The organism is Mycobacterium sp. SMC-2, assembly GCF_025263485.1.
Classification (GTDB): domain Bacteria; phylum Actinomycetota; class Actinomycetes; order Mycobacteriales; family Mycobacteriaceae; genus Mycobacterium.
Genome location: NZ_CP079863.1, coordinates 169,566 through 282,872, shown reverse-complemented (window position 1 = coordinate 282,872; position 113,307 = coordinate 169,566). Strand labels below are relative to the sequence as shown.

Genomic DNA, 113,307 nt, shown 5'->3' with positions numbered 1-113,307 from the left:
GGTCGGGGCCGAGCGGGTGCTGCGGCTGCCCGAGCGGGAGCGCGACTTGGTCGGCGCGCTCGCCGAGGCCGCCGAGTCGTCGCCCGACGACGGGTCGCGTGGCGAAGTCGTCGCCGTCATCGGCGGGTGCGGCGGGGCGGGCGCGTCCTCGCTGGCGGTGGCGCTGGCACAGGCCGTCGCCGCCGACGCGCTGTTGGTGGACCTCGACCCGTGGGCCGGCGGGATCGATCTACTGCTGGGCGCCGAGACCGCACCCGGCCTGCGCTGGCCGGACCTGGCGCTCGAGGGCGGCCGGCTCAACTGGTCGGCCGTGTGTGCGGCGTTGCCGCGACACCGGGGAGTCAGCGTGCTGTCCGGCACCCGGCGCGGATACGAGTTGGCGGCCGACCCGGTGCACGCCATCGTCGATGCCGGGCGCCGCGGCGCCGTCACGGTGGTCTGCGACCTGCCGCGCCGTCTCACCGATGCGACGCAAGCCGCGCTCGATGCGGCCGACCTCGTCGTCGTGGTCAGCCGCTGCGATGTGCCCGCGTGTGCCGCGACGGGTGCGCTGGCTCCTGTGTTGGCCGCCGTCAACCCGAACGTGGGGTTGGTGGTGCGGGGGCCCTCGCCGGGAGGGTTGCGGGCAGCCGAGGTCGCCGAGATCACCGGGCTCCCGTTGCTGGCGTCCATGAAGGCGGAGCCGCAAGTCGCCGAGCAGCTGGAGCGCGGCGGGCTGCGGCTCGGACGGCGATCCGCACTCGCGGTGGCGGCCCGCCGGGTGCTCGCCGTGCTGCCCCGCGCGTCGTCGCAGCCGGCCCGAAACGGCAGGGCCGCATGAGCGGTTCGCTGATCGACCGCGTACGCGAGCGCCTGGCCGCCGAATCCGCCCCGCCGGGGTCTCCGCTGGGTCCGAACGTCGTGGCCGCCGCCATCCGGGCCGAGTCCGGCGGGATGCTCGGTGACACCGAGGTGCTGGCCCATCTCCGGGTGCTGCAGACCGAGCTGACGGGCGCTGGCATCCTCGAGCCGTTGTTGCGCGCGGACGGCACCACCGACGTGTTGGTCACCGCGCCCGATGCGGTGTGGGTCGACGACGGGAACGGCCTGCGGCGCACGCAGCTTCGGTTCGCCGACGAGGCGGCGGTGCGGCGCCTGGCGCAGCGGCTGGCGCTGGCCGCGGGTCGGCGCCTGGATGACGCGCAACCGTGGGTGGACGGTCAGCTGACCGGGATCGGCGCCGGTTTCGTGGTGCGATTGCATGCGGTGCTGCCGCCGGTGGCGGCCGGCGGCACGTGCTTGTCACTGCGGGTGCTGCGCCCGGCCAGTCAGGACCTGGCGACCCTGACCGCGGCGGGCGCTTTGACGCCCGAGGCCGCCGCCCTGATCGCGGACATCATCGCCGCCCGGCTGGCCTTCCTGGTGTGCGGCGGAACGGGCGCCGGCAAGACGACCTTGCTCGCGGCGATGCTCGGCGCCGTGGCGCCCACCGAGCGGATCGTGTGCGTCGAAGACGCCGCCGAGCTGGCGCCCCGGCATCCGCACCTGGTGAAGCTGGTCGCGCGGTGCGCCAATGTGGAAGGCGTCGGCGAAGTCCCGGTGCGCCAGCTCGTTCGCCAAGCCCTGCGGATGCGGCCCGACCGCATCGTGGTCGGCGAGGTGCGGGGCGCCGAGGTAGTGGATCTGCTGGCGGCGCTGAACACGGGGCACGACGGGGGAGCGGGCACCGTGCACGCGAACAACCCGGCCGAGGTTCCCGCCCGGCTGGAGGCGCTGGGCACGCTGGGCGGTCTCGATCGTGCGGCGCTGCACAGCCAACTTGCCGCGGCCGTGCAGGTGTTGTTGCACGTCGCACGGGACCGCACCGGGCGGCGCCGGCTCGGCGAAATCGCCGTGCTGCGCCAGGTTGCCGGGCGGGTGCGGGCGGTCACGGTGTGGCGTGCCGACGGGGGCATGACCGACGACGCGGGACTCCTGCATCGCTTGCTGCAAAGCCGGATGCCGGCATGAACGGCCCCATGGCCGGCGCACTGCTGTTGGCGCTGGCGCTCCTCGTCCTCGGGCCGTCACCGCGGCGCCGCCTCGCGCCGCTGGCGGCAAACCATCGGTGGCGCCGGATCGCCGGACCGCGTGGGCCGGCCTGCCTTGCGGCGGGGGTGGCGGTTACCGCCGCCGTGCTGCTGCCGCTGACAACGGTGCTGGCCGCCGTGGTCGTCGCCGCGACCGCGAGCCTGCGCTATCGCCGCCGCCGCCGCACCCGCTATGCCCTGCGCGAGGGGCAGGCGCTGGAAGGCGCACTCGACGTGCTCGTCGGCGAACTGCGCGTCGGCTCCCATCCGGTGCGCGCCTTCGGCGTGGCCGCCGGCGAAACCGCCGGTGCGGTTGCGGAGTCGTTGCGCGCGGTCGCGGCGCGCGCCGGGTTGGGGGCCGACGTCGCGGCCGGGCTACGCGCCGCGGCGAAATCGTCGACCATGCCGGCGCATTGGGATCGCCTCGCGCTGTGCTGGCAACTGGCCAGCGACCACGGGCTGGCGATAGCCACCCTGATGCGCGCCGCGCAACGCGACATCGCCGAGCGGCAACGGTTTTCGGCGCGGGTGACGTCGAGCATGGCCGGCGCGCGCGCAACCGCGACGATCCTGGCGGGCCTGCCGGCGCTGGGCGTGCTACTGGGCCAACTGATCGGCGCCCGGCCGCTGGCCTTTCTGCTCAACGGGCACGCCGGGGGATGGCTGCTGGTCGTCGGCTCGACCCTGGCGTGCGTGGGCCTGTTGTGGGCCGACCGCATCACCGATCGGCTCGAATCGTGAGCACGGCGGCGGTGTTGCTGGCCTTGGCCGCGTGGATCGGCCCGGGCCCATCGCTGGTGCGGTCGCGGGCGCGGATACCGGTCCGCGAGCACCGGGCCCGTGCGGTGCAGGGGCCGGCGCGAGGCCCCGATCCGTTGGCGGTCGCATCCTGTCTCGACGTGCTGGCCGTGTGCCTGGGGGCGGGCATGGCGGTCGCCACCGCCGCGGCTGCCGCCGCACCGTCCGCACCGCCGACGTTGGCGCGGGTCCTGCGGCGCGCGGCAGACCTGCTGGCGCTGGGCGCGGATCCCGTCGTCGCCTGGACGGCCACGCCGGGCCTACGGGCCGACTCGGCCGACGCGCAGGTCGAGGCGTTGCTGCGGCTGGCCCGGCGTTCGGCGGCCTCGGGGGCGGCGCTGGCCGAGGGCATCGCCGAATTGGCCGACCAGTCACGTCACGACGCCGCGCACGCGGCCACCGCCGCCGCCGAGCGCGCCGGGGTGCTGATCGCCGGACCGCTCGGGTTGTGCTTCTTGCCCGCGTTCGTGTGTCTGGGGATCGTTCCCGTGGTGGCAGGGCTCGCCGGTGACGTCTTGCAATCGGGATTATGGTGAGGGGAAGGGAAAGCATTGCTACACAACATATTTCGGGTATTCGTCGCGCGCGTGACGGTCTTGGCGGCCGACGAGTCGGGCATGTCGACGGTCGAGTACGCCATCGGCACCATCGCGGCGGCCGCCTTCGGCGCCATCCTGTACACCGTCGTGACCGGCGATTCCGTCGTGTCGGCGCTGACCAACGTCATCGGTCGCGCGCTCAACACCAAGGTCTAGCCGGCAGTGCCGGTGCCAGCACCGTGGAGGCGGCGCTTGGCATCGCCACGCTGGTCGTCGTGCTCATGCTGTGTCTGGCCGGTGTCACCGCGGTGTCGATGCAGGTCCGCTGCGTGGACGCCGCCCGCGAGGCCGCCCGGCTGGCCGCCCGCGGCGACCAACGCTCGGCACTGGGCGCGGCTCGCCGCATCGCACCTGTCGGCGCGCGGGTCGAGGTGCACCGCGACGGCGAGTTCCTGGTGGCCACCGTCGTCGCGCAGTCGAAGTTGTTGCCGGCGATCGACATTGGGGCCAAAGCGGTTTCGGCGGCGGAGCCTTCGGGATGATCGGGGCTCGGCCACCCTGGTCGCCGCGTGGATGGCGGCGGTGTTGCTGTGCGTCACGGGGGCCGGGGCGTACCTCGGCTCGGTGGTGGTGGCACGTCATCGCGCGCAGGCGGCCGCCGACCTGGCCGCGCTGGCCGCCGCGGCCCGGCTACCGTCCGGAGCCGCAGCGGCCTGCGCCCGCGCGGCGGCGGTGGCCCGCGAGATGCGGACCGATGCCAGTTGCGCGGTGGACGATCTCGACGTCGTCGTCACGGTCCGGGTGGCGGTGTTCGGCGGTGTGGCGAGCGCCGCCGCGCGGGCGGGCCCGGCGCTGAACTAGGCCGTCGGGTCGGGGCCACCCGCCAGCCCCGCGGCGGCGAGTTCCTCCGCGGAGGGCAACCGCAGCGAGACCAGCCCGGCGTAGGCGTCCGGTTCGAGTTCCACCCTGTTGACGGTGACGTGCACCGGCACCCAATCGTCGTTATTGCCGGGCATGCGCAGCACCCGGCTGGTGGCGCCGTTGGCGAATTCCTCTGTCATCGAGGACACCAGGTGCTGGTCGTCGGGGTGAACCCTCGGCTTGCCGGTCTCACTACCGCGCCAGTCGTAGAAGGTGCACGGCTCGTCCAGCCATTTGAGCAGGGCCCAGTTCTTGAGGTCGATCAGCGCGCGGTGGACGCCGGCCTGGGCGAGCCCGCTGAGGATCCGTTGCGCCAGATCGTCCGTCGACACCCCCGGGCCCTTGAGCTCGGCCCGCCAGTTGATGGCCCGCGCGACCAGGTGTTCCCGGCCGTCGGGCCCGGTTTCCAGGCCGGTGCGCGCGACGAAACCGATCCGCATCGGATTGCCCTGCCAGTCGGTGAGATCCCATGTGCTGCAAATGGTTTGATCCGGCTTGGCCTTGACGGCCATGGCGAGCACCTTGGTCTCGTTGGGATTGAGCTCGCGCGAGGGGAGGTCTTCCGCGAAGGCCCTGCCGAAGGTGACTTCCACCTCGGGGTTCTTTCCGCTGTTCACCAACGACTCCCGGGTGTCGGTGGCGACGCCCTGGGTCAGGTCCCACTTCAGCGGCCCCGGGATCGGCCGCTCGGGCGGTTCGATGTCGGCCGGACCGGTCCACACGTGCACGCCGTGGATATAGCCGTCGGACATCACCACCGGTTCGGTGCGAATGACGCGGTCGCGCTTGGGAGTGATGCTGGTCAAGGCCTGCCCGGTCTGCACCGACTCGGCGATCGCCGTCCGAACCGCGGAGAGATAGGGGCTGCGGCGCATGAACGTGGTGATCGGGACGAGATTCTTCAGCTGGCGTCCCTGCGCGACCACGGTGGGTTCACCCCCCAGCGTCTCCACGAGCAACCAGTCGTGGGCCATGCCGTCGATTTTACGGCGAGAAGCCGAACTGTCGTGACCTCGGGCCTAACGGCCATGCCGGAACCGGCCGTGCAAGACCGTAACCCTCTCTGCGCCAACACCTTCGGGTGACAAGGACGGCCCCACCGGATGCCAACGAAGTTGCGGTCTCGGAAGCTTGCTACGCCGCCGCAGCCGGGCCGCCAACCGCTCACCGACGCGTCGTCATCCGCCGGGTCCTTCAGCGCGCGGCAACTCCCCCAGGACCAGTTGCAACACCCGCACTGCGCCCGCCTTGTCGAGCGGGTCGTTGCCGTTGCCGCATTTGGGGGACTGCACGCAGGACGGACATCCCCGGGGGCACTCACATGCCTCGATGGCCGCGGCCGTCGCCGCCAACCAGGTACGCACCCGGCGATATCCGCGTTCGGCGAACCCGGCGCCGCCCGGATAGCCGTCGTATACGAAGACACTGGGCAGGCCGCCGGGTTCGGGTCCCACCGCGGTGGACAGACCGCCGATGTCGCCGCGATCGCAGCTGGCCACCAACGGCAGCAGGCCGATCGCCGCGTGCTCGGCGGCGTGCAGCGAGCCGGGGATCCGCGGTGCGTCAATACCCTTGCGCAGCAACGCTTCTTCGGTGATGGTGTACATCACCGCGGTGGTCGCGAGCGTCTGCTCCGGCATGTCGAGCTCGATGAAGTCGATCACCTCTCCCGAAAGCCGGCGGCGCAGATACCCCACCACGCGGTGGGTGACGCTGACCGGCACCAAACCCAGGGTGACCGGCCCCAATTGCGAGCGCTCGCCGGTGCCGGTGACGGCGATGTCGGTGATTTCCCGCGCGAACGTGGCGTAGCCGGGGTCCTCGGCGTGCACGAAGGCGATCGCATCCTCGAGGTCCAACGAGTCGACGACGTAGCTCTCCCCTTGGTGCAGATAGACGGCGCCCGGGTGGATCGACGCCGGGGCCTGACCGACCCCGGTGCTGCCCAGCAGCCGCCCGGTGTCGGCCTCGACGATGACGATCTGACCGCCCGCCGACCCCCGGATGTCCACCGCCCCATGCGGTTCCAGGCCGGCCGCGGGAAAGTACTTGCCGCTGCGGCGCCGCAGCAGCCCGTCGTCTACCAGGCCCCCGGCCACCTCGGTGGCGCCGAAGTCACGCACCTCGGCTTCGTCGAGTGGCATTTCGGTCGCGGCGCAAAGCAATTGGGGACCAAGAATGTAGGGGTTGGCGGGGTCGATCACCACCCGCTCGACCGGCTTGCCCAGCAGCGCGGCGGGGTTGTGGACCAGGTACGTGTCCAGCGGGTCGTCGCGGGCGATCAGCACGACGAGCGCGCCCTGCCCGCGGCGGCCCGACCGGCCGGCCTGCTGCCAGAACGAGGCGACCGTCCCGGGGAACCCGGCGAGCACCACCGCGTCCAGCCCGGCGATGTCGACGCCCAACTCCAGGGCGTTCGTGGTGGCCAGGCCGCGCAGCCGGCCCTCCGCCAGCGCGCGCTCCAGCGCGGTGCGGTCCTCGGCGAGATAGCCGGCCCGATACGACGCCACCTTGCCGGCGAGCTCCGGGGCGATGTCGTCGAGCCGCGCTTGGGAGCCCAGCGCGGTCAACTCCGCGGCGCGGCGCGACCGCACGAACGTCAGCGTCTGCGCCCCCTCGGCGATCAGGTCGGCCATCACCCGCGCCGCCTCCGCGCCGGCCGAGCGGCGCACCGGCGCGCCGTTCTCGCCGAGCAGGTCGGTCCGCAGCGCCGGCTCCCACAACGCCACCGTCCGGGCGCCCTGCGGCGAACCGTCCTCGGTGACCTCCTCGACGGGAAGGCCGATGAGCTCGGCGGCCGTCGCACCCGGTGCATCCGTCGTCGCGCTGGCGAAGATCACCGTGGGCGAGGACGAGTATCGCGCGCACAGCCGCAGCAGCCGGCGCAGCACCATCGCCACGTTGGAGCCGAAAACGCCGCGGTAGTAATGGCATTCGTCGACAATCACGAACCGAAGGCCCCGCAACAGCACGGCCCAGCGGGCATGGTTGCGCAGAATCGACAAATGGATCATGTCGGGATTGGAGAACAGCCACCGGGAACGTTCGCGCGCGAAGCGGCGGACCTCCGGGGGGCTGTCGCCGTCGTAGGCGGTGGGCGCGACGTCGTGCAGGCGCGGGATGGCCGTGGTCAGCGCGTGCGCGGCGCGCAACTGGTCGTGGCCCAGCGCCTTGGTGGGGGACAGGTACAGCACCCGGGCGCGCGGATCGGTGGCCAGCGCATTGAGGACGGGAAGCTGATAGGCCAGTGACTTGCCCGACGCGGTCCCGGTGCTCACCACGACATGGCGGCCGGCGTGAGCCAATTCCGCGGCCGCCGACTGGTGTGACCAGGGGGAATGGATGCCGCGGTCGGTGAACGCGCGCACCACGTCGGGCTCGGCCCACGCCGGCCAGCTATGCGGGCGGCCGCTTCGCGGCGGCAGCTCGGCGACGTGGCGCAGCGGGTGCTCGTCGGCGTCGGCACCGGCGAGCGCGGCGGCGAGCAGGCCGCTGCCGAAACTCGCCATTCGCACCCTCCTGGGACCCGGCTGAGATTGCGTCCAAGGCGCAAGTCTGTCGCGGAAGCGATGAACATGGTTGACTATTTGCGGTCGCAGCTTCTGTGTTCGTGTCAAACTTTCGCAGGATCGACGTTGCGGCCGCGGTTCCTGCGAGGTTAATCGGTCGGGTGAAGTTCCGGCGACTGAGCGAGGTATGGCGGTCGTACGAGGCCCGGGGCATCGAAAGGCGATGCCCCGCACCCAGAAGAAAAGGAAAGATCGAGAGATGCCACAGGGAACTGTGAAGTGGTTCAACGCGGAGAAGGGCTTCGGGTTCATTGCCCCCGAAGACGGTTCCGCCGACGTGTTTGTCCACTACACGGAGATCCAGGGTTCGGGCTTCCGCACCCTCGAAGAAAACCAGAAGGTCGAGTTCGAAATCGGCCACAGCCCTAAGGGCCCCCAGGCCACCGGAGTCCGCTCCGTCTAAGGACGAGCCGAAATCTCCACGGACCCCCCTGCAGTCCCGCCCAGCGGGCCCGCCGGGGGGTTTTCGTATTGGGTCCGGCTCGCGAAACCGCCGCCGCGCCGATTGCCTCAGGACGCGGATGCTCGGCCTGGCCTACTGTCGGTGGCGTGAGCCAGCTCTCCTTCTTCACAGCGGAGTCGGTGCCGCCCGCGGCCGCCGATCTCTCCGGGGTGCTGGCGGCGTCCGGTCAGATCGTCATGGTCACCGGCCCGCAGGCGCAGGGCGCGCGGCTCTCCGTGGTGGTCGATCTGCCCTGGCGCGCCGCCGCGCTGGCCGAGATGATCCACGAGGCGGGGCTGGAACCCGAGATCGGCCGGACCGACGAGGACACGCCGTTGGTGCGGACGGCGGTCACCCCCACCTTGGTGAGTCTGGCCACCGAATGGACGCGCGGCGCGGTCAAGACGGTGCCGCCGCGGTGGCTGCCCGGGCCGCGTGAATTGCGGGCGTGGACGCTGGCGGCCGGTCACCCGGAGGGCGACCATTACCTGTTGGGCCTGGATCCGCACGCGCCCGATACCCATTCCCCGCTGGCGTCGGCTTTGATGCGGGTGGGAATCGCACCGACATTGATCGGCACCCGCGGCGGCCGCCCGGCGCTGCGGATCAGCGGCCGTCGCCGACTGTCGCGCCTGGTAGAGAACGTGGGCGACGCCCCCGACGGAGTTGACGCGTCATCGGCGTGGCCGCGGGTATAACCGCAGAAAAGGATTTGTCTTTCGGACGCCCGGTTTGCGCAGTCGCGCCCAAGGGTGCGAAATTGTCAGGTGCCCGAGGGCGAAGGAACGCTGGCGTATCTGAATTTCCGCGGAATTTTTGACGCCGGCCTGTCATTCTTCTGCGGGGCGGCCTCGCAGGGGGGCCGAGAGCAAGGATGGAGCGTAAGCGTAGTTGGCCGACCCGAATCTCAAGGACCGCGAAAGCGGCCGGGCTGGGAGCCGCAGGCGACTCGTCATCGTCGAGTCGCCCACCAAGGCGCGCAAATTGGCCGGCTACCTGGGCTCCAGCTACATCGTCGAATCCTCTCGCGGCCACATCCGCGACCTGCCCCGCGCCGCGGCCGACGTGCCGGCGAAGTACAAATCGGAGCCGTGGGCAAGGCTCGGTGTCAACGTCGACCACGACTTCGAACCGCTCTACATCATCAGCCCGGAGAAGAAGAGCACCGTCAGCGAACTGAAGGGCCTGCTCAAAGGCGTCGACGAGCTCTATCTGGCCACGGATGGTGACCGGGAGGGCGAGGCCATCGCCTGGCACCTATTGGAGACCCTGAAGCCGAACATCCCGGTCAAGCGGATGGTGTTCCACGAGATCACCGAGCCGGCCATCCTCGAGGCCGCCGAGAACCCCCGTGACCTCGACATCGATCTGGTCGACGCGCAGGAAACCCGCCGCATCCTGGACCGGCTGTACGGCTACGAGGTCAGCCCGGTGCTGTGGAAGAAGGTCGCGCCCAAGCTGTCGGCCGGCCGGGTCCAGTCCGTGGCCACGCGCATCATCGTGCAGCGGGAACGCGACCGGATGGCGTTCCGCAGCGCCTCGTACTGGGATATCGTCGCCCAGCTGGACGCCAGCGTGTCCGACCCGACCGCCCAGCCGCCCACTTTCACCGCCCGGCTGACGAACGTCGACGGCCTGCGCGTGGCCACCGGCCGCGATTTCGACTCGCTGGGCCAGCTGCGCAAGGCCGACGAGGTGACGGTGCTGGACGAGTCCCAGGCGACCGAGCTGGCCGCCGGGCTGCGCGGGACCCAGCTGTCCGTGGCCTCGGTGGAGGAAAAGCCCTACACCCGCCGGCCCTACGCGCCGTTCATGACGTCGACGCTGCAGCAGGAGGCCGGCCGCAAGCTGCGGTTCTCCTCGGAGCGCACCATGAGCATCGCCCAGCGGCTCTACGAGAACGGCTACATCACTTATATGCGTACCGACTCGACGACGCTGTCGCAGTCGGCCATCAACGCCGCCCGCACGCAGGCGCGTCAGCTCTACGGCGAGGAGTACGTCTCGCCGTCGCCGCGGCAGTACACCCGCAAGGTGAAGAACGCCCAGGAGGCGCACGAGGCCATCCGGCCCGCCGGCGAGACGTTCGCCACCCCGGACGCGGTGCGCCGCGAGCTCGACGGCGACGAATTCCGGCTCTACGAGCTGATCTGGCAGCGCACCGTGGCCTCGCAGATGGCCGACGCGCGCGGCACCACGCTCAGCCTGCGGATCAATGGTCGATCCGGAGAAAGGCAGGTGGTGTTCTCCGCGAGCGGTCGCACCATCACGTTCGCTGGGTTCTTGAAGGCCTACGTCGAGACCGTCGACGAATTGGCCGGCGGCGAGGCGGATGACGCCGAGAGCCGGCTGCCGCACTTGACGCAGGGCCAGCGGCTGGACGCCATCGAGCTCACCCCCGACGGCCACGCCACCAACCCACCGGCGCGCTACACCGAGGCGTCGCTGGTCAAGGCGCTCGAGGAGTTGGGCATCGGCCGCCCCTCGACGTACTCGTCGATCATCAAGACCATCCAGGACCGCGGCTACGTGCACAAGAAGGGCAGCGCCCTGGTGCCGTCGTGGGTCGCGTTCGCCGTAACCGGTTTGCTCGAGCGGCATTTCGGCCGGCTCGTCGACTACGGCTTCACCGCCGCGATGGAAGACGAGCTCGACGCGATCGCCTCGGGGCAGGAGCGGCGCACCGACTGGCTCAACCGCTTCTACTTCGGCGGCGACCACGGAGTGGCCGATTCGGTGGCGCGCTCCGGGGGCCTCAAGAAGCTGGTCGGGGTCAACCTGGAAGGCATCGACGCCCGAGAAGTCAACTCCATCAAGCTGTTTGACGACGAGCAGGGTCGCCCCGTGTACGTCCGGGTGGGCAAGAACGGGCCTTACCTGGAACGCATGGTGGCAGGCGATGAGGGCGAGCTCGTGCCGCAGCGCGCCAACCTCAACGACTCGCTGACCCCCGACGAGCTGACGCTGGGAGTGGCCGAGCAGCTGTTCGCCACCCCGCAAGAGGGGCGCTCGTTGGGCGTCGACCCGGAAACCGGTCACGAGATCGTCGCCAAGGACGGCCGCTACGGGCCGTACGTGACCGAGGTACTGCCGCCGCCGCCCGACGAGGAGGAGGGCGGTGCCCCGGCCAAGAAGGGGAAGAAGCCGACCGGGCCCAAACCCAGAACCGGCTCGCTGCTGCGCAGCATGGACCTGGAAACCGTCACCCTCGAGGACGCGCTGAAACTGCTGTCGCTGCCCCGGGTGGTCGGCGTCGACCCGCAGACCGGTGAGGAGATCACCGCGCAGAACGGCCGGTACGGCCCATACCTGAAGCGCGGCACCGATTCTCGTTCGCTGGCCACCGAGGACCAGATCTTCGAGATCACGCTCGACGAGGCGCTCAAGATCTACGCCGAGCCCAAACGCCGCGGCAGGCAGGCCGCCGCCGCGCCGCCGTTGCGTGAGCTGGGCGCCGACCCGGCGACCGGCAAGCCGATGGTGATCAAGGATGGCCGGTTCGGGCCCTACGTCACCGACGGTGAGACCAACGCCAGCCTGCGCAAGGGCGACGACGTCTTGTCGATCACCGACGAGCGCGCCGCCGAACTGCTGGCCGACCGGCGGGCGCGGGGTCCGGTGAAGCGTCCCGCGAAGAAGGCCGCCCGCAAGAAGGCCCCGGCCAAGAAGGCCGCCAAGCGCAGTTAGTAGCCGGGGCCGATCGCCTCGCTGTGCACCTCTTCGGGGGCCCGTGCGTGCTGGGAGTCCGGGGCTCCGGCCAGCTTCACCGGCCGAGCCAATTGGGTGGGGGCGGTGCGCCCGCGCAGCTCGACCACCTCGCCCACATCCCAGCACAACGCCTCGGCGTCCAGGGCGCCGCTGACCGCGATCGCCGACGCCAGCACGTGGCCGGGCTCGAGTTTGGCCAGCTCGGTCAGCCGGGCGGCCTCGTTGACCGGGTCGCCGATCACCGTGTACTCGAAGCGGGCCTGCGCGCCGATGTGCCCGGCGATCGCCCTGCCCGCCGACACCCCGATCCCGAACTCCGCGGACCCGATCACCGGGAGCAGCTCGTCGTGCAGCTCGCGGGCCGCGGCGAGCGCGCCACCCGAAGCGTCGGGGTGTTCGATCGGCGCACCGAAGATGGCCAGCGCGGCGTCGCCCTGGAATTTGTTGACGAAACCGCCGTACCTGCCGACGGTTTCGACCACCACCCGGAAGAACTCGTTGAGCAGGTGGACCACCTCGGCGGGCGGCCGGGTCGCGGCGAGCTTGGTGGAGCCGACCAGGTCGACGAACAGGACCGCGACGTGGCGCTCCTGGCCGCCCAACTCGGTGCCGCGCTCCAGGGCCCGGCGGGCCACGTCTTCACCGACGTAGCGACCGAACAGGTCACGCAGCCGCTGCCGCTCGGACAAGTCGCGCACCATGTCGTTGAAGCCGGCCTGCAGCAGGCCCAGCTCGCTGGCGTCGTAGATCTGCATGTGCGCGTTGTAGTTTCCGCGCTGCACCTCCGACAGCGCCCAGCGCAGCTGACGCAGCGGGTCGGCGATCGACATGGCCACCAGCAGGGTGCTGACGAAGCCGATGCCCAACGCAGCCAGCGCCAGCAACAGGATGGGGGTGAACAGCTTCTCCGGCGTGGCATGCAGCAGGGACGCCTTGTCCGCCACCACCGACAGCACGATGGCCAGCACCGGGACGGCGGTGGACAGCATCCACGTCAGGATCTGGCGGAGGATGACACCGGGCGCCTTGACGTTCTCGGGCACCCCACTGCGCAGCGCGGCCACCGCCACCGGGCGCAGCACCCGCTCGGACTGCAGGTAGCCGATGATCGAGGTGGCCGCGGCGCCCAGCCCGGTGGCGACGGCCACGACGGGCGCGGCGAACCGGGCCACCGACCAGCTGGCGATGATGAACACCACGCCGCCGATGCACCAGACCACCATGCTGGTGACCGTGCGATAGAAGGGCATCCGCAACGCCCGGCTGCGGGCCAGCTCGGTGGCGGCGGGGTCGGCCTCGGCGAGCAGGTTGTCGCGGCGCTGCCACCGGAAGACCGGCATCAGCAGCTTCAGGCTCACCATCGAGGCGACGACGAACAGGACGACCAACGCGGTGGCGAAGATCGCCAGGTTCAGCACCGGCAGATCCTGCAGCTGGATCCGATCCTCGGGGGGCAGCGCGTAGCGCAGGAAGCCGAGCACGAAGAGGGCGCCGATGATGTCGGCCTGCAGCATGCTCAGCAAGAACAGCGGCCACGGGGTACGCACCACCCACCGGACGAATCCGCCGATTCGCCCGGGCAGTGCTGCCGGTGTTGCCACGATCCCACCGTATCGGTCAGCAGGGACTTGTCGGAAACTTACAACGCTCTTCCCGCGCCGCCCACCCGGGCCGTTAAGGAGGGGCAATGTAACGGGATCGTCGCGATACGGTGGCCGGCCGGTATCTGTCGGCGGTGGTGGCTACTGTTACCGATGATGTCCGGGGTGTTTACGCGGCTGATAGGCCAGGACGTGGTGACCGCCGAGCTGCTCGCCGCCGCCAGGGCGGCCCGCGGTGATCTGGTTCACAGCGACGCGGGCGACGGGACTATGACACATGCGTGGCTGATCACGGGTCCGCCCGGGTCGGGGCGCTCGGTCGCGGCGCTGTGCTTCGCCGCCGCGCTGCAGTGCACCTCCGACGGGGAACCCGGGTGCGGGCAATGCCGGGCATGCACGACGACCATGGCCGGTACCCACGCCGACGTACGCCGGGTGGTTCCCGAAGGGCTGTCCATCGGGGTGGACGAGATGCGCGCCATCGTGCAGATCGCGTCGCGGCGTCCTGCCACCGGGAACCGGCAGATCGTCGTGATCGAGGACGCCGACCGTCTGACCGAGGGCGCCGCCAACGCGCTGCTCAAGGTCGTCGAGGAACCCCCGCCGTCGACGGTGTTCCTGTTGTGCGCGCCATCGGTGGATCCCGAGGACATCGCCATCACGTTGCGTTCCCGCTGCCGGCACGTCGCGCTGGTCACCCCGCCGACCGAGGCGATCGCGCGCGTGCTGATAGACAGCGACGGCCTGAGCCCGGAAACCGCGAACTGGGCGGCGTCGGTCAGCGGCGGCCACGTGGGCCGGGCGCGGCGGCTGGCCACCGATCCCGAGGCCCGGGAGCGCCGGGAGCGGGCGCTGGGCCTGGTGCGGGACGCCGCGACGCCGGCGCGGGCCTATGCCGCCGCCGAGGAATTGGTGGCCGCGGCCGAGGCCGAGGCCGTGGTGCTCACCGCGGACCGCGCCGACGCCGAGACCGAGGAGCTGCGGACGGCCCTGGGCGCCGGCGGCACGGGCAAGGGCGCCGCCGGGGCGATGCGGGGTGCCTCGGGCGCGATGAAAGACCTCGAGCGGCGGCAGAAGTCGCGTCAGACCCGGGCGTCGCGCGACGCGCTGGACCGGGCGCTGATCGACTTGGCGACGTATTTCCGCGACGCACTCATGGTCTCGGCGGGCGCGGGGTCGGTGCGCCACAACCATCCCGACATGTCCGACCGGGTCTCGGCGCTGGCGGCGCATGCCTCCCCCCAGCGGCTGCTGCGCTGCATCGAGGCCGTCCTGGAATGCCGCGAGGCGTTGGCCAGCAACGTCAAGCCCAAGTTCGCAGTCGACGCCATGGTGGCCACCTTCGGCCAGGAACTGCGTGACTAAGTTGGGTTGGCCCGCCCGCCTGCCGTAGACTCGTGCCGCCCGGCGTGCGGGTGTGCCGCCTTAGCTCAGTCGGTAGAGCGATTCACTCGTAATGAATAGGTCGGGGGTTCGATTCCCCCAGGCGGCTCCATTTTTTCCGCCGAGTGTGAAGCCAGCCGCACACTCGGCGGGCGCCGCTAGGCCGGCGCTATAAACCCCACCGGGCCCGACGCGAGGCACAACGCCAGCGCGGTGGTGTTGGCCCGCACGGTGATCGCGTCCCCGGCGCCCGGCAGGCGAGCGAACACCCGGTTGAGTCCCGGATGCACGGGCACCTTGACGTCGGGTCCTTGCGTCAGCGACAGCGTCATCGTCCCTTCGCTGTTGGCCAGGTAATTGAGTTCGACGCTCCAGTCGGCGGGCAGCAGCGGCCCGTCGAGGACCAGGCGCGCCGGCTTGTCCGGCTGCGCGAAATACCCGCACTGCGGCATGGGGCCCGGCACGATCGTCCGCACCCAGCTCACCCGCGCCTCGACCAGCCGCCCCGAGCTGTCCAGCATCCGCAATTGCGTTGTGGCCGGGGCGAATTCGGGCCTGTCCCGCAGCAGGGCGAACATGTGGCTGGCCAGGTTCTCCGGCGCCGCCACCCGTTGCAGCACAAGCGGATCGACCTCCTGATCCAGCAGTGGCGCCGCCGAGGCCGCATGCGCCGCGGCCAGATCGGCCCGGGCGTTCTGCAGATAGCGCTGGGCCGGGTTGTCCCGCCAGCTGGCCAGAAATGTCGCCGTCGAGTACAGGCTGCTGGCCACGAATAGCGCCGCCAAGCCCAGCGTCGCCACGGCGCGTTTGGGGGAGGCGTCCAGCCACCGCGGCCCAGCGGGCCGGTTCGGCGCGCACAACGCGACGGCGGCCAGCAGCGCCAGCACGAAGACGAGATCCGGGAAATAGCGCAGGGTTTGGGCGAGTTCGAGCGCGGTCTGCTTCGACGAGCGCATCAGATAGACCGGCACCTGGCAGGCGACGGCGTAACCGGCCGCGGTCAGCCACACCGGCCCGATGCGCTGCTTGCGCAGCAGTGAGACCGCGAGCGTGCCGGCGAGCACCAGCCAGCCGAGCGCCATCACCGACGGCGGGGGCGTCGCCCACGGCGAGGCCGGCGCCCACCGGTCCCAGTGCCACGGCCCGCCGGCCAGCCCCGGGACGATGCCGTGCGTGATCGATCGCGCCAGCAGCTCCGACGTCATCACCAGATCGGAACTCCACCGCCGCTGGTTCACTACGCCCAGATAGAGCGCGACCCAGCAGCCGGTCAAAGTCAGCGTTGCGATCCACAACCGGAGCCCGGCCCGCCACACCGTCGGCAGCGCCGCCCGATCACCCTGGACGTGGCGCAGCAGCGCGGCCACCGCGAACGCGACGAACGGGATCACCGCGGCTTTCTCGAAGAACAGCAGTCCACCCAAGTAGACCAGCGTCCCGGTCACCGCGTAGCGCTGGTTGCCCGTGCGAACCAGCAGGATGGCGTCGGCGCACACCCACGCCAGCGCCGCCAGCATCGGCAGCGAATTGAGCGCCGCCGCCCACCACGCGAACCCGGGCACCGCCAGCGGCGTGAACAGCGCGAACATCAGCGGGATCAGCAGCACCGGCCGCCGGCCGAGGATGACGTAGAGGGCGCGCAGCAGCGCGAGCCAAGCCAGCAGCTGCAGCACCAGCAGGCTTATCGCCGGCCCCGTCCAGTTCAGCGGGGCCAGCCGGATGATGGCGCCGCCGACCAGGAAAGCGCCCGGCATGACGTGGCCGTCGTGGTCGTCGAAGAGGTAAGCCGGCGACAGCAGGCCGTGGGTGCCGGCCTTCCCGATGAGGATCAGGTCGTCCCAATAGAAGTAGCCCCCGAAGGCCAGCGCCGCGCGTATCCCCAGCGCAGCGGCGATCAGCGCGACGGCCAGGGCCACTATGTATGGTGGGCCGGTGCGCGCACTGGTTACCGGGGCAGCCGGATTCATCGGCTCGACGCTAGTCGACCGTCTGTTGGCCGAGGGCCACGCAGTGGTGGGGCTGGACAACTTCGCCACCGGCCGCGCGACCAACGTGGAGCACCTGGTAGGCAATCCGTCGTACGTCTTCGTCGAAGCGGACATCGTCACCGCCGATCTGCAGGCCATCCTGGCTGAGCACCGGCCGGAGGTGGTCTTCCACCTGGCGGCCCAGATCGACGTGCGGCGCTCGGTGGCCGACCCGCAATTCGACGCCTCGGTCAACGTCATCGGCACGGTGCGCCTCGCCGAGGCGGCGCGGCTGACGGGGGTGCGCAAGGTCGTGCACACCTCGTCGGGCGGATCCATCTACGGCACACCGGCGCAGTACCCGACCCCCGAGACCGTGCCGACCGACCCGGCCTCGCCGTATGCCGCGGGGAAGGTGGCCGGCGAGATCTACCTGAACACCTTCCGCCACCTGTACGGCCTGGATTGCTCGCACATCGCCCCGGCCAACGTCTACGGCCCCCGCCAGGACCCGCACGGCGAGGCGGGCGTGGTGGCGATCTTCGCCCAGGCGCTGCTGTCGGGCAAGCCCACCAAGGTGTTCGGCGACGGCGGCAAGACCCGCGACTACGTGTTCGTCGACGACGTGGTGGACGCCTTCGTCAAGGCCGCCGGGGAGGCGGGCGGCGGGCAGCGGTTCAACATCGGCACCGGCGTGGAAACCTCGGACCGGCAACTGCATTCGGCGGTGGCGGCGGCCGTCGGCGGGCCCGACGACCCGGAATTCCATCCGGACCGGCTGGGCGATCTGAGGCGGTCCTGCCTCGACATCGGTTTGGCCGAAAAGGTTTTGGGCTGGCGTCCACGGGTCGAGTTGGACGACGGGGTGCGCCGGACGGTCGAGTACTTCCGGAAGGCCCAGACGGTCTAGCCCCGCCGAGCGTGTAAATACTGCGAAAGTTCGGCGGGTTTTTCGCAGTGGCTACACGTTCGACGCAGATTGAGGAGCGTCGGGCGCCTGGGCGCCCTCGATCGCCAAGGCGCGGGCCAGTCGCGCGTAACGCAGTTCGAGGTCCTTGAAGCGCATGTAAGTGCTCAGCGTGGTGAAGCAGAACGCCATGATGAGCGCGTAGAGCATCAGGTCGGTGCCGCGGCGCACACCGAACCAGTGCGCCACGACCGTGGTGTCGTCGGGCCGCAACACGGCGTAGACGCCGGCCAGCACGAAGACGACGTAGCCGACCTTTACCCAGGCGCGGGACCGCGCGTTCCTGCGGGATCGCAGCAGATAGACCAGTAGCGCGATGATCGACCCGATCAGCAGCACCTGGATCCAGTTCATCGGTGAGCCCTTCCTCGCAGAAACCCGTCGAAGATGATGTTGACGCCGTTGAGCAGCGGCTGCCCCTTCGACTTCGAGTAATCGGTGTAGAGCACCTCGACCGGCTGTTCGACCACACGCCAATGGTTTTCGGCGATCAGCATGATGAACTCGTTGGCGTGGCTCATGCCGCTCATGGTGATGTCCAGCCCGTCGGCGACCTTCTTGTTGAACACCCGCAGCCCATTGTTGGTGTCGGTCAAGCCAAGTCGGCGACCTCGCCGGCTCAGCCGCGCCGCGGTCTGCAACACCAGCCGCTTCAGAAACGGCGGCCGGGCGCCGACGTTCGCCCCGAACCGCGTCCCGATGACGACGTCGACGTGCTCCGCGCAGAGCCGGTCGACCATCGCGGCCAGGTCCTTGACCCGATGCTGCCCGTCACCGTCGAAGGTGGCGAACACCCACGCGCCCGGTTGTTTGCGCGCGTACTCGACGCCGGTCTGGATGGCCGCACCCTGGCCCAGGTTGATCGGGTGGCGCACCAGGTGCGCGCCGGCCCGCCTGGCGATCTCGCCCGTGTCGTCGGTGCTGCCGTCGTCCACGCAGACGACGTTGTCGAAGATCGAGCGCACATCGGCGACCACCTCGCCGATGACGGTGGCTTCGTTGAAGGCGGGGATGACGATCCAGGCGCCCGAGTATTTGGCTGCAATGTCCATTCAGCCCAAAAGGTACACGCGATCAGCTGGTCAGGCGCCCGGCGCGCGAGAGCGCGACCAGATGAACCCCGATTCCCACCACCGGGCCGCACAGCAAGCCGACGACGGTGCGCGTCGGCAGCGGCAGCGGTAACAGCAGCAGCAATCCCGACGCCAGCGTGGCGCCGACCCAGCCCAGCGAGTACGCCCGGTGCAGCGCGGCCGCGACGGCCCCGGCGCCGGTGAGCGTCAGCATGGCGATCGCCACCGCGGCCGCCGTCAGCCAGGCCAGCAGCGCGCCGCTGGCCTGGTACTGCGGCCCGAAGGCGACCCGCAGCAGCCACGGGCCCACGAGTCCGGCCGCCAGCACTCCGACCGCACCGATGCCGCCGACGATCCCCGCCGGGGCGAGCAGCGCCCGAATCCGGTCGCTGCGCGCGTCGACGAAATGGGCGATCAGGTTGCCCTGCATGGCCGTCAGCGGCACCAGCAGCGGGGCCCGCGTCAGCGTCACGGCGAGGATGATCACCCCGCCCTCGGCCCCCAGCTCGTTGCTGGTCAGCTTCAGCAGCACCGGAAAACCCATCACCAGAATGGCGCTGGCGCCGGCGGCGGTGATCGAGTGGGCGGCGCCGCGCAGGAAGGCCTGGGCGCCCACGGGCGTCAGCAGGCGGGCGGCGGCCCGGGCCGAGGGCGAGGCCACCAGCATGATCAGCCAGGCGCCCGCGCCCGCGACCGTGGCCCACAGGAAGCCGGCCAGGCGCCAGCCGAGCACCACGGTGGCCGCGGCGACCGTCACCCGGCTGACCGCGTCGGTCACCATCAGCGCCCCGTACCCGGTCCACCTATCGCTGCCGGCCAGCATGCCCAGCAGCGTGGCGTGCACGCAGAACCCGGCCAGCCCGATGCTGAGCAGCGCCACCGACAGCCAGCGCTCCTCGACGAACACCCACCAGCTCCACAGCGGCGAGCTGGCGCCGATCACGACGGCCGCGCCCACCCCGACCAGCATGGCGACCCGCAGCGGGTGGGTTCGCGGTTGGTCGGCCGGCAACGCCGACGCGGCATGCCGCGTCGAGCGGACCTCCCGGGTGGTCTCCTGCATCAGGCCGAAAGCGGCGCCGGTGGCCAGGCCGAAGGCCCCCCAAAAGACGCCGAACACCGAAAAGCCGCCCGGCGCCAGGTCGCGGGCGGCCAGATAGACCACCGCGTAACCGCACAGGGCGGTCAGCGCCGTCGCGGTGCCGACCCGGGCGACGCTGCCGCGTGTGATCGGACCGGCGCCCGTGGGGGCTTGGGTACCGCCGACTTCGGGCATCGCCACAATTTGAAATAGTAGGTGTCCGTGGACGCTGGTCCGCGGTGGCGACCGGGGTTCGCTATCGTGGGCGGCTGTCGGAAAGGATCCATGGCCGCCTTGCGCATTTTCGGGATCTCGCTGTTGGTCACCGTGGCGGCCCTTGTTCTCGGGTATGCCCACGGCGGCCTCGGCGCCCTGCTTCTACTGCTAGCCCTGGCGCTCCTCGAGATCTCGCTGTCGTTCGACAACGCCGTCATCAACGCCGCGGTCCTCAAGCAGATGAGCCCGTTCTGGCGGCAGATGTTTCTGACGGTTGGGATTCTCGTCGCGGTGTTCGGGATGCGGCTGATCTTCCCGCTCGTCATCGTGTGGGCGACCGCGGGCCTCGACCCCGTTCGTGCGATGGAGTTGGCGCTGCATCCCCCGCCGCACGGCGCCCTGGAATTCCCCGACGGCTCGCCCAGCTACGAAAAGCTCATCGTCGCCGCGCATCCGCAGATCGCGGCGTTTGGCGGGAGCTTCCTGTTGATGCTGTTTCTGGACTTCGTGTTCCACGATCGAGACATCAAGTGGCTCAAATGGATCGAGATTCCGTTCGCCCGCATCGGGCGGCTGGGTCAGGTGTCGGTGGCGGTGACCGCCGTGGCGCTGGTCCTGGTGGGCACGCGGTTGACGCACTCCGGCGACGAGCGGGCGACCGTGCTGACCGCCGGGCTGCTGGGCCTGGTGACGTACCTTCTCGTCAACGGGCTGAGCCGGGCGTTTCGGCCCCCGGGGTTCGAGGCGGCGTCGGCCGGCAGGGCGGTCGGCAAGGCCGGGCTGACCATGTTCCTTTATCTCGAGGTGCTCGACGCCGCGTTCTCGTTCGACGGGGTCACCGGCGCCTTCGCGATCACCTCGGACCCGATCATCATCGCGTTGGGTCTTGGGCTGGTGGGCTCGATGTTCGTCCGGTCCATCACCATCTTCCTGGTGAAGCAGGACACGCTGGACCGTTACGTGTACTTAGAGCACGGCGCGCACTGGGCGATCGGCGTGCTGGCGGTGATCATGCTGGTATCGATCGAACCGCGATTCCAGGTCCCCGAGCCGGTCACCGCCTCGGTGGGGGTGGTGTTCATCGGGGCGGCGCTGGGCTGGAGCGTGCTGCGCAATCGGCGCCACGCCCGGGCCGCCGCGTCGTCACCGGCTTAGGCCTCGATCTGGCCGGCGATGCGCCGTTCGATGCCCGCCCTCGCGGGGGCCGGCAGCACGATCAGGCCGTCGAGTTCCTTGCTCGCCCGCGCGTAGGCATTCTGTCGTTCCTCGCGGGTGGCCGCCTCGTCCTGCGCCAACTGCAGCAAGCTTCGGGCCCGTGCCATCCGTTGTTGCTCGTCCGCCGAGAAGTCGCTGCGGCGCCGGCGAATCGCCTCGGCCTCGGCGATCTCGAACGCACTGATGTACTCGTGGACGGCGTCGCGGTATTCCACCAACGCGTCCCGGTTTCCGACCAGCGCATCGGGCGGGTCCGGCCGCAACAGGTCCGCGTGCCGCTTCGCCCGATGGAACGCAATGGTCAGTGGCGCTCGCATATCGGTCATCATCGGGAAGTCCAGTAATCGCGCGATATCGACTTCGTAGTCGAGCCACCGGGCGTCGGTACGGTCGTGCGACGCAACGAGTCTGGCGATCTCTCGGCGGTCGCTTTCCCGGTTGGTCCGCACCCGGCCCGACGCCTCGGCCACCGCGATCTTGGCTTGCTGCTTCAGCCGATACCGTTCCAGCCGGCGCTCCGCCCGGCGCTCGTTCGCGGCGGCAACGGCCCGAAGGCCCCCGCCGATAGCACCGCCCAGCGGAAAAACCAGCCACCAGAAGTTGGCGGCGAAATGCCACACCGGGGTCACATCGCCAGGATGCCACCGGAAATCGGCGCGCGGTTACGCCACGAGCATCACTGCACGTCGGCCCGCGTCAGTGCCGTCGTGACTTGAACCGCTCCACCGAACGCTCCACCTCCGCTTCGGCTGCCGCTCGGTCAACCCAGTCGGCCGCCTTGACGAACTTGCCCGGCTCCAGCGCCTTGTACTGGGAGAAAAAGTGCTTGATCACATCCAGTTCGTGCTCCGGCACGTCCCCGATGTCCTGGATGTGGTCCCAGCGGTGGTCGCCGGCCGGCACGCACAGCACTTTGTCGTCGCCGCCGGCCTCGTCGACCATCCGGAACATGCCGACCGGGCGCGCCTCAACGATCACGCCGGGGAACACCGACTCCGGCAGCAGCACCATCGCGTCCAGCGGGTCACCGTCCTCACCCAGGGTGTCCTCGATGAAGCCGTAGTCAGTGGGATAGGCCATCGTGGTGTAGAGGTAGCGGTCCAGACGCACCCGGCCCGTCTCGTGATCGACTTCGTACTTGTTGCGCTGGCCCTTCGGAATTTCGATGGTCACGTCGAATTGCACTGTGCGCTCCTTAGATCTGGGCGGTTCGCGGTGGTCCGTTTGCGTCGGGGATCACCCTAGTCGAGGCGTTTGCGGCGGATTCGGCAGAATGGGCGGGAGACAGTCAGGAGAGCGATGGGTCCCACTCGCTGGCAGAAATCCACCCATGTGTTCGTCGGGTTGGCGGTGCTGGCGTTCGTCGCCGCGGTGGTGGCGGCGGCAACGTTTTTCACCTCGGCGGGGCACGGCGGCAACAACTCGCATGCCCCGATACCGCCCCCGCACGCGGTGGCGGTCAAGCCGGGAATGGTTCCGGTCAGCGACAGCGCCGAGACGCCCAGCCCCGCCGGGGTGGCGGCCACGCTGGCGGCCGTGGCGGCCGATCCCAACCTGGGCAGGTTGGGCGCCCGGGTCAGCGACGCCATGACCGGAACAGAGCTCTGGCAGGTGGCGGACGACGTGCCGCTGGTGCCGGCGTCGACCAACAAAGTGCTGACGGCGGCCGCGGCCCTGCTGACCTTGGACCACCAGGCCCGGATCAGCACGCGTGTGGTGGCCGGCAGCCAGAACGCGCAGGGCCCGGTGGTTCTGGTCGGTGCGGGTGACCCGGTGTTGTCGGCGGCGCCGCCCGGCGCGGACACCTGGTACCGCGGGTCGGCCCGGATCAGCGACCTCGTCGAGCAGATCCGCCGCAGCGGCGTGACGCCGACCGCGGTGCAGGTGGACACCTCGGCGTTCAGCGGGCCGACGATTGCGCAGGGCTGGGACGTCGCCGACATCGACAACGGCGACATCGCGCCCATCGAGTCCGTGATGATCGACGCCGGGCGCATCCAGCCGAGCACCGTCAACTCCCGGCGCTCGCGGACCCCGGCGCTGGATGCCGGGCGAGAACTGGCCAAGGCGCTGGGCCTGGATCCGGCCGCGGTGACGATCGCGACGGCGCCGTCGGGGGCGCGGCAGTTGGCCGTCGTGCAGTCGGCGCCGTTGGTCCAGCGGCTCTCCGAGATGATGGACCACTCCGACAACGTGATGGCCGAATGCATCGCCCGCGAGGTGGCCGCGGCCATCAACCGGCCGCGCAGCTTCGCCGGTGCGGCCGACGCGGTGACCAACCGGTTGAACAGCGCGCACGTCGACACGGGCGGCGCCGCGCTGATGGATTCCAGCGGCCTCTCGGTCGACGACCGGTTGACCGCCAAGACGCTCGACGGGGTGCTGCAGGCGGCCGCCGGACCCGACCAGCCGACCCTGCGGGCCCTGCTGGACCTGCTTCCCATCGCCGCCGGCAGTGGCACGCTGGCCGACCGCTTCACCGACGCGGGCTCCAACCAGGGCCCGGCCGGCTGGTTGCGCGCCAAGACCGGATCGCTGACCGCCATCAACGCCCTGGCGGGGGTGCTCACCGACCGCAGCGGACGGGTGCTTACGTTCGCCTTCATCTCGAATGCCGCCGGCCCGAACGGCCGCAATGTGATGGACGCGCTGGCCACCAAGCTGTGGTCCTGCGGGTGCTCATGAGCCCGCCTTCGGAGCTGACGCTCGGTACCGCCGTCGACTGGGGATTCGCCGCCACCGTTGGGCAACGACTGGCCCGGCCCGGTCCGCCGTCGAGCGACTACACCCGCCGCCAGGTGATCGACGAACTCACCAGCTTGGCCGCCAAGGCCGAACCGCCGGTGCGCGAAGTAACCGGTCTGATCACCGAGGGCACCGTGCCCGCAGCCCGCGTCGTCGATCGCCCGCAGTGGATCGGCGCGGCGGCCGAGTCGATGCGGGTGATGATGAACGGCTCGGAGAAGCCGCGGGGCTTCCTCACCGGTCGCCTCACCGGCGCCCAGACGGGGGCCGTGCTGGCGTTCGTGTCGTCCGGAATTCTCGGCCAGTACGACCCGTTCGCGGCCGGAAAAGAGGGCTGCCTGCTGCTGGTGTATCCGAACGTCATCGCCGTCGAGCGCCAACTGCGGGTCGAGCCCTCGGACTTCCGGTTGTGGGTCTGCCTGCACGAGGTGACGCACCGGGTGCAGTTCACCGCCAACCCGTGGTTGTCCGAGCACATGTCCCAGGCCCTGGCGCTGTTGACGCGCGACCCCGGCGAAGACATCGCGCAGGTGGCGAGCCGGCTCGCCGCATACGTCCGCAACCGCGGCAACGCGGCGGCGGACGGCAGCTCGTCGGGAATCGTGGGTCTGGTGCGCGCGGTGCAGTCCGAGCCGCAGCGGCAGGCCCTCGATCAGCTGCTGGTGCTCGGCACGCTGCTGGAGGGCCACGCCGACCATGTGATGGATGCCGTCGGGCCGATGGTGGTGCCGTCGGTGACCACCATCCGCCGTCGATTCGACGAGCGCCGCAACCGCAAGCAACCTCCGCTGCAGCGCCTGGTGCGCGCGCTGCTGGGGCTCGACGCGAAGCTCAGCCAGTACACGCGGGGCAAGGCGTTCGTCGACCACGTGGTGGGGCGGGTCGGCATGGAGCGGTTCAACACAATCTGGACCGGAGCCGAGACGCTGCCGCTACCCGCCGAGATCGAGGAACCCCAGCGATGGATCGACCGGGTGCTGTAGGACAGCTGCGCGCGGCTGTCGAGGCGTTCGTCAATGCCCATGTCGCCGCCGTCGAACAATGGTGCGTGGCGCTGTCCGGCGGCCCCGATTCCCTGGCGCTCACCGCAGTGGCGGCCCAGCTGCGGCCCACCACCGCCGTGATCGTCGATCACGGCCTGCAACCCGATTCCGCCACCGTCGCCGAAACCGCCCGCGCGCAAGCCGTCGGCCTGGGATGCGTTGCCGCACAAGTCGTTCGCGTGCACGTGGGCAACGAGGGCGGTCCCGAGGCCGCCGCCCGCGCCGCGCGCTATGCCGCGTTGAGCGCGTATCACGACGGGCCGGTGCTGCTGGGTCACACGCTCGACGATCAGGCGGAGACCGTGCTTCTGGGGCTAGGCCGCGGGTCGGGTGTGCGATCGATCGCCGGGATGCGCGCGTACGACCCGCCGTGGGGGCGGCCGTTGTTGGGTGTGCGGCGCGCGGTGACCCACGCCGCGTGTCACGAGCTGGGGCTGACGGCGTGGCAGGACCCGCACAACACCGACCGCCGCTTCACGCGGACCCGGCTGCGCCTCGAGGTGCTGCCGCTGCTGGAGGACGTGCTCGGCGGTGGGGTGGCCGAGGCGCTGGCCCGCACGGCGACGGCGCTGCGAGAGGACACCGAGCTGATCGACACGCTTGCCGCCCAGGCGCTGCCCGGGGTGAAGGCGGGCGCGGGATTGCAGGCGCAGGCCCTGGCCGCGTTGCCCGCCCCGGTTCGGCGCCGGGTGATCCGCGGCTGGCTGTTGGCGGGTGGCGCAACAGGGCTGACGGACAAGCAGATTCGGGGGGTGGACGCGCTCGTCACCGCCTGGCGGGGGCAGGGCGGGGTCGCGGTCGGGTCCGCACTGCGCGACGAGCGGTTGATCGCGGGGCGGCGCGACGGCGTACTGACCCTGTGGCGCGAACCCGTTCGATAGGCCGCAATACCGGGGTCGCCGTTGGTTATTCGGCCCCTGGCGTGGCACTCTGTGGGCGTGGCCCAGATCTCCTCGGCGATCACCCCAGCGCAGCCCGCGGAGCTGTACCCGGGGGACATCAAGTCGGTGCTGCTTACCGCCGAGCAGATCCAGGCGCGAATCGCCGAACTCGGCGAAGAGATCGGCGGGCAATACCGCGAGGTGATGACCGAGACCGGACAGGATCTGCTGCTGATCACCGTGCTCAAGGGCGCCGTGATCTTTGTCACCGACCTGGCCCGGGCGATTCCGGTGCCCACCCAGTTCGAGTTCATGGCCGTCAGTTCCTACGGGTCCTCGACGTCGTCGTCAGGTGTGGTGCGGATCCTCAAGGACTTGGACCGCGACATCCAGGGGCGCGACGTGCTGATCGTCGAGGACGTCGTCGACTCCGGCCTGACCCTGTCGTGGCTGCTGCGCAACCTCAGCAGCCGCCATCCGCGTTCACTGCGTGTGTGCACGCTGCTGCGCAAGCCCGACGCGAAGGGCGCCAACGTTGACATCGCCTACGTGGGCTTCGACATCCCCAACGACTTCGTCGTGGGCTACGGCCTGGACTACGACGAGCGCTACCGCGACCTGTCATACATCGGTACCCTGGATCCCAGGGTCTACCAGCAGTAGCGCCGCCGCCGACAAGCTAGCGGCGATCGCAAGCGCGGCGAAGCCGGGCGCGGCGGGTCGCCGCCGACAAGCTAGTCCAGCTCCCACACCGCGGTCACCGAGAAGCTCACGGTCTGCTGGCCGGGTTCCAGCGGGACAGCGCTCGGCATGGCCCTCGGCGGCGTCGGCGGTCCCCCCGCCGGTGGTTCCGTCGCCTCCGAAATGGACAGCACCCTGCCCAACCGGAGCCCCGACAACTGGGCATACTGCTCGGCGCGATTCTTGGCGTCGTTGAACGCCCGCGCGCGTGCGTCCTTGACCAATTGCGAGTCGTCGGCGATCGAGTAGCTGACCGACTTGATCCGGGTGGCGTCGCCCCCGGTGCCGACGATGAGGGCCAGCATCCGTGACGCGGCGTCGGGCGGGTGGATCTTGACCGTGATGGCGTTGGTGGCGCGGTAGCCCGTGATGGTCGCGGTGCCGTTGGGCTCGGGACTGCTGAACTGCGGCTGCAGCGTGACGTCGGTGGTGCTGATGTCTTTGTGGTCGACGCCGGCGCCGACCAGCGCGTTGATGACCGCTTGCTGGCGGTCGTTGGTCTGGTTCATCGCGGCGGTCGCGTCGGGCGCTGTGAATTCGATACCCACGTCGGCGGTCAGGGTGTCCGGGACGCCTTGGACCTGACCCGAACCGAAGACCGTGACCTGGCGGGGATTCACCCCGGGTGCGGGCGCGGAAGGCGCGGAATCGCAGGCCGACAGCGCGGCGGTAGCCAAGCCGGCGACGGCCAGGGCGGTCAGCTTGCGGGCAAACCTCGGGGCGCTGGATTGCGGCATGCAGTGGACCCTAGCGCGTTTCGACGCACCTGAGTCGGACTCGGCGCGCCGGTCCGTCAGACACCGTGCATGAGCTGACGCGGCGCGCGAGGCGTCCAGGTTCATGTCAACCTCTGATGAATTGGGCCCCGGCATCTGTGGCTGATGTGTCTGCACGTTATCGCTGTCGGCGTGGGCCGCGATCATATGCAACACGCCTGAGTGTCACGGTCGCAATCCGGTGAAGACGGACCTCAAATGTCCTCGAGACGCTCATTTCGAATTCTGAGATCTGACGCGGCCCAGTGGTCAATCATGCTGCGGCGGAGCCTAGTTGACATCTGATCCGCGACGCCCATACGTCGGCCAGTGTGCACTTAGTCGAGGTTTGGCGTTAGTGAAACCGTTGTGACGAGTTTCTTATGAAACCCCTAACCGCAAGAAACCGAGGGTTTTCCCGGAAATGTGTACGGCGCAGCAGTGAGCAACGAATTGCGTAAACGCCGATCAAATCGGTAGTTAACGGGCTGCCCGCGGATTCGTGTTGACCTAATACCAGTGGTTTAACGTGGCCGCCGGAATCGCAGCGGTGACGTCATCAGTCATTGAAAGTCGCTGATGCAAAGCGCAATTGAGGGAGGACAGCGAATGTCGATCGTGGTCGCACAGCCGGACATTTTGAGTGCAGCCGCGGGGGAACTGCAGTCGATCAACGCGGCGCTACAGGCAGGCAATGCGGCTGCGGCAGGCCCGACGACGATGGTGGCTCCTGCCGCGGCCGATGCGGTGTCCATCCTGACCGCCACCCAGTTCTCCGCCCACGCCCAGCTGTATCAGGCGATCAGCGCCCAGGCCGCGCGGGCGCAAGAACAGCTGGCGACGGTGCTGGGTATTTGCGCGGGTTCCTATGCGGCTACCGAGGCTGCTAACAGCACGATGGTCGGCTAGGCGAGAGGGCGTCATGCTGGATTTCGGGCTCTTGCCGCCGGAGGTCAACTCCGCTCTCATGTATGCCGGGCCCGGCTCAGGGCCGATGCTGGTCGCCGCGGCGGGCTGGCAGGCGTTGGCCGCCGACCTGCTCACCACGGCATCCGCTTACCAGTCGGTGGTCACCGGGCTGATGGATGGGCCATGGCTTGGTGCCGCTGCCTTGTCGATGGCGGGTGCGGCCACGCCGCAGATCGCATGGTTGAACGGCGCGGCCGGCCAGGCCGAACACGCGGCCGCCCAGGCCGCCGCGGCGGCGAGTGCCTACGAGGCGGCATTTGCCGCGACTGTGCCACCGCCGGTGATCGCGGCCAACCGGGTGTTGTTGATGGAGTTGCTGGCGACGAACTTCCTCGGCCAGAACACACCGGCGATCGCCGCCACCGAGGCGCAATACCTCGAGATGTGGTCGCAGGACGCGGCCGCAATGTACGGCTACGCGGGGGCGTCGGCGGCGGCGTCGGCGTTGCCGCCGTTCGATCCGGCAGGGCCCGCCACCAACCCGGCTGGCGTGGCCGCCCAGGAAGTTGCCGTCGCGCAGGCAGTAGCGTCCTCTGCTGCCGCCGACACGCAGGAACTGTCGGCCCTGACCGACGCGATGCCCGGCACGCTGGCCGGGCTTGCCGGGCCCCCACCCGCGGCGAACCCATTCGCGAATCTGTTCAGCGGGGGCACCTTGGAGATGGATGGGATGGCTGGTGCATTCCTGGAGACGCTGACCGGCTCGTCAACCCTGCATGCGGGCACGCCGATTGACATGTTCAAAGAGTGGGTGGGACCAAGCCGGCTTTTCGTCACGATCTTCAAAGACCTCGAAGGGCTGAGCCACTCGATGGCGCCCAAGGCCGCCGCCCAGGCTGTTGAGGGCGCCGCGAAGGCGGCCGGATCAGCCTTGCCGGCGGCCCTGTCCAGCACCGGGGCGGGCGGCGCCGCGGGCGCTGTAGTAGGCGAGGCGGTGACGGTCGGCGCTTTATCGGTGCCACAGGCGTGGGCCGGTGTTGCCCCGGCGGCGACCCCCGCCGTTGCGACGCTCAACGGCCTCGCGGCTTCGTCGGCCGTGGAACCCGCGACGAACGCCGTAGGGGGTATGCCCCTCGTGGGCAGTGGCCTCGGCCGGGGAATGTCAGCCAACTTCGCGATCCCGCGGTACGGCTTCAAGCCCACGGTCATCACGCATCCGCCGGCCGGGGGCTAGCGACAACGCCCGTCAGACCCCGCCGCCGTTGGGGCGCACCCACTAAACGTCCTTGGCCGAAGACGTTGGCAGCAGCGGCATCTGAGAGTGCTCAGCGACCGGATTGGCCGCGGCTTCAAGCACAGGTTGTGGCGGACTGACGACGGGAACGCAATTCGTTCGACGGCGACTCAGTCGCGCGAGCCCTCCGGCGCCGGGTTCGGCATCAGCACTCGCTGGCGGGTCGTGACACGGAAAGGGTCCAGTGACTGCCCGTCGCCGAGGGCCCCGTGCACGTCTTCGGGGGTGATCAGACCAAGTTCGACCTGTAGCCAAGTGGCGCTGAGCCCGAACGCGTGCGCGGCACGCCTGGCCTCTTCGGCATCGGGGAAGTCGTCTGCGTTGGCGCGTCCTCCGGCCCCGTACCAGCGACCTTTCGTGACGCCGCAGGCATCGCGTAACTGCTCGACGGTGATGTCGCGGTTCAGCGTCGCTTCGAGCAGGCGCCTCAGCCCCCAGCCTGCGGCGTTCGTACGTGGCATCCATCCAGAGTAACCCGCTGCCGAAAGACGGGCAAAGTGTCCCCACCTGCGATTTATAGGATAAGACCAAGAAACTATTACTTGATACTAGACATAGATTCTGGATTTATGACATAGTGTCCGCAAGTGTGACAGCAGAAGCCAGATTCCACTAGGAGAAGACATGTCGTTCCTGACCACACTGCCGGACCTGCTGCTGGCTGCGGCCGGCCAGTTGCAGTCGATCGGGTCCGCCGTGACCGCCGCCAACTCGACGGCCGCCTTCCCGATTACGGGAGTGGTCCCCGCGGCGGCCGACGAAGTGTCGGCGGTCACCGCGGCCACCTTCGCCGCTTACGGCCAGCAATATCAGGCGATCAGCGCCCAGGCCAGCATGATCCACGAGCAGTTCGTCAGTGCCCTGGGCGAGAGTGCCGATTCGTATGCGGCCACCGAGGCCGCCAATGCCGCGCACGCCGTGGGCGGCCACTTCGCGCCGGCCATGCCCGTCCAAATGGCCCCCGCCGGACCGGCTCGCCTGGCGCCGGGCATGCCCGCTCGCGTCGCGCCCGCCGCGCCTCACCGCGTGGCGCCTGCCGCGCCCGCCCGGCCGGCCACCGCCGCCACTCCCGGGTGGCACGGGGGTGGCTATGGCGGCGAGGTCACACCCCAGCAGGGCGGCTATGCCGGCTATGGGGCTGCCAACTACGGCCGCAACGAGATGCCGTATGGGCGCGGGCATTACGGCGCCCATCCGGCCGCTCCCGTCGAGCATCGCGCGCCGGCACGCGTGGCGCCGGCCGCTCCCGTCGAGCACCTCGCGCCCGCGCGCGTGGCGCCCGCCGAGCACGTCGCACGCGCCGAGCTGGCGCCTCAGCATGTCTCACCTTCGCAACTGGCACCGGCCGCACCGGACCACCGGGCGCCCCTCGCGGCCGCCCTACCCGCCGAGAAGGCGCTGCCCATGCACCTGCCCGCCGGCACGCCGGGTGAGCACGTCATCCACGCGCACGCGGCCTTCAAAGCCGTTGCCGCGCCCAAGCCGTTGCCCACGCTGGCATAACGAAACCACCCAAGAGAGGAACGCAGTCATGGATTTCGGTGCGATGCCCCCGGAGATCAATTCCGGCCTGATGTACGCGGGCCCGGGCCCAGGCTCGATGCTGGCGGCAGCGATGGCATGGGAGGGGCTGGCCGCGGAGTTGCGTGCAGCGGCGACGGGCTACGGGTCGGTGATCCTGAACCTCACCGATGCCGGCTGGCAGGGTCCGTCGTCGGCGGCGATGGCGGCCGCCGCGGCGCCCTACGTCGCCTGGATGCACGCCACCGCCGCGCAGGCCGAGCAGGCGGGGATGCAGGCGACAGCGGCGGCGGCCGCACATGAGGCGGCGTTCGCGGCCGTCGTGCCGCCACCGCTTATCGCCGCCAACCGGTCCTTGCTGATGATGCTGGTGGCGACCAACTTCCTCGGGATGAACGCCGCGGCGATCGCGGCCACCGAGGCGCAGTACGCCGAGATGTGGGCCCAAGATGCCGCGGCCATGTACGCGTACGCCGGATCCTCGGCGGCGGCGGCCATGTTGGCGCCGATGGCGGTCGCCCCGCCCACGACTAGTGCCGGCGTGGCAGCCGGTGCCGTGGCGGCGGGTGAAGCCGAAATGCAGGCCGCCACCCAGGGATTGGCCACTCAGGCGACCATGGGGCTGCCGTCGACGCTCAATTCCTCCGCGTCGTCGTTGCTCAGCAGCTTCCCCTCGGCCGTCAGCAGTTTCACCGACTTGCTCGGCGCGCCCTTTGGGGCTGAGGGCGCCGGCACAGCCACGTCAGGACTGGGTGGGATGACGGCATCCAATGCGGGGCTTGTGGCCGCCATGCCCGCATCCGGGGCAGCGTCCCGGGCGGCGATGCCCGGTATGGAGCGCCTGGTTCCGGCCACCCCGTCGATGCGCGCGCCGGAGATGCTGGCGCCTGCGCGGCTGATGCCGTCCGCGGCCATGGGGCAGGCTGCTCCGGTTGGAGGTCTGTCGGTGCCGCCGAGTTGGCCCGCGACCCCGGAGGCCGCCGCACCTGCCGCCACGCCGTTGGGAGCTGCCGGCGCTCCGATGCTGGCCCCCCGCGGTATGCATGCGGGGCAGCTGGGCGCAGTGGAGATGCGCGGCTTCGGCGCCGCCGTGCCGGCCCGCTCCAGCGTATTGCCGCAGCTGGTCGGATGACGAAAGGGGAGAGGCAATCTCGACGTAACGCTAACCAAAATAACTAATTTACAACAATTTTCGAAGGAGATATGTAATGACAACACGATTCATGACCGATCCGTATGCGATGCGCGACACGGCGGGCCGCTTCGAGGTGCACGCCCAGACCGTGGAGGACGAGGCCCGCAAGATGTGGGCGTCCTCGATGAACATCGCCGGCTCCGGCTGGAGCGGTCAGGCGCAGGCCACCTCGTACGACACCATGGGTCAGGTCAACCAGGCCTTCCGCAACATCGTCAACATGCTGCACGGAGTGCGCGACGGACTGATCCGCGACGCCGACAACTACGAGCAGCAAGAGCAGGCCTCGCAGCAAATCCTGGGCAGCTAGCCCACCACCGACGGACAAACAGGAGACGATTAACAATGACCATCAACTATCAATTCGGCGATGTCGACGCCCACGGTGCCTTGATCCGCGCCCAGGCCGCGTCTTTGGAGGCTGAGCACCAGGCCATCATTCGCGATGTGCTTGCTGCGGGTGACTTCTGGGGCGGTGCCGGTTCGGTGGCCTGCCAGGAGTTCATCACCCAGTTGGGCCGCAACTTCCAGGTGATCTACGAGCAGGCCAACGCCCACGGTCAGAAGGTGCAGAGCGCCGGCAACAACATGGCCAGCACCGACAGCGCCGTCGGATCAAGCTGGGCCTAGTCGCCGCCATCGACCTAGGGAGTGACGAGGACCTTGCAGTGTCGCTCGGGGTCGGCGAGGTCGTCAAAGGCTGCGCCGACCCCGTCGAGGCCGACCTCCCCGGTGATCAGTGGGGACACGTCGATGTCGCCTTCAGCCAGCGCGCGCAGCGAGTCGGCGAATTCCTCAGGGGTGTAGGCGAGCACGAACTGGACGTTGATCTCTTTGGCAATTGCGAAGAATGGATGGACGGTGTCGGACTGCATGCAAACGCCGGCGACCACCAGGCGGGTGCCGGGCCGGGCCCGGAGCAGCACGTCGTCGATGATCCCCGGGACTCCGACCGCCTCGAACACGACGGCGGGTTTTGCGGAGTCGAATGGCGAACCCTGCGCGGCATCCAGTGTTTGGTGGGCGCCCATGGCGGCGGCCAGCTCGCGCCGCTTCGGCGAAAAGTCAGACGCCACAATGTTTTCGACCCCTCGGGCGCGCAGGGCCGCGATGATCGCGATGCCGATCGGCCCGCAGCCGATGACCAGGGCCGTCTCGCCGGGGGAGATGTTGGACTTGTTGACGGCGTGCAACCCCACCGCCATGGGTTCGGTCAGGGCCGCATGTTTGAAGTCCAGGCCGTTGGGGACGGGCAGTAGCAGCGGAGCCGAGAGTAACATGCGTTCCGCGTAACCGCCGATTGTGCTGTTGCTGTAGACGATTGGCTCGACGCCCTTGGCCGAGAGCAGCACCGGGAGCGAGGTGACCAGCGTTCCCGGCGGGTGCGTCTCGGTGTCGGGCCCGGCCTCGAGTACCTCGGCGCTGAACTCGTGACCCATGAAGATGTCGTTGTTGAGGTCGACGTGCATGCCGCCCCTACCGCCGGCCACCCGATCGGTCATTTCCAGCACCTGCGCGCTGTGGGCGGCGAAATGCAAGTCCGAGCCGCAGATCCCGCACGCCCGCACGCCGACGAGGACCTGCCCGGTCTCGGGCACGGGCTCCGGCACGTCGTCGCGGTAGGCCATCCGGCCGTCGCGTAATACCGCGGCGCGCATCAGTTCTTTACGCCCTTCTGCTCGTCGACATGCTCGGTGATGGCTTTCACCACGGCCTCGCCCGCTCGGCCGATCAACTGGTCGCGATGACTCTTGGCCCAGTCGTGCGACGACCGCGATGCTTCCAGCTGGCCCTTGAAGTGGGGAATCACCTTGCGCGCCATCAGGTCGTAGCAGTGATACGTCGCCTCGGGCGAGGCCCAGTCGTGACCCAGCATCAGCAACGTGCCGAAACCGCCCGAGCGGTCGAGCAAGTCCTCGATGTGGGCGATCGCGTCGTCGGGGGTTCCTATGCAGCAATTGCCCTTGGCCGCGTAGTCCTCGACGAACTCGTGCGGCGTCTGGGCGCCTTCCACGGTGTTGGCCAACGGAACGAACCCGGCGGCGCCGAAATAGTTGGCGAAATCCTGCAGCCCGTAGGTGCAGTCGTCGATGGCCTTCTCGCGACTGTCGGCGATGTGCATGATGCTCAGCACGCGCCAGTCCGCCCGATCCGGCTCGTCGCGGCCGGTTTTAGCGGCCTGCTCGCGCACCAAGTCCCAGGTGGTTTCCAGGGCGGCGAAGCCGCCGGGCACCGACATCGACAGCGACAGCAATGACGTGCCCAGCGCACCCGCCAGCCGAGGGCCGGACGGCGAAATCATTGCCGCGGTAGAGATCTCGGGGTAGGGACAGGTATAGGGCCGGATGTGCAGTTGCGCCTCGCGCAAGGTGAACCAGTCGGTGTGGCGGTCGATTCGCTCGGAGGGCCCGGCGCGGAACAGCGCGAGGATCGCCTCCAGCGACTCCTGCATCATGTGCCGTTGATCGACCGGGTCGATGCCCATCATGTAGGCATCCGACGGCAGCGCGCCGGGGCCGGTGCCGAACATCACCCGGCCGCGGGTGAGGTGGTCGAGTAGCACCCAGCGATCGGCCACCATCAACGGATGGTGGTAGGGCAGCGAAACCACGCCGGTGCCCAGCCGGATGTGTTTCGTCCGCTCGGCCGCGGCCGCGATGAACACCTCCGGGCAGGCGATCAATTCGTAGCCTCCGGAGTGGTGTTCGCCGAACCAGGCTTCGTCGAATCCGAGCCGATCCAGCGCGACCACGCGTTCCATGTCGTATTCCAAAGCCACCGTTGGCGATTGGCCGATCGGGTGAAAAGGTGTGATGAAGACACCGAAACGCAGCGGGGCGCTCATCGCAGCTCCAATCCGTTGAGGAAGTCCAATAGGGCCGTGTTCACCTCGTCCGGCCGTTCCTGTTGCAGCCAGTGGCCCGCGTCCTCGATCATCACCTGCCGGTAGGGTCCGGTGATCAACTCCGCCGCGCGGTCGGCGCGGGTGAACGTCAACACCGGGTCGGCGGTCCCACCGATAAAGAGCGCCGGCACAGTTATTTTCGCGTCGGCCAGCTCCGGGGTCGTCTCCCAGTTGCGGTCGAAGTTGCGATACCAGTTCAGCCCGCCGGTGAATCCGGTGCGGGAAAACTCGCTGATGTAATGGTCGAGCTCGTCCTGGCTCAGCCAGTCCGGCAGCCGGTCGGGTTCGGGAAGGCGATCGATGAATCCCTCGGGACCGGGCGCCACCATCCGCGACGCGGTGAGCGGGTCACCCGATGTCCGCAGGCCGCCCAGCATCCGGCGCATCGTGCGGGCGGGATCACCATTGAGCTCCGCGTCGGCGACGCCCGGCTCCTGGAAATACAGGATGTAGAAGAATTTGTCGCCGAGCATCTTGCGCCACGCCTTCGTCGGCGCCACGTGCGAGCGGGGCACCGCCGGCACGCTGAGCGCCGCGACGGCCGCCACGCGATCCGGGTGCAACAGGGGCGCATTCCAGACCACGGCGGCCCCCCAGTCGTGTCCGATCCAGACCGCACGTTCGGCGCCGACGTCGTCGAGCAGACCGACCAGGTCGGCCGTCAGCTGGTGGATGTCGTAGGCCTCGATCGCTTGGGGGCGGGAGGACCCGCCGTAGCCGCGCTGATCGGGCGCGAGCACGTGGTAGCCGGCGTCGGCGAGGACAGGTATCTGGTGGCGCCAGGAATATGCCAACTCGGGAAAGCCGTGGGCCAAAATCACCAAGGGCGCGCCGCGCTCTCCCGCCTCCACTACCCGCAGCCGCACACCGTTGGTCTCTACTAACCGTTCGGTTGATTTGAGCACCATGTCACCAAAGCACAACCGCTCCGGGGCTGAGAAGTATTCGCGCTGATTGCGAATAGCGTTCCAACGGCTTTGGTCGCCTGGTAGACATCGCCGTGAAGCCCCACATCAGGTGAAAGCAGGTGACCCGGAATGAAGCGGCTCGACCACGTCGTCCTGTGGACTAAAGATCCGCGCGGCGCGATGGATTTCTATACCAGGGTGGTCGGGTTGGCGCCGGTCCGGTTTGCCGAGTTCGAGGCCGGCGAGGCGCCGTTCCCGAGCGTGCGGGTTTGTGAGGACTCGATCATCGACCTGTTGCCGCTTGCCGCCGTTGCCGGCACCGAGGCGCTCACGCGCGCGGAAGGCAGCGCCGGCCACCCGGTGAATCACGTCTGCATTGCGTTCACGAAATCCGAGTACGACGCGTTGGACCAACGCCTCCAAGCTGAGAAAGTGGACACCGAGGCGCGGTTGAGCCCTAACTTCGGCGCCCGGGGTTGGGCGCCGCAGGGCTATTACTTCCGCGATCCGGACGGCAACGTGATAGAGGCCCGCTATTACGAATGACGGAACGCCCGACGTGAGCACCCGCCGTCCAATGTCACGCCCGGCGCGGTCAGCTGTTGCCGGCGGGAACCCCTGCTCGTTATATCCACTGAGTGGTGGCGACCCGCTGCGCCCGGCTCGGCCGGGCTGGCGATCGCCACGGGAACAACGGTGGCGACCCGCTGCGCCCGGCTCGGCCGGGCTGGCGATCGCCACGAGCGGTAGCCTGGACTTTTCCAGCTGCGTGTATATCGGGGAAGGACCTGGCCAGCAAGGCCGATGATTGATGAACCGGAAAAACGTTATTCGCACCATCACGGCGATCGCCGTCGTGCTGCTGCTCGGCTGGTCGTTCTTCTATTTCAGCGACGACACCCGCGGCTATAAGCCCGTCGACACATCGGTGGCGGTGGCGCAGATCAATGGTGACAACGTCAAGAGCGCTCAGATCGACGATCGCGAGCAGCAGCTGCGGTTGAACCTGAAAAAGGGCAACAACGACACCGACAATTCCGACAAGGTCATCACCAAATACCCCAGCGGGTACGCGGTGGACCTCTTCAACGCGCTGAGCGCCAAGAACGCGAAAGTCAGCACGGTCGTCAACCAGGGCAGCATCCTCGGCGAGCTGCTGGTCTACGTGCTGCCGCTGCTGTTGCTGGTGGGTCTGTTCGTGATGTTCTCCCGCATGCAGGGTGGCGCCCGGATGGGCTTCGGGTTCGGCAAATCACGCGCCAAGCTGCTCAACAAGGACATGCCGAAGACCACGTTCGCCGACGTTGCGGGCGTCGACGAGGCGGTCGAAGAGCTCTACGAGATCAAGGACTTCCTGCAGAACCCCGGCCGCTATCAGGCGCTGGGCGCCAAGATCCCCAAGGGCGTGCTGCTCTACGGCCCGCCCGGGACGGGTAAGACGCTGTTGGCGCGCGCCGTGGCCGGCGAGGCCGGAGTGCCGTTCTTCACCATCTCCGGCTCCGACTTCGTCGAGATGTTCGTCGGCGTCGGCGCGTCCCGGGTGCGCGATCTGTTCGAACAGGCCAAGCAGAACAACCCGTGCATCATCTTCGTCGACGAGATCGACGCGGTGGGTCGCCAGCGCGGCGCCGGCCTCGGCGGCGGTCACGACGAGCGCGAGCAGACGCTGAACCAGTTGCTGGTCGAAATGGACGGGTTCGACCCGCGCGCCGGCGTCATCCTCATCGCCGCCACGAACCGGCCCGACATCCTCGACCCGGCGCTGCTGCGGCCCGGCCGCTTCGACCGGCAGATCCCGGTGTCCAACCCGGACATGGCGGGACGCCGCGCCGTGCTGGAAGTGCACTCCAAGGGCAAGCCGATCGGCCCCGACGCCGACCTCGACGGGCTGGCCAAGCGCACCGTCGGCATGACCGGCGCGGACCTGGCCAACGTCATCAACGAGGCCGCGCTGCTGACCGCCCGGGAGAACGGCACCGTCGTCACGGGGGCCGCGCTGGAGGAGGCGGTGGACCGGGTGATTGGCGGCCCGCGCCGCAAGGGCCGGATCATCAGCGAGCAGGAAAAGAAAATCACCGCCTACCACGAGGGCGGCCACACCCTGGCCGCCTGGGCGATGCCGGACATCGAGCCGATCTACAAGGTGACGATCCTGGCGCGGGGCCGCACCGGCGGGCACGCGGTGGCGGTGCCCGAGGAAGACAAGGGCCTGCGGACGCGCTCGGAGATGATCGCGCAGCTGGTGTTCGCGATGGGCGGGCGCGCCGCCGAGGAACTGGTTTTCCGGGAGCCGACGACCGGCGCGGTGTCCGACATCGAGCAGGCCACCAAGGTGGCCCGCGCGATGGTCACCGAATTCGGGATGAGTTCCAAGCTGGGCGCGGTCAAGTACGGCACCGAGCACGGCGACCCGTTCCTGGGCCGCACCATGGGGACGCAGGCCGACTACTCCCACGAGGTCGCCCGCGACATCGATGACGAAATCCGCAAGCTGATCGAGGCGGCCCACACCGAGGCGTGGGAGATCCTGACCGAATACCGCGACGTACTCGACACTCTGGCCGGCCAGCTGCTGGAGAAGGAAACCCTGCACCGGGCCGAGCTGGAGAGCATCTTCGCTGACGTCGAAAAGCGGCCCCGGCTCACCATGTTCGACGATTTCGGTGGCCGCATCCCGTCGGACAAACCGCCGATCAAGACGCCCGGCGAGCTGGCGATGGAGCGCGGCGAGCCGTGGCCGCCGCCGGTTCCGGAACCGGCGTTCAAGGCGGCTATCGCGCGGGCCAGCCAAGCCGCGGCTGCGGCTGCGGGGCCGGATGGTGACCGAAACAACAACGGCGGCAACGGCTTTCAAGGGGCAGGCCACCATCCGGGCCCGCCGCACGCCCCCACCCAGCCGGACTACGGTGCGCCGGCGGGCTGGCACGCGCCGGGATGGCCGCCGCAGGACCAGCAGCCGAATTACTGGTATCCGCCACCGCAGCCCCCGCAGCAGCCCTACTGGCCGCAGCCGGCGGGACATTACCCGGGTTACCCGGGCCAGCCCGGCCATCCGGCCCAGCAGGGTCAGGCGCAGCCCGCCTACCCGCCATACCCGCCCTACCCGCCCTACCCGCCGCCGAGTCTGCCCGACCCGGACGGTGAAAAGTCTCCCGACCAGCAGGATGACGACGTGAGCCGGTCCAACCCACCGGCTCACGGCTGACGAACGGAGGATTCGATGGCCTTAACCGGTTTTGGGCCGGATACCGCCACTCCCTCAATTCGGGTGTTCGACCAGGAGCGCGCCGAGGCCGCGATCCGCGAATTGCTGTACGCCATCGGCGAGGACCCGGACCGGCACGGCCTGCGGGATACGCCGGCACGCGTCGCCCGCGCCTACCAGGAAATGTTCGCCGGGCTCTACACCGATCCCGACAGCGTGCTGAACACCATGTTCGACGAAGAACACGACGAACTGGTGCTGGTCAAGGAAATCCCGCTGTACTCCACGTGCGAACACCACCTGGTGTCATTCCACGGTGTGGCCCATGTCGGGTACATCCCCGGCGCCGACGGACGAGTCACCGGGCTGTCGAAGATCGCGCGCCTGGTGGACCTGTACTCCAAGCGACCGCAGGTGCAGGAACGGCTTACCAGCCAGATCGCCGACGCCCTGACCAAAAAGCTCAATCCGCGGGGCGTGATCGTCGTGATCGAGGCCGAGCACCTGTGCATGGCGATGCGCGGCGTGCGCAAGCCCGGCGCGGTCACCACCACCTCGGCGGTGCGCGGACTGTTCAAATCCAACGCCGCTTCTCGATCCGAAGCGCTCGACCTCATCCTGCGTAAGTAAGTCGGCGCCTGTGCGGGTTATGGGAGTCCTGAACGTCACTGACGACTCGTTCTCCGACGGCGGCCGCTACCTCAATACCGACAACGCAGTCCAGCACGGGCTGGCGCTGGCCGCGGAGGGCGCGGGCATCGTCGACGTAGGAGGGGAGTCGACCCGACCCGGCGCCATCCGAATCGACTCCCAGGTCGAGACGTCTCGCGTGATCCCTGTCGTCAAAGAACTTGTGGCGGAGGGCATCACAGTAAGCATCGACACCATGCACGCCGACGTCGCGAGGGCGGCGCTGCAGAACGGCGCGCGGATCGTCAACGACGTCTCGGGCGGACGCGCCGATCCCGCGATGGCGCCGTTGCTGGCCGACGCCGGCGTGCCCTGGGTGCTGATGCATTGGCGGTCGGTGTCAGCCGACCGCCCGCACGCGACCCCGCACTACGACGACGTAGTGGCCGAGGTGCGCGCCGAGCTGCTGGCCAGCGTGGACGCCGCGGTGGCCGCGGGCGTCGACCCCGCCAAGCTGGTGATCGACCCGGGCCTCGGATTCGCCAAGACGGGTCAACACAATTGGGCGCTGCTGCGCGCGTTGCCGCAGTTGGTCGCCACCGGAATCCCCGTGCTCCTGGGCGCGTCGCGCAAACGGTTCCTCGGTACGTTGTTGGCCGGGCCCGATGGCTCACCGCGACCCCCCGACGGCCGCGAGACGGCGACCGCGGTCGTCTCCGTGCTGGCCGCGCTGCACGGGGCGTGGGGCGTTCGCGTGCACGACGTGCGGGCCACGGTCGACGCCCTCAAGGTGGTTCAGGCCTGGACGCAGACCGAAACGCAGCAGACTGAGCTGGCTGGAGACGATGGCTGATCGAATCGAACTGCGGGGGTTGAAGATTCGTGGGCGACACGGAGTCTTCGACCACGAGCGCGCCGACGGGCAGGACTTCGTCGTCGATATGACCGTGTGGATCGACCTCGCCGAGGCCGCCGCCAGCGACGCGCTGGCCGACACCTACGACTACGCCGCCCTGGCCCAGCTCGCGTCCGACGTCGTGGCCGGGCCGCCGCGCAACCTCATCGAAGCGGTCGGGGGCGAGATCGCGGACCGGGTGATGGAAGACGAGCGAGTGCACGCCGTCGAGGTGGTGGTGCACAAGCCGCAGGCTCCGATCCCGCAGCAGTTCGCCGACGTCGCGGTGGTGGTGCGGCGGTCGCGGCGCGGCGGCCGCGGCTCGGTGGTCCCGGCGGGCCGGGCGTTATGAGCGTCGACGGATCCGTGGGGACGCCACCCGCTTGTGGGGGTGGACGCACGCCCGCCCACTTGTGGAAGAAGCGGCGCCTATGACGCGAGTCGTACTGTCCATCGGCTCCAACCTGGGCGACCGGCTGGCACGGTTGCAGTCGGTCGTCGACGGGCTGGGCGAGACGGTGCTCGCGGTCTCGCCGGTGTACGAGACGGACCCGTGGGGCCGGGTCGATCAGGGACCCTTTCTCAACGCGGTGCTGATCGCCAACGATCCGGCGTGTGACGGGCAGTGCTGGCTGCGGCGGGCCCAGGAGTTCGAGCGGGCGGCGGGCCGCGTGCGCGGCGAGCGCTGGGGCCCGCGAACCCTCGATGTCGACCTGATCGCCTGCTACGGCGATGCGGAGGTGATCGCCCGCGACAACAACCTGACGCTGCCGCACCCGCTGGCCCATCTGCGGGCCTTCGTCATGATCCCCTGGCTGGCCATCGACCCCGATGCCTGGCTGACCGTCGCCGAGGCACCGAGTCCTGTCGCGAGCCTGCTCGCCGAGCTGGACCCGGCCGACCGGGAAAGCGTCCGGTTGACCGGTCTGAAGCTGCAGCCGGCGGGCGAGTCCCTGGCCGACCGGAAACCGCAAACCTGATGGGACCGACCAGGAAACGTGACCTGACGGCCGCGGTGGTGGCCGCCGCGGTGGTGGGCTATCTGGTCGTTAAAGGCCTGTACCGGTGGTTTCCGCCGATCACGGTGTGGACCGGCCTGTCGCTGCTGGCGGTGGCCGTCGTCGAAGCTCTGTGGGCCCGCTACGTGCGGGCCAAGATCAGCGACGGCGAAATCGGCGTCGGGCCCGGCTGGCTGCACCCGCTGGCGGTAGCGCGCAGCCTGATGGTCGCCAAGGCGTCGGCCTGGGTGGGCGCGCTAGTGCTGGGCTGGTGGGTCGGAGTGCTGGTGTATTTCCTGCCGCGGCGGTCGTGGCTGCGGGTGGCCGCCGAGGACACCACCGGCACCGTGGTTGCGGCCGTCAGCGCGCTGGCGCTGGTCGCCGCCGCGCTGTGGCTGCAGCATTGCTGCAAGTCGCCACCGGACCAGACCGAGCACGGCGAGGGCGCCGAAAACTAGCGCGCCTGTGACCCCTCCGGCAACCGCGTGAGAATCGCCGGAGTAGGGCGACACGCGGATTGACCTCGCGCAGGTACAGTCAGGCCATGACCGTTCTGTCCCGCGGCGCCCGGGTGCGGCGCGGCGGCCGCAGGCCGGGTTGGGTGCTCTTGACCGCGTTGCTGGTCCTCGCAATGGGGGCCAGTTCCGCTTTGGTTTTCACCAATCGGGTGGAACTCCTCAAGCTCGCTGTAATCCTGGCGCTGTGGGCCGCAGTCGCCGGCGCCTTCGTTTCGGTGCTGTATCGCCGTCAGAGCGACGCGGATCAATCCCGCGTCCGCGACCTGAAGCTGGTGTACGACTTGCAGCTGGATCGGGAAATCTCGGCCCGACGCGAGTACGAGCTGACCGTGGAATCCCAGCTGCGACGGGAGTTGGCGTCCGAACTGCGCGCACAGGCCGCGGACGACCTGGCCGAGCTGCGCGCGGAGCTGAGCGCGTTGCGCACCAGCCTGGAGATCCTGTTCGACACCGACCTCGCCCACCGCCCGGCGCTGGAGACGCCCGAGACCGAGGCGCCGCCCGAACGCGCGTACAGCGAGTGGGACCGCAACGGCGAGACCCCGCGTGACGCGCCCTACGACTGGGTCGCCAGCGATCGGGTCACCTCCGTACCCCAGGAGGGCCCGCAGGGCCGCGCCGACGAGACGGCGATCATCGACGTGCCCGAGGAGCCGCTGTTGCCGCCCCGGCAGCCCCAGAGCCAGCCGCAGCCCCGCCGCGAGCGGGTCCGTTACCAGTACGAAGCGCCGCAGGAGCCGGCGCCCCCGCCCCAGCCCTCGTACAGCGCCGCGCCGCCGGAGCCCGAGCCGCGATTCGAAACCCGCCACGAGCCCCCGCCTCCGCAACAGCCGGAGCCGCAGGGTTGGCAGCCGGCGGCTTCGTCGGGACTGTGGTTGCCACCCGGGACGCCGGGCAGCCACTGGGCGGGCTCCGATGAGTCCGTCGCACCGGCCGACGCAACGTCGGGACGACGGCGGCGCGCCCGCCACTCCGAACCGGACGAGGCCTGGGCCGGCCCGCCCGTCGAGCAGGCAGCCCCGCCGCCGTACGGTGAGTCGGGTCGCCGGGCCCGGTCACGGCACTCGGCCGAGTACCGCGACTATGGCGTTGGCAACTTCGCGCCCCCCAGCGAGCGCCCGAACGAGCCGGCGTTTGCTCCGGCTCCCGGTCCCGCCGCGGCCACGCCGCCACCGCCACCACCTGCGGCCGCGGCGCCACCGCCGCGGCTCGCCCCGCCGCCACCGCCGGAGCACACTCCTCGGCACGGCGGCGCGGACCCGCTGGCGCAGGGCACGGACGGCCCAGGCGATGGCTCGCGGACCGGTGGCCAGTCGGTTGCCGAGCTGCTGGCGCGGCTGCAGGTCCAGCCGTCCGAGGGTGGCCGGCGCCGCCGCCGCGAAGGCTGAGCTGGGAGCTTCCTCACATTGGGCGGGGCCCGGTAATCGACTACAGTCTTAGTGACCGAACGGTACCCACGAAGTGGGACCGGAACGAACGAAGAAATCTGTGAGGTCGTCTGCGATGGTGCAGTTCGACGGTTTGCGCCCGGCCAGGCTCAAGGTGGGAGTCATCTCGGCCGGCCGGGTGGGCACCGCGCTCGGGGTCGCGCTGGAGCGCGCCGACCACGTGGTGGTGGCGTGCAGCGCCATCTCCCACGCGTCGCGGCAGCGGGCGCAGCGTTGGCTGCCCGACACCCCGGTGGTGCCGCCGCCGGACGTGGCCTCCGGTGCCGAGCTGCTGCTGCTGGCCGTTCCCGACAGCGAACTGGCCGGCCTGGTGTCCGGATTGGCCGCGACGTCGTCGGTGCGCCCGGGCACGATCGTCGCCCACACGTCCGGCGCCAACGGGGTCGGCATTCTCGCGCCGCTGGCCCAGGACGGCTGCATACCGCTCGCGATCCACCCGGCGATGACGTTCACCGGATCCGACGAGGACATCAACAGGCTGCCGGACACCTGCTTCGGCGTCACCGCGGCCGACGATGTCGGGTATGCGATAGGTCAGTCGCTCGTGCTGGAGATGGGCGGCGAACCGTTCTGCGTGCGCGAGGAAGCGCGGGTGCTCTACCACGCCGGCCTGGCGCATGCCGGCAACCACCTGGTGACGGTGCTCGCCGACGCGCTCGAGGCGCTGCGGGTCGCGCTGCGGGGCAACGAACTGCTCGGACAACAATCCGTCGACGACCAGCCTGGCGGCATCGCCGAACGCATCGTCGGGCCGCTGGCCCGGGCGGCGCTGGAGAACACCCTGCAACGCGGTCAGGCCGCGCTGACCGGCCCGGTCGCACGCGGTGACGCCGCCGCGGTCGCCGGGCACCTGGCCGCGCTGAACCAGGCCGACCCGGAACTTGCGCAGGCGTACCGGGTGAACGCCCTGCGGACCGCCCGGCGCGCCCACGCGCCCGCCGACGTCGTCGAGGTCCTGGCGGGATGAGACCCGGCAAGCCGCCCGCCTTCAAGGCCGGCGAACTCAATGTCTACTCGCGCCCGCGCGACGTCACGGACGTCTGTCGCGCGCTGCGGCACACCGGCCGTCGGGTGATGCTGGTGCCCACCATGGGTGCGCTGCACGACGGTCACCTCGCGCTGGTGCGCGCCGCCAAACGGGTGCCCGGTTCGGTGCTGGCGGTGTCCATCTTCGTCAACCCGCTCCAGTTCGGTGCCGGGGAAGACCTCGACGCCTACCCACGGACCCTCGACGACGACGTGGCGCTGCTGCGCGGCGAGGGCGTCGACATCGTGTTCGCGCCGACGGCCGCGGCGATGTACCCGAACGGCCTGCGCACCACCGTGCAGCCCGGTCCGCTGGCCGCCGACCTCGAGGGCGGTCCGCGGCCGACCCATTTCGCCGGCGTGCTGACGGTGGTGTGCAAGCTGCTGCAGATCGTGCGCCCAGACCGGGTGTTCTTCGGCGAGAAGGACTATCAGCAACTGGTGCTGATCCGGCAGATGGTCGCCGACCTGGACCTCGACGTCGCGGTGGTCGGCGTGCCCACCGTCCGCGAAGCCGACGGGCTGGCCATGTCGTCGCGCAACCGTTACCTGGACCCGGTGCAACGCGAGGCGGCCGTGGCGGTGTCGGCGGCGTTGGCGGCGGCGGCGCACGCCGCGGACGCCGGGCCGCAGGCCGCGCTGGACGCGGCGCGCGCGGTGCTCGATGCGGTGCCCGAACTTACGGTCGACTACCTCGAATTGCGCGATGCGGACCTGGGGCCGTTGCAGCCCAACAAAACCGGCCGGCTGCTCGTCGCCGTCCGGCTGGGCGGCACCAGGCTGCTGGACAACGTCGCGATCGACATCGAAACTTCGCCGGCACCCGTGGGGCCGGACGGATATCCCGGCACCCGTGAATCATCTTGGAGGAATTGATGCTACGGACGATGCTCAAGTCGAAGATCCACCGCGCCAGCGTCACGCAGGCCGACCTTCACTACGTCGGCTCGGTGACCATCGACGCCGACCTGATGGACGCGGCTGACCTGCTCGAGGGCGAGCAAGTGACCATCGTGGACATCGACAACGGTGCGCGCCTGGTCACCTACGCGATCGCCGGGGAGCGCGGCAGTGGGGTGATCGGAATCAACGGCGCCGCGGCCCATCTCGTGCACCCGGGTGATCTGGTGATCCTGATCGCATACGGGACCATGGAAGAGGCGGAGGCGCGGTCCTACCAGCCGCGGATCGTGTTCGTCGACGCCGACAACAAGCCGATCGACCTGGGCCACGACCCGGCGTTCGTGCCCTCGGACATATCTGTCGCCGCCGAACTGCTAGACCCCCGAATCGTTGCGCGGTAGCCGTGCTGCTGGCCATCGACGTCCGAAACACCCACACCGTCGTGGGGCTGATTTCCGGGTCCAAAGAGCACGCAAAGGTGGTGCAGCACTGGCGGATCCGGACCGAGTCCGAGGTGACCGCGGACGAGCTGGCGCTGACCATCGACGGCCTCATCGGCGACGACTCCGAGCGGCTCACCGGTGCCGTCGCCCTGTCCACCGTCCCGTCGGTGCTGCACGAGGTGCGGATCATGCTGGACCAGTACTGGCCGTCGGTGCCACACGTGCTGATCGAGCCGGGCGTGCGCACCGGCATCCCGCTGCTGGTCGACAATCCCAAAGAAGTGGGCGCCGACCGAATCGTCAACTGCCTGGCCGCATTTCATAGATTCCAAAGCGCCGCCATCGTCATCGACTTCGGTTCGTCGATCTGCGTGGACGTCGTGTCGGCCAAGGGCGAATTCCTCGGCGGTGCGATCGCGCCCGGCGTGCAGGTCTCCTCGGACGCCGCCGCGGCCCGGTCCGCCGCGCTGCGCCGGGTGGAACTGTCCCGCCCCCGTTCGGTGGTGGGCAAGAACACCGTCGAATGCATGCAGGCGGGAGCGGTATTCGGCTTCGCCGGGCTGGTCGACGGTCTGGTCGGTCGGATTCGCGAGGACGTGGACGGTTTCGCCGGCGACGACGTCGCCGTGGTGGCCACCGGGCATACGGCACCGCTGCTGCTGCCCGAGCTGACCACCACCAGCCATTACGACCAACATCTGACCCTGCACGGGCTGCGGCTGGTCTTCGAACGCAACCGGGACGCCCAGCGCGGCCGGCTCAAGACCGCGCGTTGAGTTTGCGACGACGAGATTGCTCCAGTGGTCGTGCTCGCGGACGAAACAACGACCACGACGGCAATCTCGGCGGGCCGCCAGTAAGAGCCGCCCCCCGAGGTCATTTAAGCTGGCACGTCGTGAGTGACGCCGACGCGGTAGACCTGCCCGAGCAGTTCCGCATCCGCCGGGACAAGCGCGCTCGCTTGCTGGCGGAGGGCCACGAACCCTATCCGGTCGCCGTCGAACGCACCCACACCCTGGCGCAGGTGCGCGCCGACCATTCCGACCTGCCGACCGACACCGCGACCGACGACGTCGTCGGCGTCGCCGGCCGGGTGATATTCGCGCGCAACTCCGGGAAATTGTGCTTCGCGACACTTCAGGAGGGCGACGGCACCAGCCTTCAGGTGATGATCAGCCTGGACAAGGTGGGTGCCGAATCGCTGGACGCGTGGAAGGCCGACGTCGACCTCGGCGACATCGTCTACGTGCACGGCAACGTGATCAGCTCCCGCCGCGGCGAGTTGTCCGTCCTCGCCGATTCCTGGCAGATCGCGGCCAAGGCGCTGCGACCGCTGCCCGTGGCCCACAAGGAGATGAGCGAAGAGGCGCGAGTGCGGCAGCGCTACGTCGACCTGATCGTCCGCCCCCAGGCCCGCTCGGTGGCGCGGCAGCGAATCGCCGTGGTCCGCGCGATACGCAACGCACTCGAACGGCGGGGGTTCCTGGAAGTCGAAACGCCGATGTTGCAGACGCTGGCGGGTGGCGCGGCGGCGCGGCCGTTCGTCACGCATTCCAACGCCCTCGACATGAATCTGTACCTGCGGATCGCACCGGAACTGTTCCTCAAGCGCTGCGTCGTCGGTGGTTTCGACAAGGTTTTCGAAGTAAATCGAGTGTTCAGAAACGAAGGTGCGGATTCGACGCATTCTCCGGAATTCTCGATGCTGGAGACCTACCAGGCGTACGGAACCTATGACGATTCGGCAGTCGTCACGCGCGAGCTTATTCAAGAGGTCGCCGACGAGGCGATCGGAACCAGACAACTACCGCTGCCCGACGGCAGTGTCTACGACATAGACGGAGAATGGGCGTCGATTCAAATGTACCCGTCGCTGTCGGCCGCCCTGGGCGAAGAGATCACACCCGAGACGTCGGTCGAGCGGCTTTGGGCGATCGCGGACCGGCTCGGGGTCGAGATCCCGACCGACCGAGGCTACGGGCATGGAAAGCTCGTCGAGGAACTCTGGGAGCACACGGTCGGGAACACGCTGACCGCGCCCACCTTCGTACGGGACTTCCCAGAGGAGACAACGCCTTTGACGCGTCAGCATCGCAGCATCCCGGGTGTGACCGAGAAGTGGGACCTGTACGTGCGCGGGATCGAACTGGCCACCGGGTATTCCGAATTGAACGACCCCGTCGTGCAGCGGGAGAGATTCGCCGCGCAAGCCCGCCTGGCGGCGGCGGGCGACGACGAAGCCATGGCGCTCGACGAAGACTTTCTCACGGCGCTCGAGTATGCGATGCCGCCGTGCACCGGAACTGGAATGGGTATCGATCGGTTGTTGATGTCTCTGACTGGACTGTCAATTCGAGAGACAGTTTTGTTCCCGATTGTTCGGCCCCACTCCAGTTGAAAAGTGCAACTGTGCGCTTTGCGGCCGGATTGAGTATGCTGCGTTGTTATGGCAGATTGGTGACCGGGGAGGCTCACCCAAACTGCTCAGCAACTGCTCAGGACGAAATGCGAGGATAAGCCAATGGCGAAAAAAGTGACCGTCACCTTGGTCGATGATTTCGACGGTGCGGGCGCAGCCGACGAAACGGTCGAATTCGGGCTTGACGGGGTGACCTATGAGATTGACCTTTCGTCCAAGAATGCCGCGAAACTTCGCAACGACCTGAAGCAGTGGATGGAAGCCGGTCGTCGGGTCGGCGGTCGGCGGCGTGGGCGTTCCGGCTCCGGTCGCGGCCGTGGCGCGATCGACCGTGAGCAGAGCGCGGCGATCCGCGAATGGGCCCGCCGAAACGGGTACAACGTGTCGACGCGCGGCCGCATCCCGGCCGACGTCATCGACGCCTTCCACGCGGCGACCTGACAAACCTCTAACCGGCGCCGGGCTGCACCTGCCTCGGCGCCGGTTTGTCATTTCGCTGGCGGCGAAAAGATCGTCCGTAATTAAAGGAAACGAATTGGCGCCCGGCCACGTTGGTCAGTTACGGCGCTGTAGTCACAGGGGGGAATCGCCCGAAACGGGCCTGCGGGTCTTTCAGCAGCAAGGAACCGCAAGGTTATGCCCCCTGGCAGGCCGACCATTACAGTGGATGGCAGGTATGCGATTCCGGCCGCAACGGCGGCCGGTAGGCCACTAAGAGGCCAGTACCGATGGTGAGGGAGAGCAGGTAGCCACCGATGTTTGAACGTTTTACCGACCGTGCCCGCAGGGTCGTCGTCCTGGCGCAGGAAGAGGCCCGGATGCTCAACCACAACTACATCGGCACCGAGCACATCCTGTTGGGTCTGATTCACGAGGGCGAGGGCGTCGCGGCGAAGTCGTTGGAGTCGCTGGGCATCTCACTCGAGGGCGTTCGCAGCCAGGTCGAGGAGATCATCGGCCAGGGCCAGCAGGCGCCGTCGGGACACATCCCGTTCACCCCGCGCGCGAAGAAGGTTCTGGAGCTGAGCCTGCGTGAGGCGCTGCAGCTGGGCCACAATTACATCGGCACCGAGCACATCCTGCTCGGCCTCATCCGCGAGGGTGAGGGCGTGGCCGCCCAGGTGTTGGTGAAGCTGGGCGCCGAGCTGACCCGGGTGCGCCAGCAAGTCATCCAGCTGCTGAGCGGCTATCAGGGCAAGGAGGCCGCGGAGGCCGGCACCGGTGGCCGCGGCGGCGAATCGGGCAGCCCGTCCACGTCGCTGGTGCTCGACCAGTTCGGCCGCAACCTGACGGCCGCCGCGATGGAAGGCAAGCTCGACCCGGTCATCGGTCGGGAGAAGGAAATCGAGCGCGTCATGCAGGTCCTGAGCCGGCGCACCAAGAACAACCCGGTGCTGATCGGCGAGCCCGGCGTCGGCAAGACGGCGGTGGTGGAAGGCCTGGCGCAGGCCATCGTGCACGGCCAGGTGCCGGAGACGCTGAAGGACAAGCAGCTCTACACCTTGGACCTCGGCTCGCTGGTGGCCGGCTCGCGCTACCGCGGTGACTTCGAGGAACGCCTGAAGAAGGTGCTCAAGGAGATCAACACCCGCGGCGACATCATCCTGTTCATCGACGAGCTGCACACGCTGGTCGGGGCCGGTGCCGCCGAGGGCGCGATCGACGCCGCGTCGATCCTCAAGCCCAAGCTGGCCCGCGGCGAGCTGCAGACCATCGGCGCCACCACGCTCGACGAGTACCGCAAGTACATCGAGAAGGACGCCGCGCTGGAGCGCCGGTTCCAGCCGGTGCAGGTGGGCGAGCCGACGGTGGAGCACACCATCGAGATCCTCAAGGGTCTGCGGGACCGCTACGAGGCACACCACCGGGTGTCGATCACCGACTCCGCGCTGGTGGCCGCCGCCACCCTGGCCGACCGTTACATCAACGACCGGTTCCTGCCGGACAAGGCGATCGACCTGATCGACGAGGCGGGTGCGCGGATGCGGATCCGCCGGATGACTGCGCCGCCAGACCTGCGTGAGTTCGACGAGAAGATCGCCGACGCGCGCCGGGAGAAGGAATCCGCGATCGACGCCCAGGACTTCGAGAAGGCCGCCAGCCTGCGCGACCGGGAGAAGCAGCTGGTCGCCCAGCGGGCCGAGCGTGAAAAGCAGTGGCGTTCGGGCGATCTCGACGTGGTTGCCGAGGTCGACGACGAGCAGATCGCCGAGGTGCTGGGCAACTGGACCGGTATCCCGGTGTTCAAGCTGACCGAGGCCGAGACCACCCGGTTGCTGCGCATGGAGGACGAGCTGCACAAGCGGATCATCGGGCAGGAGGACGCCGTCAAGGCGGTCTCCAAGGCGATCCGCCGTACCCGCGCCGGGTTGAAGGACCCCAAGCGCCCGTCGGGTTCGTTCATCTTCGCCGGGCCGTCCGGTGTCGGGAAGACCGAGCTGTCGAAGGCGCTGGCCAACTTCCTGTTCGGCGACGACGACGCGCTCATCCAGATCGACATGGGCGAGTTCCACGACCGGTTCACCGCGTCGCGGCTGTTCGGTGCCCCGCCCGGATACGTCGGCTACGAAGAGGGCGGCCAGCTCACCGAGAAGGTGCGGCGCAAGCCGTTCTCGGTGGTGCTGTTCGACGAGATCGAGAAGGCGCACCAGGAGATCTACAACAGCCTGTTGCAGGTCCTCGAGGACGGCCGGCTCACCGATGGTCAGGGACGCACGGTCGACTTCAAGAACACCGTGCTGATCTTCACCTCGAACCTCGGTACGTCCGACATCTCCAAGCCGGTCGGCCTGGGTTTCACCCAGGGTGGTGGTGAGAACAACTACGAGCGGATGAAGCAGAAGGTCAACGACGAGCTGAAGAAGCACTTCCGCCCGGAGTTCCTCAACCGCATCGACGACATCATCGTCTTCCACCAGCTGACCAAGGACGAGATCATCCGGATGGTCGACCTGATGATCAGTCGGGTCGCCACCCAGCTCAAGGCCAAAGACATGGCTCTGGAGCTGACCGACAAGGCCAAGGCGTTGCTGGCCAAGCGGGGCTTCGACCCGGTGCTGGGTGCTCGTCCGCTGCGGCGCACCATCCAGCGCGAGATCGAGGACCAGCTGTCCGAGAAGATCCTGTTCGAGGAGGTCGGACCGGGACAGATCGTCACGGTCGACGTGGACAACTGGGACGGCGAGAGCGCCGGCGAGGACGCGGTGTTCACCTTCACCGGGACCCGCAAGCCGCCGGCCGAGCCGGACCTGGCGAAGGCCGGAGCGCACGCAGCCCCGGAAACGCCGTAGCACTACAGCAAACGGGTGGTTAGTCTTTCCGGACTAACCACCCGTTTTGCCGTCCTGAGAGCTAAGGGGCCTGCCTGTGCTGATCGTGACCACCAACGACCTCCCTGGCTGGGAGATCCAGCGCGTCTGCGGCGAGGTGTTTGGGCTGACCGTCCGCTCCCGAAACGCGTTCTCCCAGATGGGCGCGGGCTTCAAGGCCATGTTCGGCGGCGAGCTTCAGGGGATGACGAAGAACCTGGCCGAGAGCCGCAACGAGGCGATGGGGCGGCTGATCGCCGAGGCGCGCAATCGCGGGGGCAACGCGATCGTCGCAATGCGCTTCGACACCACCGAGATCGGCGACGTGTGGACCGAGATCTGCGCCTACGGCACGGCGGTCCAGGCGGTCCCGGTCACCGAGGCCGCCCAGTACACGGCCGCCCAGCTGGGCTACGGTGCCGCGCCGCCACAGCATTGACCCCCGGTTTACACTGACTCCTGTCCTGACGGGCAACGGAATCTGGTGAAAGTCCAGAACGGTCGCGCCACTGTCGATAGTCAGACCCATGGCCCGTCGTCAGCAGCGGGGACGCGGATATCCCCGGAAGGAGTCGATCGTGCCCAATCCCGAGCTAACCGGCGGCCGTACCCGATCGGTCGATCTGTCAGCGGCCAGCGCCGCGGTCTGGTTGGCGGCAACCGCCTTCCTGGCGCTGCTGGCGCTGTATTTCGTCGGCGTCGACCAGGGCGCGGTTTCGCTGTTCGGCAGCGATTCGCACGTGCACGAGTTCGTGCACGACGCGCGGCACCTGCTCGGCTTCCCCTGCCACTGATCGCGTGGAGAAGCGTCTGATCGGACGCGGCCTGTTGGCCGGTGCACTCGGCGCGGTGCTGGCGTTCGTCTTCGCCCGCCTGTGCGCCGAGCCGGTGATCGGCCGCGCCATCGCGTTCGAGGACGGACGAACCGACGCCGAGAACGCTCATGGCGTGCACGAGCACGGCGCCGAGTTGTTCAGCCGCGGCGTGCAGTCCAGCGCCGGTTTGGGCTTCGGTGTGCTCATCTTCGGCGTCGCGATGGGCGCGCTGTTCGCCGTGCTGTTCTGCGTCGTCGCCCCGCGCGCGAGAAACGTTGGTCCGCGCGCCCTTTCGCTGCTGTTGGCGGCGGCCGCGTTCGTCGCGGTGTATCTGGTGCCGTTCGTGAAGTATCCGCCGAATCCACCGGCGGTGGGTCAGGCCGACACGATCGGGGCGCGCACCGGGTGGTATCTGGTGATGGTGCTGGCTTCGGTGGCGCTGGCCATCGCGGTGGTGTGGCTGGCGCGCTCGCTGACGGCGCGGTTCGGAGCGTGGAACGGGCGGATGCTGGCGGCTGGCGCCTACGTCGCGGCGGTTGCGGCGGTGATGGTGTTGCTACCGAACGTGGACGAGACACCCGAACCGCTGCGCGACGCGTCGGGCGCGATCGTCTATCCCGGCTTTCCCGCCGACGTTCTCTACGATTTCCGGTTGTTGTCTCTGGCCACGCAATTAGTGCTGTGGGTGACCATCGGCGTGGTGTTCGCGACCCTCGCCGGCCGGCTGCTCGGGCAGCGCGCCGAGAGCGGACGGGCATCGAGCATCGCGGCGTGACGGAGGTCGCCCGGCTGATCCTGGTATCGCACGCGATGACCGATGCCATGGTGGCCGCGCGTTTCCCCGCCGACGAGCCGCTGAACGACATGGGCCGCCGGCGTGTCAAAAAGGCGGGGCGCCTTGATGTTCCGAAAGGCACGCGGCAACTGGCGGGACCCGAGCAGCGTGCTCGGGAGACCGCGCAGCTGCTGGGTCTGCATGCCACAACCGAGCCGCGGTTGGCCGACCTGCATTGCGGGGGATGGTGCGGGCAGACGCTGCAGGCCGTCGGACCCGCGGACCTCGAGACGTGGCTGACCGATCCGGCGCGGGCCCCGCACGGCGGTGAGTCGATCCTCGACCTGATCCAACGGGTGGGCGGCTGGCTGGAGTCTCTCACCGACGAAGCGTCGCGCGCCGTGGCGGTGACACATCCGGCGGTGATTCGCGCCGCCGTTGTGCACAGCCTCGATGCTCCCCCGGAGTCGTTCTGGCGCATCGATATTGCGCCGGTGAGTCGCACCTTGCTGCATTTCCGAAACGGCCGCTGGACGCTGCGTTTGTAACTAGCCCCGGCGGCTCTCCAGGCCATGCGGCTTGCCCGTTGATAGCGCAGACGCTATCGACTTCGTAAGTCACCTATGTCCAGCGTCAATCAGCGCCTGGCGCCGGGGTGGCTGGGATCTGCGCATTGACGTCGGGGGCTGCCCGGGTGGTCAATTGGTCACACCCCAAGGCGGGTTCGGCGGGCCGGGTTTTGTCGTAGGTGGCTGCGATGATGTGGTTATGTCTTCGACCGCATCTGCTGAGGCCGTGGTGGTGAGTCCTAAAGAGCGCCTTGAGGTGCTGTTCGAGGAGTTGGCGGAGTTGACCGGTCAGCGCAACGCCATCGATGGGCGCATCGTGGAGATTGTCGCCGAGATCGATCGTGAGCAGTTGTGGGGAGGCACGGGGGCGCGCTCGGTGCCGGCGTTGGTGGCCTGGACGACGGGCTGCTCGCCGGGGAATGCGCAGACGATCGCCACCGTCGCGAGCCGGCTGGAGGAGTTTCCGCGCTGTGCTGCGGGCATGCGGGAGGGTCGGCTGTCGCTGGATCAGGTCGGCGTCATCGCGGGGCGCGCCGGTGAGGGATCTGATGAGCACTACGCGCAGCTGGCGCACGTCGCCACGGTCACCCAGCTGCGCACCGCGGTCAAGCTCGAACCGCGACCCGACCCCGATTCCCGGCCGCAACCGCAGCCCTCGATCACCACGACCACCCCCGACGAGCAGTTCAGCTGCTACCGGATCACCCTTGCGCAGCCCGACGCGGCGACGTTCGACGCCGCCTTGGCGTCTCATCGTGAGGCGCTGATCGCCGAATGGAAACACGACCACGACAACGGCCAGGGCGCCTCCGATCAGCGGCCGCCGTTGCCGGGCACCCTCGAGGCGTTTCTGCGCCTGGTCGAGGCCGGGTGGGATGCCGAGGCCACCCGCCGGCCCCACGGGCAGCACACCACCGTGGTGGTGCACCTCGACGTGGCCCAGCGCGCCGCGGCGCTGCATCTGGGTCCGCTGCTGTCCGACGCCGAACGCCAATATTTGACCTGTGATGCCACGGCTGAGGTGTGGTTCGAACGCGACGGTCAGGTCATCGGCGCCGGCCGGGCCAGCCGGGTGATCAACCGGCGGTTGCGCCGCGCGCTGGAGTATCGCGACCGCATGTGCGTGGTTCCCGGTTGCGGCGCCACCCGGGGCCTGCACGCCCATCACATCCGGCACTGGGAAGACGGCGGCCCCACCGAGCTGGCCAACCTCGTTTTGGTCTGTCCCTATCATCACCGGTCGCACCACCGCGGCGTCATCACCATCACCGGACCCGCACACACTCTCACCGTCACCGACGACGCCGGCCAAGCACTGAGCCCGGGATCACTGGCCCGCCCACCCACCCAACCCCCACCCGCCGTGCCACCCTGCCCCGGACCCACCGGCGAACGCGCCCAATGGTGGTGGTACGACCCCTTCCAACCCCAACCCCAACCACCACCAACACCCAACTAGGTTGGAGCAGCATCGCACCCAAGCTGAAAAAATCTTGGAACATAACGAATTTCGTTTGCGCAAGGCCCACATCGCCGCCGGCCAATACCTGCGGCCCTCATCAGGTCTTCGGGGATACCCAAGCCGCCCAATGACAGCACGCGCTCGATGAACACACGCCCCGGGGAAGGTATCGACCAGCGATTCGCCGGCGGTCACAAGGCTATTGGGGTGCGATCAACGCGAAGGCCTGCTTCGCTACCTGCAGCATCCACCCGGTCACGGTCGGCCCGTGGTCGCGTGTCCAGTTGAGCTGGAAGCTGACCACGTACGGCTGCTGCGTCTTGTCGACGGCGTACCAGCTGAAGGTCAGATCACCCGGCAGGCCACCGGCTTTCGCGCCGACGTAGGGCCAGACATTGGGGTCCAGCTGGATGCCCGACACCGCCGAGAGGATCTGCCTGACCGGTGCGGCCTTGCCGACGGCATCGGCCTGCAGCGCCGCGTGAATCCGGCAGATGTCCTCGGCGTTGCCGTACCACTCCGCGCCGTAAGACGACGCGGGGGTGTGGGCGCGGGTCGGATCGGGTTCATACGGAGTCGAATTCGCTTGCGCCAGCAGCTGGGCGCGGACTTGCGGTGACCCGTGCTGCCACTGGGTGCGCAGGTCCGGCTTACCCCAGCCGACCGAGAACAGCTCGTACATCGTTGGGAACGGCGTCATGCTGGCCGGGTCGTGGTGGCCGGCCGTGGCGAGCGCTTGCTCGATGGCGTGGGTGCCCAGCTTCCCGATCAGCAGATCGGTCGCCATGTTGTCGCTGGTGGCGATCATCTTCTCGGCGGCCGTCTGGACCGAAACATGAGCTCCCGCAGGCAGTGCCAAACCGGACGAGCCCACCGCTCGGCTCTTGTCGGTGACGGTCAGCTGATCGTTCCAGGAGACCGTTCCGTCCTTGATGGCGCCCGCGAGGGCGTGCAGCACGTACAACTTGAAAATTGAAGCCAGCGGCAAAGGTTCACCGGTGTTGGTGCCCGCAACCGGGTCGCAGTGTCCGTCATCAACCTTGGCGACCTGGTAGGAATAGCGGGCACCGGTCTTGCTCAATACCGAGTCGATGTCGTGCCACGAGTTGATCTTCGGCGGCTGCGTCTCGAGGTCGAACCGATCGACCCGCCCGCCGTCGTCGGTGTGGATGCGGATGTCTTGTCGCGCACCGTAGGAGGACGTCAGGTGCAACGTGGCCACGCTGGCGCCCAGATCGACACCGTTGAGGGTGAACGGGCGGTCCCACCACAGCCCCTCCATGGTGGTCTCCACCGACTTGACCATGTCGGGCGCGGCCAGCGTGCCGACCCCGACGGGGCCGATGGGCCAGTCCGAGTTAAGCATGTCCAGCGTCTGCTGGGCCCGGACACCGGGCGGCGTCCGGACGTCGATCTGCCGGCCGGGATTGGCCGCGTTCGCCTGCGGGGAGGGCGAGGGGGCGCAACCGGGCGCGAACGTGACTACCAGTGCGGTGGCGACACCCAACGCCAGCGCGCGGCGCCGGGCCGAAAGCCCGCTAGCCGGCCTGCTTGCTGCCGGCAACGTCCATCACAACCTCGAATTCCAGCAGCGAGGCGCCGGTGGCCACAGGGTTGGCCCGCTCACCGGCGTGCGCCTGGATGGCAGGCCCTTGCGCCCACGCCTGAAATGCCTCTTCGGATTCCCACTGCGTCACGACGAAGTAGCGGTTCTCGCCCTTGATCGGGCGCAGCAGCTGAAACCCGAGGAAGCCGGGTTGGTTGTCGACCGCGTGCGCCCGGTGCGCGAACCGCTTCTCCAGTTCCGGGCCGGCGTCGGCGGGTACTTCGATTGCGTTGATCTTCACCACTGGCGGCATGGCGCTAGGCTACCCCTTCGCCCGCCTGTCCAACTGCAGGGCGGGGCACGCAGGATGGTGACATGCCCGGTGATCTGCTGACTTGCCGCGGGGGGCAAGGCGAGCCGTTGGTGCTGGTGCATGGCCTGATGGGGCGGGGCACCACGTGGTCGCGGCAGTTGCCGTGGCTGACTCGGCTGGGCGCCGTGTACACGTATGACGCCCTGTGGCATCGGGGCCGCGGCGTCGACGACCCGCACCCGATCAGCACCGAACGGTTCGTGGCCGACCTGGCGGACGCGGTGAGAACACTTCAAACACCGGTCAAATTGGTCGGGCATTCGATGGGCGCCCTGCACTCGTGGTGTTTGGCCGCGGAGCGTCCGGAGCTGGTTTCCGCGCTGGTGCTCGAGGACATGGCCCCGGACTTCCGTGGGCGCACCACCGGTCCATGGGAGCCGTGGCTGCATGCCCTCCCAGTCGAATTCGACTCAGCAGAGCGGATATTCGATGAGTTCGGGCCGGTTGCTGGGCGGTATTTCCTGGAGGCCTTCGACCGCACCGAAACCGGTTGGCGGCTGCACGGCCACACCGCGCGGTGGATCGAGATCGCCGCCGAATGGGGCGCCCGCGACTACTGGGACCAGTGGCGGGCGGTGCGCGCGCCGGCGCTGCTCATCGAGGCCGGCAACTCCGTTACGCCGCCCGGCCAGATGCGGGCGATGACCGCAAACGATTCCGCGACACGCTACCTGCGGGTGGAGGGCGCCGGTCACCTGGTTCACGACGAAGCGCCGCAGGAGTACCGCGAGGCGGTCGAGTCATTCTTGGCCAACTTATCCGGCTCGTCCACGTTCTGACCGATGTGTTCGACGTCATAACCTCGCCCGCTCCGCTGCATAACCGCAGATCATTGGCCTGCATGCCCGGCCAGGCGGGCTTCTGGGCGTCGCCCGGGATCATCACCATCTGATAAATTCTTCAATTGTTCGAATCTAAGAGTCTTCAGGAGATCCGTCGTGTCCGAGCCGCTGTACAAGCTCAAGGCCGAGTTCTTCAAGACGTTGGGCCATCCGGCGCGCGTCAGGGTTCTCGAGCTCCTGGCGACGGGGGACAAGTCGGTCGCCGAGCTGTTGCCGGAGGTCGGGCTCGAATCATCGAATCTCTCACAGCAACTCGGCGTCCTGCGCCGGGCCGGCGTAGTTGAGGCGATCAGGGACGGCAACACGGTGATCTACTCGATCGCCTCGCCGGATATCGCCGAGCTGCTGATGGTGGCGCGCAAGGTGCTTACCGGGGTGCTCAGGGACCGCGTGGCGGTCTTGGAGGACCTGCGTGCCGGCGGCGCGGAGTAACGCCCGTGGGCTGGATTGGCAAAGTTTTCGGGGTCGGGCGGATCACCGAGCCTGCGGCGCCGTTACCGGCGCCGGCGATGAAACCGCTTGCGGGAGTGCGGGGCTCGCTTCAGATTCGGCATGTCGACGCGGGTTCCTGCAACGGCTGTGAGGTCGAGATTGCGGGCGCGTTCGGGCCGGTCTATGACGCCGAACGGTTCGGGGCCCGCCTGGTGGCCTCCCCACGGCATGCGGACGCACTCCTGGTCACCGGTGTGGTCACGCACAACATGGCCGGCCCCTTGCGCGCGACCATCGAGGCGACACCGCGGCCACGCCGGGTGATCGCGTGTGGGGACTGCGCCATTGACCGAGGGGTGTTCGGCGACGCCTACGGTGTGGTCGGCGCGGTCGGCGAGACGGTGGGGGTAGATCTGGAGATCCCGGGATGCCCGCCGACCCCGAGCCAGATCGTCGCGGCTTTGCGGTCGGTGACCGGCAAGTGACCGCGGGGCTGGCTACCAGAATCCTGCCGGAGCCAAACCTCGTGCACCGCAACGACTCCGGCTCCATCTGCGCGGGCGCGCTGACCTCGCTGCTGGGCGCCGGTGGGATATGGGCGGGCGCACTGGGAATGTTCGGTTCGGTGCGCGCGGTCCACATCGGATGGTTGCTTCCCCTGGCGGGCGTCCAGCTGGGCGTCGATCCGTTGGGCGGATTCTTCATGGCGCTCACGGGGGCGGTCGCGATCGCGGTCGGGCTGTACACGATCGGCTATGCCCGGCGTGAGAAGCTCGGACCCGTCACCCTGGCCGTCCTGCCGACGTTCGTCGCGGCGATGCTGTTGGTGCCCGCGGCGGCGTCGGTCACCACCTTCCTGTTGGCGTGGGAGCTGATGGCGGTCGCGTCGTTGGTGTTGGTGCTGACCCACCACACCCACCCAAAGGTTCGCTCCGCCGCGTTGGTGTATGCGGTGATGACCCAGTTGGGGTTTGTCGCGATACTGGTCGGCCTGATGGTGTTGTCGGCCGCGGGCGGCGCGGACCGGTTCGCCGACCTGCACGGGATACCGCAAGGCGCGTGCGCCGCCGTGTTCCTGTTGACGCTGGCGGGGTTTGGCTCCAAGGCCGGGCTGGTACCGCTACATGCGTGGCTGCCGCGCGCCCACCCGGAGGCGCCGAGCCCCGTGTCGGCGCTGATGAGCGCGGCAATGATCAACCTTGGGGTCTACGGCATTTGCCGCGTCGATCTGCAGCTGCTCGGTCCGGGGCCGCGCTGGTGGGGGCTGACCCTGATGGCCGTAGGCGCGGTGTCGGCACTCTACGGCGTGGTGCAGGCCTCGGTCGCCACGGATCTCAAACGGCTACTTGCGTATTCGTCAACCGAGAACCTCGGGCTGATCACCCTGGCATTGGGGGCCGCCACCCTGTTCGCCGCCGCCGGCGCGCACGGCCCGGCGACGATCGCCGTGGCCGCAGCCATGCTGCACCTCGTCGCGCACGCGGCATTCAAAAGCCTCGGCTTCCTCGCCGCGGGCTCGGTGCTTGCCGCGACCGGGCTGCGCGACCTGGACCGGTTGGGCGGTCTGGCCCGCCGGATGCCGGCGACGACCACCCTATTCGCCGTGGCCGCGCTCGGGGCGTCGGGGCTGCCGCTGGGCGCCGGATTCGTCAGCGAGTGGCTGCTGCTGCAGTCGCTGATCCACACGGCCCGAGAACATTCCACCGTCTTGGCGTTGACGACGCCGCTGGCGGTGGGCGCCGTCGCGCTCACCACCGGTCTGGGCGTGGCGGCAATGATCAAGGCGTTCGGGATCGGATTCCTGGCGCGGCCGCGTTCCGAGCAGGCGGCCCAGGCCGGGGAGGCGCCGGGCAGCATGCTGGCCGGCATGGCGGCCGCGGCGGCCGGCTGCCTGACGCTGGCCGTGGCACCCGCGGTCATCGCACCAGTGTTGCGCGAGGCGGTCGGTGCGTTACCAGCCGCACGGGCAGTGCAATTCAACGGTTTCGGGGCCGTGGTGCGCCTGCCGGGCCTGCAGGGGTCGATCGCTCCCGGGGCGATCGCCGCGGGAGTTGCGGTAGCGACACTGACCGCCGCCGTGCTGGCGCGTTGGCGCCGCAGCCGGCGCCCGGAACCAGCGACGTTGCCGCTATGGGCTTGTGGCGCCGACGATCTCACCGCCCGGATGCAGTACACCGCCACGTCGTTCGCCGAGCCGCTGCAACGCGTGTTCGACGACGTCCTGCGCCCCGACACCGACGTCGAAGTCACGCACACCGCCGAGTCGCGTTATCTGGCCGAAAAGATCACCTACCGCACCAGAATCGTCGATGCGATCGAGGAACGCTGCTACACCCCGGTGATCCGGGCGATCGCGGCCGCGGCCGATTTGGTGCGGCGCGCCCACACCGGCAGCGTGCACCTGTATTTGGCGTACGGCGCCCTCGGCGTGCTGATCGTGCTGGTGGTGGCCCGATGAACGTCCTGTCCTACGTTGCGGGCGCGGTCCAGGTCGGCGGCGTCATGGTCGGCGCACCGCTGGTGGTCGGCCTGACCCGACAGGTGCGCGCCCGCTGGGAAGGCCGCGCCGGCGGCGGAATCCTGCAGCCGTGGCGCGACATCGTCAAACAGCTTGGCAAGCAACAGGTCACCCCGCTCGGGACGACGGTGGTGTTCGCGGCCGCACCCGCGATCATCGCGGGATCGACATTGCTTATTGCCGCGATCGCGCCGCTGGTCGCCACGGGATCGCCTCTGGACGCCAGCGCCGACCTGTTCGCCGTGGTGGGCCTGCTGTTCGTGGGGACCGTCGCGCTGGCCCTGGCCGGCATCGACACCGGCACCTCGTTCGGCGGTATGGGAGCTAGCCGCGAGATCACCATTGCCGCACTCGTCGAACCCACCATCTTGCTGGCCGTCTTCGCCCTGTCGATGCCGGTGGGATCGGCCAATCTCGGTGCGCTGGTGGCGCATACGATCACCCATCCCGGGCAGGTGGTGTCGCTGGCCGCGGTGCTGGCGTTTGTCGCGCTGGTGATCGTGATCGTCGCCGAAACCGGGCGACTTCCGGTGGACAACCCGAGCACGCACCTCGAGCTGACGATGGTTCACGAGGCGATGGTGCTCGAGTACGCCGGCCCCCGCCTCGCCCTGGTCGAGTGGGCCGCGGGGATGCGGTTGACCGTTCTCCTCGCGCTGCTGGCAAACCTGTTCGCGCCGTGGGGCATTGCGGGGGCCCGACCCGGTGTGACCGAGATCGTCGTCGGCGCCGCGGCGGTGGCGGTCAAGGTCGCGTTGCTGGCGGGATTGCTTTCCACCGTCGAGGTTTTCGTCGCAAAGCTGCGGCTGTTCCGGGTGCCCGAGTTGTTGGCGGGATCGTTCCTGCTGGCGCTGCTCGCGGTGGTTGCGGCCAACTTCTTCGTGGTGCCGGCATGACGTACAACACGTTTTCCGTGCTGGTCGACCTCGCCGCCGGCGGGCTGCTGCTGGCCGCGGTGTTGATCGTGTGGCGCCGCGACCTGGTCGCCATCATCCGGCTGCTGGCATGGCAGGGCGTCGCTCTGGCGGCCATTCCCATGCTGCGCGGGGTATACGACGGTGACGCGGCGCTCATCGGTGTCGGTTTGGCCGTGTTGGTCCTGCGGGTCGCGGTGCTGCCGCGGCTGCTGGCCCGCGCGCTCGGCGCCGAGTCGCAATCGCGCCGGGAAGCCACCCCATTGGTGAACACCGCCACGTCACTGCTCGTCACCGCCGTGCTGACGCTGGCCGCGTTCGCCGCCACTCGACCCCTGGTGAACCTGCAGCCCGCCGCCACAACCACCTCCGCGGTCCCGGCCGCCACCGCGGTGGTGCTGATCGCGCTGTTCGTCATGGTGACGCGGCGCCACGCGGTGTCGCAGGCCGCGGGATTCCTCATGCTGGACAACGGAATAGCCGCCACGGCCTTCTTGCTCACCGCGGGGGTGCCGCTGATCGTCGAATTGGGCGCCTCGTTGGACGTGCTGTTCGCAATCATCGTGATCGGCGTACTGACGGGCCGGCTGTCTCGTGCGTTCGGCGGTGCCGACCTGGACGCGTTACAGGAGCTGCACGACTGATGACCGCGTTACTGCTCGCCGCGATCCTCACCCCGGTGGGTGCGTCGGTGGCCGTCCTGATCGCCGGATGGCGCCGGGCGACCGCGACACTGATCGTCCTCTCGGCGGTGACGGTGCTCGGATGCGGTGCGGCGCTCGCGTTCGGTGTCGGATCCGGCACCCGGTTCGCACTGGGTGGGCTGCTGCGGCTGGATGCGCTGAGTGTCACCATGCTGATCGTCATCGGAATCGTTGCCACACTGGCCACCTGGGCCAGCATCGGCTACCTCGACGCCGAACTCGCGCACGGCCACACCGATACGCGCGGCGCCCGGGTGTACGGGGCCCTGACGGCCGGGTTCCTCGCGGCGATGGTTGTCGCGGTGTGCGCCAACAACATCGGCGTGATCTGGATCGCGGTCGAAGCGACCACGGTGATCACCGCCTTCCTGGTCGGGCACCGCCGCACCCGCAGCGCGCTCGAAGCGACCTGGAAATACGTCGTGATCTGCTCGGTCGGAATCGCCATCGCCTTCCTCGGCACCGTGCTGCTCTACTACGCCGCCGAGCACGCCGGTGCTCCGGCCGCCGCGGCCCTGAACCTCGACGTGCTGGCGGCACACGCCGGCGGGCTCGACGCCGACATCGCCCGCCTGGCGGGCGGGCTGCTGCTGATCGGCTACGGCGCCAAGGCGGGGTTGTTTCCATTCCACACCTGGTTGGCCGATGCCCACAGCCAGGCCCCTGCACCGGTTTCGGCGTTGATGAGCGGGGTGCTGCTGTCGGTGGCCTTCTCGGTGTTGATTCGCCTCAAGCCCATCATCGGCACGGCCACCGGACCCGCCTTCATGCGCTCGGGCCTGCTGGTGCTCGGGCTGGCAACGCTTTTAATCGCGGCCCTGATGCTGACGGTGACACCGGACCTCAAACGCATGCTCGCCTACTCCTCCATGGAGAACATGGGCCTGATCGCGATCGCCGCGGCGGCCGGAACCCAGCTGGCCATCGCCGCGCTGCTGCTGCACGTCCTCGCCCACGGGATCGGCAAGACGGTCCTCTTCCTGGCGAGCGGCCAGCTGCAGGCCGCGCATAATTCCACCGCGATCGCCGACATCGGCGCCGTGCTGCGGCGCTCCCGCGTTGTCGGCGTGTCGCTCGCCGTCGGCGTGATCGTGCTGCTCGGCCTGCCGCCCTTCGCGATGTTCGCCAGCGAGCTGGCCATCGTCCGTTCACTGGCCGACGCCCGGCTCACCTGGGCCCTCGCCGCGGGCATGCTGTTGGTGGCGATTGCCTTCGCCGCGCTGGCCCGCAACTCGGGCCGCATCCTGCTGGGCGGCCCGGCGGCCGGACCGGAAATCGCCGTGCCGCGAACGGTGGCGGCGGCGTTGTTCGTCGGAATCGCCGCATCGGTCGCCCTCGGTGTCACCGCCGGCCCGCTCGCCGACCTGTTCACCACCGCGGCCAGCGGTGTCGGGGGACCGAGGTGAGGCGTGAATGGCAGCTCCACCGGCTGCCGCAAGACCGGTTGGCCGAGACGGCAGAAGACTTGCTGGGCAAAGGGTTTCGGCTGGGCCTGGTCGCCGCGCACGAGGACCCCGACCCCGCCGCCTTTCGCGTGGTCTACCTGTTCCTTGCCGGCCGGCCGGATCGCCGCATCGAGCTCGAATGTGTAGTGCCCAAGGATGACCCGGCGGTTCGATCGCTGGCCTATCTGTCGTTTCCGGCCGGCCGGTTCGAGCGCGAAATGGCGGACCTGTACGGGATCCGTTGCGTCGGCCATCCCAAACCGCGCCGCCTGGTTCGGCATGCCCACTGGCCCGAGGATTGGTATCCCATGCGCCGCACGGCGCAGCCGGTGCCCGAATTCGATGGCAGCCGCCACTTTCCGTTCGTCACCGTCGAGGGACCCGGGGTGTACGAGATCCCGGTGGGTCCCGTGCACGCGGGGCTGATCGAACCCGGGCATTTCCGCTTCTCCGTCGCCGGCGAAACCGTGCTGCGCCTCAAGGCCAGACTGTGGTTCGTCCACCGGGGCGTGGAGAAGCTGTTCGAGGGCCGGCCGGCCGGCGGTGCAGTCGACGTGGCGGAACGGGTCAGCGGCGACACCTCCGTTGCGCATGCGCTCGCCCACTGCCTCGCCATCGAAGACGCGCTCGCCATCGAGCTTCCCGACGGGGTGCACCGGCTGCGGGCGCTGCTGGTCGAGCTCGAACGGCTCTACAACCACGCCGCCGACCTGGGGGCGCTGGCCAACGACGCCGGGTTCGCGCTCGCGCACGCGCACGCGCAACGCGTTCGGGAACAACTGCTGCGGCTCAACGCCGCCGTCACCGGGCATCGGCTGTTGCGCGGCGCCGTGCGCCCGGGTGCGGTCGCACTGCGGGAGCTGCCGGATGTCGCCGCGCTGCGGCGCATCGCCGCCGATGTCGCCGAGATCGCCGAACTGACGCTGCGCAACACCGTGGTCTACGACCGGTTCGCCGGGACCGCCGTCCTGCACCAAGAAGACGCTCACGCACTCGGGTGCCTGGGCTACGTCGCGCGCGCCAGCGGCATCCGCACGGACGCCCGACTCGAACACCCGACCACCCCACTGCCCGTCACCGAGACAGGGGCCGCCGCGGGCGACGCGCTGGCCCGTTACACCGTACGGCGCGACGAGTTCGCCGCGTCCACCGAGCTGGCCTGCCACCTGATCGAATCACACAGCGGCCCAACCGAATACGCGGAAACCCCGCCGGCACCGCGCGCACCGCGCAGTGGCATCGGCATCGTCGAGGGCTGGCGGGGCACCATCGTCCACCGGGTCGAAACCGACGCAGCGAATCGGATCACTCGCGCGAAGATCGTCGACCCGTCGTGGTTCAACTGGCCGGCGCTGCCCGTCGCGATGGCCGACACCATCGTCCCGGACTTCCCGCTGGCCAACAAAAGCTTCAACCAGTCCTACGCCGGCAACGACCTCTGATCGGCGGCGGCTACGCTTCGCCCAGCAACGCGAAACGGCCATCGGCCGTCCTCGTCACCAGGCCATCGGCCAGTAACGATCCCAGTGCCCGGTCGCGCTGGGCGGTGTCGGTCAACCATGCGACGTCCAGCTCCGCACGCGTGACCGGGGAGTCGTTGGCGCGCAACACATCCAGCAGCCGACCGCGGACTTGCCGATCGGTTCCGGCATAGGTCTGCACCCGGCGGGCCGGCCCCTGCGCCGGGGTATAGTCGGCGTCCCGCCACGCGCACCGCTCAAGCGGGCACAGCCCGCAGCGCGGCGCCCGTGCGGTGCAAACGATCGCTCCCAGCTCCATCAGCGCCACCGAAAAATCGGGCGCCTTCTCGTCGGGAGGCAACAGTGCCGAGACGTCGGCATGGTCGCGCGCCGCGGAGGGTGCGCCGGCGTCGGCCCGTCCGTGCACGGCACGGGCGACCACCCGGCGCACGTTGGTGTCCACCACGGGCACCGGTTGGCGGTAGGCGAAACAGGCGATGGCGCGGGCGGTGTAGCCGCCGACGCCCGGCAGGGCCAGCAGGACATCGACGTCGTCGGGAACCAGGTCGTCGTGATCGCGCGCGATCACGGTCGCGCATTCGTGCAAACGCTTGGCCCGCCTCGGGTACCCCAGCTTGCCCCAGGCGCGCAGCACGTCGGCGGCGCTGGCCGCGGCGGTGGCCGACGGGGTGGGCCAGCGCCGCACCCAGTCCGACCAGATCGGCAGCACCCGCGACACCGGTGTCTGCTGCAGCATGAATTCGCTGACCAGGATCTGCCATGCGCTGACGCCGGGCGCCCGCCAGGGCAGGTCGCGGCGAGATCGTTCGTACCAGTCGAGAAGGTCGGTAACTGATATGTGTTCTGGGCGGTTCAGCGGCGGTTGCGGCATGATTGCAGCCATGCCTAACACCAGCCCGGTAACCGCGTGGAAAGCACTCAAAGAGGGTAACGAGCGATTCGTCGCGGGCCAGCCCCAGCATCCCAGCCAGAGCGTCGACCACCGGGCCAGCCTGGCCGCCGGGCAGAGGCCCATCGCGGTGGTGTTCGGTTGTTCGGACAGCCGGGTGGCGGCCGAACTGATCTTCGACCAGGGTCTGGGCGACATGTTCGTGGTGCGCACCGCCGGCCAGGCCATCGACTCGGCGGTGCTGGGCTCCATCGAGTTCGCGGTGATGGTGCTCGACGTGCCGCTGATCGTCGTTCTGGGCCATGACAGCTGCGGTGCGGTCAAGGCGGCGCTGGCCGCGATCGAGGACGGCGCGATACCGGGCGGTTTCCTGCGAGACGTGGTGGAGCGGGTCACACCGTCGATCCTGATGGGCCGCCGCGACGGCCTCAGCCGCGTCGACGAGTTCGAGGCACGGCACGTGAGCGAAACGATCGCCCAGCTCATGTCGCGTTCGAGCGCGATCGCCGAGCGGGTGTCCGCCGGCACCCTTGCGATAGCGGGCGCCACCTATCACCTCGCCGACGGGCGCGCGGCCCTGGTCGACCACGTCGGCGACATCGGCGAATAGGGCGCGGCGCGGCCCGTCACTAACACGGCCGTGAGCCAGCAAACCCCGCGACACGCCGGGGCGGGTCAGTCAACTCGACGTGACCTGGGCCTACGCTGCAAACGTGCTGGATCTGGAACCGCGTGGCCCGCTACCTACCGAGATCTATTGGCGGCGCCGTGGCCTGGCCGTGGGCGTCGCGGTCGTCGTCGTAGGGATCGTGGTCGCCGCGGTCATTGCCTTCATGGGACACAACTCGGGCGCCAAGCCCACCACTGCCGACAAGCCCAACTCCGCTCAAAGCAAGCCCGGCTCGCCCGCGCCGCAGGCGCCCCCGCCGGCCGCGCCGGGGGAGCAGCCCACCCCGGCGGCGCCGCAACAGGGCCAGAACCCGGAGATGCCCACACCGACCGCCGCGGTGCAGCCGCCGCCGGTGCTGAAGGAGGGCGATGACTGCCCCGATTCAACGCTGGCCGTCAAGGGCCTGACCAACGCGCCCCAATACTTCATCGGTGATCAGCCCAAGTTCACCATGGTCGTCACCAACATCGGCCTGGTGTCCTGCAAGCGCGACGTCGGCGCCGCGGTGCTGGCGGCCTACGTGTACTCGCTGGACAACAAGCGGCTGTGGTCGAACCTGGACTGCGCGCCGTCCAACGAGACGCTGATCAAGACCTTCACGCCGGGCGAGCAAGTGACGACCGCGGTGACGTGGACGGGGATGGGATCGGCGCCGCACTGTCCGCTGCCGCGGCCGGCGATCGGCCCGGGCACCTACAACCTCGTCGTCCAGCTGGGCAACCTGCGTTCCCAGCCGGTGCCGTTCATCATGAACCAGCCGCCTCCGCCGCCGGGCCCGGTGCCAGGGCCGGGTCAGCCGGCCGCCGCGCCGCCGCCGGAGGCGCCGCCGGTCGCGCCGGTCCCCGCCGGCTAACTGAGCGGGTCGGCGATTGTCGACTCCGCGAGCTGCGACAGACCCTCCCGCACGTGGCGGGCCCACATCGCGCCGATGCCCTCGACCGACTGCAGGTCGCCGGCGCTGGCCGCCAGCAAGCCCTGCAGCGTCCCGAATGACCGGACCAGTAGGTCGGAGTGGGCGAACTGCAGGCGCGGGATGCTGGCCAGCGCGCGGTAGCCGCGCGGGCTGACCGCCGAGTCCTGCGCCTCCGCCGTGGTCGGATAGCCGAAAACCTTTGCCAGCGCCGTGAGTTCGAGCAGTTCGGTGTCCGAGAGGGCGTCCAGCTCGTCGAGGGTCGCGGTCATCTGCGCTTTGGATAGCGGCTCGGGGCTGGCGTGATAGTCGCGCACGGTCAGTTCCCGCGCGATGTCGTTGCCGCCCAGCAACTCGTCGAGCTGCAACCGCAGCTGGCGCCCGTCGGTGCCCAGCTCGACGACGTCGGAGTCGATCACCAGCCCGATGCGCCGGACCAGCTCGAGCCGCTGCACCACCGTCATCACGTCGCGCAGCGTGACGAAGTCCTCGATCTCGGCGAGCGACAGTTGCCTGCTGACCTCGTCGAGCCTGGTCTTGTACCGCTCCAGGGTCGCGATCGCCTGGTTGGCGCGCGACAGGATGGTCGCGGAATCGGCCACCACGTGGCGTTCCCCGCCCACGTAGACGGTCACGATGTTCATCGAGTGGCTCACCGAGATCACCGGGTAACCGGTCTGGATCGCCGCCCGTTCCGCGGAGCGGTGGCGCGTCCCCGATTCGTCGGTGGGAATCGACGGGTCCGGCACCAGCTGCACGTTGGCCCGCACGATGCGGCTGCCGTCGGTGGACAGCACCACGGCGCCGTCCATCTTCGCCAGCTCGCGCAGCCGGGTCGGCGCGTACCGGACATCGAGCGCGAAGCCGCCGTCGCAGATGGCCTCGACGGCCTCGTCGTTGCCGAGGACGATCAGCGCGCCGGTGCGGCCCCGCAGGATGCGCTCTAGGCCGTCCCGCAGACCGGTGCCCGGCGCCAGGCGGGCGACGGTCTCACGCAGTGTCGGACGGGTCACAGCGTGTCATTGTGCGGCCACACCGCGTCGTGCGTCCAGCCGTTGCGGGGCCCGGCGATCGCTTTCATGTGTTGCAGCGCCGCGACGATGGTCGGTGCCCGCAGCGCCCGCATCCCGCTCGGCACTATCTCGCGCCGGGGGTCGTCGCCGTCCGGGATGAGCGCGCTGGTGAATCCCTGGCGCGCGGCCTCACTCAGCCGCCGTTCCATGCCGCTGACCCGGCGCAGGTCGCCGGCCAGCCCCACCTCGCCGATCATCACCGCCGTCGTCGGCAACGGCAGGTCGGAGTACGCCGACGCCAGCGCCATCGCGACGGCCAGATCGGAGGAGGGGTCGGTCAACCGCATGCCGCCCACGGTGGACAGGTAGATGTCGTGGACGCCGACGGCCAGCCGGCCGTGCTTTTCTACCACCGCGCTGATCATCGCGGCCCGGGAGTGGTCGATCCCGCTGACGGCGCGCCGCGGCGAGCCGCCACCGGGTGACGCCAGCAGCGCCTGGACCTCCCCGATGAGCGGCCGCTTACCGTCCAGCGTCACGGTGATCGCGGTCCCGGCGACCGGCGCCGGCCGTTGATCCAGAAAGAGGTTCGACGGGTCGGAGACGTCCTCGATCCCGTTGTCGTGCAACATGAAACAGCCGACCTCGTCGGCCCCGCCGAATCGGTTCTTGACCCCCCGAACCATCCGCAGCGACCCGTTGCGATCGCCCTCGAAATGCAGCACCACGTCCACCAGGTGTTCCAGGGAGCGCGGCCCGGCTATGGCCCCGTCCTTGGTGACGTGGCCGACCAGGATCAGCGCGACGCCGTTGGCCTTTGCGGCCGCGGTCAACGCGGCGGTGACCGCGCGCACCTGCGTGACCCCACCGGCGACGCCCTCGGCCTCCGTCGTGGACATCGTCTGGACCGAGTCCACGATCACCAGCGCGGGCCGCACCGTCGCGATGTGATCCAGCACCGTGTGGACGTCGGATTCGGCTGCCAGGTAGACCTCGTCGGCGCCGCAGCCGATGCGGTCCGCCCGCAGCCGGATCTGGCCGGCGGACTCCTCGCCGGAGATGTACAGCGCGCGCCGGCCCGACATCGCCCAGCGATGGGCCACCTTGAGCAGCAGCGTCGACTTCCCCACGCCGGGATCACCCGCCAGCAGCGTGACCGAACCGGGCACGACACCTCCCCCGAGCACCCGGTCGAGCTCTCCGACGCCCGTCGAGCGGTGCTGGCTGGCGTTGGGTTCGACGGAGGTGATCGGGACCGGTCGCGACGCCGAAGCCGAACCGACCCCCGCGCGGCGGCCGCCGACCGCGGTCAGCACCGGCACCTCATCGACGGTGCCCCAGGTGCCGCACTCCAGGCAGCGGCCGACCCACTTGGCGGTGACGTGCTGGCATTCGGAGCAGCGGTACTGGGAGCGTGCATTTGCCACGCCATGACGGTATCGAGCGGGTACGACAAATCCCCGCTATGACAGGCGGTTACGCCCGTCTAGCTTTGCTGCGGCGGGGCCAGCCCGGCCGAAACCGGCACCAGGACGGTGGCGTGACCGGCCTTCTCGAAGTTGAAGGTGAAGTTGTACAGCAGGCCGTTGCTGATCGGCTTGGCCAGTGTCACGGTCGCCTTGGTCGCGTTGCTGGAGCCCATGGGGCCGGGCCCCACCCTCTGCCCCTCCGGCGTTCCGATCAACAGCATGCCGCCGGCGGGCAGTCGACCATCTCCGCGCAAGGCCACCGAGCCGACGTCGCTGGTGATGCTCACCAATCTGTCCGGCATGTCCGGCGACCGGTTGACGGCGACCAGCGCCAGGTCCACGGTCTGTCCCGGCTGCACGGAGTCACCGGTCTGCTCGGCCTGCATGCGGATGTCGCGCAGCGCCACGTTGTTGAACGTGACCTTGTTGCCGTTGATGGCGGGCTCCTGGACGGCCATTTGCGAGACCTGGCCCGCACTGCAGCCGCTGAGCAGGACCGCGACCACCGCGACGAGGCCGACGAGCGCGGCCCGAGCGGTCGGCGCGGGCAGGCGGACGGGGAGGCTGATCTCGAATCGGTTCACTCAATGCCTCCTGCTGGGCCGGTTCGACTGATGCAACTATGCACAGTAGTAGGAAGGTTTCGCGCGCGATAGCGCGGGGCGTCGGACCAGCCCGGGAGCCCGTCCGCGCGGCCCGTCAGGGCTGCATTGGGGCCCCTTCCAGGGCCGAGTGAAGGCATTGGTAATGTGCATCACTGCACGTTCTGCTCCCCCTGTCAACCCCTAATTTGCGCGTGTTGTGCCCCTGACCTGCATCGTTGCTCCGCGCGCGATTGGGCGGCCGTGTTAGGATGAAGTAACGAAAGGGGCTCGAATCAGATGATCTTCAAGGTCGGCGACACCGTTGTTTACCCACATCACGGTGCTGCGTTAGTCGAGGCGATTGAAACCCGCACCATCAAAGGGGAACAAAAGGAATATCTCGTCTTGAAGGTGGCGCAGGGAGACCTGACAGTTCGAGTTCCCGCCGAGAACGCTGAGTACGTGGGTGTGCGCGACGTCGTTGGGCAGGAAGGCCTGGACAAGGTGTTCCAGGTGTTGCGGGCCCCGCACACCGAAGAGCCGACCAACTGGTCGCGCCGCTACAAGGCCAATCTGGAAAAGCTGGCCTCCGGCGATGTCAACAAGGTGGCCGAGGTAGTGCGCGACCTGTGGCGTCGCGACCAGGAACGTGGTTTGTCCGCGGGCGAGAAGCGCATGCTGGCCAAGGCCCGTCAGATTCTGGTCGGCGAATTGGCGCTGGCCGAAAGCACCGACGACGCCAAAGCGGAAACCATCCTCGACGAGGTTCTGGCCGCCGCTTCCTGAAGGCCCTGAGCTCTGGTGGTCGGGGGCAGCGTTGTCGCGGTGGTCCCGGCCGCAGGGTCGGGGGAGCGGCTGGGCGCCGGTATTCCGAAGGCTTTCTGTGAAGTCGACGGGCGCACTTTGCTGGACCGTTCCGTCGGCGGTCTGCTGGACTCCGGGGTTGTCGACCACGTGGTGGTCGCGGTCCCGGCGGCGCGGGTCGACGAAGCCAAGCGGGCCCTGGACGGGCGAGCGACCGTCGTCGCCGGCGGGCCTGACCGCATCACATCGGTGAGCCAGGCGCTGGCCGCCATCCCCGGTGATCCCGAGTTCGTGCTGGTGCACGACGCCGCCCGCGCCCTGACACCGCCCGCCTTGATCGTGCGCGTGGTCGACGCGCTGCGGGCCGGGCACAACGCAGTCGTGCCCGCACTCCCGCTGCATGACACCATCAAGGCCGTGGACGCCAACGGTGTGGTCCTGGGCACGCCCGAGCGGGCCGGCCTGCGCGCCGTGCAGACACCGCAGGGTTTCTCCCGCGACTTGCTGCTGCGCGCTTACCAGCGCGCCGGCACCGCCGATTTCACCGACGACGCCTCGCTCGTCGAGCACGTCGGTGGCCAGGTCCAGGTAGTCGACGGCGACCCGCTGGCGTTCAAGATCACCACCCAGCTCGATCTGCTGCTCGCGGAAGCGATCGTGCGGCGGTGAGCGAGCTGCCGCGCGTCGGCCTGGGCGTCGACGTGCACCCGATCGAACCCGGGCGGCCCTGCTGGCTGGTGGGTCTGCTGTTTCCCGGCGCCGACGGCTGCGCCGGCCACTCCGATGGCGACGTGGGGGCGCACGCACTGTGCGACGCGCTGTTGTCGGCCGCGGGGCTGGGCGACATCGGCGCCGTCTTCGGGGTGGACGACCCGCGCTGGAAGGGCGTCAGCGGCGCCGCCATGCTGCGCCATGTCGCGGACCTGGTATCGCGGGATGGCTTTCGTGTCGGAAACGCCGCCGTGCAGCTGATCGGCAACCAGCCGAAGGTCGGTCCGCGCCGTGACGAGGCGCAGCGGTTGCTCTCGGAGCTGCTGGGGGCGCCGGTCTCGGTATCGGCGACCACGACCGACGGGCTGGGCCTGACCGGCCGCGGCGAGGGCCGCGCTGCCATCGCCACCGCGCTGATAGTCGCCGTTGGCTGAGGCGCGCAGCGCCGGGCAGCCTGGAACCACCCGGTAAGCTGGCACGTCGTGACCGATCGCGCCCGCTTGCGGCTACACGACACCGCAACCGGTGCCGTGCGTGATTTCGTTCCGCTGCGCGAGGGCCACGTCTCCATCTACCTGTGTGGCGCCACGGTCCAGGGCCTGCCGCACATCGGCCACGTGCGCAGCGGCGTGGCCTTCGACATCCTGCGCCGGTGGCTGATGGCGCGCGGCTGCGACGTCTTGTTCATTCGCAACGTCACCGACATCGACGACAAGATCCTCAACAAGGCCGCCGCGGCCGACCGGCCGTGGTGGGAGTGGGCAGCCACGTACGAGCGCGCATTCAGCGCCGCCTACGACGCCCTGGACGTCTTGCCGCCGTCGGCCGAGCCACGCGCCACCGGGCACATCACCCAGATGGTCGAGTTGATGGATCGCCTGATCGAAACGGGCCACGCGTACGCGGCGGGCGGCGACGTGTACTTCGACGTGCTCAGCTACCCGGAGTACGGCCAGCTGTCCGGCCACAAGATCGACGACGTCCACCAAGGCGAAGGCGTGGCCACCTGCAAGCGCGATCAGCGCGACTTCACGCTGTGGAAGGCCGCCAAACCCGGTGAGCCGTCGTGGCCCACACCGTGGGGCCGCGGACGCCCCGGCTGGCACCTGGAGTGCTCGGCGATGGCACGCACCTATCTGGGGCCGGAATTCGACATCCATTGCGGCGGGATGGACTTGGTCTTCCCCCACCACGAGAACGAGATCGCGCAGAGCCGCGCCGCGGGCGACGGATTCGCCCGCTACTGGCTGCACAACGGCTGGGTCACCATGGGCGGCGAGAAGATGAGCAAGTCGCTGGGCAACGTGCTGGCCATACCGACGATGTTGCAGCGCGTGCGACCGGCGGAGCTGCGCTACTACCTGGGCAGCGCCCATTACCGTTCGATGCTGGAATTCTCCGACACCGCCCTGCAGGACGCGGTGAAAGCCTATGTGGGAGTCGAGGAATTCCTGCACCGCGTCCGCGTCCGCGTCGGCGCCGTCGAGCCCGGGGAATGGACCCCGCGGTTCGCCGGGGCGCTCGACGACGACTTGGCCGTGCCGGCCGCGCTGGCCGAGGTGCACCACGCCCGGGCCGAGGGCAACCGGGCTCTCGACAGCGGCGACCACGAAGGCGCGCTGCAGCATGCCCGCGCGATCCGCACCATGATGGGCATCCTGGGCTGCGACCCGCTCGACGAGCGCTGGGAGACCCGCGACGAGACGTCGGCCGCGCTGGCCGCCGTCGAGGTGCTGGTGCGCGCGGAACTGGAGAACCGGGAAAAGGCCCGCGAGCAACGCAATTGGGCGCTTGCCGACGAGATCCGGGATCGGCTGAAGCTCGCCGGCATCGAGGTCACCGACACCGCCGACGGGCCGCAGTGGGAGCTGTTGGCCCGCGAAGAAAAGCGCACCAAGTAGATGGCCGGCAATTCGCGGCGCCGCGGGGCGATACGCAAGGCGGGCACCAAGAAGGGACCGACCGTGGGCTCGGGCGGCCAGCGTCGCCGCGCGCTGGAGGGACGCGGTCCCACACCGCCGGCGCACCTGCGTCCCCACCATCCCGCCGCCAAACGCGCCCAGTCGCAGTCGCGCCGGCCTGCCCGGCGGACCACCGACGAGACGGAAACGGTGCTCGGCCGCAACCCGGTGCTGGAGTGCCTGCGGGCCGGGGTCCCGGCGACCGCGCTCTACGTGGCCGTGGGCATCGACGCCGACGAGCGGGTCACCGAATGCGTTTCGCGCGCGGCGGATTCGGGCATCTCGATCCTTGAGGTGCCACGTGCCGACCTGGACCGGATGACCAGCAACCACTTGCATCAGGGCATCGCGTTGCAGGTGCCGCCGTACAACTACGCACACCCCGACGACTTGTTGGCGGCCGCCACCAACTCGCCGCCGGCGCTGTTGGTTGCGCTGGACAACATCTCCGATCCGCACAACCTCGGTGCAATCGTGCGCTCGGTCGCGGCATTCGGCGGTCACGGTGTGCTGATCCCGCAGCGGCGCTCGGCGTCGGTCACGGCGGTGGCCTGGCGCACCAGCGCCGGGGCCGCGGCGCGCATCCCGGTGGCGCGGGCCACGAATCTCACCAGGACGCTCAAGGATTGGGCCGACCGCGGAGTCCGGGTGATCGGCCTGGACGCAGACGGCGACACCCTGGTCGACGACATGGACGGCGCCGACCCGCTGGTGGTGGTCGTCGGGTCGGAAGGCAAAGGGCTGTCCCGACTGGTGCGGCAGAACTGCGACGAGGTGGTCTCCATCCCGATGGCCGGGCACGCCGAATCGCTGAACGCCTCGGTGGCCGCCGGGGTAGTGCTCGCCGAGATCGCCCGCCAGCGCAGGGCTTAACCGCGGTGCGCCGCTGGCCCGTGCGCCTCTGCGCCGTGCTGGTCCTCCTTGTTGCCCTGGCGCCCGCGGCCGGTGCCCAAGCCCCCGAATTCGACCTGCAGGCCCATCGCGGCGGCCGCGGAGAGACCACCGAGGAGTCGTTGCGGGCCTTCGCGAAAGCGCTCGAATTGGGCGTCAGCACACTCGAACTCGACATCAACATCACCAGAGACGGGCAGCCGCTGGTGTGGCACGATCCGACGATCGACGCCGAGAAATGCGCCGACACCGGACCCGCCTTCGGCGGCGATCCGCAGTATCCCTACGTCGGCAAGCTGGTGCACGAGCTCACCCTGGTGCAGATCCGCACCCTCGACTGCGGACGGTGGCTACCCGACTTTCCCGACGCCGAGGTGGTGCGGGGCAACAAGATAGCCATCTTGCCGGAGGTGTTCGCGCTCGCCGATTCCTACCGCGCCGCCGTGCGCTACAACATCGAGGCGAACGTGGCGGCCGACAACCCCGGCACGTCCGCCGAGCCCCAGCAGTTCGTCGACGTGATACTGGCTGCGGTCAGGTCGGCCGGCAAGGTCGGCCGGGTGCAGATACAGAGCTTCGACTGGCGCACGCTGCCGTTGGTTCGCCGGGCCGAGCCGTCAATTCCGTTGGCGGCGTTGTACGACGAAGACACCTGGGTGCGCGATTCGCCGTGGCTGGCCGGTGAGGACGCCGGCGCCATCGGAGACCCGATGATCGGGGCGAAGCTGGTGGGTGCGGACATCGTCTCGCCCGAGTACCGGCTGGTCACCGGCAAACCGTATGTCGATCGCGCGCATTCGCTGGGGCTGCAAGTGATCCCGTGGACGGTCGACGACGCGGCCGCCATGCGCGAACAGATCGCCGACGGGGTCGACGGGCTGATCACCGACTACCCCACGCTGTTGCGCGGCGTGCTCGCCGAATTCGGAATGCCGCTGCCGCCGCCCTACCGCCGCGCTAGGCGCCGAGCAGCCGCGCCGACACCCACAGCCCGAGCACCGCGACCACCAGGGACCCCGGCACGGTGCACAACCCGAGGCGGGTGTACTCCCCGACGCCGGCGTCGACGTGGTGCTGGCGTAATACCCTGCGCCACAATAGGTTCGACAGCGAACCCACGTAGGTGAGGTTGGGGCCGATGTTGACCCCGATCAGCACCGCGAGAACGGCTACCGGCCCGCCGGGCGCGACTAGCGGCAGCAACACCAGCGTCGCGGGCAGGTTGTTGACGACGTTGGCCAACACGGCGGCGATCGCCGCGATCGCCACCAATGCGGGCAGACCCGAGCCCGATGGCAACACCGCGGACATCGCGCTGTCCATCCCGTTGACCATCAGCGCCCGCACCACCACGCCCAGCGCCAGCACGAACACCAGAAACGACACGTGCGCCGAGCGCGCCACCTCGACCAACGAGGTGTGCCGTCGGCTCAGGCTGCGCACCGCGAGCACGGCGGCGCCGGCGAGCGCCACCCAGGCCGGGGCCACCCCGACGGACTGGGCCACCGCGAACCCGGCCAGCGTCAGCCCGACCACCGCCAACACGAACACCGGCGGCCGCGGCGCCGGCCCGGGTTGCTCCGGGTGCGGCTGCACCCGCAGGTCACCGGCGAAGAACCACCGAAACACCGCGTACAGCGTGGCCACCACACCCGCCCACGGCAACGCCATCAACAGGGTGAACCGCGTGAATGAAATGTGGGCGCTGTGAAAGGCCAACAGGTTGGTCAGGTTCGACACCGGCAGCAGCAGGGAGGCACCGTTGGCCAGGTGCGCGGTGGCATAGGCATACGGCCGCACCGGGGTCCGCAGCCGGCGGACGGCGGCCAGCACCACCGGGGTCAGCAACACCACCGCGGTGTCCAGGCTCAGCACGGCGGTGATCAGTGCGGCGACCACGAACACCCGCCGCAGCAGGCCGCTCGACCCGACGCGCCCGCGCCCAATCGCCGCGCCCGCCGCCTCGAACAGGCCCTCGTCGTCGCACAACTTGGCCAGCACCAGCACCGCGCCCAGGAACCCGACCACCGCCGAAAGCCCGGTCACCTCCTCGACGGCCTGACGCATCGATATGGCCCCGGCCGAGATCAGGATCAGGGCCGCGGGAACCGCCGCCACCGCCTCGGGCAGGCCCCGTGGGCGCACCACGGCGAAGGCCAGGACGGCAGCGAGCAGCGCCAGCGCAATGGTCAAAGTCAATGGAAAACCGCTTCACGCCCAGGGGTTCTCGCGTCGCCAGACCGTCGGCAGGTGCAGCGCGACGCCGTCCCGTGCGGCCAGGTCGTCGAGGACGCGGATGGCGGAGTCCAGGTCGTCGCCCGCATAGGGCAAGGCCCGCAGCGGTTTTGACAGCGGCCGGAAGAAGTCGTCCCAGTGAATCATGACCACCCGGCGCGCCCCCACCGCGTGCACGGTCTCGGTCCAGTAGTCCACCAGGTATGACCTCGGCTGCAGACCCAGCTGCCCGACGGACAGGTAGACGGCGTCGGCGCGCTGGCCCGCCAGCGCGCCCTCGACGAAACCGGCGCTGCCCTGGATCAGCAGCCGCCGGCCCGTCGGCCGGTGGTGCACCAGCGTCGACCAGGACTCGCCGCACCGGTAGGCGGACGCCCTGACCGGCGGCGTCACCGGGGCGTCGATCGTGCCGGGAAACCGGTCCGGTGGGCAGTGCGCGGATTCCACGAGCGTCACGTCGTAGGCGCCCAATCCGATTGGCTCCCCGCTGGCGGCGATCAGGAGGCGGTCCTCGGGCAGCCCGTACCCGCGCCCGACATTGGCCGCCGACTCACCGCCGACCAGTCGCGCGCCGGTGCGGTCGGCGACCAGCGCGGAGTCCAGCACGTGGTCGATGTGGGTGTGCACGGGGACGACGGCCTCCAGCCGGGACACCTTGGCCCGCGCCAGGCAGCCGTCCACCCGGGGCGGCGACGGCGCCACCTTGCCGGCGGCCACCCGCGCCAGGCTCGGGCGGGAGAAGTAGCCGTCGGTCAGCAAGGCCGACGAGCCGTCGTCGATGAGCAGCGTCGCCACGCCCATCCACGTCACCGACAAGGACCCGGGAGCGGCGGCGGGCGCGTCGAACCGGTCCGCGTAGCGCGCGATGTCGGGCCGACCGAGTTTCAGCCGCATCAGCTGAACGCCCCGATCTCGAGGCCGGCGGCCTCGAGCCGTTCGCGCACGGCGGTCGCTATCTGCACCGCACCGGGCAAATCACCGTGTACGCAAACCGATTCCACCCTGACCGCGATCTGCGTGCCGTCGATGGCGTTGACCCGGCCGGCGGTCACCATGCTCAGCACGCGGTCGGCGATCGCTGCCGGGTCGTGCAGCACCGCGCCGGGCTCGCGGCGAGCAACCAGCTGGCCGTCGACCCGGTAGGCGCGGTCGGCGAACGCCTCGGCCACCGTGCGCAGCCCGCGGCGCGCCGCCTCGTCGAAAAACACCGAGCCGGCCAGGCCCAGCACCGGCAATGCCGGGTCGACCATCCGCACCGCCTCCGCGACCGCGGCCGCCTGGTCGCGGTTGGTCACGATCGTGTTGTACAGCGCGCCATGCGGTTTGACGTAGGACACCGCGGAACCGGATGCGTGCGCGATGGCCTGCAGCGCGCCGATCTGATACACCACGTCGGCGGCGAGGTCGTCGGGGGCGACGTCGATGAAGCGCCTGCCGAACCCGGCCAGGTCTCGATAGCTCACCTGCGCCCCGATGTGAACGCCGCGCTCGGCGGCCGACCGGCAGACCCGCAGCAGGCCGGCGGGATCCCCGGCGTGGAATCCGCACGCCACGTTGGCGCTGGTGACGATCCGCAGCAGGGCGTCGTCGTCACCGAGGCGCCAGACGCCGAAGCCCTCGCCCAGGTCGGCGTTGAGGTCGATACCGGCCACCCGCCCAGCTTATGGGCACGCTAAGTGGTGGCCTCGCTGCGGCGCCCCAGCAGCCAGCAGGACAGGTAGATCAAGAACGATATCCCCGCGACGAAGACCGACACCGGAACACCGGGCGCCAGCGACAGCACGATGCCGCCGACGGCGGATACCTCGGCGAAGACGACCGAGGCCACCATCGCCGCGGCCGGCGACGCCACCACCCGGGCGGCCGCGGCCGCCGGGGTGATCAACAACGACATCACCAGCAGCGCCCCGACGATCTGCACGGCCTGCGCGGCCACCACACCGACCAGGGCGGCGAACACGATGCCCAACGCGCGAACGGGCACGCCGCGGGCCGCGGCGACGTCGGGGTCGACGGTGGCGAACAACAGCGGGCGGTAGCACGTCGCGATGACGGCGATGACGAGCAGGCACACCAGCGCCAGCATCGTCAGCCCGGTGTAGCCGACACCGACGATCTGTCCGGTGAGCAACGCGAAGCTGGTCGCGGTCCGGCCCGGGTAGAGGTAGATGAACAGCACCGCCAGGCCCAGTCCGAACGCCAGCACCACGCCGATCACCGAGTCGCGTTCGCCGGCCCGCCGGCCCAGCACGCCGAACAGCGCGGCCGCCAAAGCACTGCCGATCAGGGCGCCCACCCCCACCTCGACGCCGACCAGGAGTGCGAAAGCCGCTCCGGTCAAGGACAATTCGCTGGAGCCGTGCACGGCGAACGACATCTGGCGCATCACGATGAACGGCCCGATCAGCCCGGCCACCAGTCCCAGCAGCGCAGCGGCCAGCAACGCTTGCTGGACGAAGTCGTGGCCGAGCAGGTGGGCGGTGACGTCGAAGTCGAGCAGGTGGGCCAGCACGCCGGTGAGCCGGTGATTCACTGGTGGGCCCAGTCGTTCGTCTCGCCCGCCACCACGTAGCGGTCCTTGACCTTCACCACCTGGATGTCGGCCCGGTACAGCATGGAGAGCGTCTCGGTGGTCATCACCTCTTCGACGGTGCCGATCCGGAATCGTCCGTCGACCAGATAAACCAGCCGGTCGACGTACGGCAGGATCGCGTTGAGGTCATGGGTGACGACGATGACGGTGGTCGCGGCGTCGCGGCGGCGGCGGTCGATCAGGCCGGACACCAGCTTCGCGTTCGCGGGGTCCAGCGCCAGCAGCGGCTCGTCGCACAGCAGCAGCATCGGATCGCTGACCAGCGCCTGCGCGATGCGCATCCGCTGCAGCTCGCCGCCCGACATCAGGCCCACCCGGACGTCCGCCAGGTGTTCGGCGTTGACCTGCCGCAGCGCCTCGGCCACGGCCGCGCGCCGTCGGACCCGGTCGGCGGGTTTCAGCGGCATGCCGCCCCAGCGATGCCCGTCGACGCCCAGGCGAACCAGGTCGCGTCCCCGCAGCATCACGTCGTGGTCCATCGGTCGGTGTTGCGGCACGTAGCCGACGCGCCCGCTGCCCGAGCTCATCGGCTTTCCATCCACCAGAGCGACACCGGAGGACAGCGACAACTGCCCCAGCAACACCTTGAGCAGCGACGTCTTGCCGCTGCCGTTGGGTCCGAGGACGGCGATGAATTCGCCGCGCGCCACCGACAGGTCCAGGTGGTCCCACAGCACGCGGTCACCGAGAGCCAGCCGGGCACCGCGCAGCGAGACGGTATCCGGGTAGCGGCCGACATCCCGGACCGCGTCGAGGCTCACGGCTGTACTGACCGGCGGGACTGGAGCGCGGCCAGCAGCTGGTTGACCGTGTTGCGTTGCCAGGTCAGGTAATCCGTGCCGGCGGGCAGAGTTTCGCTCACCTCGGTCACCGGCACGCCCGCGCGCTGGGCGGCGTCCCGGACGCCGTTGATCGCGGCGGTGGACGTCTGCGGGTCCACCAGCAGGGCCGACACCTGACGGTGGTCGATCAGGTCGAGGACGTACGCCATGTCGGCGGGCGAGGGGTCCGTCTCGTTCTCGTTGGCCGCGGTGAACGCGGGCGGCGTGCGGTTCACCAGGCCGGACGCACTCAACAGGTAGTACCCGACGGGTTCGGTCGCGATGATCCCGGCGCCGGGGTAGGCGCTGGCGATGGCGTGTTCGGAGATGGCGATCGCGTCGGCGCCGCGGCAGAACTCGGCGGCGTTGGCGCGGTAGTCGCCGGTGTGGGCGGGGTCGAGGGCGGCGAGGCGGTCGGCGATGGCGAAGGCGACCGATTTGGCGACGTCGAGGTCGTAGAAGACGTGCTCGTTGGCCGGCCGCTCCGCCGAGTCCTTGTGGAACGAATAGGCGTCGATCGACCTCACGCCGGGATGCCCGGCCAGCACCTGGTCCACCCAGGGGTCGTAACCGCCGCCGTTGTACACGACCAGGGTGGCGTCGGCGATGGCGGCGGCGTCCGACGGGCTGACCTGGTAGGAGTGCGGGTCGGTGTCGCCCCCGGTCAGGATGGACTCGACCACGAAGTGACGGCCGGTGATGGCGCTCGCCACGCTGCCCCACACACCGGTGGAGGCCACGACGGTGGCCGCACGCGGGTGCGCCGGGCTGCCGCACCCGATGGGCGCGGTGCCGGCCGCCAGCAGGACCAGCACGGCCGGCAGCCAACGCAGCGCGCGGCCCGCTCCGATTCGTCCCATGCGTGCGTCCGATGTCCTCTCGCCGGCCGGTCGGCCGACCCACAATACTAATGAAAATCGTTTCCATTACAAAGTGACGGGTGGAAGCCGCGTAGGCGCGCATGCGGATCGGCTGTAGCGTCACCGACTGTGAGCCCCGCACTCCCCCGCAAGCGGGAGGTACCCCCGCACCGGCGTGCGACTCTCGCATCGTTGGCGGACGAACTGAAGGTTTCGCGCACCACCATCTCGAACGCCTTCAACCGGCCGGATCAACTCTCCGCCGACCTACGCGAACGCGTGCTCGCCACGGCCAAGCGGCTGGGCTACCCGGGCCCCGACCCGGTGGCGCGATCGCTGCGCACCCGCAAGGCCGGGGCGGTCGGCCTGGTGATGGCGGAGCCGCTGACCTACTTCTTCAGCGATCCGGCGGCGCGGGATTTCGTTGCCGGCGTCGCCCAGTCCTGCGAAGAGCTGGGGCAGGGCCTGCTGCTGGTGGCCGTCGGGCCCGGCCGCAGCATCCAGGACGGGACGAGCGCGGTGCTCGGCGCCGGCGTGGACGGCTTCGTGGTGTATTCGGTGTGCGAAGAGGACCCGTATCTACAGGTCGTCATGCAGCGCCGGTTGCCGGTCGTGGTCGTCGACCAGCCGAAGGGACTCTCTGGTGTGTCCCGGGTGGGCATCGACGACCGGGCGGCGATGCGCGAGCTGGCGGACTACGTGCTCGGGCTGGGGCATCGCGAGATCGGGCTGCTGACCATGCGGCTGGGCCGGGACCGCCGGCAAGGGCTGGTGGACGCCGACCGGCTGCGGTCGCCGGCCTTCGACGTGCAGCGCGAACGCATCATCGGGGTGTGGGAGGCGATGACGGCCGCCGGCGTCGACCTCGATGCGCTGACCGTGGTGGAGAGCTACGAGCACCTGCCGGAATCCGGTGGCGCGGCCGCCAAGGCGGCGCTGGAGGCGAATCCGCGAATCACCGCCCTGATGTGCACGGCGGACATCTTGGCCCTGTCCGCCATGGATTACCTTCGCGCGCGTGGCATTTACGTTCCCGGTCAGATGACCGTCACCGGTTTCGATGGCGTGCCCGACGCGATCGGCCGGGGGTTGACCACGGTGTCCCAGCCGAGCCTGCAGAAGGGCCGCCGGGCGGGTGAGTTGTTGTTGAGCCCGCCGCGGTCGGGCCTGCCGGTCGTCGACGTGTTGGACACCGCGCTGATCCGCGGCCGCACGGCCGGGCCGCCGGCCTAGGTTTCGCTGGACTCGGTGTCCCCGATCAACAACCGCACGGCGAGGTCCAACCGCTTGCTGACGTCGGTCGCCGAGGCGCGCCGGGTGAGCCAGGCCAGCAGGTTGGACAGCCACACGTCCGAGATCACCCGGGCGATGTGGTACTGGTCCTCGGTCGGTTCGCCGTCGGCCATCGCCCGGGCGAACATGGAGTCGATGAGCTTCTCGACCTGGTCGACCTCGCTGGCCGCCGAGGCGTCGGCGAAGACGTAGGCCCGCGTCATGGCCTCGGTGAGCAGCGGATTGCGCTGCATCGCGCGGTTGAGCTTGCCGACCATGAAATTCAGCCGCTGAAACGGCGTCCCCCCGGCGACCGACGAGCGGTCGGTCTTGGCGTCGATGCGCCCGAATTCCCGGCCCAGGGCAGACACCAGCAGGTGCACCTTGGACGGGAAGTACCGGTACAGCGTGCCCACCGCCACGTCGGCGCGGTCCGCGACGGCGCGCATCTGAACCGCCTCATAGCCACCCTTGGACGCGATGGCCATGGTGGCGTCCAGGATCCGTTTGCGGCGTTCCCGCTGTGCCTCCGAGCCGAGTTCGGACTCTGCCAGTACCGCCACGTTCATCACCTCACGCGGTTGCGAGTCGGAAGCGCGGCTCGCGTTGGCCTTCGAGTTGGCACTGGCTGGCATCTGACGGGTTGCTCCTCTTTCTGGCGGCTCGCTTGCAAACGATACGCATCCTGAGTGTGAATTTCCCACCTCCGTACCGCCGGGACAACCGCGTGTGCTGCTGTGATGGCGTTCGACTTGACGGTCGATCGCTGGCACTATTAGAACACGTTCTAGTCTGCGACGAGGCGGGTTGCGCAGTCACCCGAGGCGAGCAGGAGAATCGAGAGCTAGGGGTCGTAGGCCCCACGTCACGTCGAGTCGAAGGACGCGGAGGTCCCGAGGGTGGTAGCGACCGTCACAGACGAGCAGTTTGCCGCGCGCGCCCTGGTGCGCGACTGGGCCCGCAATTCGACGTCGGGGCCGGGCGGGACGACGGCGATCCGCGAGGTCGAACAGGGTGACGCGGACGCGTGGCGCCCGGTCTTCGCCCGCCTGGCCGAGCTGGGCATCTTCGGCGTCGCAATCCCGGAGGACCACGGTGGGGCAGGCGGCAGCGTCGAGGACCTGTGCGCCATGGTGGAGGAAGCGGCCAAGGCGCTGATTCCCGGTCCGGTGGCGACCACCGCGCTGGCGACGCTGGTCGTCACCGACCCGGAACTGTTGGCGCAACTGGCCGCCGGCGAACGCTTCGCCGGGCTGGCGCTGGACGGTGACGCCCGGTTCGACGGCGAGCGCGCGTCGGGCACGCTGCCGCTCGTGCTGGGCGCCGCCGACGGCGCTGTGGTGCTTTTGCCGGCCGCCGGGACGTGGCTTTTGGTCGACACCGCCGGTGACGGCGCGCAGCTCGAGCCGCTGGAGGCCACCGACTTCTCCCGGCCGTTGGCCCGCGTGGTGCTGACGTCGGCGCCGGCCACCGTCATCGATTCCCCCGAACGTGTCGAGGAGCTCGCGGCGACCGTGCTGGCGGCCGAGGCGGCCGGCCTGACCCGGTGGGCGCTGGACACCGCCGTCGCCTACGCCAAGGTCCGCGAGCAGTTCGGCAAGCCGATCGGCAGCTTCCAGGCCGTCAAGCACCTGTGCGCGGAGATGCTGTGTCGCGCCGAGCAGACCGAGGTGGCGGCCGCCGACGCCGCCCGTGCAGCAGCGGATTCCGATCCGGAGCAGTTCTCGGTCGCGGCCGCTGTGGCCGCCGCCATCGGCATCGCTGCCGCGAAGGCGAACCTCAAGGACTGCATCCAGGTGCTCGGGGGCATCGGCTGCACCTGGGAGCACGACGCGCACCTGTACCTGCGCCGGGCGCATGCCATAGGCCGCTTCTTGGGTGGCGCTGAGCGCTGGTTGCGTCGCATCACCGAACTGACCCAGGCCGGTGTGCGGCGGCGCCTGGGGATCGACCTCACCGACGTCGAACACCAGCGCGTGGAGATCGCCGCCGCCGTCGCCGAAATCGCCGCGCTGCCCGAGGAGAAGCGGCAGGCCGCCCTGGCCGAGGCCGGGCTGCAGGCGCCGCACTGGCCGCCGCCGCACGGGCGCGGGGCGTCGCCCGCCGAACAGCTGCTGATCGATCAGGAACTGGCGGTGGCGGGCGTGGTTCGTCCGGACCTGGTGATCGGCTGGTGGGCCGCGCCGACCATCCTCGAGCACGGCACCCCGGAGCAGATCGAGCGCTTCGTGCCGGGCACCCTGCGCGGTGAATTCCTTTGGTGCCAGCTATTTTCCGAGCCTGGAGCCGGCTCCGATCTGGCGTCGCTGCGCACCAAGGCCGTGCGCGGCGAGGGCGGCTGGCTGCTCACCGGCCAGAAGGTGTGGACGTCGGCCGCACACAAGGCGCGGTGGGGTGTGTGCCTGGCGCGCACCGACCCCGACGCGCCGAAGCACAAGGGCATCACCTACTTCCTGGTGGACATGGCCTCACCCGGTATCGAGATCCGCCCGCTGCGCGAGATCACCGGTGACTCGCTGTTCAACGAGGTCTTCCTGGACAACGTGTTCGTCCCCGACGAGCTGGTGGTCGGCGCGGTCAACGACGGCTGGCGGCTGGCCCGGACCACGCTGGCCAACGAGCGCGTCGCGATGGCGACCGGCACCGCGCTGGGCAACCCGATGGAGGAGCTGCTCGAGGTGCTGGCCGAGCTCGACCTCGATGCCGCGCAGCAGGACCGGCTGGGCCGGCTGATCGCCATCGCCCAGACCGGCGCGCTGCTGGACCAGCGGATCGCCCAGCTCGCCGTGGGCGGGCAGGATCCGGGGGCGCAATCCAGCGTCCGCAAGCTCATCGGCGTGCGCTACCGGCAGGCGCTGGCCGAGTACACGATGGACGTCTCCGAGGGCGGCGGCCTGGTGCGCAACCGCGCGGTGTTCGACTTCCTGAACACCCGCTGCCTCACCATCGCCGGCGGCACCGAGCAGATCCTGCTCACCGTCGCCGCCGAGCGGCTCCTCGGCCTACCGCGCTGACGGACTTCGCGCCTGCACGGCCGAAAGACCCTCCGGCCCCGGATTTGATCTCACGCGTCTGACCCGAAGTGGTATTGCAGGCCGCGCCCGAGTCGCCTTATCGGCCTGATGCGGAACAAGATCTGCATCATTCGCCAATACAACGGTGAGTAGTGCCGTTTGATCTCTTGGGCATCGGCGAACCACCATTCGCCGTCGAACACCAGCCCCGGTACGGCCCGTTCGAGGTCGCGCGGATCGTCGATGCTCCAATCCAACTGCGCGCCAGAGGCTTTGACCGGAGGATAGTGCTGCATGAGCCATACTCCAGCCCGGCTGTAGCCATCGAAAAGCAGTTCACCCGCGGGGAAATGCCCGACGATGCGCCGCAACATCGCCACGCCGTCGGCGCGCTGTAGATACGGTGTCAGCCCCTCTGCGACAACCAGGACCGGCCGGTCCCCGGCGATCTCGCCGACCAGCCTCGGGTCGGTGACCGAGGCGCCGACAAGGTGCAATCCCGCGCGCGGTTCAAACAGCTTGCGGCGCAACGCGATAACGTCGGGTAGATCGACGTCATACCAGTCGGCAGTGGGCGGCGGGTTGACGCGGTAGGCCCGCGTGTCGAGTCCGCAGCCCAGATGCAGTACGACACAGTCGGGGTGATCGTCGAGAAAGCGCATCACCCGCCGGTCGTAGGCCTTGGAGCGAACCGCGGAGGATTGTTGATCGCGAGGGCGCATGCGCAGGGTGCTGAAGTCGTAGTCGAGGCGCCGCACGGCCCTGTCGGCTTCCCGGTCGCCGAGGATGGAATCGGGCCGTCGGCTGTCCAGAGCCTTGCCGTAGAGGGTGACCAGCGCGGTCTGCTGCGTCCCGTTGAGGCTGACCTCTATGTGATCAGCCATGGTCAGTGCGGGGTTGCCGACGGCGCTCAGCTGAGGGCCGTGCGAGGACGCCCAGCGCCCGGAGTGCGGGCGTCACGAGCACCGCCTGGCGCTTGAGGTGCAATTTCTCCGGGAAGCCCGCATGTCAAAATCGTGAACACACCGCACGCCGCAAAGGCGGCAATCCCGGGAACGAGTTGCAGACTTCGCGTTTCATGTCGATCCCCTTCATCAGCTCATTGCCAGACTAGTTTGGGCCTTCCGACGCACCGGGAGGTAGAGGACGAAGTCCTCAGCCACGGGCCTCCATGGGGCGTACCGGTCGCGGCCGGTCTTGCCTGGCGAGAAGTGCTCGTGCGCAACGGGGTTCGCGGCAAAATGGCAATGGGCTCCGCTGCAACGCCGCCAGCATCTCGTGCGGCCTTGCGGCTAAGCTCGGGTGGGGCGTCGCCCCGCCGGGGCCTTTCGGCACTGGCCGGGCACGACCGACGCTCGCTTTACTGAGTCAAACACCGGTGTGGGGAGGGAGCCATGTCGCGGGCGCGCGACATGCCGCGGTCTTGCACGAACGACGGGAGCAGGGCGTCACGTGTCGCTTACAGCTGATGGTCTGGCCGTTGGGCTGACGTCGGAGGTGGCCGCGCGCCGGCTGGCGGTCGACGGGCCGAACGAGTTGCCCACGGCTCAGCGCCGCAATATCTTCCGTGAGGCGTGGGATGTGATCCGCCAGCCCATGCTGTTGCTTCTGCTCGGTGCCGGCACGGTCAATTTCCTTCTGGCCGAGCCGCTCGACGGCGCGATGTTGATGGCGTTCGTGGTCGTGGTCATCGTGATCTCGATCTACCAGGAGCACAAGACCGAGCGGGCGTTGGCCGCGCTGCGGGATCTGTCGTCACCGCGGGCGCTCGTCGTGCGTGACGGCGTGCAACGGCGCATAGCGGGCAGGGACGTGGTGCGCGGCGACCTGCTGATGCTGGCCGAGGGTGACCGGGTGCCCGCCGACGCTGCGCTGGTGGACTGTGCGAACTTCTCCGTCGACGAATCGGCGCTGACGGGTGAGTCCGTGCCGGTGCGGAAGGTAGCGGCCGACTCTTCGGCCTTGTCGGCGGCGATGGGGCGTGCGGGTGGTGATGCGACGCCGTGGGTCTTCTCGGGCACCCTGGTGGTCAAAGGCCATGGTATGGCCGTCGCCAAGGCAACCGGCGCGGGCACCGAGCTGGGCAAGATCGGGGCGGCCCTGCGGACCATCGAGCCGCAGCGCACCCCGCTGCAGCGCGAAATCGACCGACTGGTCCGGGTTTTGGCCGTCTTCGGGATGGCGGCCGCGGCCGTCGTAGTGGTGGTCTACGGGTTGACCCGCGGCAATTGGCTGGCCGGGCTGCTCGCCGGCATCGCGACCGCGATGGCGCTGCTGCCCGAAGAGTTTCCCGTCGTGCTCACCGTGTTCATGGCGCTGGGCGCCTGGCGAATGTCCCGCAGGCATGTGCTCACGCGCAGGCCCCCCGTGGTCGAAACGCTGGGATCGGCGACCGTGCTGTGCGTGGACAAGACCGGCACCTTGACGTTGAACCAGATGACGGTGCGGCAGCTGATCGTCGACGGGCAGGCCTTCACCTGCGATGGCCAACCGCTGCCGGAGGAGTTTCACACACTCGCGGAGTTCTCCGTGCTGGCCTCTCCGATCGATCCGTTCGATCCGATGGACAAGGCGTTCAAGGATCTCGGCGCAAAGTATCTGTTCGGCAGCCCGCATGTGCACGCGGATTGGGAACTGGTCCGGGAGTATCCGCTGTCCGAAGCGCTGCTGGCCCTCTCGCACGTGTGGCGCTCACCCGGCGGGGAACGCTATGTGATTGCCGCCAAGGGCGCCCCGGAGGCGATCGCCGACCTGTGTCACTTCGGCGCCGAACGGCTTGCGTCGCTGGCCGCTCAAGTCGAACAGGCCACCGCCGGCGGTCAGCGGGTGCTGGCCGTTGCGCGCGCAGGATTCGACGCCGACAGCGCGTTGCCCGTCCAGCAGCATGATTTCGACTTCGAATTCCTCGGTCTCGTCGGCCTGCAGGACCCGGTTCGCCCGGGCGTGGCCGACGCCGTCGAGGAATGCCGGGGCGCGGCGATACGGACCGTTATGATCACCGGCGACTATCCCGGGACAGCCTTGGCCATCGCGCGCGAAATCGGCCTGGACCACGCCGCCGGCTGCGTCACCGGTGCCGAACTCGACACGATCCCGAAAGCCGAACTGGCGGAACGCATTCGCTCGGTTAGCGTGTTCGCGCGGATGGTTCCCGACCAGAAGCTCGCGCTGGTCCGGGCACTGCAGGCCAACGGCGAGGTCGTCGGGATGACGGGCGACGGCGTCAACGACGCGCCCGCGCTGCGCGCCGCCGACATCGGCATCGCGATGGGAGCACACGGCACGGACGTCGCCCGTGAATCGGCGGCGCTGGTGATCACCGACGACGACTTCACCTCCATCGTGGGCGGCATACGTCAGGGCCGGGGCATCTTCGACAACCTGCGCAAAGCGATGGCCTACGTCATCGCGGTGCACCTGCCGATCGTCGGCATGTCGCTGATCCCCGTCTTCGTCGCGCACTGGCCGCTGGTCCTGCTGCCCGTACAGATCGCGTTCCTGGAACTCATCATCGACCCCGCCTGCTCGGTCGTCTTCGAGGCGGAGCAGATCGATCCGGCGATCATGCGGCAACCACCGCGCGGGCTGCACGAGCCGATGTTCGGCCGGCGCGTGCTGACCATCGCTGCGCTGCAGGGGTTGTCGGCGCTGACCGCCACCGCGGCGGTCTACGTGTGGGCCGTGCTCAGCGGAAGGGCCGACGATGTGGTGCGCTCGATCACTTTCGCGACGCTCGTCGTGGGCAACCTGGCACTGATTTTGGTGAATCGCTCATGGAGGCTTCCGGTGTGGCGAGCGTTCCAGCAGCGCCGCAACCCGGCGCTCAAATGGATCCTGGGCGGTGCGGCCGTGCTTCTCGTTCCCGTGCTGTCCGTTCCGGGGCTGCGCCACGCGTTCAAGTTCGGCCAGATCACGCTCGGTCAATGGTGTGTGGCCGTCGTCGCCGGAATCATTGGTGTCGCCTGGTTCGAGCTCTACAAGACCGTCACCGCGCACCGGCATCCTCGCCGGGTGAGGCCGTCGTGACCTATTCGGGGATCTCGGTGGGCCTGCAGCTCGGCACCCAGCCCCCGCTCGGTGCCACCCGCGCCTTCCTTCTCGGAGCCCGGGCGATGCGGCTGGACTCCGTCATGCTCATCGATCACTTCCAAAACGTCTTCCCCAGTGTCATCTGGGACAAGGAGCTGACGTGGCTCGCCGCGCAGCGCCCGGGCCACCGGGCGTGTCGCGCGGTCACTTCGTGACCGCACGTGGCGCGGCAGTTAGGCCGAAGGCCGGTGCGTTGAGCGACGGCCGGGCCAGATCCGCGAATCCCCGGAGAACTAGGAGAACGTCGTCTGGGCGCAGGTGCTGGGGGAGGTGGTGTTGACCCCGGGATAGACCACCTGGATGTGGGTGCAGACGATGACGTTGTTGTCGGTCTTGGGTTGGCCCGTCTGCCAATCGGTGGAGTCGATGCGCCCGGTCGTCTGATACTTGTCGGGCGGTCCCTCACCGAAGTAGACGGTGGTGATCTCGTCGGACCCCATGGACTTGTTGATCCGCTCGTACTGGCCGGTGGCGTGCGCGTCCAGGTAGGCCAGCCGGCTCGAGGACCGGATCTCAGTGGTCTGGCGGGCCCACAGGCCGGGCGGGAAGCCGGTCACCCCGTCGGGCGTCAGCATGTCTGCCCCGGCGGTGAAGTCGCAGTGGCCGTCGGACTTGAAGCAATTCAGGACCACGCGCGTCTCCAGCTGGTTGGGTCCGTCCAGCGGGAACAACGTGGTGGCGGTGTTGCTGGCCGCGCCGGCAGCCGGGGCGAACGTCAACGCCGTTCCGACCACCGCAAACCCCGCTATCAGTCGCTTCATGCTGCTCCCCTTTCGGTTCGCCAACGCCAGGGGCGAACCTAGCCCCGCGACTATTCGTCGTAGGTGACTTCCACCGAATCAGATTCCGGGTGAGATTGACAGGCCAGGATGAGGCCTTCGTCGAGGTCCTGCTGCTCGAGCACGTCGTTGACCTCCATGCTCACCTTCCCGCTGCGCAAGGTGCAAGCGCACGCGCCGCAGTGGCCCTCGCGGCAGGAGAAGGGCGCATCCAGACCTTTCGCGAGCAGCACGTCGAGCAACTTGGCGTTGCGCGGCCACGACACGGTATGGGTTTCACCGTCCAGCTGCACCACCGCGGTGGCCGGCGGCTGGTCGCCCGGCGCGGTGTCGTCGATCTTCACCGCCGCGAACGGGTCGGATTCCAAAGACTTGAACACTTCGATATGGACTTGCGGCGCAGGAACTTTCAGCGATTCCAGCGCTTCGCGGGCGGCGTCCATGAACGGGCCGGGCCCGCAGATGTACACGGGGCGATCGGTATACGGGGCGGCGAGCTTCGCCAGCGCGGTCACGCTCGGCAGCCCCTGCAGCGATTCCAGCCAGTGCACCACCGTGAACCGGTCGGGATACTTGGCGGACAGTTCGCGCAGCGTATCGGCGAAGATGACCGACTTCTCGTCGCGGTTGGCATAGAGCAGCGTCACCTGGCCGCCGCCCTCGGCGAGGGCCGATTTGGTGATCGACATGATCGGGGTGATCCCGCTGCCCGCCGCCATCAGCAGGAAGTCGTCGTCGAGCGTTTTCGGCACGAAGTTGCCCGACGGGGCCAGCACGTGGATCCGCATGCCCGCCCGTGCGTGCTCACATAGCCAGTTCGACGCGTATCCGTCCGCCGTCCGTTTGACCGTGACGGTGAGCGCGTCGTCGGTGAACGGTGAGCTGCACAGCGAGTAGCAGCGGGCCACCGACCCGGTGCGCTCGCTGGGAACGCGCAGCGTCAAGAACTGGCCGGGGGCATAGCGGAGCCGTTCGGGCGGGATGGCGGGGTCGCCCGGCTCGTCGGGGACCGCGAACACCAGCGACCGCGCGTCGTCCGTCTCGGCGACGACCTCGGCGATCTGCAGTTCAAGGACGTGGTCGCCGAGCGGCTCGTCGAGATTGGCCTCGGCCAAGACCCATCCTCCCTCTCGCTACAACTAGAACATGTTACAGAAAAGTGGATTCGTATCGCTACCAGCCGCAGGAATACCCTGCTCGACACAAATCGGAACGTGTTCTAGTCTCTGGTGTAAGTCCGCACTCCAGGAGGCAAACCTAGTGACGTCCATTCAACAACGTGACGCGCAGTCTGTTTTGGCCGGCATCGACGATCTGCTGCCGCGGATTCGGGAGCGCGCCCAGGCGACGGAGGATTTGCGCCGGCTGCCCGACGAGACCGTTCAGGACTTGCAGGACATCGGCTTCTTCACCCTGCTGCAGCCCGAACAGTGGGGCGGACTGCAGTGCGACCCCGCGCTGTTCTACGAGGGCGTCCGCCGCCTGGCCAGCGCGTGCGGCTCGACCGGCTGGGTGAGCTCGATCATCGGCGTGCACAACTGGCACCTGGCGTTGTTCGACCAGCAGGCACAGGAGGAGGTCTGGGGCGACGACCCCAACACCCGCATCTCGTCGTCGTACGCCCCGATGGGCGCGGGCGTCGTGACCGACGGTGGCTACCTGGTCAACGGCTCGTGGAACTGGTCGTCGGGCTGCGACCACGCCTCGTGGACGTTCGTGGGCGGCCCGGTCATCAAGGACGGCCGGCCGGTGGACTTCGGCAGCTTCCTCATCCCGCGCACCGAGTACCGCATCGACGACGTGTGGCATGTCGTCGGCCTGCGCGGCACCGGCAGCAACACGCTCGTCGTCAAGGACGTCTTCGTGCCCCGGCACCGGTTCCTGTCCTACAAGGCGATGAACGACGGCACCGCCGGCGGCTACCAGACGAACACCGCCCCGGTCTACAAGATGCCTTGGGGCACAATGCATCCCACCACCATCTCCGCTCCGATTGTCGGCATGGCCTACGGCGCGTACGACGCGCACGTGGAGCACCAGGGCAAGCGGGTGCGCGCGGCGTTCGCCGGGGAGAAGGCCAAGGACGACCCGTTCGCCAAGGTGCGCATCGCCGAGGCGGCCAGCGACATCGACGCGGCGTGGCGCCAGTTGAGCGGCAACGTCGCCGACGAGTACGCATTGTTGTCCGCCGGCAAGGAGATCCCCTTTGGGCTACGCGCCCGCGCCCGCCGCGACCAGGTGCGGGCGACCGGGCGCGCGATCGCCTCCATCGACCGGCTGTTCGAGGCTTCCGGCGCCACCGCCCTGGCCAACGACCAACCCGTGCAACGCTTTTGGCGGGACGCACACGCCGGCCGGGTGCACGCGGCCAACGATCCCGAGCGGGCTTACCAGATCTTCGGAAACAACGAGTTCGGGTTGCCGCCTGGCGACACGATGGTCTAGCGCATGACCGCGACCGAGGAATTGACGTTCGAGTCCACCTCGCGTTTCGCTGAAGTCGATGTCGACGGACCGCTGAAGCTGCACTACCACGAGGCCGGGGTCGGCAACGGCCAGACCGTTGTGCTGCTGCACGGCGGCGGTCCCGGCGCGGCGAGCTGGACGAACTTCTCCCGCAACATTCCGGTGCTGGCGCAGCGGTTTCATGTGCTGGCCGTCGATCAGCCCGGCTACGGGCTTTCCGACAAGCGCGCCGAACACGGGCAGTTCAACCACTACGCCTCGCGGGCGCTCAAGGGTCTCTTCGACCAGCTCGGGCTGGGACGCGTTCCGCTGGTGGGTAATTCGCTGGGCGGTGGCACCGCGGTCCGCTTCGCCCTGGACTATCCGGACCGGGCCGGCAGGCTGGTGTTGATGGGACCCGGCGGGCTGAGCATCAACCTGTTCGCCCCCGATCCGACCGAAGGCGTCAAGCGGCTGGGAAAGTTCTCGGCCGAACCCACTCGGGAGAACCTCGAGGCATTCCTGCGGGTGATGGTCTACGACCAGAAGCTGATCACGCCCGAGCTGATCGACGAGCGGTTCGCGCTGGCCAGCACGCCGGAATCGCTGAGGGCGACGCGGGCGATGGGAATGTCGTTCGCGGGGGCCGATTTCGAGCTCGGCATGATGTGGCGGGAGGTGCACCGGCTGCGCCAGCCCGTGCTGTTGATCTGGGGCCGCGAGGACCGGGTCAACCCGCTGGACGGCGCGCTGGTCGCGCTGAAGACCATTCCGCGTGCGCAGCTCCACGTTTTCGGGCAATGTGGGCATTGGGCGCAGGTGGAGAAGTTCGACGAGTTCAACAAGTTGACCGTTGATTTCCTGGGAGGTGCGTGATGAGCATCCGTTCGCTGGGCTATCTGCGCATCGAGGCCACCGACATGGCGGCCTGGCGTGACTACGGCCTGAAGGTGCTCGGCATGGTCGAGGGCAAGGGCAACACGGAGGGCGCACTGTACCTGCGGATGGACGACTTCCCGGCCCGGCTGGTGATCGTGCCCGGCCAGCGGGACCACCTCATGGAGGCGGGCTGGGAATGCGCCAACGCCGAAGGGCTGCAAGAGATCCGGAACCGGCTCGACGTCGAGGGCGTGCCGTACAAGGAGGCCACCGCCGCCGAGCTGGCGGATCGCCGGGTCGCCGAGATGATCCGGTTCTCCGACCCCTCCGGCAACTGCCTGGAGGTTTTCCACGGGGTCGCGCTGGAGCACCGCCGCGTCGTCAGCCCGTACGGGCACAAGTTCGTCACCGGCGAGCAGGGCCTGGGGCACGTGGTGTTGTCCACCCGCGATGACGACGAGTCGTTGCACTTCTACCGGGACGTGCTGGGATTCAAGCTGCGCGACTCGATGCGGATGCCGCCGCAGGTGGTGGGCCGGCCCGCCGACGGGGCGCCCGCGTGGCTACGGTTCTTCGGCTGCAACCCGCGTCACCACAGCCTGGCCTTCCTGCCGCTGCCGACGCCCAGCGGCATCGTGCACCTGATGGTGGAGGTCGAGAACTCCGACGACGTGGGGCTGTGCCTGGACCGGGCGCTGCGCCGCAAGGTGCCCATGTCGGCCACGCTGGGCCGACACGTCAACGACCTGATGCTGTCCTTCTACATGAAGACACCCGGCGGGTTCGACGTCGAATTCGGTTGCGAGGGAAGGCAAGTCGAGGACACTGACTGGGTCGCCCGGGAAAGCACCGCCGTGAGTTTGTGGGGCCACGACTTCACGGTCGGCGCGCGCGGATAGCCATGTCTGCGCAGATCGATCCGCGGGCCTTCCGGCAGGTGCTGGGCCAGTTCTGCACCGGCATCACGATCATCACCACCGTGCACGACCAGGTCCCGGTCGGCTTCGCCTGCCAGTCTTTCGCGGCGTTGTCGCTGGACCCGCCGTTGGTGTTGTTCTGCCCGACCAAGGTATCGCGGTCCTGGCAGGCCATCCAGGCCAGCGGGCGGTTCTGCGTCAACGTGCTGACCGAGAAGCAGAAACATGTCTCCGCGCGCTTCGGGTCGAAGGAACCCGACAAGTTCGCCGGTATCGACTGGCACGCCTCGGAACTCGGCTCGCCCATCATCGACGGGTCGCTGGCCCACATCGACTGCACGGTGGCGTCCGTGCACGACGGCGGCGACCACTTCGTGGTGTTCGGCGCGGTCCAATCGTTGTCGGAGGCACCAAAGATCAAGCCGCGCCCGCTGCTGTTCTATCGCGGGGAGTACACCGGGATCGAACCGGACAAGACCACGCCGGCGCAGTGGCGCGACGACCTGGAGGCGTTCCTCACCGCCACCACCCAGGACACCTGGCTCTAAACGTTTGCGCGAGCCGGGGCATCGCCCGCGTTGCGGATGTGGCGCCGTGGCGTCCCCTCGACGTTTCGCGCCGACGATTCCTCGCAAGCGGGCGGTGCCCCGGCCCGGTGTAAGTGGGCTACCCGATGGCTCGTTGAGGGGGCGATCCAGCGAGTAGCCCAGTGGCCCTTTTTCAGTCGCTGGCCGGCCGACCCGATCCGGTGTCGCGGCTTTTGCCGGCCTCCACGGCCTCGGGATCGGCCGCCTTCTTTCCGGGGTCAAGGCTGTCGGCACGGCTCCATTGCTCGTGGAGCTGCTCGCGCGATGCCGCGGCTTCGCTTTGATGCTCGGCCGCCCGCTCTTGCAGCCGTGCGGCTTCGGCCGCCTTGACCTCCGCCTCGGCCTGCGCAGCGCGAGCCTTGGCGGCAGTCTCCTGCGCAAGCGCTTCGCGCCGCTCCACCTTGGCCGCGGCCAGGCTCGCTTGCTCGCGAATCTGCTCGGCCTGCCGCTGCCGTCGACGGCGTCGCATGCCGGTGAACGCGAGGAGGCCGACGAGAATCAACAAGATCGCCGCCGCGGCGACCACGATCCAAATAGTGCTGCTGTTCATCGTCGGCTCCCATCGGATCGGCTGTCGGCTGTGCGGGGCACTGGCTCGTAGCAGGGTCCCCGTATTTGGCGCAAGTAAAACAACAGGTTGCGAAAACGGCGTCCGGCTGGTCTTGCGGTGCTGTTCCTCAGCGGCTGCCCGCGTGGCCGCGCCATTGCGGAGCAGACGGATCGTCATGGGTGATTACATCCACCGCGTGGCGCCGTACAACCGGTCCACGACCCTTCGCGCGCCCATGTCGGCGTCGCTACATGAAGTCCAGCGCCTCCACCGTCGCGATCGGGCCCTCGTGGGTGGGCCGGTTCGCGCCGCCGATGCAGTAGACGGTGTTACCCACCGTCGCCACCACCTCGGCGTGGCGGGCGGTGGGCATGGGCGGCAAGGTGCTCCACTTCGCGTCGGCGATGTCGTACATCTCGACCACGTTCAGCACCATCGTCGGCTCCTCGCCGCCGACCACCACGATGCGGCCGTCGATGTAGGTCGCGCCGTAGCTGCCACGCGGGGTCGGCATACCCACCAACTTGGTCCAGGTACCCGATTGCGGATCGAACCGCTCATTCGCCGCGGAGTTCTTGTCGGCGGAGAGGAACCGCCCGCCGATGGCGTACACGTAGGTGCCGTCCGACACCGCGGCCAGGTGTTCGCGGGGGGTTGGCATGTCGGCGGCGTCCTTCCACGAACTGCCGTCGAAGACCTCGGTCTGCGGGACGATCTGTTTGGCGTTCTGCCCACCCACCGCGACGAGTTTGTCACCCACCACCGCTGCGGCCGGCGCCGCGCGCGGGTGCCCGAGATGCGGCAGCTCAACCCAATTGCCGCCGCGCAGAGCGAACACCTTGTCCGACGCGTTGGCGAGTTGATCGCTCGCACCGCCGAGCACCACCACCTCGCCGCGGTAGGTCGCGGCCGTCGCGTGGTGCAGCGGGATGGGCAGCGGCGGCCCGGTCTGCCAGACGCCGGTGTGCGGGTCGTAGCTCTCGACGGTCTGCAGCGCGACGCCGTTCCGCAGGCCGCCCACGATCCAGATCTTGTCGCCCTGCACGGCCCACGCCGTCATCAGCCGGGGGGTCGGTGCGTCCGGCAGCGAGCGCCACTGCGACGCCGGCTGGATCCGGCGGGCCGGCAGCTTGAGCGCCTCCGCCGACGAGGTCGGCTGGCCGTCGCCGACCGCGGTCGACCCGCCGATCGCGTAGACGGACTTCTCCACCGCGTCGACGGCCATGCCGTGCCGCGCGGTCGTCATGTCGGGCAGTCCAGACCACGCCTTCGTCATCAGGTCGAACGCGGACACGCTCTTGAGCGGTTGCCCCGCGGACACGCCCCCGGCGGCGACCAGGCGCCCGTCGACGATGGCCACGCCGAGGTCGCTGCGCGGTTGGCCCAGCGCGGGCAGCGGTGTCCAGGTCTTCGCGGCCGGGTCGTAGGCCTCGACCGTGGCCAGGTCCGCGGTGCCGTTGGTGCCGCCCACGGTGTACACCAGCTTGCCGTCCGAGGCCCCGGCCAGCAGCTGGCGCGGGGTCGGGATGGGCGCGCCGAGGGTCCAGGTGTTGCCGTCGAACACCTCGGTGGTGTTCAGCAGCGCACCACTCGCGTCGACTCCGCCCGTAACGACCAGGCGGTCACCCACCACGGCCGCCGCCGCGGCCGCCCGGGGCTGCAGCAGGTGCGGAAGTTCGACCCAGCGGCTGTTGACCACGCGCCAAACCTGGTCGGTGGCAACGTTTTTGCCGCCTTCGGATTTCCAGCCGCCGAGGACGACGGGGTTACCCTGCCAGGTGACCGCCATCGCGTGCGAGACGGGGACCGGTAGGTCGTCGCCGCCCTTCCAGCTGTCGATAACGGGGTCATAGCCCTCCTGCAGTCCGGTGAGGGCGCCGTCGCTGCGGATTCCGCCGAAGATCCAGATCGTGCCGTCGGCCTGCGTGGTGGCCGCCGCGTCGCGCGAGATGCGCGCGTTGGTGATCGGCTTCCACTGCATGGGGGGCTCCGCGGTCGGTTGCCCCGAAGCGCCCTTCGAACCGGAGTTGTTGTCGGGTGAAAGCGCGAAATAGACACCGCCGATGACCAACAGCAGGACCGCCGCGAGCGCGCCGCCCGCCAACGCGACGCGGCTCCGCTTCTTTCCGGGCTCCGCGAACCACGCGGCCGCCCGCGCCCTGGGGCCGCGCGGCGGGCCCTGGGTGCCGCCGTTGTCGCCTGGCGGCGCGGCAGCCTTGGACGGCCGCACCTTCGGTTGCGTGGCCGACCCGCCGCGCAACAAGCCGGCCATTTTGGACAACTCGGCGGCACCCGGCTGCGGAAGAGCCTCGGTCTCCAGCGCGTGTTCGTGTTCGAGCGGCGTGCTGATCGCGGAGGTCGGGTCGTCGTGCCCTGTCGGCCCGCGCGGCGGGGCGGGCATGCTCGACGTGTCCAGGGCCGACGGCCGCGCCACCTCGCTGTGCCCGCCGGGCGGGGCAGGCGCGGCGGACGGGACATCGGCAGCCACGCCCGAGGGGCGCCCGGTGATGGCCATCGCGTCGGGTTTTAGACCGTTGCGGCGCTGGGCGGCCTGCAGCTCGCGGCCGAACTCCTCTGCCGAGGCGGGCCGCTCGGCAGGGTCGATCGACATCGCCCTCTCGATCGCCGAGCACACCGCGTCCGGGATCCCGTCGGGCCGCATGTCCGGGACGCCCGTGGTGCTGATCCGCAGATACTGCGCGATCAGGTCCTCGCCCTTCTTGCGCTCGTGTGCGGCGTTGCCCGCGATCAGTGCGTAGAGCGTCGCGCCCAGGGAGTACATGTCGGAGGCCACCGTCGCCGGGTTGCCCGTCATCACCTCGGGCGCGGTGTAGTCGATGGTGCCGGAGAAGAACCCGGTCGCCGTCTCGTACCCGCCCTCGATGTGGGCGATCCCGAAATCACTGAGTTGCGGCTCGCCGTAATCGTTCACGAGGATGTTCGCGGGCTTGATGTCGCGGTGCAGGGTTCCGGTTCGGTGCGCGGTTTCCAGTGCGCCGCACAGCTTTACGCCGATGTGCAACGCCTCGGGCCAGGCGACCGGCCCCTCCCGGCGCAGCCGGACCGCCAGCGAGTCCGCCGAGTGGTACGGCATCACGATGTAGGGCTTGCCGCTCGGGGTGACGCCCACCCGCAGGATGTTGACGATGTTCGGATGGCCGGAGAGCCCGCCCATCGCGTAGCCCTCACGGAGGAACCGCTCCCGGCTGTCGTCGTCGATGTGCGACGGCAGCACCTTCACCGCAACGCTTCGCCCCAGGGCCGTCTCGTAGCAGCAGTAGATGACCCCCGCCCCGCCCCGGGCCACCTGGCGGGCGTCCTCGAATCCCGCGGCCGCCAGCTCCGCGGCGATGCCGCTCGGTACCGGGGCGACACTGTCGGGCCTGGGCTCTTCAGGCATTTGCTGACGCTCAACCCTCCGCGAAATATATGATGGGCGAGCTCAAGGTTAAGCGCTCGGAACCTCGTCGGTGCGTCTTTCGGCAACCTTGGTTCACCGGGCCGCGATCGGTACCCGGAGCAGTTAGCCGGTTCGCCGGGTCGCGTGCTCAGCCGTCGATCGTCGGTGGGCCCTCGTGCGGCCGTTGCAGCGCGGCGAACTCAGGCACGCCGGCCATGGTGAGCACGGCCTGTAGCAGCCGAACGCCGTCCTGCGCGTTCGGTGCCCGGGTCAGGACCGGTCCGGAAAACGCGCGGCCATCGACCGCCATGATCGGGCTGCCGGCCTCGTCGCCCAGGGCATCCTGGCTGGCGTGGTGCGCCCGCCTGACCGCGTCGTCGAGGGCGCTGTCATCCAGCGCTTCGGCGAGGCCTTCCTCGAGGCCGTTCTCGGCGAGGGATTCGCGGATGGCGGCTGCGTCGAGCTCCTCCCCGCGCACGTGGACGCGCCGACCGATCGAGTCATACAGGCCCGCGAACGCGTCCGTGCCACCCTCGCCGGCGGCCGCGGCGAACAGCCGTCCCAGCCGCCTGGACCGCTCCATCATGCGTTGCTGCTTCGCGTCGGCGTCCTGACCCTCGTTGAGGACCGCCAGGCTCATCTGCCGCAGCGTGACCGGCGTGTGGGTCGACCGCGCGGCGTCGCGGAGCCAGCGTGCGGTCACCCAGGAGAACGGACAGACGGGATCGAGATACAGGTCGACGTCGGCCACGGGTTTCCTCCTTCGCGCTAAGAACCGGAATGAGGACGGCATACCCGCTAGCGGCCGTCGCACGCCTGGGCGTTGGCAGCAGAATGGGTCTATGACGCTGGACGTGGGCGAGTACTTCGATCGGATCGGCTATGGCGGAGCCGCGGCGGCCAACCTCGAGGTACTGCAGGCCTTGGTGAGCGCCCACACCAAGGCGATTCCCTTCGAGAACCTCGATCCGGTGATGGGGGTACCGGTCGACGACCTGAGCGCGGGAGCCCTCGCCCGCAAGCTGGTCCACCGGGGCCGCGGCGGCTATTGCTACGAGCAGAACGGCTTGATGGGATACGTGCTCGCCGAGCTCGGCTTCCGGGTGCGGCGCCTGGCCGGCCGGGTGGTCTGGATGCGGCCGCCCGACGCGCCGTCGCCGCCGCAGACCCACACCGCGTTGGCGGTGACGTTCCCGGGCTCCCACGGTTCGTACCTCGTCGACGTGGGTTTCGGCGGGCAGACCCCAACCTCGCCGCTGCGCATCGAGACCGGCACCGTCCAGCAGACAACGCACGAGCCCTACCGGCTGGAGGACCGCGGTGACGGCCTGGTCCTGCAGGCCCAGCTCCGCGGCGAGTGGCAACCCCTCTATGAGTTCAGCACCCGGACCGCGCCCGGCATCGACCTGGAAGTGGGCAGCTGGTTCGTCTCGACGCACCCCACGTCGCACTTCGTGACCGGCCTGACGGCCGCGCGCGTCACCGACGACGCCCGAATCAACCTGGCCGGCCGGAACCTGGCCATCCATCGCGCTGACGGCAGCGAGAAGATCCGCCTCGACGACGCGGCGGCGGTGGTCGACACCCTGAGCGAGCGGTTCGGCGTCAACGTGTGCGACGTCGGCGAGCGCGGCGCACTCGAGGCTCGCCTCGACAAGATCCTGGACGCCTAGAGCCAGGAACCGATCCGCCGCAGCGCCTCTTCGATGTCGCCCGTAGGCCCGGCGAACGACAGCCGCACGAACGAATTGCCGTGTGTCGTGTCGAAATCGATCCCCGGCGCGATGGCAACGCCGGTGTCGTTCAACAGTTTCGAGCAGAACGCCATCGAGTCCGTGGTGTGGGCCGAGACGTCGGCGTAAACGTAGAACGCGCCGTCGGTGGGTGCGAGTCGGTCGATGCCGATGCGGCGCAGCCCGTCCAGCAGCAGCGCGCGGTTGGTCGCGTAGTGGTGCAGGTTGCCGTCGGCTTCGGCGGTCGCCTCCGGGGTGAAGGCCGCCACCCCGGCGATCTGCGAGAGCACCGGCGGGCAGATGGTGAAGTTGCCGGTCAGGCGGTCCACCGCCCGCAGCAGCGCGGGCGGCACCAGCATCCAGCCCAGCCGCCAGCCGGTCATCGCGTAATACTTCGAAAAGCTGTTGACCACCACGGCGTCTCGCGATGTCTGCCAGGCGCAGCTGGTCCGCGGCGCGCCCTCGTAGACCAGGCCGTGGTAAACCTCGTCGCTGATCAGCCGCACACCGGACGCCTCGCACCATGAGGCGATGGCTGCCAACTCGGATGGCGCTATCACGGTCCCGGTCGGATTCGCCGGGCTGGCGACGATGACGCCGTGGGGCGGCGGGTCGAGTTCGGCGAGCATCTGCACGGTCGGCTGGAAACGGGTCTGCGGCCCGCAGGGGATCTCGACCACCTCACATCCCAACGCGGACAGGATGTTTCGATAGCACGGGTAGCCAGGACTGGCCAGCGCCACCCGATCACCCGCGTCGAAGCACGCCAGGAACGCTAGCAGGAATCCGCCGGAGGAACCGGTGGTGGCCACCACATCGTCGGGTTCGACCCGAAGTCCGTGCTGCCGTTGGTAATCCGCCGCTATCGCCGCGCGCAGCTCGGGAATGCCCAGCGTCACGCTGTAACCCAGTTCATTGAGGTGCAGGGCGGCGGCCGCGGCGGCGCGCACCGGCTCGGGCGCGCCCACGCTCGGCTGGCCGGCCGACAGGTTCACCAGGTCGCCGTGGCTGCGCTGGCGTTCGGCGGCCGCCAGCCACACGTCCATCACATAGAACGGGGGGATGGCGGCGCGCCGCGCGACATGGTCGTTCACGACGTCTCGAGCACCTCGGCCTCGAGTCGCGCGAGCACTTGTCGCGGTGTGCTGAGCAGATGCGCGCTGCCGTGGGCGCGTTTGAAATACAAGTGCATGTCGTGTTCCCAGGTGATCGCGATTCCGCCGTGCAACTGGATGCCTTCGGCGGCCGCGGTGCACAGCGCCTCGGTGGCGGCGAGGCGCGCGGTGGCCGCATTGGTCGGGGTGGGTTCGTTGCACGCGTCGGCCACGACGGCCTTCGCCGCGGCGATCGTGACGTACAGGTCGGCCATGCGATGTTTGAGCGCCTGGAAGCTGCCGATGGGCCGGCCGAATTGCACTCTGTTCTTGGTGTATTCGACGGTCAGCTCCAGGCAGCGCTCGGCGGCGCCGATCTGCTCGGCGGCCAGCAGGATGGCCGCGGTGTCGGCGAGGCCGGGATCGGCGCCGATCGTCTCGGTCTCCTCCGCCTCGACCCGCGCGAGCCGACGGGTCGGGTCCATGGTGGCGACGGGTTGCGCGCTGAACCGCGTCCACCGAACCAGCCGGCCGTCGGTGGCGGCGACCACGACGTCGGCGATGCCGCCGTTGACCACGTAGTCGGCGTCGAGCACCAACGCGCCGATCGAGGTACCCTCGGCGAGCTCACCCAGTGTCTTCGCGTCCGGCTCGGGCGCGGCCAGCAGCGCCAGCTCCGCCAGCGTGGTGCCGAGCAGCGGGGAAGGCACCAGGGCGCGGCCCAGCTCTTGCAAAACGGTTGCGGCATCGGTCAATTCGCCGCCCGCGCCGCCCAATTCCTCGGGGACGACCAGCGCGGCGGCGCCGACCTGCTCGCACAGCAGCCGCCACAGCGACTCGTCGTAGCCGCGCTCGGACTCCATCGCCGCGCGCACCGCGGCGGGGTTCGCGTGCTTGGCCACCAGCGCCGCGACGGTCTCCCGCAGCATCTCCCGCTCTTCAGTCACAGCGCCTCCAGCACTCGCCGCCGATGCGCCTCGGGAGTACCCCAGGCCGAACGCAATGCTTGCACCCGCAGCAACCATAGGGACAGGTCGTTTTCCTGGGTGAACCCGATGGCACCGTGGGTCTGCAGCGCCGAACGCGCCGCCAGCAGGCCCGCCTCGGACGCCGCCGCCTTGGCCGCGCTGACATCGCGGGCCTCCAACGACAATGCCGCGCCGTACAGCAGCGGACGGGCGAGCTCGATCGCGATGTGCACGTCGGCGAGCTTGTGCTTGATCGCCTGATACGAACCGATCACGCGGCCGAACTGCGCCCGTTGCTTGGCGTAGTCGACGGTGCCGCGTAGCAGCGCCTCGGCGGCCCCGACCAGTTGCGCGGCGGTGGCCAGCGCCCCGAATTCGTACGCGCGCTGGACGTCTGCCTGCCAGGCCTGCCCTGTCGCGGTCACGTCGTAGAGTGGCCGGCTGGGGTCGACGGACTGGTGCCGCTCGCCGGGGGCGGCCTCGGCGGCACCGTCGCCGGTGGCCAGCAGCACCAGCCCGGCCGTGTCGGCGTCCACCGCCCGCGGCGTATGCGGCGGCAGCGCGACGGTGGCGATCATTTCGCCGCAGGCCAGCGCGGCGCAGCGTTCGTCAGCGGCGAGCAAAACCGGTGCGACGGCTATGGATTCGGCCACCGGGCCGGGCACACACCAGCGCCCCAGGCGTTCGATCGCGACCACCAGGTCGACCGGATGCGCCTCGATGCCGTCGAACTTCTCGGGGACCGCCAGCGCTGTGACGCCGAGGTCGGCGAGCTGCCCCCACACCTTGCGTCCCGGCGCCGTGTCGCCGGCGGACCACGCGCGGATCGCGGCCGGCAGGTCGGCCGCCCCGAGCGCGGCGTCGATGCTGGCCGCGAAGTCGCGCTGCTGTTCGTCTAGCGCGAATTTCATTTCTTGCCCCCGGACTTCTCGCGCGGCAGGCCCAGCAGCCGCTCCGAGATGATGTTGCGCTGAATCTCGTTGGTGCCGGCGTAGATCGGGCCGCCCAGCGCGAACAGCAGGCCGTCGGTCCAGGCGCCGGCGAGCTCGCCGTCGGCGGCGAGGATGTCGAGCGCGGTCTGGTGCAGGTCGACGTCGAGGTCGGACCAGAACACCTTGGTCACCGACGATTCGGCGCCAAGCTCACCGCCGGCGGCCAGCCTGGTCACCGTGCCGAAGGTCTGCAGCCGATAGGCCTGCGCCTTGATCCAGCCATCGGCCACCCGGTCGGCGAATGCCGCAGGCGAGCCGCGGTCTTTCCACAGCCGCACCAGCCGCTCGGCCGCGGCCAGGAAGCGGGCCGGGCTGCGCAGCGACATGCCGCGCTCGTTGCTCGACGTGCTCATCGCGGCGCGCCAGCCGTCGTTCGGGGTGCCGATCACGTCTCGGTCGGGGACGAACACGTCGTCGAGGAAGATCTCGCCGAAGCCGGTATCACCACCCAGCTGGACGATGGGCCGCACCGTGACGCCCTTGGCCTTCAGGTCGAACATGAGGTACGTCACGCCGCTGTGCCGCTCGGCCTCCGGGTCCGACCGGAACAGCCCGAAGCCCATTTCGGCGAACGGCGCGCGCGAACTCCAGATCTTCTGGCCGTTGAGCAGCCAGCCGCCGTCGGTCTCGGTCGCGGTGGACCGCAGCGAGGCCAGATCGCTGCCGGACTCCGGCTCCGACCACGCCTGCGCCCAGATCTGTTCGCCACTGGCCATTTTCGGCAGGATGCGGTCCAGCTGCTCTTCGGTGCCGTGCGCGAACAGTGTCGGCGCCAGCATCGAGGTGCCGTTGGCGCTGGCCCGGCCCGGGGCGCCGGCGCGGAAGTACTCCTCCTCGAACACCACCCAATGCAGCAGCGGCGCGTCGCGACCGCCGTACTTCTTCGGCCAGGTGATCACCGACAGCCCGGCGTCGAACAGCACGCGGTCCCAGTGCCGGTGCTGCGCGAACCCTTCGGCGTTGTCGTAGGACTTCGTCGGGATCGATTCGGCGTTGGCCGACAAGAATTCCCGGACCTCGGCCTGAAAGGCCAGGGTCGCTTCGTCCAATTCCAGATCCATCAGGCCAGCTCCCGCAGTTGTGGTTTGACCACCTTGCCGCCCGGGTTGCGCGGCAACGCATCGACGAACCGCACCGACCGCGGCGCCTTGAAGTTCGCCAAATGCTCACGGGTGTAAGCGATCACGGATTGCTCGTCCAGGCCGGCGCCGGGCCGGGTCACCACGAAGGCGCGGCCGACTTCGCCGAGCCGCTCGTCGGGGACTCCGATGACCGCGGCGTCGGCCACCCCCTCCATCCGGGCCAGCACCTGCTCGACCTCGGCGGGGTAGACGTTGAATCCGCCGCAGATGTACATGTCCTTGATCCGGTCGGTGATGCGCAGGTTGCCGGCCGCGTCGACGGCGCCGATGTCGCCCGTGTGCAGCCAGCCCTCGGAGTCGATCGCGGCCGCGGTCGCGTCCGGGTCGTCGAGGTAGCCCAGCATCACGTTGGGCCCGCGCAGCAGCACCTCTCCCGGCTGGCCGGGAGTGCTTGAGTCGATGCGCAATTCGAAGTCGGCGAACGGGCGCCCGCACGTGGTGGCGACGGTGACCGCGTCGTCGTCGGCGCGGCACATGGTTCCCATGCCGTTGGCCTCGGTCAGCCCGTAGGCGGTCAGCACGATGTCGATGTCGAGTTCGGATTGCATGCGCTCCACCAGCACGACGGGCACGGTGGCCGCGCCCGTCACCGCGAACCGCAGCGAGCTCAGGTCGTAATCCTTGCGGGCCGGATGGTCCAGCAGGGTCTGGTAGATGGTGGGCGGCCCGGGAAGCACGGTGATGCGGTGTTGTTCGATCGCCTGCAGCGCGTGCAACGGGTCGAACGTCAGGTGCGGGATCAACGTGGCGCCGGTCTGCAGGCAGGCCAGGATGCCCGCCTTGTAACCGAAGTTGTGGAAGAACGGGTTGATGCAGAGGTAGCGGTCGTCGCTGGTGATCTTGCCGTTGGCGGCCCACGACGCCGAGGCCGACAACGACTGCCGGTGCGCGCAGAGCACCCCTTTGCTGCGGCCGGTGGTGCCGGAGGTGAACAGGATGTCGCTGACGTCGTCCGGCGTGACGGCGGCGGCACGGGCGGCGACCGCGGCTACGGCTTCCGGGTGGGAGCCGCGGTCGGTGAAGTCGTCCCACGTTCCGTCGGCTGCCTCGATCGGGATTCGGACGATGTGCCGCAGCGCCGGCAGGGCGTCGCGATCAAGGTCGGCGACGCGATCGTTGCCGAGGAACCTGCCCATCGCGAACAGCACGGGCGCACGGGTGCGGACCAGGATGTCGGCGGCTTCTTCGGCGGTATAGCGGGTGTTCAGCGGCACCATGGCCGCGCCGGCGTGGTGGATCGCCAGGCAGGCGACCACCCAGTGCCAGGTGTTGGGCGACCAGATCGCCACCCTGTCGCCGGCTTGCACGCCGAGGCTGATGAGCGCCGCGGCGGCCCGGTGCACCTCGGCGCGCAGGGCGGCAGCCGTGAAGGAGCGCTCCTCGGTGATCAGCGCGTCGTGGTCGGGAATTTGCTGCGCCAAACGATCGAGCGCCGCCGGCACGGTGCGCGGATCGTCGGTCATCATTGCCTCTCTAACAAAGCAAGTGCTTGGTAGGTTAGCCTACAGGGCATGCAGGGCGTCGAGGAGTTCCGGGCGGAGGTCCGCGGTTGGCTCGCCGACAATCTGGTCGGCGAATTCGCAGCTCTCAAGGGCCTTGGTGGGCCCGGGCGCGAGCACGAGGCGTTCGAAGAGCGGCTGGCGTGGAATCAGCATCTCGCGAAGGCCGGTCTGACCTGTCTGGGCTGGCCGGTGGAACACGGCGGCCGTGGACTTTCGACCGCGCACCGGGTGGCGTTCTACGAGGAGTACGCCCGCGCCGACGCCCCGGACAAGGTCAACCACTTCGGCGAGGAGTTGCTCGGCCCGACGCTGATCGCCTTCGGCACACCCGAGCAGCAGCAGCGCTTCCTGCCGCGGATCCTCGACGTCACCGAGCTCTGGTGCCAGGGCTATTCCGAACCCGGCGCCGGCAGCGACCTGGCCAACGTGGCGACCACCGCCGAACTCGACGGCGACCAGTGGGTGATCAACGGCCAGAAGGTGTGGACGTCGCTGGCCCACCTGTCGCAGTGGTGCTTCGTGGTCGCGCGCACGGAGAAGGGCTCCAAGCGGCACGCGGGGCTGTCGTATCTGCTGGTGCCGTTGGATCAGCCGGGCGTGCAGGTCCGCCCGATCGTCCAGATCACCGGCACCGCGGAGTTCAACGAGGTGTTCTTCGACGACGCCCGCACCGATGCTTCGATGGTGGTCGGCCAGCCCGGCGACGGCTGGCGGGTCGCCATGGGCACGCTGACCTTCGAGCGCGGCGTATCGACGCTGGGCCAGCAGATCCGCTACGCCCGTGAGCTTTCCAACCTGGCCGACCTCGCCCGGCGCAACGGCGCCGCCGACGACCCCTTCATCCGCGAGCGGCTGACCCGGGCGTGGACGGGGTTGCGCGCGATGCGTTCGTATGCGCTGGCCACCATGGACGTTGAGCAGCCCGGCCAGGACAACGTGTCGAAGTTGCTGTGGGCCAACTGGCATCGCGCTCTCGGGGAGTTGGCGATGGACGTAATCGGCAAGCCTTCGATGACGATGACCGACGGCGAATTCGACGAATGGCAGCGGTTGTTCCTGTTCACCCGCGCCGACACCATCTACGGCGGATCCAACGAGATCCAGCGCAACATCATCGCCGAGCGCGTGCTCGGCCTGCCCCGGGAGGTAAAGGGATGAGCCTGTCCGAAGCTCCGAAAGAGGTTGCCGGACATGGGCTTCTGCAAGGCAAGGTGGTCGTCGTCACCGCGGCGGCGGGCACCGGTATCGGCTCGGCGACGGCGCGCCGCGCCCTGGTGGAGGGCGCCGACGTGGTGGTGTCCGACCACCACGAACGACGGCTGGGGGAGACCGCCGACCAACTGTCCGCGCTGGGATTGGGCCGAGTCGAGAGCGTGCTCTGCGACGTCACGTCCAGCGTGCAGGTGGACGCGCTGATCGCGTCGACCACCGCGCGGATGGGCCGGCTCGACGTTTTGGTCAACAACGCCGGGCTGGGCGGTCAGACCCCGGTGGTCGACATGACCGACGAGGAGTGGGACCGCGTCCTGAACGTGACGCTGTCGTCGGTGTTCCGGGCCACCCGGGCGGCGCTGGGGTACTTCCGGGAGGCGGGCCACGGCGGGGTGATCGTCAACAACGCGAGCGTTCTGGGCTGGCGGGCGCAGCACTCGCAGTCGCACTATGCCGCGGCCAAGGCGGGTGTGATGGCGTTAACCCGTTGTAGCGCAATCGAAGCCGTCGAATACGGGGTGCGGATCAACGCGGTGTCCCCGAGCATCGCCCGCCACAAATTCCTGGACAAGACGACCTCGGCCGACCTCCTCGACCGGCTGTCGGCCGGTGAAGCGTTCGGGCGGGCCGCCGAGCCGTGGGAGGTCGCGGCCACCATCGCGTTCCTGGCCAGCGACTACTCCAGCTACCTCACCGGCGAGGTCATCTCGGTGTCCAGCCAGCACCCGTGAGTGCCTCGCTAGCCAAGCAAGCGCTTGGTTGATATTCTGGCCGGATGGACCGAGTGGCCGGTCAGGCCAACACCCGCCGTGACGAGCTGTTAGAGCTCGCCGCGACCATGTTCGCCGAGCGAGGCCTGCGCGCCACCACCGTCCGCGACATAGCCGACAGCGCCGGCATCCTGTCCGGCAGCCTCTATCACCACTTCTCCTCCAAGGAGGAGATGGTCGACGAGGTGCTGCGCAGCTTCCTGGACTGGTTGTTCAACCGCTACCGCGAGATCGTGGAGAGCGAAACCAACCCCTTGGAGCGGCTCAAGGGGCTGTTCATGGCGTCGTTCGAGGCGATCGAACATCGGCACGCGCAGGTCGTCATCTATCAGGACGAGGCCCAACGGTTGTTGTCGCAGCCCCGGTTCTCCTACATCGAGGACATGAACCGGCAGCAACGCAAGATGTGGGTCGAGGTGATCAACCAGGGCATCGACGAGGGCTACTTCCAGCCCGACCTCAACGTCGACCTCGTCTACCGTTTCATTCGCGACACCACGTGGGTGTCGGTGCGCTGGTATCGGCCCGGCGGACCCCTCACCGCACAACAAGTGGGTCAGCAATACCTCGCCATCGTTCTTGGTGGGATTACCAAAGAAGGAGTCTGACAATGGCACGTGTCGGCGACGATGCAGTGGGGGGACCGCCCGCTTGCGGGGGACGAAGCGATGAGGAGGAGCGACACCATGGCTGAGGCGTACGTCATCGACGCTGTGCGTACCGCGGTTGGCAAGCGAAATGGATCGCTCGCCGGGGTGCATCCCCTGGACCTCGGCGCATACGCGTGGCGCGGACTGCTCGACCGGGTCGATGTCGACCCCGCCGCCGTCGACGACGTGATCGCTGGCTGCGTCGACGCCATCGGTGCCCAAGCCGGCAACATCGCCCGGCTCTCGTGGCTGGCCGCGGGTTACCCCGAAGAGGTTCCCGGCGTCACCGTGGACCGGCAGTGCGGTTCCAGCCAGCAGGCGATTTCGTTTGGCGCACAGGCGATCATGTCCGGCACCGCGGACCTCATCGTGGCCGGGGGCGTGCAGAACATGAGCCAGATCCCGATCTCGTCGGCGATGACGGTGGGCGAGCAATTCGGATTCACCTCGCCCACAAATGAATCCAAGCAGTGGCTGCACCGGTATGGTGACCAGGAGATCTCTCAGTTCCGCGGCTCGGAAATGATCGCCGAGAAGTGGAACCTGTCGCGCGAAGAGATGGAGCGCTACGCGCTGGCCAGCCACGAGCGTGCGTTCGCCGCGATCCGCGCCGGTCACTTCGACAACGAAATCATCACCATCGAAACGGAATCCGGGCCGTTCCGGGTCGACGAGGGCCCGCGCGAGTCCTCACTGGAGAAGATGGCCGGCCTCAAGCCGCTCGTCGAGGGCGGGCGGCTGACGGCGGCGATGGCCAGCCAGATCTCCGACGGCGCCAGCGCGGTGCTATTGGCCTCCGAGCAGGCGGTCAAGGACCACAAGCTGACCCCGCGGGCCCGCATCCATCACATCAGCGCCCGCGCCGCCGACCCGGTGTTGATGTTGACCGGGCCCATTCCGGCCACCCGCTACGCGCTGGACAAGACCGGGCTGTCGATCGGCGACATCGACACCGTCGAGATCAACGAGGCGTTCGCGCCGGTAGTTATGGCCTGGCTCAAGGAGATCAAGGCCGACCCGGAGAAGGTCAACCCCAATGGCGGCGCGATCGCGCTCGGTCACCCGCTGGGCGCCACCGGCGCCAAGCTATTCGCCACCATGCTCAACGAACTCGAGCGCGTCGGCGGCCGCTATGGCCTGCAGACGATGTGTGAGGGCGGTGGCACCGCGAACGTCACCATCATCGAGCGGCTCTAGCCGGCTCAGGGTCCGTCTGGCCGTTGCAATTACGGGGTCGCCAGCACCAGTCCGATCCCGCCGAGGGCCAGCAGCCAACTGGTGAAGCTGCCGACCAAGAAGTACTCGGTCACCTCGTCGATGCCGACCTCGCCGTTGCGGCCTTTCTGGGCGCTCAACTCGGGAAACCGGATGATGCCCTTGGCGGCAACGACGGCGCTGGCCGCGGCAACCTGGCCGCCGACACCGAGGCTCAGTATCAGCAGGCGCTCCATGGGGCCCAGCAGCCGCCCGCCCTTGAGCCGGTCCGACGGCTGCGGCTCACCGGCCGGGCGCACCGCTCCAACTGAACCGAGCACCAGGCGCACCAGCTGATTCGCGGTCGCGAACTGCACCAGCACCACGCCGACGATCATGAGCAGCCGGGTGGGGGCGACATGGCTGAATGGCAAGTGCGCCCAGCCCACCCACCGCGCAATGGCGCCGTTGACCGCCGACGACCATCCGGACAACAGCGTCAGCAGGGTGAGCGCCGCGGCGAACACCGCCAGCGGCGCGCCTTGGTGGCCGCCGCTGCGTTCGCTGCGCGCGCACAGCCATTCCCATGCGACGACCGATGCGGCCGCCAGGACGAGCAGTGGGATGTCGCCGGCGTGCCACAGGGTACCCAGCGCCGAGAACGCCGCCACCACGACCGGTCCGACCGCCAGCGCGACCCATGGCGCCCGGACCGCTCGCCGACACAGGTCGGCGATGCCGAACGCCGTAAGCAGGACCGCGACGGCGCTCACGGTAGGCCCCGAAGGTATTGGCTGGCAAGGACAATCAGGTCCAAACCGTCGCGGCTCGCGCGCTGTGACACCGCCGACGGACTGATGCCCTCGGCCGCGGCGAGCCCCTTTTTGGTCTGGCCCCTCATCAGCCCCCTCACGATCCGCAACGATCTCTCATCGAGCGATCCAAGCAGATGGTCCCGACAAATCAGCGCCGCGTTGACCGCGTCGACGTCGGCGCGCGTCTCTGCGGCTGCCCGAAATATCGTGCGCACCAGCGTGAGGCCGGGCTGCCGCTGGGCTTCCGCCGTCTGCTGGATGGCCTCCCGGGCCGTCCACCACCCGGGCCCGTCCTGGATTCCCGCGTCGGCATCGAGGATGGTCACCGCGCCCCATCCAAGCCCGAATCGGACATCGATCTCGGGCGCAAGTAGCAGCCGCACGGTCAGAGCCGCATCGATGGCACCACCAAGGGTGGGGTAGCTGCCCTGAAACTCGTCCCCCACGGTGAAGAACGGCGGGGCGATCGCGCCGGCCGCGACCTGGCTGAGGGCGGTGGCGACGCGTCGATGCAGGGCGGGCCGGTCGCCGGCCCGCCGGGATCCCACGACATCGCCGATCAAAGTCGCGCAGATTGAAGGCTCAGCCTTCATTCCAATCATATGAAGATTATAGCTTCATTCGGCCAAAATTTAGAGGAAAGCTTAATCCGCCATCGAGGTCGAGGTGCTACTTGTCCTTCACGCTCAGGTAGTGCTCGATGCCGAGCCGGGAGAAGGAGCGTCGCCGATCGGCCGACAGCATGGGCAGGGCCGCGGCCGCATCAATGATCTCGGGCTGCGCCACCTCGTAGCTCTC

The 113,307-nt window shown here is 69.2% G+C and carries 110 protein-coding genes, 1 tRNA gene and 5 pseudogenes (2 of these 116 running past the window's edge); 74 read left to right on the top strand and 42 right to left on the bottom strand.

What is annotated here, in order from left to right:
• The 7 genes in view from ssd to KXD96_RS01420 are tightly spaced (at most 31 nt apart) and all read left to right on the top strand, a layout consistent with a single transcriptional unit that may run on beyond the window.
• Positions 1-820: the 3' portion of a septum site-determining protein Ssd gene (gene ssd / locus KXD96_RS01450; RefSeq protein ID WP_260745582.1), read on the top strand. 236 nt of this gene lie to the left of the window's left edge; only the last 820 of its 1,056 coding nucleotides appear in the window; its start codon lies off the left edge, out of view; its stop codon occupies positions 818-820.
• Positions 817-1,989 carry a TadA family conjugal transfer-associated ATPase gene (locus KXD96_RS01445; protein WP_260742524.1) on the top strand — a complete coding sequence of 391 codons (1,173 nt, stop codon included), beginning with the start codon at positions 817-819 and terminating at the stop codon, positions 1,987-1,989. Before ssd ends, KXD96_RS01445 begins: the two co-directional genes overlap by 4 nt.
• On the top strand, positions 1,986-2,789 hold the full coding sequence (locus KXD96_RS01440; protein WP_260742523.1) for a type II secretion system F family protein: 804 nt from the start codon (positions 1,986-1,988) through the stop codon (positions 2,787-2,789). The genes KXD96_RS01445 and KXD96_RS01440 overlap by 4 nt, the downstream gene beginning before the upstream one ends.
• A complete protein-coding gene (locus KXD96_RS01435) occupies positions 2,786-3,382 on the top strand; it encodes a type II secretion system F family protein (RefSeq protein WP_260742522.1) in 597 nt (198 codons plus the stop codon). The genes KXD96_RS01440 and KXD96_RS01435 overlap by 4 nt, the downstream gene beginning before the upstream one ends.
• Before the next feature lie 15 nt (positions 3,383-3,397).
• Complete coding sequence (locus KXD96_RS01430; RefSeq protein WP_260742521.1) at positions 3,398-3,601, top strand: DUF4244 domain-containing protein; 204 nt, start codon at positions 3,398-3,400, stop codon at positions 3,599-3,601.
• Positions 3,602-3,624: 23 nt separating this feature from the next.
• Positions 3,625-3,927 (top strand): TadE family type IV pilus minor pilin, encoded by a 303-nt coding sequence (locus KXD96_RS01425; protein ID WP_260742520.1) that lies wholly within the window; start codon positions 3,625-3,627, stop codon positions 3,925-3,927.
• 31 nt (positions 3,928-3,958) lie between these two features.
• Positions 3,959-4,246, top strand: coding sequence for an Rv3654c family TadE-like protein (locus KXD96_RS01420; protein ID WP_313901609.1), 288 nt, complete (start codon positions 3,959-3,961; stop codon positions 4,244-4,246).
• On the opposite strand, the gene KXD96_RS01415 is transcribed toward KXD96_RS01420, so the two are convergent.
• On the bottom strand, positions 4,243-5,280 hold the full coding sequence (locus KXD96_RS01415; RefSeq protein ID WP_260742519.1) for a PAS domain-containing protein: 1,038 nt from the start codon (positions 5,278-5,280) through the stop codon (positions 4,243-4,245). The two genes, KXD96_RS01420 and KXD96_RS01415, sit on opposite strands and share 4 nt — an antisense overlap.
• Positions 5,281-5,484: 204 nt before the next feature.
• A complete protein-coding gene (locus tag KXD96_RS01410; RefSeq protein ID WP_260742518.1) occupies positions 5,485-7,815 on the bottom strand; it encodes a DEAD/DEAH box helicase in 2,331 nt (776 codons plus the stop codon).
• A 259-nt stretch (positions 7,816-8,074) separates the two neighbouring features.
• Between KXD96_RS01410 and cspA the strand changes: the two genes are divergently transcribed.
• The 3 genes from cspA to topA all read left to right on the top strand — a co-directional run bounded on the left by cspA (position 8,075) and on the right by topA (position 12,004).
• The gene (gene cspA / locus KXD96_RS01405) at positions 8,075-8,278 is read left to right on the top strand and encodes a cold shock protein CspA (RefSeq protein WP_007166602.1); all 204 of its coding nucleotides are present in this window, start codon (positions 8,075-8,077) and stop codon (positions 8,276-8,278) included.
• A 146-nt stretch (positions 8,279-8,424) separates the two neighbouring features.
• Positions 8,425-9,015 (top strand): hypothetical protein, encoded by a 591-nt coding sequence (locus tag KXD96_RS01400; RefSeq protein ID WP_260742517.1) that lies wholly within the window; start codon positions 8,425-8,427, stop codon positions 9,013-9,015.
• A gap of 193 nt (positions 9,016-9,208) precedes the next feature.
• The gene (gene topA / locus KXD96_RS01395; RefSeq protein ID WP_260742516.1) at positions 9,209-12,004 is read left to right on the top strand and encodes a type I DNA topoisomerase; all 2,796 of its coding nucleotides are present in this window, start codon (positions 9,209-9,211) and stop codon (positions 12,002-12,004) included.
• Here the strand turns inward: topA and KXD96_RS01390 are convergent.
• Positions 12,001-13,713: an adenylate/guanylate cyclase domain-containing protein gene (locus KXD96_RS01390; protein ID WP_260742515.1), complete on the bottom strand. Its 1,713-nt coding sequence runs from the start codon at positions 13,711-13,713 to the stop codon at positions 12,001-12,003. The genes topA and KXD96_RS01390 overlap by 4 nt on opposite strands.
• Positions 13,714-13,782: 69 nt before the next feature.
• Here KXD96_RS01390 and KXD96_RS01385 point away from each other — a divergent pair, with 69 nt between their 5' ends.
• Together KXD96_RS01385 and KXD96_RS01380 are read left to right on the top strand one after the other, a co-directional pair.
• Positions 13,783-14,991 carry a DNA polymerase III subunit delta' gene (locus KXD96_RS01385; RefSeq protein WP_260742514.1) on the top strand — a complete coding sequence of 403 codons (1,209 nt, stop codon included), beginning with the start codon at positions 13,783-13,785 and terminating at the stop codon, positions 14,989-14,991.
• Between the two features lie 54 nt (positions 14,992-15,045).
• Positions 15,046-15,121 (top strand) — tRNA-Thr (locus KXD96_RS01380).
• A gap of 46 nt (positions 15,122-15,167) precedes the next feature.
• On the opposite strand, the gene KXD96_RS01375 is transcribed toward KXD96_RS01380, so the two are convergent.
• The gene (locus KXD96_RS01375) at positions 15,168-16,976 is read right to left on the bottom strand and encodes a hypothetical protein (RefSeq protein WP_260742513.1); all 1,809 of its coding nucleotides are present in this window, start codon (positions 16,974-16,976) and stop codon (positions 15,168-15,170) included.
• On the opposite strand from KXD96_RS01375, the gene KXD96_RS01370 reads away from it, so the two are divergent.
• Positions 16,942-17,886: an NAD-dependent epimerase/dehydratase family protein gene (locus KXD96_RS01370; protein ID WP_260742512.1), complete on the top strand. Its 945-nt coding sequence runs from the start codon at positions 16,942-16,944 to the stop codon at positions 17,884-17,886. The genes KXD96_RS01375 and KXD96_RS01370 overlap by 35 nt on opposite strands.
• A gap of 51 nt (positions 17,887-17,937) precedes the next feature.
• Here KXD96_RS01370 and KXD96_RS01365 read toward each other — a convergent pair whose 3' ends face one another.
• Genes KXD96_RS01365 through KXD96_RS01355 form a run of 3 tightly spaced genes read right to left on the bottom strand, consistent with a single transcriptional unit; the run spans position 17,938 to position 20,292 of the window.
• Complete coding sequence (locus tag KXD96_RS01365; protein WP_260742511.1) at positions 17,938-18,297, bottom strand: DUF2304 domain-containing protein; 360 nt, start codon at positions 18,295-18,297, stop codon at positions 17,938-17,940.
• The gene (locus tag KXD96_RS01360; RefSeq protein WP_260742510.1) at positions 18,294-18,995 is read right to left on the bottom strand and encodes a glycosyltransferase family 2 protein; all 702 of its coding nucleotides are present in this window, start codon (positions 18,993-18,995) and stop codon (positions 18,294-18,296) included. Before KXD96_RS01360 ends, KXD96_RS01365 begins: the two co-directional genes overlap by 4 nt.
• A 22-nt stretch (positions 18,996-19,017) precedes the next feature.
• Entirely contained in the window at positions 19,018-20,292 is a 1,275-nt protein-coding gene (locus tag KXD96_RS01355) for a hypothetical protein (RefSeq protein WP_260742509.1), read from the bottom strand.
• A gap of 90 nt (positions 20,293-20,382) precedes the next feature.
• On the opposite strand from KXD96_RS01355, the gene KXD96_RS01350 reads away from it, so the two are divergent.
• A complete protein-coding gene (locus KXD96_RS01350; RefSeq protein ID WP_260742508.1) occupies positions 20,383-21,468 on the top strand; it encodes a DUF475 domain-containing protein in 1,086 nt (361 codons plus the stop codon).
• Here KXD96_RS01350 and KXD96_RS01345 read toward each other — a convergent pair.
• Both KXD96_RS01345 and KXD96_RS01340 read right to left on the bottom strand, forming a co-directional pair.
• Positions 21,465-22,157 (bottom strand): hypothetical protein, encoded by a 693-nt coding sequence (locus tag KXD96_RS01345; RefSeq protein WP_260742507.1) that lies wholly within the window; start codon positions 22,155-22,157, stop codon positions 21,465-21,467. The two genes, KXD96_RS01350 and KXD96_RS01345, sit on opposite strands and share 4 nt — an antisense overlap.
• A 67-nt stretch (positions 22,158-22,224) precedes the next feature.
• Entirely contained in the window at positions 22,225-22,713 is a 489-nt protein-coding gene (locus KXD96_RS01340; protein ID WP_260742506.1) for an inorganic diphosphatase, read from the bottom strand.
• A 114-nt stretch (positions 22,714-22,827) separates the two neighbouring features.
• Between KXD96_RS01340 and dacB the strand changes: the two genes are divergently transcribed.
• The 4 genes from dacB to hpt are packed head-to-tail and all read left to right on the top strand — an operon-like array spanning position 22,828 to position 26,860.
• Positions 22,828-24,213: a D-alanyl-D-alanine carboxypeptidase/D-alanyl-D-alanine-endopeptidase gene (dacB, locus tag KXD96_RS01335; RefSeq protein WP_260742505.1), complete on the top strand. Its 1,386-nt coding sequence runs from the start codon at positions 22,828-22,830 to the stop codon at positions 24,211-24,213.
• Positions 24,210-25,256, top strand: a complete 1,047-nt coding sequence (locus KXD96_RS01330) for a zinc-dependent metalloprotease (protein ID WP_260742504.1) — start codon at positions 24,210-24,212, stop codon at positions 25,254-25,256. Before dacB ends, KXD96_RS01330 begins: the two co-directional genes overlap by 4 nt.
• Positions 25,235-26,197 (top strand): tRNA lysidine(34) synthetase TilS, encoded by a 963-nt coding sequence (gene tilS, locus KXD96_RS01325; RefSeq protein ID WP_260742503.1) that lies wholly within the window; start codon positions 25,235-25,237, stop codon positions 26,195-26,197. The genes KXD96_RS01330 and tilS overlap by 22 nt, the downstream gene beginning before the upstream one ends.
• 51 nt (positions 26,198-26,248) lie before the next feature.
• Positions 26,249-26,860 carry a hypoxanthine phosphoribosyltransferase gene (hpt, locus tag KXD96_RS01320; RefSeq protein WP_260742502.1) on the top strand — a complete coding sequence of 204 codons (612 nt, stop codon included), beginning with the start codon at positions 26,249-26,251 and terminating at the stop codon, positions 26,858-26,860.
• Between the two features lie 71 nt (positions 26,861-26,931).
• On the opposite strand, the gene KXD96_RS01315 is transcribed toward hpt, so the two are convergent.
• A complete protein-coding gene (locus tag KXD96_RS01315; protein ID WP_260742501.1) occupies positions 26,932-27,675 on the bottom strand; it encodes an SIMPL domain-containing protein in 744 nt (247 codons plus the stop codon).
• Positions 27,676-28,302: 627 nt separating this feature from the next.
• Here KXD96_RS01315 and KXD96_RS01310 point away from each other — a divergent pair.
• Positions 28,303-28,602: a PE family protein gene (locus KXD96_RS01310; RefSeq protein ID WP_260742500.1), complete on the top strand. Its 300-nt coding sequence runs from the start codon at positions 28,303-28,305 to the stop codon at positions 28,600-28,602.
• A 13-nt stretch (positions 28,603-28,615) separates the two neighbouring features.
• The gene (locus KXD96_RS01305; protein WP_260742499.1) at positions 28,616-29,836 is read left to right on the top strand and encodes a PPE family protein; all 1,221 of its coding nucleotides are present in this window, start codon (positions 28,616-28,618) and stop codon (positions 29,834-29,836) included.
• Positions 29,837-30,006: 170 nt separating this feature from the next.
• Here KXD96_RS01305 and KXD96_RS01300 read toward each other — a convergent pair whose 3' ends face one another.
• On the bottom strand, positions 30,007-30,357 hold the full coding sequence (locus tag KXD96_RS01300) for a hypothetical protein (protein WP_260742498.1): 351 nt from the start codon (positions 30,355-30,357) through the stop codon (positions 30,007-30,009).
• 163 nt (positions 30,358-30,520) lie between these two features.
• Between KXD96_RS01300 and KXD96_RS01295 the strand changes: the two are divergent.
• From KXD96_RS01295 to KXD96_RS01280, 4 genes and pseudogenes are all read left to right on the top strand, one after another.
• Positions 30,521-30,814: pseudogene (locus KXD96_RS01295) on the top strand (PE family protein); the annotation flags it as partial.
• Positions 30,815-31,427: 613 nt separating this feature from the next.
• Positions 31,428-32,549, top strand: a complete 1,122-nt coding sequence (locus KXD96_RS01290; RefSeq protein WP_260742497.1) for a PPE family protein — start codon at positions 31,428-31,430, stop codon at positions 32,547-32,549.
• A gap of 76 nt (positions 32,550-32,625) precedes the next feature.
• Complete coding sequence (locus KXD96_RS01285; RefSeq protein ID WP_260742496.1) at positions 32,626-32,922, top strand: WXG100 family type VII secretion target; 297 nt, start codon at positions 32,626-32,628, stop codon at positions 32,920-32,922.
• Between the two features lie 35 nt (positions 32,923-32,957).
• Positions 32,958-33,242 (top strand): WXG100 family type VII secretion target, encoded by a 285-nt coding sequence (locus KXD96_RS01280; RefSeq protein ID WP_260737568.1) that lies wholly within the window; start codon positions 32,958-32,960, stop codon positions 33,240-33,242.
• 14 nt (positions 33,243-33,256) lie between these two features.
• On the opposite strand, the gene KXD96_RS01275 is transcribed toward KXD96_RS01280, so the two are convergent.
• Genes KXD96_RS01275 through KXD96_RS01265 form a run of 3 tightly spaced genes read right to left on the bottom strand, consistent with a single transcriptional unit; the run spans position 33,257 to position 36,425 of the window.
• Positions 33,257-34,270 (bottom strand): zinc-binding dehydrogenase, encoded by a 1,014-nt coding sequence (locus tag KXD96_RS01275; protein WP_260742495.1) that lies wholly within the window; start codon positions 34,268-34,270, stop codon positions 33,257-33,259.
• Complete coding sequence (locus KXD96_RS01270; RefSeq protein WP_260742494.1) at positions 34,270-35,457, bottom strand: LLM class flavin-dependent oxidoreductase; 1,188 nt, start codon at positions 35,455-35,457, stop codon at positions 34,270-34,272. The genes KXD96_RS01275 and KXD96_RS01270 overlap by 1 nt, the downstream gene beginning before the upstream one ends.
• On the bottom strand, positions 35,454-36,425 hold the full coding sequence (locus KXD96_RS01265; RefSeq protein ID WP_396877724.1) for an alpha/beta fold hydrolase: 972 nt from the start codon (positions 36,423-36,425) through the stop codon (positions 35,454-35,456). Before KXD96_RS01265 ends, KXD96_RS01270 begins: the two co-directional genes overlap by 4 nt.
• Before the next feature lie 129 nt (positions 36,426-36,554).
• Between KXD96_RS01265 and KXD96_RS01260 the strand changes: the two genes are divergently transcribed.
• Positions 36,555-36,971: a VOC family protein gene (locus tag KXD96_RS01260; RefSeq protein WP_260742493.1), complete on the top strand. Its 417-nt coding sequence runs from the start codon at positions 36,555-36,557 to the stop codon at positions 36,969-36,971.
• A gap of 71 nt (positions 36,972-37,042) precedes the next feature.
• On the opposite strand, the pseudogene KXD96_RS28695 reads toward KXD96_RS01260, so the two are convergent.
• Positions 37,043-37,166 (bottom strand): annotated as a pseudogene (locus tag KXD96_RS28695) (hypothetical protein); the annotation flags it as partial.
• Between the two features lie 70 nt (positions 37,167-37,236).
• Here KXD96_RS28695 and ftsH point away from each other — a divergent pair.
• From ftsH to KXD96_RS01165, 19 genes are all read left to right on the top strand, one after another.
• A complete protein-coding gene (gene ftsH, locus KXD96_RS01255) occupies positions 37,237-39,630 on the top strand; it encodes an ATP-dependent zinc metalloprotease FtsH (protein WP_260742492.1) in 2,394 nt (797 codons plus the stop codon).
• Positions 39,631-39,645: 15 nt separating this feature from the next.
• Positions 39,646-40,260 carry a GTP cyclohydrolase I FolE gene (folE, locus tag KXD96_RS01250; RefSeq protein ID WP_260742491.1) on the top strand — a complete coding sequence of 205 codons (615 nt, stop codon included), beginning with the start codon at positions 39,646-39,648 and terminating at the stop codon, positions 40,258-40,260.
• Positions 40,261-40,279: 19 nt separating this feature from the next.
• Entirely contained in the window at positions 40,280-41,113 is an 834-nt protein-coding gene (folP, locus tag KXD96_RS01245) for a dihydropteroate synthase (protein WP_260742490.1), read from the top strand.
• The gene (gene folB, locus KXD96_RS01240; protein ID WP_260742489.1) at positions 41,106-41,507 is read left to right on the top strand and encodes a dihydroneopterin aldolase; all 402 of its coding nucleotides are present in this window, start codon (positions 41,106-41,108) and stop codon (positions 41,505-41,507) included. The genes folP and folB overlap by 8 nt, the downstream gene beginning before the upstream one ends.
• Before the next feature lie 79 nt (positions 41,508-41,586).
• Positions 41,587-42,135 carry a 2-amino-4-hydroxy-6-hydroxymethyldihydropteridine diphosphokinase gene (gene folK / locus KXD96_RS01235; protein ID WP_260742488.1) on the top strand — a complete coding sequence of 183 codons (549 nt, stop codon included), beginning with the start codon at positions 41,587-41,589 and terminating at the stop codon, positions 42,133-42,135.
• On the top strand, positions 42,135-42,611 hold the full coding sequence (locus KXD96_RS01230) for a DUF3180 domain-containing protein (protein ID WP_260742487.1): 477 nt from the start codon (positions 42,135-42,137) through the stop codon (positions 42,609-42,611). Before folK ends, KXD96_RS01230 begins: the two co-directional genes overlap by 1 nt.
• Positions 42,612-42,697: 86 nt before the next feature.
• Positions 42,698-44,059, top strand: coding sequence for a DUF6779 domain-containing protein (locus KXD96_RS01225; RefSeq protein WP_260742486.1), 1,362 nt, complete (start codon positions 42,698-42,700; stop codon positions 44,057-44,059).
• A gap of 115 nt (positions 44,060-44,174) precedes the next feature.
• Complete coding sequence (locus tag KXD96_RS01220; RefSeq protein ID WP_260742485.1) at positions 44,175-45,086, top strand: Rossmann-like and DUF2520 domain-containing protein; 912 nt, start codon at positions 44,175-44,177, stop codon at positions 45,084-45,086.
• The gene (gene panC, locus KXD96_RS01215; RefSeq protein WP_260742484.1) at positions 45,083-46,021 is read left to right on the top strand and encodes a pantoate--beta-alanine ligase; all 939 of its coding nucleotides are present in this window, start codon (positions 45,083-45,085) and stop codon (positions 46,019-46,021) included. Before KXD96_RS01220 ends, panC begins: the two co-directional genes overlap by 4 nt.
• Entirely contained in the window at positions 46,021-46,449 is a 429-nt protein-coding gene (gene panD / locus KXD96_RS01210; RefSeq protein ID WP_260742483.1) for an aspartate 1-decarboxylase, read from the top strand. Before panC ends, panD begins: the two co-directional genes overlap by 1 nt.
• 2 nt (positions 46,450-46,451) lie before the next feature.
• Entirely contained in the window at positions 46,452-47,267 is an 816-nt protein-coding gene (locus tag KXD96_RS01205; protein ID WP_260742482.1) for a type III pantothenate kinase, read from the top strand.
• A 119-nt stretch (positions 47,268-47,386) separates the two neighbouring features.
• Entirely contained in the window at positions 47,387-48,889 is a 1,503-nt protein-coding gene (gene lysS, locus KXD96_RS01200) for a lysine--tRNA ligase (RefSeq protein ID WP_260745579.1), read from the top strand.
• A gap of 123 nt (positions 48,890-49,012) precedes the next feature.
• A complete protein-coding gene (gene lsr2, locus KXD96_RS01195) occupies positions 49,013-49,351 on the top strand; it encodes a histone-like nucleoid-structuring protein Lsr2 (protein ID WP_260742481.1) in 339 nt (112 codons plus the stop codon).
• A gap of 314 nt (positions 49,352-49,665) precedes the next feature.
• Entirely contained in the window at positions 49,666-52,200 is a 2,535-nt protein-coding gene (gene clpC1 / locus KXD96_RS01190) for an ATP-dependent protease ATP-binding subunit ClpC (RefSeq protein WP_260742480.1), read from the top strand.
• A 76-nt stretch (positions 52,201-52,276) separates the two neighbouring features.
• Positions 52,277-52,657, top strand: coding sequence for a YbjQ family protein (locus tag KXD96_RS01185; protein WP_260742479.1), 381 nt, complete (start codon positions 52,277-52,279; stop codon positions 52,655-52,657).
• Between the two features lie 139 nt (positions 52,658-52,796).
• Positions 52,797-53,012, top strand: a complete 216-nt coding sequence (locus KXD96_RS01180) for a CbtB-domain containing protein (RefSeq protein ID WP_260745578.1) — start codon at positions 52,797-52,799, stop codon at positions 53,010-53,012.
• A gap of 4 nt (positions 53,013-53,016) precedes the next feature.
• Positions 53,017-53,808, top strand: coding sequence for a CbtA family protein (locus KXD96_RS01175; protein ID WP_260742478.1), 792 nt, complete (start codon positions 53,017-53,019; stop codon positions 53,806-53,808).
• Positions 53,805-54,356, top strand: a complete 552-nt coding sequence (locus KXD96_RS01170; RefSeq protein WP_260742477.1) for a histidine phosphatase family protein — start codon at positions 53,805-53,807, stop codon at positions 54,354-54,356. Before KXD96_RS01175 ends, KXD96_RS01170 begins: the two co-directional genes overlap by 4 nt.
• Positions 54,357-54,576: 220 nt before the next feature.
• Entirely contained in the window at positions 54,577-55,836 is a 1,260-nt protein-coding gene (locus tag KXD96_RS01165) for an HNH endonuclease signature motif containing protein (RefSeq protein WP_260742476.1), read from the top strand.
• Between the two features lie 202 nt (positions 55,837-56,038).
• Here KXD96_RS01165 and KXD96_RS01160 read toward each other — a convergent pair whose 3' ends face one another.
• Entirely contained in the window at positions 56,039-57,403 is a 1,365-nt protein-coding gene (locus KXD96_RS01160; protein ID WP_260742475.1) for a Cpe/LpqF family protein, read from the bottom strand.
• Positions 57,378-57,698, bottom strand: coding sequence for a mycobilin-forming heme oxygenase MhuD (mhuD, locus tag KXD96_RS01155; protein ID WP_260742474.1), 321 nt, complete (start codon positions 57,696-57,698; stop codon positions 57,378-57,380). The genes KXD96_RS01160 and mhuD overlap by 26 nt, the downstream gene beginning before the upstream one ends.
• Positions 57,699-57,760: 62 nt before the next feature.
• Here mhuD and KXD96_RS01150 point away from each other — a divergent pair, with 62 nt between their 5' ends.
• From KXD96_RS01150 to KXD96_RS01115, 8 genes and pseudogenes are all read left to right on the top strand, one after another.
• A complete protein-coding gene (locus KXD96_RS01150; RefSeq protein WP_260742473.1) occupies positions 57,761-58,537 on the top strand; it encodes an alpha/beta fold hydrolase in 777 nt (258 codons plus the stop codon).
• 159 nt (positions 58,538-58,696) lie between these two features.
• Positions 58,697-59,032 carry a lsr2/espR transcriptional regulator gene (locus KXD96_RS01145; RefSeq protein ID WP_260742472.1) on the top strand — a complete coding sequence of 112 codons (336 nt, stop codon included), beginning with the start codon at positions 58,697-58,699 and terminating at the stop codon, positions 59,030-59,032.
• 5 nt (positions 59,033-59,037) lie between these two features.
• Positions 59,038-59,517 carry an NADH-quinone oxidoreductase subunit B family protein gene (locus KXD96_RS01140; RefSeq protein WP_260742471.1) on the top strand — a complete coding sequence of 160 codons (480 nt, stop codon included), beginning with the start codon at positions 59,038-59,040 and terminating at the stop codon, positions 59,515-59,517.
• A 51-nt stretch (positions 59,518-59,568) separates the two neighbouring features.
• Positions 59,569-61,490 (top strand): annotated as a pseudogene (locus KXD96_RS01135) (proton-conducting transporter membrane subunit); the annotation flags it as partial.
• A gap of 5 nt (positions 61,491-61,495) precedes the next feature.
• Positions 61,496-62,446 (top strand): respiratory chain complex I subunit 1 family protein, encoded by a 951-nt coding sequence (locus KXD96_RS01130; RefSeq protein ID WP_260745577.1) that lies wholly within the window; start codon positions 61,496-61,498, stop codon positions 62,444-62,446.
• Positions 62,443-63,108 (top strand): hypothetical protein, encoded by a 666-nt coding sequence (locus tag KXD96_RS01125; protein ID WP_260742469.1) that lies wholly within the window; start codon positions 62,443-62,445, stop codon positions 63,106-63,108. Before KXD96_RS01130 ends, KXD96_RS01125 begins: the two co-directional genes overlap by 4 nt.
• Complete coding sequence (locus KXD96_RS01120) at positions 63,108-64,574, top strand: proton-conducting transporter membrane subunit (protein WP_260742468.1); 1,467 nt, start codon at positions 63,108-63,110, stop codon at positions 64,572-64,574. Before KXD96_RS01125 ends, KXD96_RS01120 begins: the two co-directional genes overlap by 1 nt.
• Positions 64,571-66,055, top strand: coding sequence for an NADH-quinone oxidoreductase subunit C (locus tag KXD96_RS01115; protein ID WP_260742467.1), 1,485 nt, complete (start codon positions 64,571-64,573; stop codon positions 66,053-66,055). The genes KXD96_RS01120 and KXD96_RS01115 overlap by 4 nt, the downstream gene beginning before the upstream one ends.
• A gap of 10 nt (positions 66,056-66,065) precedes the next feature.
• Here KXD96_RS01115 and KXD96_RS01110 read toward each other — a convergent pair whose 3' ends face one another.
• Positions 66,066-66,977 carry an A/G-specific adenine glycosylase gene (locus tag KXD96_RS01110; protein WP_260742466.1) on the bottom strand — a complete coding sequence of 304 codons (912 nt, stop codon included), beginning with the start codon at positions 66,975-66,977 and terminating at the stop codon, positions 66,066-66,068.
• On the opposite strand from KXD96_RS01110, the gene KXD96_RS01105 reads away from it, so the two are divergent.
• Together KXD96_RS01105 and KXD96_RS01100 are read left to right on the top strand one after the other, a co-directional pair.
• Positions 66,976-67,593 (top strand): carbonic anhydrase, encoded by a 618-nt coding sequence (locus KXD96_RS01105; protein ID WP_260742465.1) that lies wholly within the window; start codon positions 66,976-66,978, stop codon positions 67,591-67,593. The two genes, KXD96_RS01110 and KXD96_RS01105, sit on opposite strands and share 2 nt — an antisense overlap.
• A 103-nt stretch (positions 67,594-67,696) precedes the next feature.
• Positions 67,697-68,506: a hypothetical protein gene (locus tag KXD96_RS01100; protein ID WP_260742464.1), complete on the top strand. Its 810-nt coding sequence runs from the start codon at positions 67,697-67,699 to the stop codon at positions 68,504-68,506.
• On the opposite strand, the gene disA is transcribed toward KXD96_RS01100, so the two are convergent.
• Genes disA through KXD96_RS01085 form a run of 3 tightly spaced genes read right to left on the bottom strand, consistent with a single transcriptional unit; the run spans position 68,503 to position 71,629 of the window.
• On the bottom strand, positions 68,503-69,576 hold the full coding sequence (gene disA / locus KXD96_RS01095) for a DNA integrity scanning diadenylate cyclase DisA (protein ID WP_260742463.1): 1,074 nt from the start codon (positions 69,574-69,576) through the stop codon (positions 68,503-68,505). The genes KXD96_RS01100 and disA overlap by 4 nt on opposite strands.
• The gene (gene radA / locus KXD96_RS01090; RefSeq protein ID WP_260742462.1) at positions 69,573-71,003 is read right to left on the bottom strand and encodes a DNA repair protein RadA; all 1,431 of its coding nucleotides are present in this window, start codon (positions 71,001-71,003) and stop codon (positions 69,573-69,575) included. Before radA ends, disA begins: the two co-directional genes overlap by 4 nt.
• A gap of 59 nt (positions 71,004-71,062) precedes the next feature.
• Positions 71,063-71,629, bottom strand: a complete 567-nt coding sequence (locus KXD96_RS01085) for a hypothetical protein (protein ID WP_260742461.1) — start codon at positions 71,627-71,629, stop codon at positions 71,063-71,065.
• 297 nt (positions 71,630-71,926) lie between these two features.
• On the opposite strand from KXD96_RS01085, the gene carD reads away from it, so the two are divergent.
• From carD to KXD96_RS01055, 6 genes and pseudogenes are all read left to right on the top strand, one after another.
• Positions 71,927-72,415 carry an RNA polymerase-binding transcription factor CarD gene (gene carD, locus KXD96_RS01080; RefSeq protein ID WP_003419482.1) on the top strand — a complete coding sequence of 163 codons (489 nt, stop codon included), beginning with the start codon at positions 71,927-71,929 and terminating at the stop codon, positions 72,413-72,415.
• 12 nt (positions 72,416-72,427) lie between these two features.
• A complete protein-coding gene (ispD, locus tag KXD96_RS01075; RefSeq protein WP_396878937.1) occupies positions 72,428-73,102 on the top strand; it encodes a 2-C-methyl-D-erythritol 4-phosphate cytidylyltransferase in 675 nt (224 codons plus the stop codon).
• Positions 73,099-73,578: a 2-C-methyl-D-erythritol 2,4-cyclodiphosphate synthase gene (gene ispF, locus KXD96_RS01070; RefSeq protein ID WP_260742377.1), complete on the top strand. Its 480-nt coding sequence runs from the start codon at positions 73,099-73,101 to the stop codon at positions 73,576-73,578. Before ispD ends, ispF begins: the two co-directional genes overlap by 4 nt.
• A 48-nt stretch (positions 73,579-73,626) precedes the next feature.
• On the top strand, positions 73,627-75,045 hold the full coding sequence (gene cysS, locus KXD96_RS01065; protein ID WP_260742376.1) for a cysteine--tRNA ligase: 1,419 nt from the start codon (positions 73,627-73,629) through the stop codon (positions 75,043-75,045).
• Entirely contained in the window at positions 75,046-75,978 is a 933-nt protein-coding gene (gene rlmB, locus KXD96_RS01060) for a 23S rRNA (guanosine(2251)-2'-O)-methyltransferase RlmB (RefSeq protein ID WP_260742375.1), read from the top strand.
• A gap of 20 nt (positions 75,979-75,998) precedes the next feature.
• A pseudogene (locus KXD96_RS01055) lies at positions 75,999-76,952 on the top strand (glycerophosphodiester phosphodiesterase); the annotation flags it as partial.
• Between the two features lies 1 nt (position 76,953).
• Here KXD96_RS01055 and KXD96_RS01050 read toward each other — a convergent pair.
• Genes KXD96_RS01050 through KXD96_RS01025 form a run of 6 tightly spaced genes read right to left on the bottom strand, consistent with a single transcriptional unit; the run spans position 76,954 to position 82,505 of the window.
• Positions 76,954-78,195 (bottom strand): SLC13 family permease, encoded by a 1,242-nt coding sequence (locus KXD96_RS01050; RefSeq protein ID WP_260742373.1) that lies wholly within the window; start codon positions 78,193-78,195, stop codon positions 76,954-76,956.
• A 12-nt stretch (positions 78,196-78,207) separates the two neighbouring features.
• Positions 78,208-79,125: an MBL fold metallo-hydrolase gene (locus tag KXD96_RS01045; protein WP_260742372.1), complete on the bottom strand. Its 918-nt coding sequence runs from the start codon at positions 79,123-79,125 to the stop codon at positions 78,208-78,210.
• Positions 79,125-79,883, bottom strand: coding sequence for a LamB/YcsF family protein (locus tag KXD96_RS01040; protein WP_260742371.1), 759 nt, complete (start codon positions 79,881-79,883; stop codon positions 79,125-79,127). Before KXD96_RS01040 ends, KXD96_RS01045 begins: the two co-directional genes overlap by 1 nt.
• A 20-nt stretch (positions 79,884-79,903) precedes the next feature.
• Positions 79,904-80,764: a metal ABC transporter permease gene (locus tag KXD96_RS01035; protein ID WP_260742370.1), complete on the bottom strand. Its 861-nt coding sequence runs from the start codon at positions 80,762-80,764 to the stop codon at positions 79,904-79,906.
• The gene (locus KXD96_RS01030; protein WP_260742369.1) at positions 80,761-81,585 is read right to left on the bottom strand and encodes a metal ABC transporter ATP-binding protein; all 825 of its coding nucleotides are present in this window, start codon (positions 81,583-81,585) and stop codon (positions 80,761-80,763) included. The genes KXD96_RS01035 and KXD96_RS01030 overlap by 4 nt, the downstream gene beginning before the upstream one ends.
• The gene (locus KXD96_RS01025; RefSeq protein ID WP_260742368.1) at positions 81,582-82,505 is read right to left on the bottom strand and encodes a metal ABC transporter solute-binding protein, Zn/Mn family; all 924 of its coding nucleotides are present in this window, start codon (positions 82,503-82,505) and stop codon (positions 81,582-81,584) included. Before KXD96_RS01025 ends, KXD96_RS01030 begins: the two co-directional genes overlap by 4 nt.
• Positions 82,506-82,634: 129 nt before the next feature.
• Between KXD96_RS01025 and KXD96_RS01020 the strand changes: the two genes are divergently transcribed.
• On the top strand, positions 82,635-83,738 hold the full coding sequence (locus tag KXD96_RS01020; protein ID WP_260742367.1) for a LacI family DNA-binding transcriptional regulator: 1,104 nt from the start codon (positions 82,635-82,637) through the stop codon (positions 83,736-83,738).
• Here KXD96_RS01020 and kstR read toward each other — a convergent pair.
• Entirely contained in the window at positions 83,735-84,340 is a 606-nt protein-coding gene (gene kstR, locus KXD96_RS01015) for a cholesterol catabolism transcriptional regulator KstR (protein ID WP_260742366.1), read from the bottom strand. The two genes, KXD96_RS01020 and kstR, sit on opposite strands and share 4 nt — an antisense overlap.
• 336 nt (positions 84,341-84,676) lie before the next feature.
• Here kstR and KXD96_RS01010 point away from each other — a divergent pair, with 336 nt between their 5' ends.
• A complete protein-coding gene (locus KXD96_RS01010; protein WP_260742365.1) occupies positions 84,677-86,791 on the top strand; it encodes an acyl-CoA dehydrogenase in 2,115 nt (704 codons plus the stop codon).
• Positions 86,792-86,841: 50 nt separating this feature from the next.
• Here KXD96_RS01010 and KXD96_RS01005 read toward each other — a convergent pair whose 3' ends face one another.
• Positions 86,842-87,675, bottom strand: coding sequence for a class I SAM-dependent methyltransferase (locus KXD96_RS01005; protein ID WP_260742364.1), 834 nt, complete (start codon positions 87,673-87,675; stop codon positions 86,842-86,844).
• Between the two features lie 568 nt (positions 87,676-88,243).
• On the opposite strand from KXD96_RS01005, the gene KXD96_RS01000 reads away from it, so the two are divergent.
• Positions 88,244-90,817, top strand: a complete 2,574-nt coding sequence (locus KXD96_RS01000; RefSeq protein ID WP_260742363.1) for a cation-translocating P-type ATPase — start codon at positions 88,244-88,246, stop codon at positions 90,815-90,817.
• Positions 90,814-91,035 (top strand): hypothetical protein, encoded by a 222-nt coding sequence (locus KXD96_RS00995; protein ID WP_260742362.1) that lies wholly within the window; start codon positions 90,814-90,816, stop codon positions 91,033-91,035. Before KXD96_RS01000 ends, KXD96_RS00995 begins: the two co-directional genes overlap by 4 nt.
• A gap of 78 nt (positions 91,036-91,113) precedes the next feature.
• Here the strand turns inward: KXD96_RS00995 and KXD96_RS00990 are convergent, their stop codons facing one another.
• The gene (locus tag KXD96_RS00990; RefSeq protein ID WP_260742361.1) at positions 91,114-91,641 is read right to left on the bottom strand and encodes a hypothetical protein; all 528 of its coding nucleotides are present in this window, start codon (positions 91,639-91,641) and stop codon (positions 91,114-91,116) included.
• 50 nt (positions 91,642-91,691) lie between these two features.
• Positions 91,692-92,774, bottom strand: a complete 1,083-nt coding sequence (locus KXD96_RS00985; RefSeq protein ID WP_260742360.1) for a ferredoxin--NADP reductase — start codon at positions 92,772-92,774, stop codon at positions 91,692-91,694.
• Between the two features lie 145 nt (positions 92,775-92,919).
• Here KXD96_RS00985 and hsaA point away from each other — a divergent pair, with 145 nt between their 5' ends.
• The 4 genes from hsaA to hsaB are packed head-to-tail and all read left to right on the top strand — an operon-like array spanning position 92,920 to position 96,448.
• Entirely contained in the window at positions 92,920-94,104 is a 1,185-nt protein-coding gene (gene hsaA, locus KXD96_RS00980) for a 3-hydroxy-9,10-secoandrosta-1,3,5(10)-triene-9,17-dione monooxygenase oxygenase subunit (protein ID WP_260742359.1), read from the top strand.
• Positions 94,105-94,107: 3 nt separating this feature from the next.
• The gene (gene hsaD / locus KXD96_RS00975) at positions 94,108-94,980 is read left to right on the top strand and encodes a 4,5:9,10-diseco-3-hydroxy-5,9,17-trioxoandrosta-1(10),2-diene-4-oate hydrolase (protein ID WP_260742358.1); all 873 of its coding nucleotides are present in this window, start codon (positions 94,108-94,110) and stop codon (positions 94,978-94,980) included.
• The gene (hsaC, locus tag KXD96_RS00970) at positions 94,980-95,882 is read left to right on the top strand and encodes an iron-dependent extradiol dioxygenase HsaC (RefSeq protein ID WP_260742355.1); all 903 of its coding nucleotides are present in this window, start codon (positions 94,980-94,982) and stop codon (positions 95,880-95,882) included. The genes hsaD and hsaC overlap by 1 nt, the downstream gene beginning before the upstream one ends.
• 2 nt (positions 95,883-95,884) lie before the next feature.
• Positions 95,885-96,448, top strand: a complete 564-nt coding sequence (gene hsaB, locus KXD96_RS00965; protein WP_260742354.1) for a 3-hydroxy-9,10-secoandrosta-1,3,5(10)-triene-9,17-dione monooxygenase reductase subunit — start codon at positions 95,885-95,887, stop codon at positions 96,446-96,448.
• Between the two features lie 172 nt (positions 96,449-96,620).
• Here the strand turns inward: hsaB and KXD96_RS00960 are convergent, their stop codons facing one another.
• From KXD96_RS00960 to KXD96_RS00950, 3 genes are all read right to left on the bottom strand, one after another.
• Complete coding sequence (locus KXD96_RS00960; protein WP_260742352.1) at positions 96,621-97,037, bottom strand: hypothetical protein; 417 nt, start codon at positions 97,035-97,037, stop codon at positions 96,621-96,623.
• A 247-nt stretch (positions 97,038-97,284) separates the two neighbouring features.
• The gene (locus KXD96_RS00955; RefSeq protein ID WP_260742351.1) at positions 97,285-100,437 is read right to left on the bottom strand and encodes a protein kinase domain-containing protein; all 3,153 of its coding nucleotides are present in this window, start codon (positions 100,435-100,437) and stop codon (positions 97,285-97,287) included.
• Positions 100,438-100,585: 148 nt separating this feature from the next.
• Positions 100,586-101,188 (bottom strand): DsbA family protein, encoded by a 603-nt coding sequence (locus KXD96_RS00950; protein WP_260742349.1) that lies wholly within the window; start codon positions 101,186-101,188, stop codon positions 100,586-100,588.
• 91 nt (positions 101,189-101,279) lie between these two features.
• On the opposite strand from KXD96_RS00950, the gene KXD96_RS00945 reads away from it, so the two are divergent.
• Positions 101,280-102,110: an arylamine N-acetyltransferase gene (locus KXD96_RS00945; protein ID WP_260742348.1), complete on the top strand. Its 831-nt coding sequence runs from the start codon at positions 101,280-101,282 to the stop codon at positions 102,108-102,110.
• Here KXD96_RS00945 and KXD96_RS00940 read toward each other — a convergent pair.
• From KXD96_RS00940 to fadD3, 5 genes are read right to left on the bottom strand one after another with little or no spacing between them, the layout of a single operon-like run.
• Positions 102,107-103,264, bottom strand: coding sequence for a pyridoxal phosphate-dependent aminotransferase (locus KXD96_RS00940; protein WP_260742347.1), 1,158 nt, complete (start codon positions 103,262-103,264; stop codon positions 102,107-102,109). The two genes, KXD96_RS00945 and KXD96_RS00940, sit on opposite strands and share 4 nt — an antisense overlap.
• The gene (locus KXD96_RS00935; protein WP_260745576.1) at positions 103,261-104,193 is read right to left on the bottom strand and encodes an acyl-CoA dehydrogenase family protein; all 933 of its coding nucleotides are present in this window, start codon (positions 104,191-104,193) and stop codon (positions 103,261-103,263) included. Before KXD96_RS00935 ends, KXD96_RS00940 begins: the two co-directional genes overlap by 4 nt.
• Positions 104,194-104,207: 14 nt before the next feature.
• Positions 104,208-105,143: an acyl-CoA dehydrogenase family protein gene (locus KXD96_RS00930; protein ID WP_260742345.1), complete on the bottom strand. Its 936-nt coding sequence runs from the start codon at positions 105,141-105,143 to the stop codon at positions 104,208-104,210.
• Positions 105,140-106,285, bottom strand: coding sequence for an acyl-CoA dehydrogenase family protein (locus tag KXD96_RS00925; RefSeq protein WP_260742344.1), 1,146 nt, complete (start codon positions 106,283-106,285; stop codon positions 105,140-105,142). The genes KXD96_RS00930 and KXD96_RS00925 overlap by 4 nt, the downstream gene beginning before the upstream one ends.
• Positions 106,285-107,829, bottom strand: coding sequence for a 3-((3aS,4S,7aS)-7a-methyl-1,5-dioxo-octahydro-1H-inden-4-yl)propanoate--CoA ligase FadD3 (gene fadD3, locus KXD96_RS00920; protein ID WP_260742343.1), 1,545 nt, complete (start codon positions 107,827-107,829; stop codon positions 106,285-106,287). The genes KXD96_RS00925 and fadD3 overlap by 1 nt, the downstream gene beginning before the upstream one ends.
• A gap of 48 nt (positions 107,830-107,877) precedes the next feature.
• On the opposite strand from fadD3, the gene ipdE1 reads away from it, so the two are divergent.
• From ipdE1 to fadA6, 5 genes and pseudogenes are all read left to right on the top strand, one after another.
• Positions 107,878-109,026: an acyl-CoA dehydrogenase IpdE1 gene (ipdE1, locus tag KXD96_RS00915; protein WP_260742342.1), complete on the top strand. Its 1,149-nt coding sequence runs from the start codon at positions 107,878-107,880 to the stop codon at positions 109,024-109,026.
• Positions 109,023-109,811 (top strand): (5R,7aS)-5-hydroxy-7a-methyl-1-oxo-2,3,5,6,7,7a-hexahydro-1H-indene-carboxyl-CoA reductase, encoded by a 789-nt coding sequence (gene ipdF / locus KXD96_RS00910; RefSeq protein WP_260742341.1) that lies wholly within the window; start codon positions 109,023-109,025, stop codon positions 109,809-109,811. Before ipdE1 ends, ipdF begins: the two co-directional genes overlap by 4 nt.
• 44 nt (positions 109,812-109,855) lie before the next feature.
• On the top strand, positions 109,856-110,458 hold the full coding sequence (gene kstR2 / locus KXD96_RS00905) for a TetR family transcriptional regulator KstR2 (RefSeq protein WP_260742340.1): 603 nt from the start codon (positions 109,856-109,858) through the stop codon (positions 110,456-110,458).
• Positions 110,422-110,544: pseudogene (locus KXD96_RS28690) on the top strand (hypothetical protein); the annotation flags it as partial. The gene kstR2 and the pseudogene KXD96_RS28690, both read left to right, overlap by 37 nt.
• Positions 110,537-111,697, top strand: coding sequence for a steroid 3-ketoacyl-CoA thiolase FadA6 (fadA6, locus tag KXD96_RS00900; RefSeq protein ID WP_260742339.1), 1,161 nt, complete (start codon positions 110,537-110,539; stop codon positions 111,695-111,697). The pseudogene KXD96_RS28690 and the gene fadA6, both read left to right, overlap by 8 nt.
• A gap of 29 nt (positions 111,698-111,726) precedes the next feature.
• Here fadA6 and KXD96_RS00895 read toward each other — a convergent pair whose 3' ends face one another.
• The 3 genes from KXD96_RS00895 to KXD96_RS00885 all read right to left on the bottom strand — a co-directional run.
• On the bottom strand, positions 111,727-112,467 hold the full coding sequence (locus KXD96_RS00895; RefSeq protein WP_260742338.1) for a hypothetical protein: 741 nt from the start codon (positions 112,465-112,467) through the stop codon (positions 111,727-111,729).
• On the bottom strand, positions 112,464-113,111 hold the full coding sequence (locus tag KXD96_RS00890; protein WP_260742337.1) for a SatD family protein: 648 nt from the start codon (positions 113,109-113,111) through the stop codon (positions 112,464-112,466). The genes KXD96_RS00895 and KXD96_RS00890 overlap by 4 nt, the downstream gene beginning before the upstream one ends.
• A gap of 67 nt (positions 113,112-113,178) precedes the next feature.
• Positions 113,179-113,307 carry the 3' end of a nitroreductase family deazaflavin-dependent oxidoreductase gene (locus KXD96_RS00885; protein WP_260742336.1) on the bottom strand. 285 nt of this gene lie beyond the right edge of the window, so 129 of the gene's 414 nt are visible here — the last part of the coding sequence; its start codon lies off the right edge, out of view — the gene reads right to left on this strand; the stop codon is at positions 113,179-113,181.

Bases quoted from the DNA above. Each gene is read 5' to 3' on its own strand.
- KXD96_RS01445 (WP_260742524.1), top strand. From the start codon at position 817: ATGAGCGGTTCGCTGATCGACCGCGTACGCGAGCGCCTGGCCGCCGAA.
- KXD96_RS01440 (WP_260742523.1), top strand. From the start codon at position 1,986: ATGAACGGCCCCATGGCCGGCGCACTGCTGTTGGCGCTGGCGCTCCTC.
- KXD96_RS01420 (WP_313901609.1), top strand. From the start codon at position 3,959: ATGGCGGCGGTGTTGCTGTGCGTCACGGGGGCCGGGGCGTACCTCGGC.
- KXD96_RS01415 (WP_260742519.1), bottom strand. From the start codon at position 5,280: ATGGCCCACGACTGGTTGCTCGTGGAGACGCTGGGGGGTGAACCCACC.
- KXD96_RS01410 (WP_260742518.1), bottom strand. From the start codon at position 7,815: ATGGCGAGTTTCGGCAGCGGCCTGCTCGCCGCCGCGCTCGCCGGTGCC.
- cspA (WP_007166602.1), top strand. From the start codon at position 8,075: ATGCCACAGGGAACTGTGAAGTGGTTCAACGCGGAGAAGGGCTTCGGG.
- KXD96_RS01385 (WP_260742514.1), top strand. From the start codon at position 13,783: ATGTCCGGGGTGTTTACGCGGCTGATAGGCCAGGACGTGGTGACCGCC.
- KXD96_RS01375 (WP_260742513.1), bottom strand. From the start codon at position 16,976: ATGAATCCGGCTGCCCCGGTAACCAGTGCGCGCACCGGCCCACCATAC.
- KXD96_RS01365 (WP_260742511.1), bottom strand. From the start codon at position 18,297: ATGAACTGGATCCAGGTGCTGCTGATCGGGTCGATCATCGCGCTACTG.
- KXD96_RS01360 (WP_260742510.1), bottom strand. From the start codon at position 18,995: ATGGACATTGCAGCCAAATACTCGGGCGCCTGGATCGTCATCCCCGCC.
- KXD96_RS01355 (WP_260742509.1), bottom strand. From the start codon at position 20,292: ATGCCCGAAGTCGGCGGTACCCAAGCCCCCACGGGCGCCGGTCCGATC.
- KXD96_RS01350 (WP_260742508.1), top strand. From the start codon at position 20,383: ATGGCCGCCTTGCGCATTTTCGGGATCTCGCTGTTGGTCACCGTGGCG.
- dacB (WP_260742505.1), top strand. From the start codon at position 22,828: ATGGGTCCCACTCGCTGGCAGAAATCCACCCATGTGTTCGTCGGGTTG.
- KXD96_RS01330 (WP_260742504.1), top strand. From the start codon at position 24,210: ATGAGCCCGCCTTCGGAGCTGACGCTCGGTACCGCCGTCGACTGGGGA.
- tilS (WP_260742503.1), top strand. From the start codon at position 25,235: ATGGATCGACCGGGTGCTGTAGGACAGCTGCGCGCGGCTGTCGAGGCG.
- KXD96_RS01315 (WP_260742501.1), bottom strand. From the start codon at position 27,675: ATGCCGCAATCCAGCGCCCCGAGGTTTGCCCGCAAGCTGACCGCCCTG.
- KXD96_RS01310 (WP_260742500.1), top strand. From the start codon at position 28,303: ATGTCGATCGTGGTCGCACAGCCGGACATTTTGAGTGCAGCCGCGGGG.
- KXD96_RS01305 (WP_260742499.1), top strand. From the start codon at position 28,616: ATGCTGGATTTCGGGCTCTTGCCGCCGGAGGTCAACTCCGCTCTCATG.
- KXD96_RS01300 (WP_260742498.1), bottom strand. From the start codon at position 30,357: ATGCCACGTACGAACGCCGCAGGCTGGGGGCTGAGGCGCCTGCTCGAA.
- KXD96_RS01290 (WP_260742497.1), top strand. From the start codon at position 31,428: ATGGATTTCGGTGCGATGCCCCCGGAGATCAATTCCGGCCTGATGTAC.
- KXD96_RS01285 (WP_260742496.1), top strand. From the start codon at position 32,626: ATGACAACACGATTCATGACCGATCCGTATGCGATGCGCGACACGGCG.
- KXD96_RS01280 (WP_260737568.1), top strand. From the start codon at position 32,958: ATGACCATCAACTATCAATTCGGCGATGTCGACGCCCACGGTGCCTTG.
- KXD96_RS01275 (WP_260742495.1), bottom strand. From the start codon at position 34,270: ATGCGCGCCGCGGTATTACGCGACGGCCGGATGGCCTACCGCGACGAC.
- KXD96_RS01270 (WP_260742494.1), bottom strand. From the start codon at position 35,457: ATGAGCGCCCCGCTGCGTTTCGGTGTCTTCATCACACCTTTTCACCCG.
- KXD96_RS01265 (WP_396877724.1), bottom strand. From the start codon at position 36,425: ATGGTGCTCAAATCAACCGAACGGTTAGTAGAGACCAACGGTGTGCGG.
- KXD96_RS01260 (WP_260742493.1), top strand. From the start codon at position 36,555: ATGAAGCGGCTCGACCACGTCGTCCTGTGGACTAAAGATCCGCGCGGC.
- ftsH (WP_260742492.1), top strand. From the start codon at position 37,237: ATGAACCGGAAAAACGTTATTCGCACCATCACGGCGATCGCCGTCGTG.
- folE (WP_260742491.1), top strand. From the start codon at position 39,646: ATGGCCTTAACCGGTTTTGGGCCGGATACCGCCACTCCCTCAATTCGG.
- folP (WP_260742490.1), top strand. From the start codon at position 40,280: ATGGGAGTCCTGAACGTCACTGACGACTCGTTCTCCGACGGCGGCCGC.
- folB (WP_260742489.1), top strand. From the start codon at position 41,106: ATGGCTGATCGAATCGAACTGCGGGGGTTGAAGATTCGTGGGCGACAC.
- folK (WP_260742488.1), top strand. From the start codon at position 41,587: ATGACGCGAGTCGTACTGTCCATCGGCTCCAACCTGGGCGACCGGCTG.
- KXD96_RS01230 (WP_260742487.1), top strand. From the start codon at position 42,135: ATGGGACCGACCAGGAAACGTGACCTGACGGCCGCGGTGGTGGCCGCC.
- KXD96_RS01225 (WP_260742486.1), top strand. From the start codon at position 42,698: ATGACCGTTCTGTCCCGCGGCGCCCGGGTGCGGCGCGGCGGCCGCAGG.
- KXD96_RS01220 (WP_260742485.1), top strand. From the start codon at position 44,175: ATGGTGCAGTTCGACGGTTTGCGCCCGGCCAGGCTCAAGGTGGGAGTC.
- panC (WP_260742484.1), top strand. From the start codon at position 45,083: ATGAGACCCGGCAAGCCGCCCGCCTTCAAGGCCGGCGAACTCAATGTC.
- panD (WP_260742483.1), top strand. From the start codon at position 46,021: ATGCTACGGACGATGCTCAAGTCGAAGATCCACCGCGCCAGCGTCACG.
- lsr2 (WP_260742481.1), top strand. From the start codon at position 49,013: ATGGCGAAAAAAGTGACCGTCACCTTGGTCGATGATTTCGACGGTGCG.
- clpC1 (WP_260742480.1), top strand. From the start codon at position 49,666: ATGTTTGAACGTTTTACCGACCGTGCCCGCAGGGTCGTCGTCCTGGCG.
- KXD96_RS01165 (WP_260742476.1), top strand. From the start codon at position 54,577: ATGTCTTCGACCGCATCTGCTGAGGCCGTGGTGGTGAGTCCTAAAGAG.
- mhuD (WP_260742474.1), bottom strand. From the start codon at position 57,698: ATGCCGCCAGTGGTGAAGATCAACGCAATCGAAGTACCCGCCGACGCC.
- KXD96_RS01150 (WP_260742473.1), top strand. From the start codon at position 57,761: ATGCCCGGTGATCTGCTGACTTGCCGCGGGGGGCAAGGCGAGCCGTTG.
- KXD96_RS01125 (WP_260742469.1), top strand. From the start codon at position 62,443: ATGACGTACAACACGTTTTCCGTGCTGGTCGACCTCGCCGCCGGCGGG.
- KXD96_RS01120 (WP_260742468.1), top strand. From the start codon at position 63,108: ATGACCGCGTTACTGCTCGCCGCGATCCTCACCCCGGTGGGTGCGTCG.
- KXD96_RS01105 (WP_260742465.1), top strand. From the start codon at position 66,976: ATGCCTAACACCAGCCCGGTAACCGCGTGGAAAGCACTCAAAGAGGGT.
- KXD96_RS01110 (WP_260742466.1), bottom strand. From the start codon at position 66,977: ATGGCTGCAATCATGCCGCAACCGCCGCTGAACCGCCCAGAACACATA.
- carD (WP_003419482.1), top strand. From the start codon at position 71,927: ATGATCTTCAAGGTCGGCGACACCGTTGTTTACCCACATCACGGTGCT.
- rlmB (WP_260742375.1), top strand. From the start codon at position 75,046: ATGGCCGGCAATTCGCGGCGCCGCGGGGCGATACGCAAGGCGGGCACC.
- KXD96_RS01045 (WP_260742372.1), bottom strand. From the start codon at position 79,125: ATGCGGCTGAAACTCGGTCGGCCCGACATCGCGCGCTACGCGGACCGG.
- KXD96_RS01025 (WP_260742368.1), bottom strand. From the start codon at position 82,505: ATGGGACGAATCGGAGCGGGCCGCGCGCTGCGTTGGCTGCCGGCCGTG.
- KXD96_RS01005 (WP_260742364.1), bottom strand. From the start codon at position 87,675: ATGGCTGATCACATAGAGGTCAGCCTCAACGGGACGCAGCAGACCGCG.
- KXD96_RS00990 (WP_260742361.1), bottom strand. From the start codon at position 91,641: ATGAAGCGACTGATAGCGGGGTTTGCGGTGGTCGGAACGGCGTTGACG.
- hsaD (WP_260742358.1), top strand. From the start codon at position 94,108: ATGACCGCGACCGAGGAATTGACGTTCGAGTCCACCTCGCGTTTCGCT.
- hsaC (WP_260742355.1), top strand. From the start codon at position 94,980: ATGAGCATCCGTTCGCTGGGCTATCTGCGCATCGAGGCCACCGACATG.
- hsaB (WP_260742354.1), top strand. From the start codon at position 95,885: ATGTCTGCGCAGATCGATCCGCGGGCCTTCCGGCAGGTGCTGGGCCAG.
- KXD96_RS00960 (WP_260742352.1), bottom strand. From the start codon at position 97,037: ATGAACAGCAGCACTATTTGGATCGTGGTCGCCGCGGCGGCGATCTTG.
- KXD96_RS00955 (WP_260742351.1), bottom strand. From the start codon at position 100,437: ATGCCTGAAGAGCCCAGGCCCGACAGTGTCGCCCCGGTACCGAGCGGC.
- KXD96_RS00945 (WP_260742348.1), top strand. From the start codon at position 101,280: ATGACGCTGGACGTGGGCGAGTACTTCGATCGGATCGGCTATGGCGGA.
- KXD96_RS00935 (WP_260745576.1), bottom strand. From the start codon at position 104,193: ATGCTGCGGGAGACCGTCGCGGCGCTGGTGGCCAAGCACGCGAACCCC.
- KXD96_RS00930 (WP_260742345.1), bottom strand. From the start codon at position 105,143: ATGAAATTCGCGCTAGACGAACAGCAGCGCGACTTCGCGGCCAGCATC.
- KXD96_RS00925 (WP_260742344.1), bottom strand. From the start codon at position 106,285: ATGGATCTGGAATTGGACGAAGCGACCCTGGCCTTTCAGGCCGAGGTC.
- fadD3 (WP_260742343.1), bottom strand. From the start codon at position 107,829: ATGACCGACGATCCGCGCACCGTGCCGGCGGCGCTCGATCGTTTGGCG.
- ipdE1 (WP_260742342.1), top strand. From the start codon at position 107,878: ATGCAGGGCGTCGAGGAGTTCCGGGCGGAGGTCCGCGGTTGGCTCGCC.
- ipdF (WP_260742341.1), top strand. From the start codon at position 109,023: ATGAGCCTGTCCGAAGCTCCGAAAGAGGTTGCCGGACATGGGCTTCTG.
- kstR2 (WP_260742340.1), top strand. From the start codon at position 109,856: ATGGACCGAGTGGCCGGTCAGGCCAACACCCGCCGTGACGAGCTGTTA.
- fadA6 (WP_260742339.1), top strand. From the start codon at position 110,537: ATGGCTGAGGCGTACGTCATCGACGCTGTGCGTACCGCGGTTGGCAAG.
- KXD96_RS00890 (WP_260742337.1), bottom strand. From the start codon at position 113,111: ATGATTGGAATGAAGGCTGAGCCTTCAATCTGCGCGACTTTGATCGGC.